Annotated in this window: 109 protein-coding genes, 1 other RNA gene, 1 pseudogene and 1 riboswitch (1 of these 112 running past the window's edge); of the genes and pseudogenes, 67 read left to right on the top strand and 44 right to left on the bottom strand. The window is 47.3% G+C overall.

Annotated elements, in window-relative coordinates:
* From MAQ5080_RS04170 to MAQ5080_RS04155, 4 genes are all read left to right on the top strand, one after another.
* Positions 1-479, top strand: the 3' portion of a protein-coding gene (locus tag MAQ5080_RS04170) for a class III extradiol dioxygenase family protein (RefSeq protein ID WP_067207185.1). The gene continues 376 nt to the left of window position 1, outside the view; the window shows 479 of its 855 coding nt (coding positions 377-855); the start codon falls outside the window, past its left edge; the stop codon is at positions 477-479.
* Positions 480-658: 179 nt separating this feature from the next.
* The gene (locus MAQ5080_RS04165) at positions 659-1,513 is read left to right on the top strand and encodes a shikimate dehydrogenase family protein (RefSeq protein ID WP_067207189.1); all 855 of its coding nucleotides are present in this window, start codon (positions 659-661) and stop codon (positions 1,511-1,513) included.
* 204 nt (positions 1,514-1,717) lie between these two features.
* Positions 1,718-3,583 carry a bifunctional sugar phosphate isomerase/epimerase/4-hydroxyphenylpyruvate dioxygenase family protein gene (locus tag MAQ5080_RS04160; RefSeq protein ID WP_067207192.1) on the top strand — a complete coding sequence of 622 codons (1,866 nt, stop codon included), beginning with the start codon at positions 1,718-1,720 and terminating at the stop codon, positions 3,581-3,583.
* Positions 3,584-3,832: 249 nt separating this feature from the next.
* Complete coding sequence (locus MAQ5080_RS04155; RefSeq protein ID WP_067207195.1) at positions 3,833-4,336, top strand: porin family protein; 504 nt, start codon at positions 3,833-3,835, stop codon at positions 4,334-4,336.
* A 96-nt stretch (positions 4,337-4,432) separates the two neighbouring features.
* On the opposite strand, the gene MAQ5080_RS04150 is transcribed toward MAQ5080_RS04155, so the two are convergent.
* The 3 genes from MAQ5080_RS04150 to MAQ5080_RS04140 all read right to left on the bottom strand — a co-directional run bounded on the left by MAQ5080_RS04150 (position 4,433) and on the right by MAQ5080_RS04140 (position 7,807).
* The gene (locus tag MAQ5080_RS04150) at positions 4,433-5,416 is read right to left on the bottom strand and encodes an aldo/keto reductase (RefSeq protein ID WP_067207198.1); all 984 of its coding nucleotides are present in this window, start codon (positions 5,414-5,416) and stop codon (positions 4,433-4,435) included.
* A gap of 78 nt (positions 5,417-5,494) precedes the next feature.
* Positions 5,495-6,442 carry a Gfo/Idh/MocA family oxidoreductase gene (locus MAQ5080_RS04145; RefSeq protein ID WP_067207200.1) on the bottom strand — a complete coding sequence of 316 codons (948 nt, stop codon included), beginning with the start codon at positions 6,440-6,442 and terminating at the stop codon, positions 5,495-5,497.
* A gap of 150 nt (positions 6,443-6,592) precedes the next feature.
* A complete protein-coding gene (locus MAQ5080_RS04140) occupies positions 6,593-7,807 on the bottom strand; it encodes a LysR family transcriptional regulator (RefSeq protein ID WP_067207204.1) in 1,215 nt (404 codons plus the stop codon).
* A 284-nt stretch (positions 7,808-8,091) separates the two neighbouring features.
* On the opposite strand from MAQ5080_RS04140, the gene MAQ5080_RS04135 reads away from it, so the two are divergent.
* Both MAQ5080_RS04135 and MAQ5080_RS04130 read left to right on the top strand, forming a co-directional pair.
* Entirely contained in the window at positions 8,092-10,890 is a 2,799-nt protein-coding gene (locus tag MAQ5080_RS04135; protein WP_197464570.1) for a ligand-binding sensor domain-containing diguanylate cyclase, read from the top strand.
* Between the two features lie 100 nt (positions 10,891-10,990).
* Positions 10,991-11,302: a high-potential iron-sulfur protein gene (locus MAQ5080_RS04130; RefSeq protein WP_067207215.1), complete on the top strand. Its 312-nt coding sequence runs from the start codon at positions 10,991-10,993 to the stop codon at positions 11,300-11,302.
* Between the two features lie 80 nt (positions 11,303-11,382).
* Here MAQ5080_RS04130 and MAQ5080_RS04125 read toward each other — a convergent pair whose 3' ends face one another.
* The 6 genes from MAQ5080_RS04125 to MAQ5080_RS04100 form a co-directional block, all read right to left on the bottom strand.
* Positions 11,383-12,189 (bottom strand): M48 family metallopeptidase, encoded by an 807-nt coding sequence (locus MAQ5080_RS04125; RefSeq protein ID WP_067207218.1) that lies wholly within the window; start codon positions 12,187-12,189, stop codon positions 11,383-11,385.
* Positions 12,190-12,207: 18 nt separating this feature from the next.
* Positions 12,208-12,567 carry a DUF2750 domain-containing protein gene (locus MAQ5080_RS04120; RefSeq protein WP_067207221.1) on the bottom strand — a complete coding sequence of 120 codons (360 nt, stop codon included), beginning with the start codon at positions 12,565-12,567 and terminating at the stop codon, positions 12,208-12,210.
* Positions 12,568-12,686: 119 nt separating this feature from the next.
* Positions 12,687-13,757 (bottom strand): BMP family ABC transporter substrate-binding protein, encoded by a 1,071-nt coding sequence (locus tag MAQ5080_RS04115; RefSeq protein WP_067207224.1) that lies wholly within the window; start codon positions 13,755-13,757, stop codon positions 12,687-12,689.
* A 56-nt stretch (positions 13,758-13,813) separates the two neighbouring features.
* The gene (locus MAQ5080_RS04110) at positions 13,814-14,746 is read right to left on the bottom strand and encodes an ABC transporter permease (RefSeq protein WP_067207229.1); all 933 of its coding nucleotides are present in this window, start codon (positions 14,744-14,746) and stop codon (positions 13,814-13,816) included.
* Between the two features lie 9 nt (positions 14,747-14,755).
* Positions 14,756-15,823: an ABC transporter permease gene (locus MAQ5080_RS04105; RefSeq protein ID WP_067207232.1), complete on the bottom strand. Its 1,068-nt coding sequence runs from the start codon at positions 15,821-15,823 to the stop codon at positions 14,756-14,758.
* Positions 15,820-17,280 carry an ABC transporter ATP-binding protein gene (locus tag MAQ5080_RS04100; protein WP_231915729.1) on the bottom strand — a complete coding sequence of 487 codons (1,461 nt, stop codon included), beginning with the start codon at positions 17,278-17,280 and terminating at the stop codon, positions 15,820-15,822. The genes MAQ5080_RS04105 and MAQ5080_RS04100 overlap by 4 nt, the downstream gene beginning before the upstream one ends.
* A 645-nt stretch (positions 17,281-17,925) precedes the next feature.
* Between MAQ5080_RS04100 and MAQ5080_RS04095 the strand changes: the two genes are divergently transcribed.
* Genes MAQ5080_RS04095 through rlmM form a run of 3 tightly spaced genes read left to right on the top strand, consistent with a single transcriptional unit; the run spans position 17,926 to position 20,696 of the window.
* Complete coding sequence (locus tag MAQ5080_RS04095; RefSeq protein ID WP_156496529.1) at positions 17,926-18,936, top strand: GGDEF domain-containing protein; 1,011 nt, start codon at positions 17,926-17,928, stop codon at positions 18,934-18,936.
* Between the two features lie 9 nt (positions 18,937-18,945).
* The gene (locus MAQ5080_RS04090) at positions 18,946-19,647 is read left to right on the top strand and encodes a TIGR01621 family pseudouridine synthase (RefSeq protein WP_067207238.1); all 702 of its coding nucleotides are present in this window, start codon (positions 18,946-18,948) and stop codon (positions 19,645-19,647) included.
* Positions 19,644-20,696 carry a 23S rRNA (cytidine(2498)-2'-O)-methyltransferase RlmM gene (gene rlmM, locus MAQ5080_RS04085; protein ID WP_067207240.1) on the top strand — a complete coding sequence of 351 codons (1,053 nt, stop codon included), beginning with the start codon at positions 19,644-19,646 and terminating at the stop codon, positions 20,694-20,696. The genes MAQ5080_RS04090 and rlmM overlap by 4 nt, the downstream gene beginning before the upstream one ends.
* Before the next feature lie 46 nt (positions 20,697-20,742).
* Here the strand turns inward: rlmM and MAQ5080_RS04080 are convergent, their stop codons facing one another.
* The 5 genes from MAQ5080_RS04080 to gatC all read right to left on the bottom strand — a co-directional run bounded on the left by MAQ5080_RS04080 (position 20,743) and on the right by gatC (position 26,178).
* A complete protein-coding gene (locus MAQ5080_RS04080; protein WP_067207243.1) occupies positions 20,743-22,431 on the bottom strand; it encodes a L,D-transpeptidase family protein in 1,689 nt (562 codons plus the stop codon).
* On the bottom strand, positions 22,428-22,706 hold the full coding sequence (locus MAQ5080_RS17170) for a YkgJ family cysteine cluster protein (protein ID WP_082861039.1): 279 nt from the start codon (positions 22,704-22,706) through the stop codon (positions 22,428-22,430). Before MAQ5080_RS17170 ends, MAQ5080_RS04080 begins: the two co-directional genes overlap by 4 nt.
* A 263-nt stretch (positions 22,707-22,969) precedes the next feature.
* Positions 22,970-24,415, bottom strand: coding sequence for an Asp-tRNA(Asn)/Glu-tRNA(Gln) amidotransferase subunit GatB (gene gatB, locus MAQ5080_RS04070; RefSeq protein WP_067207246.1), 1,446 nt, complete (start codon positions 24,413-24,415; stop codon positions 22,970-22,972).
* A gap of 2 nt (positions 24,416-24,417) precedes the next feature.
* Positions 24,418-25,878, bottom strand: coding sequence for an Asp-tRNA(Asn)/Glu-tRNA(Gln) amidotransferase subunit GatA (gatA, locus tag MAQ5080_RS04065; protein WP_067207249.1), 1,461 nt, complete (start codon positions 25,876-25,878; stop codon positions 24,418-24,420).
* Positions 25,879-25,890: 12 nt separating this feature from the next.
* Positions 25,891-26,178 carry an Asp-tRNA(Asn)/Glu-tRNA(Gln) amidotransferase subunit GatC gene (gene gatC, locus MAQ5080_RS04060; protein ID WP_067207252.1) on the bottom strand — a complete coding sequence of 96 codons (288 nt, stop codon included), beginning with the start codon at positions 26,176-26,178 and terminating at the stop codon, positions 25,891-25,893.
* 239 nt (positions 26,179-26,417) lie between these two features.
* On the opposite strand from gatC, the gene MAQ5080_RS04055 reads away from it, so the two are divergent.
* The 7 genes from MAQ5080_RS04055 to MAQ5080_RS04025 all read left to right on the top strand — a co-directional run bounded on the left by MAQ5080_RS04055 (position 26,418) and on the right by MAQ5080_RS04025 (position 35,554).
* Positions 26,418-27,461: a rod shape-determining protein gene (locus MAQ5080_RS04055; RefSeq protein ID WP_067207255.1), complete on the top strand. Its 1,044-nt coding sequence runs from the start codon at positions 26,418-26,420 to the stop codon at positions 27,459-27,461.
* 65 nt (positions 27,462-27,526) lie between these two features.
* The gene (gene mreC, locus MAQ5080_RS04050; protein WP_269447862.1) at positions 27,527-28,315 is read left to right on the top strand and encodes a rod shape-determining protein MreC; all 789 of its coding nucleotides are present in this window, start codon (positions 27,527-27,529) and stop codon (positions 28,313-28,315) included.
* Complete coding sequence (gene mreD, locus MAQ5080_RS04045) at positions 28,312-28,785, top strand: rod shape-determining protein MreD (protein WP_067207258.1); 474 nt, start codon at positions 28,312-28,314, stop codon at positions 28,783-28,785. The genes mreC and mreD overlap by 4 nt, the downstream gene beginning before the upstream one ends.
* 9 nt (positions 28,786-28,794) lie before the next feature.
* Positions 28,795-29,391, top strand: coding sequence for a Maf family protein (locus MAQ5080_RS04040; RefSeq protein ID WP_067207261.1), 597 nt, complete (start codon positions 28,795-28,797; stop codon positions 29,389-29,391).
* Positions 29,384-30,838, top strand: a complete 1,455-nt coding sequence (gene rng, locus MAQ5080_RS04035; protein ID WP_067207264.1) for a ribonuclease G — start codon at positions 29,384-29,386, stop codon at positions 30,836-30,838. The genes MAQ5080_RS04040 and rng overlap by 8 nt, the downstream gene beginning before the upstream one ends.
* A 14-nt stretch (positions 30,839-30,852) precedes the next feature.
* Positions 30,853-34,707 (top strand): YhdP family protein, encoded by a 3,855-nt coding sequence (locus MAQ5080_RS04030; protein ID WP_067207266.1) that lies wholly within the window; start codon positions 30,853-30,855, stop codon positions 34,705-34,707.
* 7 nt (positions 34,708-34,714) lie between these two features.
* Complete coding sequence (locus MAQ5080_RS04025) at positions 34,715-35,554, top strand: carbon-nitrogen hydrolase family protein (RefSeq protein WP_067207269.1); 840 nt, start codon at positions 34,715-34,717, stop codon at positions 35,552-35,554.
* A gap of 2 nt (positions 35,555-35,556) precedes the next feature.
* On the opposite strand, the gene yjgA is transcribed toward MAQ5080_RS04025, so the two are convergent.
* The 9 genes from yjgA to MAQ5080_RS03980 form a co-directional block, all read right to left on the bottom strand.
* Entirely contained in the window at positions 35,557-36,087 is a 531-nt protein-coding gene (gene yjgA / locus MAQ5080_RS04020) for a ribosome biogenesis factor YjgA (protein ID WP_067207272.1), read from the bottom strand.
* A gap of 13 nt (positions 36,088-36,100) precedes the next feature.
* Positions 36,101-37,453: a magnesium transporter gene (gene mgtE / locus MAQ5080_RS04015; RefSeq protein ID WP_067207274.1), complete on the bottom strand. Its 1,353-nt coding sequence runs from the start codon at positions 37,451-37,453 to the stop codon at positions 36,101-36,103.
* Between the two features lie 4 nt (positions 37,454-37,457).
* On the bottom strand, positions 37,458-37,727 hold the full coding sequence (locus tag MAQ5080_RS04010) for an HPr family phosphocarrier protein (protein ID WP_067207277.1): 270 nt from the start codon (positions 37,725-37,727) through the stop codon (positions 37,458-37,460).
* Between the two features lie 10 nt (positions 37,728-37,737).
* Positions 37,738-38,187, bottom strand: coding sequence for a PTS IIA-like nitrogen regulatory protein PtsN (gene ptsN / locus MAQ5080_RS04005; RefSeq protein WP_067207280.1), 450 nt, complete (start codon positions 38,185-38,187; stop codon positions 37,738-37,740).
* 11 nt (positions 38,188-38,198) lie between these two features.
* Positions 38,199-39,686: an RNA polymerase factor sigma-54 gene (locus MAQ5080_RS04000; protein WP_067207283.1), complete on the bottom strand. Its 1,488-nt coding sequence runs from the start codon at positions 39,684-39,686 to the stop codon at positions 38,199-38,201.
* A 76-nt stretch (positions 39,687-39,762) separates the two neighbouring features.
* Positions 39,763-40,488 carry an LPS export ABC transporter ATP-binding protein gene (lptB, locus tag MAQ5080_RS03995; protein WP_067207286.1) on the bottom strand — a complete coding sequence of 242 codons (726 nt, stop codon included), beginning with the start codon at positions 40,486-40,488 and terminating at the stop codon, positions 39,763-39,765.
* 5 nt (positions 40,489-40,493) lie between these two features.
* Entirely contained in the window at positions 40,494-41,009 is a 516-nt protein-coding gene (gene lptA, locus MAQ5080_RS03990; protein ID WP_082861041.1) for a lipopolysaccharide transport periplasmic protein LptA, read from the bottom strand.
* The gene (gene lptC, locus MAQ5080_RS03985; RefSeq protein WP_067207289.1) at positions 40,990-41,571 is read right to left on the bottom strand and encodes an LPS export ABC transporter periplasmic protein LptC; all 582 of its coding nucleotides are present in this window, start codon (positions 41,569-41,571) and stop codon (positions 40,990-40,992) included. Before lptC ends, lptA begins: the two co-directional genes overlap by 20 nt.
* Positions 41,572-41,574: 3 nt before the next feature.
* Positions 41,575-42,531, bottom strand: a complete 957-nt coding sequence (locus MAQ5080_RS03980; RefSeq protein WP_067207292.1) for a calcium/sodium antiporter — start codon at positions 42,529-42,531, stop codon at positions 41,575-41,577.
* Positions 42,532-42,696: 165 nt separating this feature from the next.
* Between MAQ5080_RS03980 and MAQ5080_RS03975 the strand changes: the two genes are divergently transcribed.
* The 10 genes from MAQ5080_RS03975 to MAQ5080_RS03930 all read left to right on the top strand — a co-directional run bounded on the left by MAQ5080_RS03975 (position 42,697) and on the right by MAQ5080_RS03930 (position 49,772).
* Entirely contained in the window at positions 42,697-43,494 is a 798-nt protein-coding gene (locus MAQ5080_RS03975; RefSeq protein WP_067207295.1) for an ATP-binding cassette domain-containing protein, read from the top strand.
* Positions 43,494-44,276 carry a lipid asymmetry maintenance ABC transporter permease subunit MlaE gene (gene mlaE / locus MAQ5080_RS03970; protein WP_067207298.1) on the top strand — a complete coding sequence of 261 codons (783 nt, stop codon included), beginning with the start codon at positions 43,494-43,496 and terminating at the stop codon, positions 44,274-44,276. Before MAQ5080_RS03975 ends, mlaE begins: the two co-directional genes overlap by 1 nt.
* Position 44,277: 1 nt before the next feature.
* The gene (mlaD, locus tag MAQ5080_RS03965) at positions 44,278-44,739 is read left to right on the top strand and encodes an outer membrane lipid asymmetry maintenance protein MlaD (RefSeq protein ID WP_067207302.1); all 462 of its coding nucleotides are present in this window, start codon (positions 44,278-44,280) and stop codon (positions 44,737-44,739) included.
* Positions 44,739-45,362, top strand: coding sequence for an MlaC/ttg2D family ABC transporter substrate-binding protein (locus MAQ5080_RS03960; protein WP_067207305.1), 624 nt, complete (start codon positions 44,739-44,741; stop codon positions 45,360-45,362). The genes mlaD and MAQ5080_RS03960 overlap by 1 nt, the downstream gene beginning before the upstream one ends.
* Before the next feature lies 1 nt (position 45,363).
* Positions 45,364-45,636 (top strand): STAS domain-containing protein, encoded by a 273-nt coding sequence (locus tag MAQ5080_RS03955; protein WP_067207307.1) that lies wholly within the window; start codon positions 45,364-45,366, stop codon positions 45,634-45,636.
* 110 nt (positions 45,637-45,746) lie between these two features.
* Complete coding sequence (locus MAQ5080_RS03950; protein ID WP_067207310.1) at positions 45,747-45,983, top strand: BolA family protein; 237 nt, start codon at positions 45,747-45,749, stop codon at positions 45,981-45,983.
* Between the two features lie 18 nt (positions 45,984-46,001).
* Positions 46,002-47,264, top strand: coding sequence for a UDP-N-acetylglucosamine 1-carboxyvinyltransferase (murA, locus tag MAQ5080_RS03945; RefSeq protein WP_067207312.1), 1,263 nt, complete (start codon positions 46,002-46,004; stop codon positions 47,262-47,264).
* Between the two features lies 1 nt (position 47,265).
* Complete coding sequence (gene hisG, locus MAQ5080_RS03940) at positions 47,266-47,904, top strand: ATP phosphoribosyltransferase (protein WP_067207315.1); 639 nt, start codon at positions 47,266-47,268, stop codon at positions 47,902-47,904.
* A gap of 6 nt (positions 47,905-47,910) precedes the next feature.
* Complete coding sequence (hisD, locus tag MAQ5080_RS03935; protein WP_067207318.1) at positions 47,911-49,221, top strand: histidinol dehydrogenase; 1,311 nt, start codon at positions 47,911-47,913, stop codon at positions 49,219-49,221.
* A gap of 14 nt (positions 49,222-49,235) precedes the next feature.
* The gene (locus MAQ5080_RS03930; RefSeq protein WP_067207320.1) at positions 49,236-49,772 is read left to right on the top strand and encodes an SRPBCC family protein; all 537 of its coding nucleotides are present in this window, start codon (positions 49,236-49,238) and stop codon (positions 49,770-49,772) included.
* Here MAQ5080_RS03930 and MAQ5080_RS03925 read toward each other — a convergent pair whose 3' ends face one another.
* Positions 49,773-50,837, bottom strand: a complete 1,065-nt coding sequence (locus MAQ5080_RS03925) for a S1C family serine protease (protein WP_067207323.1) — start codon at positions 50,835-50,837, stop codon at positions 49,773-49,775.
* Between MAQ5080_RS03925 and MAQ5080_RS03920 the strand changes: the two genes are divergently transcribed.
* Entirely contained in the window at positions 50,836-51,597 is a 762-nt protein-coding gene (locus tag MAQ5080_RS03920; RefSeq protein ID WP_067207327.1) for a Nif3-like dinuclear metal center hexameric protein, read from the top strand. The two genes, MAQ5080_RS03925 and MAQ5080_RS03920, sit on opposite strands and share 2 nt — an antisense overlap.
* Before the next feature lie 74 nt (positions 51,598-51,671).
* Here MAQ5080_RS03920 and MAQ5080_RS03915 read toward each other — a convergent pair whose 3' ends face one another.
* Entirely contained in the window at positions 51,672-52,115 is a 444-nt protein-coding gene (locus MAQ5080_RS03915) for a Z-ring associated ZapG family protein (protein WP_067207330.1), read from the bottom strand.
* Between the two features lie 130 nt (positions 52,116-52,245).
* On the opposite strand from MAQ5080_RS03915, the gene zapE reads away from it, so the two are divergent.
* From zapE to MAQ5080_RS03875, 8 genes are all read left to right on the top strand, one after another.
* Positions 52,246-53,355, top strand: coding sequence for a cell division protein ZapE (gene zapE / locus MAQ5080_RS03910; RefSeq protein ID WP_067207333.1), 1,110 nt, complete (start codon positions 52,246-52,248; stop codon positions 53,353-53,355).
* A 159-nt stretch (positions 53,356-53,514) separates the two neighbouring features.
* Positions 53,515-53,943: a 50S ribosomal protein L13 gene (gene rplM / locus MAQ5080_RS03905; protein ID WP_067207336.1), complete on the top strand. Its 429-nt coding sequence runs from the start codon at positions 53,515-53,517 to the stop codon at positions 53,941-53,943.
* A 15-nt stretch (positions 53,944-53,958) separates the two neighbouring features.
* The gene (rpsI, locus tag MAQ5080_RS03900) at positions 53,959-54,351 is read left to right on the top strand and encodes a 30S ribosomal protein S9 (protein WP_067207338.1); all 393 of its coding nucleotides are present in this window, start codon (positions 53,959-53,961) and stop codon (positions 54,349-54,351) included.
* Between the two features lie 200 nt (positions 54,352-54,551).
* Entirely contained in the window at positions 54,552-55,148 is a 597-nt protein-coding gene (gene petA, locus MAQ5080_RS03895; protein WP_067207341.1) for a ubiquinol-cytochrome c reductase iron-sulfur subunit, read from the top strand.
* Complete coding sequence (locus MAQ5080_RS03890; RefSeq protein WP_414852731.1) at positions 55,148-56,383, top strand: cytochrome b; 1,236 nt, start codon at positions 55,148-55,150, stop codon at positions 56,381-56,383. Before petA ends, MAQ5080_RS03890 begins: the two co-directional genes overlap by 1 nt.
* Positions 56,384-56,385: 2 nt before the next feature.
* Positions 56,386-57,168 carry a cytochrome c1 gene (locus MAQ5080_RS03885; RefSeq protein ID WP_067207345.1) on the top strand — a complete coding sequence of 261 codons (783 nt, stop codon included), beginning with the start codon at positions 56,386-56,388 and terminating at the stop codon, positions 57,166-57,168.
* Between the two features lie 112 nt (positions 57,169-57,280).
* Positions 57,281-57,913 carry a glutathione S-transferase N-terminal domain-containing protein gene (locus MAQ5080_RS03880; protein ID WP_067207348.1) on the top strand — a complete coding sequence of 211 codons (633 nt, stop codon included), beginning with the start codon at positions 57,281-57,283 and terminating at the stop codon, positions 57,911-57,913.
* A gap of 62 nt (positions 57,914-57,975) precedes the next feature.
* Positions 57,976-58,362, top strand: a complete 387-nt coding sequence (locus MAQ5080_RS03875; protein WP_067207352.1) for a ClpXP protease specificity-enhancing factor — start codon at positions 57,976-57,978, stop codon at positions 58,360-58,362.
* 7 nt (positions 58,363-58,369) lie between these two features.
* On the opposite strand, the gene MAQ5080_RS03870 is transcribed toward MAQ5080_RS03875, so the two are convergent.
* From MAQ5080_RS03870 to MAQ5080_RS03860, 3 genes are read right to left on the bottom strand one after another with little or no spacing between them, the layout of a single operon-like run.
* Positions 58,370-58,963, bottom strand: coding sequence for an SIS domain-containing protein (locus MAQ5080_RS03870; RefSeq protein WP_067207355.1), 594 nt, complete (start codon positions 58,961-58,963; stop codon positions 58,370-58,372).
* Between the two features lie 9 nt (positions 58,964-58,972).
* Positions 58,973-59,350, bottom strand: coding sequence for a YraN family protein (locus tag MAQ5080_RS03865; protein ID WP_067207358.1), 378 nt, complete (start codon positions 59,348-59,350; stop codon positions 58,973-58,975).
* Positions 59,310-61,043, bottom strand: coding sequence for a penicillin-binding protein activator (locus tag MAQ5080_RS03860; RefSeq protein WP_197464571.1), 1,734 nt, complete (start codon positions 61,041-61,043; stop codon positions 59,310-59,312). The genes MAQ5080_RS03865 and MAQ5080_RS03860 overlap by 41 nt, the downstream gene beginning before the upstream one ends.
* A gap of 131 nt (positions 61,044-61,174) precedes the next feature.
* Here MAQ5080_RS03860 and rsmI point away from each other — a divergent pair, with 131 nt between their 5' ends.
* The 11 genes from rsmI to MAQ5080_RS03805 all read left to right on the top strand — a co-directional run bounded on the left by rsmI (position 61,175) and on the right by MAQ5080_RS03805 (position 75,084).
* Positions 61,175-62,029 (top strand): 16S rRNA (cytidine(1402)-2'-O)-methyltransferase, encoded by an 855-nt coding sequence (gene rsmI, locus MAQ5080_RS03855; RefSeq protein WP_067207364.1) that lies wholly within the window; start codon positions 61,175-61,177, stop codon positions 62,027-62,029.
* Positions 62,030-62,091: 62 nt separating this feature from the next.
* Positions 62,092-62,196: riboswitch (TPP riboswitch) on the top strand.
* 137 nt (positions 62,197-62,333) lie between these two features.
* Positions 62,334-64,310: a phosphomethylpyrimidine synthase ThiC gene (gene thiC / locus MAQ5080_RS03850; protein WP_067207367.1), complete on the top strand. Its 1,977-nt coding sequence runs from the start codon at positions 62,334-62,336 to the stop codon at positions 64,308-64,310.
* Positions 64,311-65,453: a thiamine phosphate synthase gene (thiE, locus tag MAQ5080_RS03845; protein WP_067207371.1), complete on the top strand. Its 1,143-nt coding sequence runs from the start codon at positions 64,311-64,313 to the stop codon at positions 65,451-65,453.
* The gene (thiS, locus tag MAQ5080_RS03840; protein ID WP_067207374.1) at positions 65,434-65,631 is read left to right on the top strand and encodes a sulfur carrier protein ThiS; all 198 of its coding nucleotides are present in this window, start codon (positions 65,434-65,436) and stop codon (positions 65,629-65,631) included. Before thiE ends, thiS begins: the two co-directional genes overlap by 20 nt.
* 1 nt (position 65,632) lies before the next feature.
* Positions 65,633-66,406, top strand: coding sequence for a thiazole synthase (locus tag MAQ5080_RS03835; RefSeq protein ID WP_067207376.1), 774 nt, complete (start codon positions 65,633-65,635; stop codon positions 66,404-66,406).
* Positions 66,403-67,563, top strand: a complete 1,161-nt coding sequence (gene thiH / locus MAQ5080_RS03830) for a 2-iminoacetate synthase ThiH (protein WP_067207379.1) — start codon at positions 66,403-66,405, stop codon at positions 67,561-67,563. The genes MAQ5080_RS03835 and thiH overlap by 4 nt, the downstream gene beginning before the upstream one ends.
* A gap of 950 nt (positions 67,564-68,513) precedes the next feature.
* Positions 68,514-68,828: a helix-turn-helix domain-containing protein gene (locus MAQ5080_RS03825; protein WP_067207383.1), complete on the top strand. Its 315-nt coding sequence runs from the start codon at positions 68,514-68,516 to the stop codon at positions 68,826-68,828.
* A gap of 804 nt (positions 68,829-69,632) precedes the next feature.
* On the top strand, positions 69,633-72,098 hold the full coding sequence (locus MAQ5080_RS03820) for a P-loop NTPase (RefSeq protein ID WP_067207385.1): 2,466 nt from the start codon (positions 69,633-69,635) through the stop codon (positions 72,096-72,098).
* An 88-nt stretch (positions 72,099-72,186) separates the two neighbouring features.
* The gene (locus MAQ5080_RS03815; protein ID WP_067207389.1) at positions 72,187-72,759 is read left to right on the top strand and encodes a hypothetical protein; all 573 of its coding nucleotides are present in this window, start codon (positions 72,187-72,189) and stop codon (positions 72,757-72,759) included.
* A gap of 503 nt (positions 72,760-73,262) precedes the next feature.
* Positions 73,263-74,180, top strand: coding sequence for a serine hydrolase domain-containing protein (locus tag MAQ5080_RS03810; RefSeq protein ID WP_231870799.1), 918 nt, complete (start codon positions 73,263-73,265; stop codon positions 74,178-74,180).
* A gap of 91 nt (positions 74,181-74,271) precedes the next feature.
* Positions 74,272-75,084, top strand: coding sequence for a formate/nitrite transporter family protein (locus tag MAQ5080_RS03805; RefSeq protein WP_067207395.1), 813 nt, complete (start codon positions 74,272-74,274; stop codon positions 75,082-75,084).
* Positions 75,085-75,150: 66 nt separating this feature from the next.
* On the opposite strand, the gene MAQ5080_RS03800 is transcribed toward MAQ5080_RS03805, so the two are convergent.
* Complete coding sequence (locus MAQ5080_RS03800; RefSeq protein WP_067207399.1) at positions 75,151-76,026, bottom strand: MYG1 family protein; 876 nt, start codon at positions 76,024-76,026, stop codon at positions 75,151-75,153.
* A 227-nt stretch (positions 76,027-76,253) separates the two neighbouring features.
* Between MAQ5080_RS03800 and MAQ5080_RS17480 the strand changes: the two genes are divergently transcribed.
* Positions 76,254-76,397, top strand: coding sequence for a hypothetical protein (locus MAQ5080_RS17480; RefSeq protein WP_197464572.1), 144 nt, complete (start codon positions 76,254-76,256; stop codon positions 76,395-76,397).
* Between the two features lie 198 nt (positions 76,398-76,595).
* On the opposite strand, the gene MAQ5080_RS03795 is transcribed toward MAQ5080_RS17480, so the two are convergent.
* Positions 76,596-77,507, bottom strand: coding sequence for a LysR substrate-binding domain-containing protein (locus MAQ5080_RS03795; RefSeq protein ID WP_067207402.1), 912 nt, complete (start codon positions 77,505-77,507; stop codon positions 76,596-76,598).
* A gap of 141 nt (positions 77,508-77,648) precedes the next feature.
* On the opposite strand from MAQ5080_RS03795, the gene MAQ5080_RS03790 reads away from it, so the two are divergent.
* The 4 genes from MAQ5080_RS03790 (at position 77,649) to MAQ5080_RS03775 (ending at position 80,510) form a co-directional block, all read left to right on the top strand.
* Complete coding sequence (locus MAQ5080_RS03790) at positions 77,649-78,563, top strand: pirin family protein (RefSeq protein WP_197464573.1); 915 nt, start codon at positions 77,649-77,651, stop codon at positions 78,561-78,563.
* Positions 78,564-78,706: 143 nt separating this feature from the next.
* Positions 78,707-79,186, top strand: a complete 480-nt coding sequence (locus MAQ5080_RS03785) for a phosphate-starvation-inducible PsiE family protein (protein WP_067207405.1) — start codon at positions 78,707-78,709, stop codon at positions 79,184-79,186.
* A 22-nt stretch (positions 79,187-79,208) separates the two neighbouring features.
* Complete coding sequence (locus MAQ5080_RS03780; RefSeq protein WP_067207408.1) at positions 79,209-79,574, top strand: hypothetical protein; 366 nt, start codon at positions 79,209-79,211, stop codon at positions 79,572-79,574.
* A gap of 120 nt (positions 79,575-79,694) precedes the next feature.
* On the top strand, positions 79,695-80,510 hold the full coding sequence (locus MAQ5080_RS03775; protein WP_067207410.1) for a CHAD domain-containing protein: 816 nt from the start codon (positions 79,695-79,697) through the stop codon (positions 80,508-80,510).
* Positions 80,511-80,596: 86 nt separating this feature from the next.
* On the opposite strand, the gene MAQ5080_RS03770 is transcribed toward MAQ5080_RS03775, so the two are convergent.
* A complete protein-coding gene (locus MAQ5080_RS03770) occupies positions 80,597-80,998 on the bottom strand; it encodes a hypothetical protein (protein WP_067207413.1) in 402 nt (133 codons plus the stop codon).
* Positions 80,999-81,212: 214 nt separating this feature from the next.
* On the opposite strand from MAQ5080_RS03770, the gene MAQ5080_RS03765 reads away from it, so the two are divergent.
* The 8 genes from MAQ5080_RS03765 (at position 81,213) to MAQ5080_RS03730 (ending at position 89,183) form a co-directional block, all read left to right on the top strand.
* Positions 81,213-82,109: a DMT family transporter gene (locus MAQ5080_RS03765; RefSeq protein ID WP_067207417.1), complete on the top strand. Its 897-nt coding sequence runs from the start codon at positions 81,213-81,215 to the stop codon at positions 82,107-82,109.
* Between the two features lie 11 nt (positions 82,110-82,120).
* Entirely contained in the window at positions 82,121-82,399 is a 279-nt protein-coding gene (locus MAQ5080_RS03760; RefSeq protein ID WP_067207421.1) for a putative quinol monooxygenase, read from the top strand.
* 231 nt (positions 82,400-82,630) lie between these two features.
* Complete coding sequence (locus MAQ5080_RS03755) at positions 82,631-83,011, top strand: Gfo/Idh/MocA family oxidoreductase (protein ID WP_067207425.1); 381 nt, start codon at positions 82,631-82,633, stop codon at positions 83,009-83,011.
* A gap of 122 nt (positions 83,012-83,133) precedes the next feature.
* On the top strand, positions 83,134-83,550 hold the full coding sequence (locus MAQ5080_RS03750) for a universal stress protein (protein WP_067207429.1): 417 nt from the start codon (positions 83,134-83,136) through the stop codon (positions 83,548-83,550).
* 481 nt (positions 83,551-84,031) lie between these two features.
* Positions 84,032-84,322, top strand: coding sequence for an STAS domain-containing protein (locus MAQ5080_RS03745; protein WP_067207432.1), 291 nt, complete (start codon positions 84,032-84,034; stop codon positions 84,320-84,322).
* A 436-nt stretch (positions 84,323-84,758) separates the two neighbouring features.
* Positions 84,759-85,052, top strand: a complete 294-nt coding sequence (locus MAQ5080_RS03740) for an STAS domain-containing protein (RefSeq protein WP_067207435.1) — start codon at positions 84,759-84,761, stop codon at positions 85,050-85,052.
* A 127-nt stretch (positions 85,053-85,179) separates the two neighbouring features.
* Positions 85,180-88,080, top strand: coding sequence for a bifunctional diguanylate cyclase/phosphodiesterase (locus MAQ5080_RS03735; protein WP_067207439.1), 2,901 nt, complete (start codon positions 85,180-85,182; stop codon positions 88,078-88,080).
* 239 nt (positions 88,081-88,319) lie between these two features.
* Positions 88,320-89,183, top strand: coding sequence for an isocitrate lyase/PEP mutase family protein (locus tag MAQ5080_RS03730; protein ID WP_067207443.1), 864 nt, complete (start codon positions 88,320-88,322; stop codon positions 89,181-89,183).
* Between the two features lie 130 nt (positions 89,184-89,313).
* Here MAQ5080_RS03730 and trbK read toward each other — a convergent pair whose 3' ends face one another.
* From trbK to MAQ5080_RS03700, 6 genes are all read right to left on the bottom strand, one after another.
* Positions 89,314-89,721 carry an entry exclusion lipoprotein TrbK gene (trbK, locus tag MAQ5080_RS03725; RefSeq protein WP_067207447.1) on the bottom strand — a complete coding sequence of 136 codons (408 nt, stop codon included), beginning with the start codon at positions 89,719-89,721 and terminating at the stop codon, positions 89,314-89,316.
* Positions 89,722-90,083: 362 nt separating this feature from the next.
* Complete coding sequence (locus MAQ5080_RS03720; protein WP_067207451.1) at positions 90,084-90,818, bottom strand: dienelactone hydrolase family protein; 735 nt, start codon at positions 90,816-90,818, stop codon at positions 90,084-90,086.
* Positions 90,819-90,993: 175 nt separating this feature from the next.
* Positions 90,994-91,776 carry an MBL fold metallo-hydrolase gene (locus MAQ5080_RS03715; protein WP_067207454.1) on the bottom strand — a complete coding sequence of 261 codons (783 nt, stop codon included), beginning with the start codon at positions 91,774-91,776 and terminating at the stop codon, positions 90,994-90,996.
* 104 nt (positions 91,777-91,880) lie between these two features.
* Positions 91,881-92,513, bottom strand: a complete 633-nt coding sequence (locus MAQ5080_RS03710; RefSeq protein ID WP_231870800.1) for an ATP-binding cassette domain-containing protein — start codon at positions 92,511-92,513, stop codon at positions 91,881-91,883.
* Positions 92,501-94,198 carry an ABC transporter permease gene (locus MAQ5080_RS03705; RefSeq protein WP_067207462.1) on the bottom strand — a complete coding sequence of 566 codons (1,698 nt, stop codon included), beginning with the start codon at positions 94,196-94,198 and terminating at the stop codon, positions 92,501-92,503. Before MAQ5080_RS03705 ends, MAQ5080_RS03710 begins: the two co-directional genes overlap by 13 nt.
* Before the next feature lie 18 nt (positions 94,199-94,216).
* Positions 94,217-95,437 carry an ABC transporter substrate-binding protein gene (locus MAQ5080_RS03700; RefSeq protein WP_067207465.1) on the bottom strand — a complete coding sequence of 407 codons (1,221 nt, stop codon included), beginning with the start codon at positions 95,435-95,437 and terminating at the stop codon, positions 94,217-94,219.
* A 163-nt stretch (positions 95,438-95,600) separates the two neighbouring features.
* On the opposite strand from MAQ5080_RS03700, the gene MAQ5080_RS03695 reads away from it, so the two are divergent.
* From MAQ5080_RS03695 to MAQ5080_RS03685, 3 genes are read left to right on the top strand one after another with little or no spacing between them, the layout of a single operon-like run.
* Positions 95,601-96,743 carry a succinylglutamate desuccinylase/aspartoacylase family protein gene (locus MAQ5080_RS03695; RefSeq protein WP_067207468.1) on the top strand — a complete coding sequence of 381 codons (1,143 nt, stop codon included), beginning with the start codon at positions 95,601-95,603 and terminating at the stop codon, positions 96,741-96,743.
* A gap of 23 nt (positions 96,744-96,766) precedes the next feature.
* The gene (locus tag MAQ5080_RS03690; RefSeq protein ID WP_231870801.1) at positions 96,767-99,061 is read left to right on the top strand and encodes an ATP-dependent helicase; all 2,295 of its coding nucleotides are present in this window, start codon (positions 96,767-96,769) and stop codon (positions 99,059-99,061) included.
* An 11-nt stretch (positions 99,062-99,072) separates the two neighbouring features.
* On the top strand, positions 99,073-100,029 hold the full coding sequence (locus MAQ5080_RS03685) for an isopenicillin N synthase family dioxygenase (protein ID WP_067207474.1): 957 nt from the start codon (positions 99,073-99,075) through the stop codon (positions 100,027-100,029).
* A 79-nt stretch (positions 100,030-100,108) separates the two neighbouring features.
* Here the strand turns inward: MAQ5080_RS03685 and MAQ5080_RS03680 are convergent, their stop codons facing one another.
* The 4 genes from MAQ5080_RS03680 to MAQ5080_RS03665 all read right to left on the bottom strand — a co-directional run bounded on the left by MAQ5080_RS03680 (position 100,109) and on the right by MAQ5080_RS03665 (position 103,214).
* Positions 100,109-100,870 (bottom strand): SDR family NAD(P)-dependent oxidoreductase, encoded by a 762-nt coding sequence (locus tag MAQ5080_RS03680; protein WP_067207476.1) that lies wholly within the window; start codon positions 100,868-100,870, stop codon positions 100,109-100,111.
* Between the two features lie 144 nt (positions 100,871-101,014).
* Positions 101,015-101,788 carry a class II glutamine amidotransferase gene (locus MAQ5080_RS03675; protein WP_067207479.1) on the bottom strand — a complete coding sequence of 258 codons (774 nt, stop codon included), beginning with the start codon at positions 101,786-101,788 and terminating at the stop codon, positions 101,015-101,017.
* A 161-nt stretch (positions 101,789-101,949) separates the two neighbouring features.
* Positions 101,950-102,354 carry a phosphoribosyl-AMP cyclohydrolase gene (gene hisI / locus MAQ5080_RS03670; RefSeq protein WP_067207482.1) on the bottom strand — a complete coding sequence of 135 codons (405 nt, stop codon included), beginning with the start codon at positions 102,352-102,354 and terminating at the stop codon, positions 101,950-101,952.
* On the bottom strand, positions 102,351-103,214 hold the full coding sequence (locus MAQ5080_RS03665; protein WP_067207486.1) for a 6-carboxytetrahydropterin synthase: 864 nt from the start codon (positions 103,212-103,214) through the stop codon (positions 102,351-102,353). The genes hisI and MAQ5080_RS03665 overlap by 4 nt, the downstream gene beginning before the upstream one ends.
* Before the next feature lie 204 nt (positions 103,215-103,418).
* Between MAQ5080_RS03665 and ffs the strand changes: the two genes are divergently transcribed.
* Positions 103,419-103,515, top strand: an RNA gene (gene ffs / locus MAQ5080_RS03660) — signal recognition particle sRNA small type.
* Between the two features lie 79 nt (positions 103,516-103,594).
* Positions 103,595-103,966 (top strand): annotated as a pseudogene (locus MAQ5080_RS17555) (SDR family oxidoreductase).
* A 65-nt stretch (positions 103,967-104,031) separates the two neighbouring features.
* Here MAQ5080_RS17555 and MAQ5080_RS03655 read toward each other — a convergent pair.
* Positions 104,032-104,214 carry a hypothetical protein gene (locus MAQ5080_RS03655; RefSeq protein ID WP_067207489.1) on the bottom strand — a complete coding sequence of 61 codons (183 nt, stop codon included), beginning with the start codon at positions 104,212-104,214 and terminating at the stop codon, positions 104,032-104,034.
* Between the two features lie 372 nt (positions 104,215-104,586).
* Here MAQ5080_RS03655 and MAQ5080_RS03650 point away from each other — a divergent pair, with 372 nt between their 5' ends.
* A complete protein-coding gene (locus tag MAQ5080_RS03650; protein WP_067207491.1) occupies positions 104,587-105,045 on the top strand; it encodes an ATPase in 459 nt (152 codons plus the stop codon).
* A 68-nt stretch (positions 105,046-105,113) separates the two neighbouring features.
* Here MAQ5080_RS03650 and MAQ5080_RS03645 read toward each other — a convergent pair whose 3' ends face one another.
* Both MAQ5080_RS03645 and MAQ5080_RS03640 read right to left on the bottom strand, forming a co-directional pair.
* Positions 105,114-106,274, bottom strand: a complete 1,161-nt coding sequence (locus MAQ5080_RS03645; RefSeq protein ID WP_067207494.1) for an alpha-hydroxy acid oxidase — start codon at positions 106,272-106,274, stop codon at positions 105,114-105,116.
* 186 nt (positions 106,275-106,460) lie between these two features.
* Positions 106,461-107,834: a diguanylate cyclase domain-containing protein gene (locus MAQ5080_RS03640; RefSeq protein WP_067207497.1), complete on the bottom strand. Its 1,374-nt coding sequence runs from the start codon at positions 107,832-107,834 to the stop codon at positions 106,461-106,463.
* Positions 107,835-108,112: 278 nt separating this feature from the next.
* On the opposite strand from MAQ5080_RS03640, the gene MAQ5080_RS03635 reads away from it, so the two are divergent.
* Together MAQ5080_RS03635 and MAQ5080_RS03630 are read left to right on the top strand one after the other, a co-directional pair.
* The gene (locus MAQ5080_RS03635; RefSeq protein ID WP_067207500.1) at positions 108,113-112,474 is read left to right on the top strand and encodes a PAS domain-containing hybrid sensor histidine kinase/response regulator; all 4,362 of its coding nucleotides are present in this window, start codon (positions 108,113-108,115) and stop codon (positions 112,472-112,474) included.
* Complete coding sequence (locus MAQ5080_RS03630) at positions 112,471-113,403, top strand: GGDEF domain-containing response regulator (protein WP_067207505.1); 933 nt, start codon at positions 112,471-112,473, stop codon at positions 113,401-113,403. Before MAQ5080_RS03635 ends, MAQ5080_RS03630 begins: the two co-directional genes overlap by 4 nt.
* Positions 113,404-113,840: the final 437 nt, after the last annotated feature.

Raw genomic sequence — 113,840 nt, 5'->3', positions numbered from 1 at the left:
GTTTAACCGTACCGTTAACCTTGATGTGGCCGGGGCACAAATACGGTCATGTGAAAGTTATTCCTGTGGCAATTAACTGTGAACGTCACCCAATGCCAAAGCCAAGCCGCAGCTATGCGTTTGGTAAAGCCATCGGTGATGCGGTGCGCAGTTTTGCAGGTGATCAAAAAGTGGTGGTCATGGGGACAGGTGGTTTATCGCATCAATTGGATGGCCAGCGCGCGGGCTTTATCAATAAGCCGTTTGACCTGTACTGCATGGAAAAAATTGTCGATGAGCCAGAGTTACTCACCCGTTATTCTAACTATGAATTGGTTGAAGAAGCGGGTGCTCAAGGTGTTGAATTAAACATGTGGCTGGCCATGCGTGGTGCCCTAGAAGGCGAAGGCAAACTAAAAGAACTGCACCGCAGTTATCACTTGCCAATCTCTAATACTGGCGCGGGTTTACAGTTATTGGCCACCAATAGCGCACGCTAAGCTATCTATAATTTTTCTGATATAAATTCAGTAAAACTTATCATAACTATGGAGGCGTACTTAGTGTACGCTTTCATCACTTCTTATATTATTCACGACTCTCTTTTCATGCTCTTTTACGGCTAAAAATTCGGCGTGACTCAGTATATGTGCTCGACTCAGTATCTAAGGATCTTCTCATGCAAAATATTGGTTTAATCGGTCAAAGCATTTCCGCTTCTCGTGCCCCTTCTCTTCACAATATGTTAGGTGAATTAAAAGGCCTGCCTGTGAAATACGAACTGCAGGAATTGGATAGCCCTGAAGCGGCGGCTTTTAAAGAGCGTTTGGCCTCAATTCGTGAGCAAGGTTTTATTGGTACCAACGTCACTTTCCCATTCAAGCAAATCGCCGTTGACAGTGCTGACGAAGTCAATGACTCAGTAAAAAAAGTCGGCTCGACCAATACCTTGCTACTGAAAGACGGCAAAGTATGTGCGTTCAACACCGATTACACAGGTTTTATCCGTGGCTACCGTACACGTTTGGGTGACTTGCCAGCAGGAAAGGTGTTGATGATTGGTGCCGGTGGTGTCGGTCGTGCGGTGGCCTTTGGCTTGTTTGAAGTGGGCGCGATAGAGCTGTTTATCTCTGACCTAAATGTGGCTGGGGCTGAAGCGCTAGCAGAAGCATTAAACGAAGCGGGTTACAAAACTACGGTTGTGGCTACGGGTGATGTGGCTGCCGTGGCAAAAGAGGTCGATGGTCTCGTGAACTGTACTCCAGTAGGTCACTACAAAACCCCTGGAAATCCATTAGCAGAGTCGGCTTTTGGTGGTCAGAAATGGGCGTTTGATGCGGTTTACACACCGCTGGATACAGAATTTCTAAAAGCGGCGAATGCGGCTGGCCTGAAAATTGTCTCAGGTTTTGATCTATTCTTTTATCAAGGGTTGGATGCGTTTGAAATCTTTACCGGTGTGGAAGTGGGTGATGTGACGCCAGTGTGGGATCAATTCCGTGAAAAATACGATGTGGTCAGTGATCTGATTTAAGCGGTCATTTTGGTGATAGAAAACGCAGCCTCGGCTGCGTTTTTTTGTTTCTATGTATTCCTTTTTAGACTGTATATTCATTTGATATTTCATTCGATTAAACCCCTTTCAAAGTCTAATATTCTTTGCCATAAGGCTTAGTTAGAACGAAAACTTTTCGACTACTCTTATATATTAAAATTGATATATGTTAAGGGGGATTTAATGAAAACTGCATTAGCTACCGTATCTATCTCGGGTACTTTGCGCGAGAAGATGGAAGCAGCCTCAAAGGCGGGTTTTCAGGGGATTGAGATCTTTGAAAATGATTTGACCCAGTACAGCGGGTCGCCATCCGAAGTGGGTAAGATGGCGAAAGATCTAGGTTTGGAGATCATTGCACTGCAACCATTCCGAGACATGGAAGGCAACCCTCGTGACATTCAAAAGAAACGCATTGAGATGCTTAAGCGTAAAATGCAGGTGGCCCATGAATTGGGTACTAACCGTTTGTTAATGTGCTCTAACGTACAGGCTTACGCATCCTCTGATCGTGATCTATGTGCTGCTGACTTGCGTCATTTAGCAGACATTGCTGCTGGCGAAGGCTTGGTTTTAGGCTATGAAGCTCTAGCTTGGGGTAAACACATTGCCGACTACGAAGATGCCTGGGACCTAGTAAAGCGTACTGACCACCCAAATCTTGGCATTAACCTAGATACTTTCCATATGTTCTCTCGCGGCAACACCTTGGATTGTCTGCGTGATGAAATTAGCGTGGATAAAATTGCGTTGGTACAGGTGGCCGATGCGCCAGTGATGCCACGTACCGATTACCTAACCTACAGCCGTCACTCACGCTGCTTCCCAGGTCAAGGTGATATGCCGGTGGTGGAGTTTGTGCAGATCCTGAAAGACAAAGGCTTTGACGATTACCTATCGCACGAGATCTTTAACGATGAATTCCGCTCTTCTGATCCAGTCGCCAAAGCCATCGATGGTATGCGCTCATTGATTTGGTTGGACGATCAAACCACGCCGAAACACGATATTGCCGTGGACAATATTGAAGAGTCCGCATCCATCAAAGAAGTGGAGTTCATAGAGTTCGCGGTCGAAGGTGATACGGGCGATGAGCTTGTGAAGACCTTGTCACAACTTGGTTTTGCTGAGACGCACAAACACCGCTCTAAGAATGTTAGCTTGATGCGTCAAGGCGAAATCAACTTAATTTTGAACAAAGAGCCTAAGAGCCAAGCCCACGAGTACTTTCAAAAGCATGGTGTCTCTGTCTGTGCCCTCGGCTTTGCCACTGATAGCGTGAAGCACACACTGGCGGTAGCGGAGCACTACAAAGCGGAGCGCTTTGAGAATCAAGCGGGCCCTGGTGAGTTGAATATCCCTGCCATTCGTGGCATCGGTGATAGCCTGGTGTACTTTGTTAACCGTGATGCCGGTTACCGTTTCTTCGATGTCGACTTCAAGCCGATTGACGGTGTACAAGGCGAGCAGGGCGTTGGTTTAAAACGTATTGACCATATTGGTCAGACGGTTGCCAACGTTGACTTCCTATCGACTGGTTTCTTCTACAAGTCGCTATTTGGTTTTGATATTCAGCCAAGCCAAGACTTGCCGGACATCCATGGTCTTGTAGTAAGTCGTACCGCGACGAACAAAGACAAGAGCATCCGTATTCCGATCAATATGACCAATGCGCGTTCCGCATCGGCAGAGCGTTTCTTGACTCAAACACGCGGTTCAGGTGTGCAGCAAATTGCGTTTGCGTGTGATGATATCTTCACTGCTGCGAAGAATATGGGCCAAGAAAAAGTGTTGGCGATTCCAAATAACTACTACCGTGATATCGAAGCGCGTTTTGATTTGTCCGAAGAGTTGATCGCGAAACTAAAAGCGCACAACATTCTGTTTGATCGTAATGATCAAGGTGAATTCTTCCATTTCTACACTGAGCAAATGCACGGTGTCTTCTTTGAAGTGGTACAGCGTGTTGCTGACTACGACAACTATGGCGAAGCCAATGCCTTTGTCCGTCTCGCAGCGCAAGCTGAAGCGGAGCAAGACAAGGCTTAAGTCTTGGTCGCTGAGCTTGAATGTTAAAAGGGGCTGCCTTCATGAGGCGGCCCTTTTTTTATGTCTAGAAGGCGCTGAGCGAACACCTTATATTCGATAATGAGCCTATCAATTCTCTAATGTTGGATTTCTGTTCTATTATTAATTTGTTGTTTTCAGGGAAGTTTGAGAAAGCGCTTAATATACTTATTAATTTGATAGTTAAGTGTCACTTCAAATTCCCATAAATTTCTTTTGTGGGTGCTTATTATGAAAAAAACACTTTTAGCGACTTCGATTTTAATGTCATCAGCCTCTTTTGCGGGGATGTATTTGGGGGCCTCCGCGGGGGTAGCGGAGGCAGATCAAAGCTTTTTAGACAACAGTCATTCTTTCTCGGTGACGGCGGGTTATGAATTAAACGACAATTTCGCCCTAGAGCTTGCCTATGTTGATTTAGGGGATATGGATGACAATATTGGTGCGGGTTTGACGGTAAATATCGATGGTCTACTGTTTTCCGCTGTCGGTAAGGTACCGGTTACTCAGTCTATCGATTTGTTTGCGAAAGTGGGGCTATTTGCCTGGGATGCGAGAGCCGACCGTGATGCATTTGGTACAGTGCTAAAAGACGATGGAGCCGATGCAGCATTTGGTGTGGGGGCGTCGGTTGATGTGACACCTAACTTTGGGCTTTATGCGCAATTCCAGCAGTTTGATATTGACGATGATGAAGTGCAAAACTATTCGCTTGGCGCCCAATATATGTTTTAACTTGCTAATAGTTTAGTAAAAAGGAGGACTTTTGGTCCTCCTTTTACATGTGGCTGACAGGGTGGTGTAAAGCCTAAGACTGACTGGAAGCGTTGATTAAAACTCTTCTGTATCGATCTCTTTTTGCTGGACGGCGTTGTAACGTGTGCCGCTAACATTGCTCTGGTTGATCATATCGTTTAGGTCGTTTAATTGACCAGCTGACAGTTTTACATCGCTCGCAGCTAGGTTATCGCGCATATGATTGACGAAACGTGTGCCTGGGATCGCTACCACGTGATCACCTTGATGTAGGACCCATGCTAGCGCTAACTGAGCGGGTGTACAGCCGATCTCTTTGGCCATCTCAAGGAAGTTGTTTAGCAATGCTAGGTTAGTTGGGTAGTGCTCATCATTGAAGCGTGGCATGTTAAGGCGAATGTCGCCTTGTTCTAGCTCGTCAGCACTGTTGACTGCGCCTGTGAGGTAGCCACGTGCTAGTGGACTGAAGGCAACAAAAGTCACGCCAAGTTCTTTGGTGGCTTCAAGCGCAGCGATCTCAGGGTTACGAGTCCATAGTGAGTACTCAGACTGTAGTGCTGCGATAGGGGCTTCTGCATGGGCCTTACGCAGTGTCTCGGCTGACACTTCAGATAGACCGATCGAGCCAATTTTGCCTTCTTTAACCAAGTCATTCAGTGCGCCGACACTTTCTTCGATGGCGACGTTAGGATCTTTACGGTGTAGGTAGTACAGGTCGATGTGTTCAACACCAAGGCGCTTCAGGCTGTTTTCACATTGCTGGCGAATATTGTCAGGGCGGCCGTTGATTTCTTTTTTGCCATCGACAATCGCCATGCCACATTTGCTGGCTAAGAAGAATTCATTGCGTAGGTGTTTAAGAGACTTGCCTACGAGCAGTTCGTTTTTGCCACCGCCGTATAGGGTTGCGGTATCGAAATGGCGGTAGCCCATATCAAAGGCTTCGTGAAGGGCTTTCACTGCTTCTTCTTCCGCAACCGGTGAGCCGTATGCGTGAGATAGGTTCATGCAGCCTAGGCCAATGCTAGGTGTCAGTAAATTGGGGTGTTTGTTAGACATTTTCCTTGCCTCATTTATGGTCTGTATAAATGAAAAAAGCAGGGCATTAGGCCCTGCTTTTGGATCACTTGCGAGTGCTTAGTCTTCTAGGCACTGTTCAAGTTTGTGCAGTGTTTCCATGGCGTCGATGGCTTGCGTCACACAAGAATTTGGCGCGCGGCCTTCCTCGATTGCAGCGATGAATTCACGGTCTTGCAGTTCGATACCATTGTTCGATACGGCGACGCCAGAAAGGTCGATCTTATTCTCGTTGCCATCAAACAGGTCATCGTAACGAGCAATGTAAGTGCCGTTGTCACAGATGTAACGGAAGAAAGTGCCGAATGGACCATCGTTGTTGAACGAAAGAGACAGAGTACAGATAGCACCGTTTGGTACTTTCATGCCGATGCTCATGTCCATCGCGATGCCCAATTCTTCATGGATTGGGCCTTGAAGGGCTTGTACCTTCGTTGCTACTTCACCTGTTTGGTATTGGAACAGGTCTACTGTGTGACAAGCATGGTGCCATAGTAGGTGGTCAGTCCAAGAACGTGCCTGACCTAGGGCGTTTTTGTTTGAGCGACGGAAGAAGTAGGTTTGCACGTCCATTTGTTGAACCTTCAGTTCACCGGCTTCGATCTTATTGTGGATCCACTGGTGAGAAGGGTTGAAGCGACGTGTGTGACCTGCCATCGCAACAAGACCCGTACGCTTTTGTACTTCAACGACTTTGCGTGCGTCTTCGATGTTGTCCGCCATTGGGATTTCTGACATCACATGCTTACCCGCTTCCAAACATTGAATCGTTTGGGCGGCGTGCATTTGTGTTGGTGTTGCCAAAATCACGGCATCAACGTCATCGCGAGCAAGCGCTTCAGCTAGGTCAGTAGTGTAGTGTGGTACGCCGCGTTCTTCTGCGAACGCTTTGATGGCATCAGGTTTGGTGCCCACTACAGAAACCACTTCAGAGCCTTCGATGGCTGCAATGGCGTCCATGTGTTTCATGCCGAATGCGCCAGATGCACCTGCAATACAAATTCTCATTAGATATCTCCTAACCGTTGTCTTGTTATTCTAAATGAGTGTTTAGACTCGTAACTGTATTCGTTCAATCTAACATCGACTGTATCAATGATGTAATTCGTTAACCAATAATGCTATTTAAAAAAAGCATAGCAAGTCTTTTTTATAGGCTTATCTGAACTGGTCGCATATTTCTCTTAAAACACTTAAGAAGTGAGACTGAGTAATGGTTGGCAGCCAGTTTTTACGGACGCAAAGGCCAATGGGACGACGGGTATGCTCCAATGGATAGGATAAGATTTTGAGTAAGCCTATGTCGACTTCACGTTCCATCTGGTGCTTTGAAATCAGGGTTAAGCGATCACTTCCTAACAGTAACTCACGGATCAGGATCTGTGAACTGGATTCCACAATGCGACTCGGTTGCTCACAATCCGCCTGCTCAAAGATCTCCTTAAAGGCGTGACGTGTTGGTGTGCCTTCAGCGGGAACGACCCAGGCGAACTTGGCCAGGTCCTGTGCCGATACGGTTTCAAGAGACAGTAGTGGGTGTCCAGCACGACAAATAATCGACAGTGGCGGATTCCACAACTCTTCTTGAATCACATCGTCTGCTGGGGCAGGGTAACGTAGTGCACCCAAAACAATATCAATATCGCCATGACGTAAGTGATGTAATAAGTCAGGGTAAGGCCCTTCGATGACCTTTACGTTAACGTCTGGGTGTTGGTCGCCAAAACGCAGGATCGACTTTGGTAAAATCGTCGTACGTGCCAAAGGCATGCTGCCTAGGGAAATGGTCGAGACATCTTTGAACTGCAGGGCGTGAATTTCATAGATCCCCTGGCGTAATTCGTTAAAGGCAAGCTTAGCAGCTTTGGTAAGCGTCTTAGCTGCGTCGGTGGCGTTAATGCCGGTGTTGGTTTTGTCAAATAGAGCAATGCCAAGTAGTTTCTCTAAGTCTCGAGCTGCACGGTGCACTGAGGATTGGGATACCCCTAAGTTACGACTGGCGATACTGAAGTTTTGCACATCGCAGACGGCGACTAAGGCTTTTAGTTGAGTGGTACTGATTTGCGCTAACACATTAGCGGACAAAGTGTCTTTTAGAGACGGTTCTCTTAGCAATTCTGCTGTGGAGTCTCTTAGATAATTCAAGGAGCGAGTGACACGCTTTTGCCATAAAATGCCGGACTCTGTTGGATACATGCCATCCGAATGCCGCTCGAAAAGATGTGTTTCAAGCTGCTTCTCTAATTTTGCAATGGCTTGTGTGATCGCTGGCTGGGATAAGTAGATTCGCTCAGACGCTCGGGTAATGCTTTTTAGTTCGCACACCGCAAGAAAAACACGCAAGTGCCGCAAATTAGGAATTTGAATATCCAAAACAGGCTCCAATCATTGATTTTGAGAGACTATATCAAAATTGAATATAGTTTAAAAAGACTGCTTTTGTTAATTAAGATTGTCTTGACCCTTTGTCGGGTCATGACCAAGCATTAAAAGCCTACATTTTTCCTTATATTTACGCTATGTTGGCTGAAGTAGATGTAATGAGATTTAGCATGCAAACGAGTCAGATCAGACGCACTTTCAAATGGATCCTCTGTATATATAGCGTTTTTGTCAGCGCTTGGTTGTATGGCGCGTCAGGCTTTAATGACTACTTCATGGAAGTATGGACGTCCCATCAGGGGCTGCCACATAACAGTGTCAATGCGATCACGCAAACGGACGACGGTTATCTGTGGTTTGCGACTTGGGAAGGGGTGGCCCGTTACAATGGTCTTAGTTTTGAATTATTTAGCCGCGATGTAAAAACGGGGATTGCGGATGCTGGCATTCGCACCCTTGTGGCGGATCAGCAAAATCGTCTCTGGATTGGTGGTGCGCGCGGCGGTCTGACCCTGCACCAAGATTTTAGTTGGTATCCGCAGGCCTTAGCAAAGAGTCTTATCAATCATGTATTGGTCGATCATGAATCGAACCTTTGGCTTGCTGTAGAGGGGGAAGGCGTCTTCTTTCGCCCTTACCTTGGTAACAACGAATATGGCAACGGGCGTCAGGTGCTCGATGTCGGTGCCTATCGCCTTGTACAAGCCACCAATGGTGTCATCTACGCAGCAACCAGTGCCGGGGTCTATCGTGTCAGCCAGACCAATGCCGAGCAGTTGAGCATTCCAAGTGTACCGGATAAGACGCGAATTTATTATGTGGCCAGTGATCATCAAGATGAGTTGCTAATTGCCTCTGCTAAAGGGGCGTGGCGCTTTGATGGCAATACTTTTAGCCCAGTGGCTGAAGAGCTCAGTGGATCCGTGGTCACCTTAATCGAAGAAGATGATGAGGGCACCTTGTGGTTGGGGACCTTAGATAAAGGTTTGGCACGAGTGGGTTATCGACAAGTGGACTATATCGACACCCAGTCGGGGCTACCTAATAACCGTGTGATCTCATGGTTTCAAGATGTGGAGGGCAGCATTTGGGTCGGCACCAATGGCGGTATATTACGCTTGCGTACCGCGCCGTTTCAATCGGTCGATGAGCAAGCTGGACTGTTAGGGAACTTTGTTCGTACCGTGTTACAAGTGCCTGGTGAGCGTTTCCTAGTGGGTTCCAGTGAAGGTTTGAGCTTGCTTGAAGATGGTCAAGCTTTTCCAGCCTCAGACGATCTTGTGGCGCGCCAATCCGTACTCAGTCTTGCCGCGCTTGATTCTGGGGACGCCTTAGTCGGCACCCAGCGTTCCGGTGTGTATGAGTGGCGCATGGGGAAGATGCGACAACTCTATAGTCAAGGCAATGGCTTGCCAGCCAATGAAGTTCGAGCATTATTGGAAGACTCTAAAGGTAGGCGCTGGATTGGCACCGTAAATGGTTTAGTGCTGGTAGAGTCGGATGGCTCTATGACGCAAATTAATCAGCACAATTCTGACTTGCCAGACGATTACATCATGGCGTTAATGGAAGATCATCGTGGCAGAATTTGGATCGGTACTGCCCAAGGTGTGGCGTTTTATGATCGTCGTAACCAAATTAAGCAGATTGACATCTCTACTTACGAGGGGGCCCAGTATGTATTTGGTTTTTACATTGAGCCTGGCTTTATTTGGATGGCGACCGATCGTGGCTTGCTACGCTATGATGCCATGCAAAACACCCTGAGCGGTATCGGAAAGCCGGCCGGACTGCCCATCGATAAATTTTTTCAGGTCATCTACGACCACATGGGCAGTTTTTGGTTAAGCAGCAATCGGGGCATCTGGAAAGTTGGCTATGTTGAAGCCCATCGCGTCGCCTCCGGCGAGCGTCATACCGTTAACTTTGAGCATTTTGGTGAAGAGGATGGCATGGGTAGCAGTCAGGCAAATGGCGGCTCAAATCCTGCGGCGGTCAGCTCACGCGGAGGTAACTTGGTGTTTGCCACTGCCAATGGGATCGCTCTGATTCGACCTACGGCACTGAAGCAACTCTATCAATATCGTCTTCCTGTCGTGGTTGAAGAAGTCGATGCGGATGGCGTTAAAGTCAATCCGAAAATTGATAAGCAACTAGGCGCTGGTGTTAACCGGGTACGCATTAAATTTGCCGGGCTGAGTTATATCATGCCGCAGCGCTTGCAATATCAAACCAAACTGGTCGGCTTTGAAGAAGAGTGGAACTACCATGGTAACCAAACTGTGGCGGAGTACACTAACCTGCCACCGGGGCACTATGAGTTCTTGGTCAGCGCGCGTTACCCTTATGGTGAGTGGAATGCCACAAAACACTCGTTGAAGTTCGAAATAGAACCATTGCTTTGGCAGCGTAAAGATGCACAGTTGCTGGCAAGCTTAGGATTACTGTTTTCTATTGGTAGCTTGATGTATTGGCGCGTCCATTCTTTGAAGAGCCGTCAGCGTGAATTGGCGCAGCAAGTGCGTATCAAAACCCAGGCGTTAAGGGAGCAATCTGAGCAATACGAGCGTCTCGCCAAAGAGGACCCTTTGACGGGATTGTATAATCGTCGTGCGTTCGATGAGCGGGTGCGTCGTGATTTTATGATGGCCTCCCAGTCTTTACGCCAGCTCAATATGGCGATCGTAGACATTGACCACTTTAAACAAGTTAATGATCGTTTTTCTCACTTAGTCGGAGATGAGGTTATTAAGCTGGTTGCTCATTACCTCCAATATACGGTGCAGCCACCGAATATTGTGGCGCGCTGGGGCGGTGAAGAATTTACCTTGCTGATCCATGGTGATGAGGAAGAAGCCGAGAAGTTTTGTCAGAAACTGCTGGTTGGAGTGTCTCAGCTGGAGTGTGAAGCCTTACACATGCAATTTAACTTGACCGTCAGTATTGGCTTATCGAATGCATTGGGCTGTAGCGATTATCAAACCCTGTTAAAACGTGCCGATCAAGCCTTATATGAGGCCAAAGAAGCGGGGCGGAATCGGGTGGTTAAATATCAGGAGTTTCGCATCTATTGATGCGCAATTCATGATTTAAGTCATGTTCTGAGAATGATTCCACCCGTAGTCTTAAAAGTAATCAACAGACTAACGAAGGTTAGGAAAGCAGGAGAGAAGTATGATTGATAATGGTCGTCGTAAATTTGTAAAAAAAGGATTGTTTGGTCTAGCGGCTTTACCTTTTGGTATGGGGGTGCTAACAACGAAGGCGTTTGCAGCTCTGCCAATGTTGGATCCAGAGGCGCCTAATGCCAAGGCTTTAGCGTACACACCAGACGCCTCAACTGCTGCGTCCCATCCGGCCTTTAAAGCAGGCAGTGATTGCGCTAACTGTAACTTCTTTAATGCTGAGACGGGAGCTTGTCCATTGTTTGCAGGTACAGCCGTAGAAGCGCAAGGTTGGTGTCAGGCATGGGTTAAGCGCCCTTAACCTAGAGCACACTAAAACGAACTAAAAAAGCTCTTAAGCTGTGGAAGGCTTAAGAGCTTTTTTATAAACATTGCTGTGACTCAATAGCATTTGGCCGCTTGGTTGGCGGCTTTTAGCGAACTGTAAATTTGCTTAGGTGCTGCCATTGCCGCATTGAGATCTTGCATGCGTGTTTGGTGAGATGGGTGAGTGGAGAGAAACTCAGGAGTGCTACTGGCGCCTTTTTTCGACATGTTCTGCCACAGTTTGATGCTCTCTTCTGGATCAAAGCCAGCTTTGGCCATTAGATCAAGTCCAATGACATCGGCTTCAGATTCATGAGTGCGGCTAAAGGGTAGAATAATCCCGATTTGGGCGCCAATCCCAAGTCCTTGAAAGATAGCCGCTTTGGTTGCGGAATCTTCACCAGAAAGCTGGTATCCCAGTGCCAGTGCTTGGCTGGTAGCGAGCTGTGTCGAGACACGCTCATTGCTGTGTCGCGCCAACACATGGCCAACTTCATGTCCCACTACGGCCGCTAATTGATCTTGGTTCTGTGCAACCTCAAGCAGGCCAGTGTACACGCCAATTTTGTAGCCAGGTAGAGCAAAGGCGTTGACCTGTTCATCATTAAACAGAACCACTTCCCATGCTTGCTGGCGGTGCTCTTGCGGTAAAACGGCAATGATGCGGTCGGCAACACATTGGACATTTTTAGTCGCTTGCGTGCTACCAGAAGCCGGTGTACTGGATTTCATTTCGGCAAAGGAAGCGACACCCATTTCATTGAGTTGACTGTCAGGCAATAACACCAACTGCTTGCGGCCGGTTGGTGAGGTGCTGCATGCTGTCAGCAGAGCTGTGCTGACAAGGCCGATAGCAATGTTGCGAAATAATTTAGAGGTCATGAGGTTATCCTCTTAGGCTTATCCTTGAATGTCTTGCAGCAGTTCAGAGGCTTGTACCACGATGCCTTCGCCTGCCATGTTCGGTGCAACCCCTACACTGACGCCGTCATTGGCCATGCCTGGCAACCAGATATCCGTGAATGACTCGTTACTGACATCTAATGCACTAAAGCCTTCGTGCTCTGTTTTCGCCCATTCGTTGGCCATTTCTTCACTAGGCCAAACGGGTAAAACCCTTTCACTACCGATGCTAACGTTTAGACAACCTTCTGCGTCCGCTAACGCGTAACAAGTCCCGCCATTTTTGATGTGGGCCACAAATAAATCATAGCGGCTTTGACTGGTTTCTCTAAAAAAAGTGGTGTTATCAAAAGTCATAATTTTTTTCTTCAATAAAATTTATTCGATAGTAACACATGAAACTATATCCGATAGCTCAAAAAAATGGGCAGCCCTAGGAGGCTGCCCATTGCGCAAATAAAAAGGAGAAGTGTGAACTAACGTGGAATCGCGTCAGTGATGCCTTCAACGTACCAATTTACTTGTGCTAGCTCCGTATCCGTTAGACTATGACCTGCTGGTACCACCACATTGCCTTTATTGTCCATAATCGGGCCTGTAAAGGGCTTGAATTCACCGGATTTGATTTGCTCGTAGGTCTCATCAATTTTCGCACGAACGTCATCGGGCAAGTTGTCATTGATGGAAGCAAGGCTGAGCATGTCTTCACTAAAACCGCCCCAGAAGTCTTTCGGCTCGTAAGTACCGTCCATGACTTCCTGAGTAACTTTGATGTAGTAAGGAGCCCAATCATCGCGTACTGAGAACACGTGAGCGTTTGGCGCAAAGCTGCTTTGATCCGAGGCTTGGCCAATGGCACGCATGCCACGTTTCTCTGCTGCGATCAGAGGCGCAGGGCTGTCAGTATGCTGTAGTAACACATCTACGCCTTGGTCCATTAGGGCGTTCGCCGCGTCAGTCTCTTTACCTGGGTCATACCAAGAGTTCACCCATACGATTTTGATTTTAACTTCAGGGTTAACGCTCTTAGCTGCCATATAGGTCGCGTTGATATCGCGGATAACTTCAGGGATTGGGAAGGAGCCAATGTAGCCAATGGTATTGGTTTCGGTCAGCATGCCGGCTGCCACACCAGAGACGTAGCGACCTTCATAGGTACGCAGCACGTAGGTTCCCATGTTTTTAGAACGCTTATAGCCAGTCGCGTGCTCGAAGGTCACCTTAGGGAAACGTTTCGCCACTTTAAGAGTAGGGTTCATAAAGCCAAACGACGTGGAAAAAATTAGGTCGTTTCCGGACTTTGCGAGTTGCGTAATCACTCGCTCAGCATCAGCGCCTTCTGGAACGTTCTCGACGAAAGTCGTTTCAACTTTGCCATCAAAGAACTGTTCCAGTTCTTGGCGGCCGCGATCGTGCTCGTAGCTCCAGCCTAGGTCGCCAACAGGGCCCACATAAACAAATCCAACTTTGAATGGGTCATCTGCCGCTTGCGCTGCGCCGACACCTGCTAGTAGGCCAAGACCTACAAGTAAGCTTTTTAGTTTCATTCTCTGCTCCTTTTGTGCCCGAAGGCGTTTTCTATTAAAGACAACAAAATGGGGAATTAGGCCATCTGACGTGGATCAAATGGCTTGCCTAGCGAACGTGGCGCTAGCAATTTTTCTTTGTACTTATCCGCACCGATAATCACCATGACGACAATGGTGGCCACGTACGGCAACATCGCCAGTAAATTAGGGGAAATAGACCAGCCCATACCTTGTAAGACAAGGTGCATAATGCTTGCCAAGCCAAACAGATAAGCGCCCAAGACAATATTGCCAATGCGCCACGAGGCAAAAACCACCAGTGCCAGGGCGATCCAGCCTCGGCCGGCGGTCATGTTTTCAACCCACATCGGCGTGTAGACCAATGACATATAGGCACCGCCAAGGCCAGCCATGGCGCCGCCAAACATTACGGCCAAATAGCGTACTTTTAGTACCTTAATGCCAATGGCGTTGGCCGCATGCGGATTCTCACCTACGGCTTTTATGGTCAAGCCTACACGCGTTTTATTGGCAACAAAACCGATTAAGATCGCTAGGACTATGGCCAAATACACCAAAGGATCATGGCTAAATAAGACTTTGCCAAGCACTGGGATCTCAGACAGTAGCGGAATATTAAGCGGTTGGAAGCCGGTAATGGTGTGACCAACGACACTGGCACCAATGAACGCGCTCAGGCCAGTACCAAAGATGGTCAAGGCCAAGCCGGTGGCCACTTGATTGGCCCCTAAGTGCAGCACCAAAAAACCAAAAATGAGGCTCATTAACATGCCAATTAGCATGGCGCCGATAATGCCCATGCCAGCGTTTCCCGTCGCGTAAGCGGCCATAAAGCCCACCACGGCACCCATTAGCATCATGCCTTCTTGGCCAAGGTTGAGTACCCCAGTTTTCTCACAAATCGCCTCGCCGAGTGCGATAAACAGTAAAGGTGTGCCCGTTTTTATGGCTGCGAACAGCACCTGAGTAATTAGATCAATGTCCATGTGTTGCTCCTAAGCCATATTTTCGCGGGATGGGACGATGCGGTAACGGATAAAGAAGTCACACGCCAACAGGAAAAATAGTAAAACCCCTTGGAACATGCCGACCACTGCAATCGGAATCCCCATTTCAATTTGTGCTAGATCGCCGCCCATGTAGAGAATGGCCAAGAAAGTCGCAGCGATGATGGCACCAGCAGGGTGCAAACGGCCAAGGTAGGCGACAATGATGGCAGAGTAGCCGTATCCTGGAGAAATATTAGGCGTCAATTGACCAATTGGACCAGCCACTTCGGCAACCCCTGCAAGCCCTGCTAACGCACCGGCAAACAGCATCACAAACCAGCTGATAGCTTTGGCGTTGAAGCCCGCGTAAGTGGCTGCGGGTTCGTCAGCGCCATACACGCGAATCTTAAAACCTAAGTGGGATTTACTCAGTAGGAACCAAGCCACTAGCGCCAATAATACGGCCAGAACCACCCCTAGGTGGACGCGGCCACTGTCAAACAGTACAGGTAGTAGCGTCGCATCTGAAAACAACGCGGATTCAGGGAAACCAAAGCCTGCTGGATCACGCAGTGGACCATGCACCGCCCAGATCAAAAGATACAAGGCGATGTAATTCAGCATGATGGTGGTTAAGATTAAGTTAGAATTGAACTTGGTCTTCAAATAGGTCGGAATGGCCGCCCACGCCATGCCCGACAAAATGCCAGCAAACAGGGTTAACGGCATGGCTAGGGCAGAGTCAGAGTCGACAAATTGCAGCGCCATAGCGCTGCCACCTAGGGCGCCAGCCAATAATTGGCCTTCGGCGCCAATGTTCCACATGTTGGCACGGTAACACAGGGAGAGGCCAACCGCACAAAGCAGTAAAGGCCCCATTTTGACCAGCATTTCACTGATGTTGTAGGCATCTGATAGGGGCAGTACCAAGAGTACATGCAGAGCTTGGATAGGGTCTTTGCCCAAAGCAGAAAATAGGACAGAACCAAAAATAAGCGTCAGCACAATGGCCAAGAATGGCGACGCAAAGGTCATAAGTGTACTCGGTTCGGTACGAGCTTGAACGCGGATCATGTCAGCGCCTCCGAAGAGTTTGAGTCGTTAATAAAAGTACCAGCCATCCATTGTCCGATTTGGTCAATAGAGGTGTCTTCGGTACGCACCACAGGCGATAAGTGACCATCACAAACAGCCGCCATACGATCGGCCAGCAAAAACAGTTCGTCGATGTCTTCAGAGATAAGCAGGATAGCGGCGCCTTGGTCACGCAGCTGCAATAAGGCCTGGTGAATCGCTAGGGCGGCTCCCACATCAACGCCCCAAGTCGGGTGGGCACAAATCAAGACTTTAGGGTTTTGACCAATTTCTCGTCCCATAATGAACTTTTGTAAGTTGCCGCCACTCAGGCTTTTCGCTTCAGAAAATTCACCATGGCATTTGACGCTGTATTGGTTAATCAGGCTCTTGGCGTACTCTTTTACCGCCGCCCAATTCACTAGGCCTGATTTAACAAAGCCACGGCTGTGTGTCAGTAGTGTATTTTCAGATAAGCTCATTTCTGGCACCGCACCACGCCCTAAGCGTTCTTCCGGTACGTAAGCAAGACCTGATTTGCGACGCGCGCCCGCTGAGAGCACGCCTAAATCGGCGCCGTCCAAGGTCAGCACATTTTTCAGGGAGCGGCTATCTTCACCACTGATGATCGACATGAGCTCTTCTTGACCATTGCCCGCGACCCCTGCAATGCCGAGAATCTCTCCCTTTAACAGTTCGAAATTGACAGCTTTAAGCGAGGTGCCAAAGGGATTCTTCGACGCTAGGGTTAAATTCTTGGCGGCAAAAATCATCTCTTGGCCATGGGCCTTTTCATAGCCCGCGTCTTGCTCCGCCAGATCGCCAACCATCATTTTGGCAATGGTCGCAGGTGTTTCATTGGCGGGTTCGCAGTCGCCAACAAATTTACCGCCACGTAAAATGGTGGCGTTGTGACAAATCTCAGTCACTTCATGCAGTTTGTGGGAGATGAACAAAATACTGCAGCCTTCGCTAGATAGCTGACGTAGGACCGTGAATAGCCCAGCCACTTCCTGCGGTGTGAGGACAGAGGTTGGCTCATCAAGGATCAATAATTTTACCGATTGCACCAAGCAGCGCATGATTTCGACGCGCTGACGTTCGCCGATCGAGAGAGAGTGCACATAGCGCTCAGGGTCGACGTTTAAACCGTAGGCCTTGGATAAATCGCGAATACGCTGTGCCAGATTACCGATCTCGGACAACTGCTCTTTGCTCAAACAGAGTTCGATATTTTGCGCAACAGTCAGGGTTTCGAAGAGAGAAAAGTGTTGAAACACCATGCCGATGCCCAAATCACGGGCGATCGAAGGAGATTTGATGTCAACTTCGTGGCCATCCCAAATGATTTGGCCTGAATCTGGAGATACTACACCATATATGGTTTTCACCAAGGTGCTTTTGCCGGCACCGTTTTCACCAAGTAGCGCATGGATTTCCCCTGGCATTAGGGTCATGCATATTTGGTCGTTGGCAAGACATCCGGGGTACTGTTTAGTGATATTCAGTAATTCTAAACGCGGGCTAGAATTCTGCTTTTTCAATGTTTCCGACACCGTTAATACTCTATCTATAATTGGGTGGTCTGCTGCTGTAACAGCAGCTTGGACGGCTTTCTGTCTCGTTCTACTCTGTCGTCCTTGGCTTATGGGACTGACAATCGCGTTCTTCTATGCCGCTGCGGCGGGAAAAACTTGTCAGTCTGATAGGTCGTTATCAATAAGTGTGCCAATACTATTAAAAATAGTCGAGGGGCACTAATAAGGCGCGAAGAATACGAAATTTTCACTTGTTTGTCTGCATGGTCAGCTTTTTAAGAAGGTAATATTTGCTCTGATTCGCAAATAATCCTGTTTTTTCGGTCAAAATTGAACTGATATGGTGTTAAGTTTAACCAAATGGTCCAGAATTAGGCATAGGCGCATGACCCTTCCATAGTGTAAAATATCTGCCAATATCACGGCTTGAATTAAACCATTCCTTCTGGCCAGTCGCTTTCATGTCGTATAGGACAAACGTTGTCTTTATTTAGCGAATATTTGCAAAAACTAGCTTTGATTGGGTCACGAAACAGCGCAGATGTTGACCATAATCGAAAGCAAGTGGTTAACATCACTTACTTACTGTCCATGTTGGTCGGTACGGTATCTGCGATGATATTTACCGCCCAAGGCTGGTTGGTTGAGTCTTTGCTGCATTGGGCAGGGGCTGGTGTTTCATGTATTGGTTTCCTACTCTCAATCAAAGGCCACTCACGCAGCGCAAGAGTACTGTTTCCGTTTGCCTGTGCATTGTATGTCTCCCTGTGTACTTTTCTATTTTATGGCTCCGATAGTCACTTTCCATGGTTGTTGATTATTCTGGCTGCCTATTCTGTGGCGGGCTTTCGAGTCGAGAGCGGTAAAGAACAGCTGTCCGTTTGTTGGTTTGCCTTGCTTGTCTTTGCTTTCAATAAACTCTTTGCACCGCTCACTACTGGCTATGCGTCTAAAGATGTGCAGCTGTTTGTTTCCTTGGCCACCTTTATTGCCGCCATGATCATGATTGTGTTGATCACCGGAGTGGTCGTAAATAAGCTGCGCAAACTAAATGAACATTTACGCTATCACGCAGAAGTCGATGACCTCACCAAGGTGAGTAACAGGCGAAAAGTGCTGGCGGAAGCGGTAAATGTGTTTGCCGACGCAGTGATCAGTAATCAACGCTGCTGTTTTGCCATTTTAGATTTGGATCACTTTAAACAAATCAATGACTGCTTTGGCCATGAAGTGGGAGACCGTGTACTGCAACGCTGCGCGCAAACGATGCAAAATGCTGCGCGACGTGGTGATTGGGTGGGGCGTTATGGTGGCGAAGAGTTTGTGATGGTTCTGCCGAATACGCGCTTACAGGAAGCCTTTGAAATTATGGAGAGTTTACGGGTCCAAATAGGGGATTTGCGTATCTATCTTGATGATCAAGATGCCCCTATTGCCGTGACCACCAGTGTTGGCGTTGCCGAGATAAAAGACAATACTTTGCGTTACGAGCAGATTTTAGCCCGTGCGGATGCCGCACTTTACTTGGCTAAAAAGAACGGTCGCAACCGTGTTGAAATGGATCTATCAGAATAAGAGTAACCCATGAGCAATATTGAAATTCTCTACCAGCACGCTGACTTCTGGGTAGTGGTCAAGCCAGCAGGAGAAAGCTTTCATTCTGAAGACGGCGTAGGCTTCGCTCAACGCCTACAAAATACCTTTCCTGAGCAAACGTTTTATCCAGTGCATCGATTGGATAAAATGACATCGGGCATTATGCTGTTCGCCACCCATAAACAAGCGGCGGCGCAATTTGGTGCGATGTTTGCCGAACATCAATTTGAAAAGCGTTACCTCGCGGTGTCAGCCAGTAAGCCGAAAAAGAAGCAAGGTACCATTGCCGGAGCCATGCAGCCTAGTCGACGTGGCCAATGGAAGCTCACCTCTCAAGGGGATAATTTTGCTGTTACACAACTTTTCAGTGTGGCATTTGAGAGGAAACGTTACTTTTTTTTACGGCCCTTGACGGGTAAAACCCATCAAATACGCGTGGCCTTAAAAAGCTTAGGCGCGCCGATCTTGGGAGATACACGTTATTCCGGAGGTGAGGCGGATCGTGGCTATTTGCACGCCTATTCGTTAGCCTTTACTTGGCAAGCTCAGGCGTATGCGTTTCAGGCTTGGCCCGAACAAGGAGAGGCGTTCTCCGCAGCGGCCAAGGCTATCTGCCAAACACATTTTTTCGAGCCATCTTTGTCATGGCCTAAATTCACTATTCCAAAGAAAAACACCTCGCCATTATGAAAAATATTTTAATTTATTGTCGCCCAGGGTTCGAGAAAGATGCATTGGCTGAAATCTCAGACAAAGCAGCGGAGCATGGGCTTTACGGCTATGGTGTACCCTCTGAAAATTCTGGTTATGTGCTGTATCACACCGGAGATGATCACGGTGCGGAGTCACTGATTCAGTCCCTTTCCTTTAATCATCTGATTTTTGCTCGTCAAATCATTGCCGTGAATGATGTCATTGATTTCGAGAAAGGTGGGCGTGTACAAGCATTGCTTGAGGCGGCTCGAGAACTGCCATTAGCGGAAGACATTTGGTTTGAGACCGCTGATACCAATGAAGCAAAAGCACTGTCTGGCTTGATTAAAAAGATTGAAAAGCCATTGTTAACAGGCTGGAAAAAAGCGGGCCTGTTGCGCAAGAAAGCGGTGGGGGTGCGTCACCATGTGTTTTTCATGGAAGGTGACCAAGCCTACCTAGGGGTGAGTTACGCTGAATGCCGTTCTGAGTTCCCATTGGGCATTCGTCGTTTGCGTTTTCCTGCTAAAGGGCCTAGCCGATCAACGTTGAAGCTGGAAGAAGCGTTGTTGCAATTTGTGCCAGAGAGTCGACGTGAGAAAGATTTGCATGATGGTATGCATGCGGTGGATTTAGGCGCTTGCCCAGGGGGATGGACGTATCAATTCGTTGTGCGTGGTATTCATACCTATGCGGTGGATAATGGGCCAATGCAAAAAGAGTTGATGGCAACGGGCTTGGTTTCCCATATGACCGAAGATGGTTTCAAATTTCAGCCGCCAGTTAAAGTGGATTGGATGGTATGCGATATGGTGGAGCGTCCGATTTTGGTGGCGGAGCTGATGGCAAAATGGTTGTGTGAAGGTTGGACTCAACGCACCATATTCAACTTAAAACTGCCAATGAAAAAACGTTACCAAGAAGTGGTGCAATGTCTTGAACTCATTGCTGGTCAATTGGCTCAAAATGGCTTGCGCTATGAGATGCAGTATAAGCATCTGTATCATGATCGAGAAGAAATTACGGTGTGTGTTATGGTGAAATAAAGGAGGGGCATTAAGCCCCTTCTTTATTTTTGGGTGACTAGTCTGATTAAATGCTTTCTTTGGGAGTAAAGGGGGCGTACCCCATGGCTTCTTTCATTAGATCATCGCGTTCGTAAATGTCGTGACGAAATTCCGGCATGCCGTTGGTATTTGGAACGACGGTAAAATACACCAGATACACTGCCATCGAATGATGCAATGGCACCTCAGTGGTTTGTTGTGATGCACGTGCCTTGGCAAGCCGCTGCTCTGTTCTGCGATTGCCTGCAGCCAATAGATTGGCAAATTCTTCGGCCCGTTCTAGGCGAATGCACCCTGAGCTAAAGGCTCGTTCTGTTTCATTAAACAAGTGTCTGGCTGGTGTGTCATGAAGGTAAATATCAAATTTATTGGGCAGCATAAATTTGTAGTCCCCTAGGGCGTTGTCATCGTCAGCTGCTTGTTCAAAGCGGTAACGCAGTTCGTCCGGCTGAATAGCTTGCCAATCAACCGCCAGTGGGTCGAGCTGAGGGGCACCAATGCTCCAGCTGCTGAACACATGGTAGCCATTTTCTGTTAAGTAGTTGGCGTTATCCTGAAGCTTAGGCAGCAAGTTTTCCCGTGCAATACGCATAGGGACACGCCAAGTGGGGTTGACCACCATGTAAGTCAATTTGCCATAAAAGACATTGGTTTTACGATCAGGTTTGCCGATCACCACCTTCATGCTTTCGCTTTGCTCGTTGAGATGGATGTGGGCCCTGTAATCCGTCAAATCGACCCAGATACGATTGTCTTCTAGTTGTGAAGGCAGCCAGCGCCAGCGTTCGAGGTTGTAGGCAATCTGTTTGGCACGCTGCGCTAAGCTGATATTGAGGGCTTGTATGGTTTGTACGCCCGCGGTGCCATCGGCTTCAAGGTGGTGGCGTTTTTGAAAGCGCATTAAGGCTGCTTGAACATCGCGATCAAAGTAATTTTCTTTGACCTTCTGTGATGAAAAGCGAATGTCTCCTAATTGCACTAAGCGGGCTCGTAATTGCGCAACCCGTGGGGACTCGTCACCTAGGCGCAGTGGTGGGCCGGTGTTGACTCGAATATCGCCTTCTTTGCGTGCCGTTTCTTGGTAGGTGGTAAGCCAATTCTGCAGCACCTGATAATCAGGGTGGCGTGGCACTAAAGTGGGCAGATAAGTAGTAATGTCCGATGGCGAGCCCAAAAACAACAGGTTTTTCCAGTCGTCATTGGGGGCGTCTAATTGCCAATTAGGGTCAATCAGTTGTGGTTCGTAGCGGCCGTTGGAAAGATCGTGCGCAAAGCTGGATAACGCCATGGTGGTGAGTACATCTAGTTCAGCAAGTTGCTGAGAGCTTGGTGAGGCGATACTAAGGTATTCTTTGATCGTTTCTAGATGGTAGTGAACCGGATTGAGGCCATGGCTTGATGCATCTTCTAGCATATCGACAAGCTTGTAAATCGCTCGGTCTAGCTGTTTTTCTTTAATCCAAAAAGGCTCAAAATTTCGAAATTGGTAGGCGTCCAAAACAGTTTGATTTGGCAGTGCTTGTCCAGCAATGGGAGTGAAGGCGTCGAGCATCCAAGAGACTTGTTCACGCACGCTGTTTTCAATCTGAGTGTCGCTTGGGGGAGTGTTAATGAAAGTCTCCCCTTGGCTCATTTTGCTACCGTTCGAAGAACAGCCTGCCACAAGGGTGCAGGCGAGCAAGGCGATGCTAATTTTGAGTTTGGATGATGTCATGTGCTGTCCCTAATGATGCGAATTGGAGAGGTAGAGGATTCCAACTCATCAAGTGTCGCTATGGCGTGGTCTCGATGACTGCCGCATATGTATTCAACGGCTTTAAACCCAGCGCAAACAGCAGGCCGATCAGGCTGACCAAAGATTTTGCAGCGAAATTCAGCGTCAAGTTGCACGCACGGTACACCTGCTGGCTTACCATTCGGCATGCCGGGAATGGGGCTGGAGATCGATGGAGCAATGCAGCATGCGCCACAGTTGGGTTGACAGTTCATGGGGCCCTTTTTACAACAAATCAAAAATTCTACAACTAATTGAGCGAGGTCAGCCGTCGGCGTTACACCGACTCATAAAAGCTCGCTCCCTTAAGGGTAGCAGAATGTATAACATATTGGAGTGTGAAGATACGGCCATGGTTAGAAATTCAATGGCTGGATGAGTCGGCGTGATGGCTTTTATATGACGAATGCTTGTGTTGATAGAGTGCATAAAAAAAGCCCGCATCAGGCGGGCTTTTAGGGGCTAATTAGGTAGCTGTTTAGCCTTTAAGAAGCTTATTCAGGATAGGGGTAACGACACCTGGGTTGGCTTTACCTTGAGAGGCCTTCATGACTTGACCCATAAAGAAGCCGATCATCTTCTTCTGCTTGTCTTCATCAGACGCACGGAATTGCTCAACTTGAGCAGCGTTGGCTTCAATCACACCTTGGATCATAGCTTCAATCGCGCCAGTGTCGGTTACCTGTTTTAGGCCTTTTGCTTCAATGATTTCATCGGCTGAGCCTTGGCCTTCCCACATCGCTTGCAGCACGCTTTTCGCAGTGTTGCCGTTGATCGTGTTATCGCCGATACGTACCAATAGACCACCTAGCTGTTCAGCGCTGACATTAGATTCAGTGATCTCTTTGCCTTCGGTGTTTAGGTACTTGCTCAGTTCACCCATGACCCAGTTGGCCGCAAGTTTTGCGTTGCCAGCAGCTTTTGCTACTTCTTCAAAGTAGTCCGCCATCGCACGGGTCGCAGATAGTACGCCAGCATCGTATTCGCTTAGCTTGTACTCAGACATAAAGCGCTCAGCTTTCTGCATTGGTAGTTCTGGCAGATTGGCTGCGATGTCATCAACGTATTCTTGCGTTAACTCGATTGGCAGTAGGTCTGGACAAGGGAAGTAACGGTAGTCGTTGGCGTCTTCTTTAGAACGCATGCTACGCGTTTCATCTTTGTCTGGATCGTATAGGCGTGTTTCTTGAACGATCTTGCCACCATCTTCTAGGATGTCAGCTTGACGTTCAATTTCCGTATAGATCGCACGCTCAATGAAGCGGAACGAGTTGACGTTCTTGATTTCGGTACGTGTGCCGAATTCCTCTTGGCCTTTTGGACGTAGAGAAATGTTGATGTCACAGCGCATCGAACCTTCGGCCATGTTGCCGTCACAGATGCCTAGGTAAGTAACGATTGAGTGAATCATCTTAACGTAAGCGACCGCTTCTTTCGCTGAGCGCATGTCTGGCTCAGAAACGATCTCAAGAAGAGGGGTGCTGGAACGGTTAAGGTCGATTCCTGTCATGCCATGGAAGTCTTCGTGCAAAGACTTGCCGGCATCTTCTTCAAGGTGCGCGCGCGTAATGCCCACACGTTTTACTGTGCCATCATCTAAGGTGATGTCTAGGAAGCCCTTGCCTACAATTGGGTGATCCATTTGGCTGGTTTGGTAGCCTTTTGGAAGATCCGGGTAGAAGTAGTTCTTACGTGCAAACACGGATGTCATGCCGATCTCTGCGTTTACCGCAGAGCCAAACATGACCGCCATACGTAGCGCTTCTTTGTTGAACACAGGCAGTGCGCCAGGCATGCCTAAGTCAACTAGAGTGGTGTTAGTGTTTGGCTCAGCACCAAAGCTTGTCGCTGCACCAGAGAATAGTTTTGACTGAGTCGATAGTTGGGCGTGGATCTCCAAGCCGATGACAACTTCCCAATTCATGATTATGCTCCTTCTGCCAAGCTAGGGTTTTTGGTGTGCCAATCGGTTGCTTGCTGGAACTTGTGTGCAACGTTCAGTAGCTTGGCTTCTGCGAAGTAGTTGCCCATGATTTGTAGGCCAACTGGCATGCCGTCCGCGAAACCTGCTGGGATCGACATGGCTGGAATGCCGGCAAGGTTAATCGATAGGGTGTAGATATCTTCTAGGTACATGGCGATTGGGTCGTCTGTTTTCGCACCAATGCCGAACGCAGTGGTAGGTGCCACTGGGCCCATGATCACATCGACTTCTGCCAAAGCGTTAACAAAGTCTTCTTTGATTAGGCGACGGATACGTTGTGCTTTTAGGTAGTAAGCATCGTAGTAACCTTCAGACAGGGCGTAAGTGCCGACCATGATACGTTTTTGTACTTCTTTACCGAAGCCTTCGCCACGCGAGCGCTTGTACATATCCATTAGGTCTTTTGGCTCTTCGCAACGGTAGCCGTAACGAACGCCGTCGAAACGAGACAGGTTAGAAGACGCTTCCGATGGGGCGATCACGTAGTAAGAAGGAATACTTAGGTTTAGGTTAGGAAGAGAGATCTCTTTAACCTTAGCCCCTAATTTTTCGAATTCTTTGACGGCGTCTTGAATAACCGTGGCAACGTCGTTGTTTAGACCATCACCGAAGTACTCTTTTGGTAAGCCAATCGTCAACCCGTCTAGCGGCGCGTCAAGATTTGCAGTGTAGTCTTCAATTGCCACTTCAGAGCAAGTGGAGTCGTTGCCATCAAAGCCTGCGATAGATTGTAGGATGTGCGCACAATCTTCCGCTGAGCGTGCCATCGGGCCTGCTTGGTCAAGGCTGGATGCGTACGCAATCATACCGAAACGCGATACGCGGCCGTAAGTTGGCTTAAGACCTGAGATACCACAGAAAGAGGCTGGCTGACGGATCGAACCGCCGGTGTCAGTACCGGTCGCGGCAACACAAAGACCTGCTGCTACGGCCGCGGCTGAGCCGCCTGAAGAGCCACCTGGTACCTTTTCAAGGTTCCATGGGTTCTTCACCGCACCGTAATAGCTGTTTTCGTTTGATGAACCCATCGCGAATTCATCCATATTGGTTTTACCCAAGGTGACCACGCCAGACGCCAGCATGCGGCCTGTTACGGTAGACTCGTATGGCGGTACGAAGTTGTGCAGCATTTTGGAAGCACAAGTGGTCAGAACGCCATCGGTACAGAATAGGTCTTTGTGAGCAATGGGGATGCCTGCTAGAGCGCTTGTTGAGCCAGCTGCGATCAGTTTGTCTGCGGCTTCGGCTTGCGCTAGCGCGACTTCATCCGTCACTGTGATGAAGCTGTTTAGTTGGCCGTCTAGCTGTTTAATACGAGCTAGGTAGTCTTGCGTCAATTCAACGCTGGAAATTTCTTTTGCTCGCAGTTTTTGCGCGAGCGATGCAATGCTTTGATCAACCATGTCAGTAAGCTCTTAATCGATAACTTTAGGAACCAAGAAAAGGCCCGCTTCGGTTTGAGGTGCGTTAGCAAGGAAGGCTTCGCGGCGATTCTCTTCTGTCACCACGTCTTCACGTAGGCGCTGTTTCGCTTCCAATGGGTGCGATAGTGGCTCAACACCGTCCGTATCAACAGATTGCATTTGTTCAACCAGATCAAGAACACTCGTTAGTGAGTGTTGGTATTGCTCGGCATCGTTGTCATCCAACGCTAAACGAGCAAGGTGCGCGATTTTGAGCACGTCTTGCTTTTCTAGAGACATGTTTCACCTAATTTTATCGGTTTTCAAAAAATGCGGACATTGTAGCGCCATTGGGAAATGGTAGAAAGCGCAGCTTGAAAAAATATCGAATATTCCTATCGAGAGTGAAAAAACGCCAATAAACAAAGATATATGAGTAAAGAAATCGCATAATTGTGAGGTTTCGGCTTGCCCAAAGGACAGCTGGTTGTTACATTTTCTGACTATTCGTAATGGATCTATTCAGGGTGTAGAAATTCATGTTTAAAAAAATTAGGGGAATGTTCTCAAGCGACCTATCCATAGATTTGGGGACAGCTAATACCCTTATTTACGTGCGCGATCGTGGAATCGTTTTGGATGAACCGTCTGTTGTCGCAATCCGCCACAATGGAAATCAGAAAACTGTAGCGTCTGTTGGTGCAGATGCGAAGCGCATGTTAGGACGTACGCCTGGAAACATTACTGCGATTCGTCCGATGAAGGACGGGGTCATCGCTGACTTCCATGTTACTGAAAAAATGCTTCAGTACTTTATTTCCAAAGTTCATGAAAACAGCATGCTGAAACCAAGTCCGCGGGTGCTGGTGTGTGTGCCGTGTAAATCCACTCAGGTGGAGCGCCGTGCAATTAAAGAGTCTGCTCTTGGCGCTGGGGCGCGTGAAGTCTTCATTATTGAAGAGCCAATGGCAGCAGGGATTGGTGCAGGTTTGCCAGTAGCAGAAGCATCGGGCTCAATGGTGATCGATATCGGTGGTGGTACCACAGAAATCGCCATTATTTCTTTGAATGGCATTGTAACGTCAGAATCTATCCGTGTCGGTGGTGATCGCTTTGATGAAGCCATCACGACTTATGTGCGTCGTCAATACGGTAGCTTGATTGGTGACGCGACTGCAGAGCGCATCAAAACGGAAATCGGTATGGCTTACCATACTGGTGAGGAACTTCAAATCGATGTTCGTGGTCGTAACCTAGCAGAAGGTGTGCCTCGTTCATTTACATTGAAGAGCAGTGAAATTTTAGAAGCTTTACAGGAACCGCTCACTCAAATCGTACAAGCGGTGAAAGCCGTTCTAGAGCAATCGCCACCAGAGCTTGCAGCAGATATTGCAGAGTCTGGCTTGGTATTGACTGGTGGTGGCGCGCTGTTGCGTGAAATCGACCGTCTGATTAGCGAAGAGACTGGTTTGCCTGTGATTGTTGCCGACGACCCACTAACGTGTGTGGCACGTGGTGGCGGTATGGCACTTGAAATGATGGATAAGCACGCATCAGAGTTATTCTCACCAGAGAGTGATTAAGTGTAGGAGCTTTCCCCATTAGCAATTCCGTATTCTTATCAAGCAAAGTCTCCAGCGCACGCGTTGTGATGCTGGTGCTGCTGTCCGTTGCGATGATCGTAGGGGAGTTGCAGTATAAGCTCTTTAGCCCTGTTCGACCCTACCTGAGTTGGCTGGTGACGCCGATTCAGGTGGTTGTTGGCGCGCCTCAAAAAATGATTAGCTGGGCGGAAATGCACCTAGATAGTCGTGAAGATCTTGTTTCCCAAAACCAAAGTTTGAATCAAGAGCTGTTGATGCTCCGCGGCCAGTTACAGCGTTTTGATGCTCTGAAGGCCGAGAACGTACGCTTGCGAGAACTGTTGGACGCTTCCCAGCGAGTCGATGAAAAGGTGGTGATGGGGGAGGTTATTGGTTTTGACCAAAATGCCTACAGCCACAAAATTTTAATCGATAAGGGCTTCTCTAATGGTGCCTATGTGGGGCAGCCTGTGCTTGATGCGACCGGTGTTCTTGGTCAAGTGGTAGAAACGTCAGCCTACACCAGTCGTGTGCTATTGATTGCTGACGCTAGCCACTTTGTACCAGTGCAGTTGGCACGAACCGGTTTTCGCAGTGTGTTGCGCGGGACGGGGGATATGAAGCGTATGGAATTGATGAGTGTGCCACATACCGCTGACATCAAGAAAGGCGATATTTTGACCACCAGTGGTTTGGCCAATCGCTTCCCAGTGGGCTATCCCGTTGGCATAGTGCGTACTGTGACTCATGTTTCCGGTAAACCTTATGCGGATGTCGAAGTGGTGCCGCTGGCCCAGCTGGGTCGTAGTCGTCATGTCATGTTGATTGAGCGTGCGCTAGAGGATAGTCAATGAAGTCTTCGATCGTTTTTATCTTAACCTTTATCGTCGCTTTGATGCTCGAAGGCCTGGTCTTTCCAACCTCTTTGATCTGGTACAAGCCAGAGTGGACCTTATTGGTCATCTTGTATTGGGTGTTAGCGCTGCCCCTCAAAGTTGGGGTAGGGATTGCTTGGGTGTTAGGCCTTTTGGTGGATTTGTTGCAAGGGGGCGTGATCGGTCAGCACTCTTTAACCTATGTCATTGTAACCGCCACCTGCGCCACCTTGTATAAGCGCCTACGAATGTATCGCCGTTGGCAGCAAAGTATTTTTATTTTTCTGTTAATTTCCATGAATCAACTGGTCGGGTTCTGGATTGACCATTACACCGGCGATGCTGAACCCACCCTGATGATCTTTATGCCGGCTGTTATTTCCGCGCTGTTGTGGCCTTGGCTATTTGTGCTCTTACGCAGCATTCGTCGTCTATATTCGATACAGTAAAGGAACGTCATGATTATTCTTGCCTCCGCATCACCTCGTCGAAAAGAGCTCTTGTCCACCTTGGTGAATGAGTTTTCCGTTATGCCGGCGGACATTGATGAGACGCCTTACGGTTTAGAAAAGCCTGAGGAGTATGTGGTGCGCATGGCGCGCGAGAAGGCGGAAGCCATAGCCAATCGCTCTGACCTGTCCCACCGAGATATTATCATTGCCTCGGATACTAGCGTGGTATTGGGTGATGAGATTCTTGGCAAGCCGGAAAATTTTGAGCATGCGCAGCAGATGTTGCGTGCGCTGTCTGGGCAAAAGCATCAAGTGATGACCTCTTTATGTGTCTGCAATGGCGGTTTGAATCGCGTGGCGACCTGTAACGTTGTGTCCGAGGTGTTATTTAGAGAGATTTCGAATCTTGAAATCGAACAATATTGGCGCACAGGTGAGCCTGCGGATAAAGCAGGCGCCTATGCGATTCAGGGGTTAGGTGGGATGTTTGTAAAACACATCTCAGGCTCGTTTTCGGCGGTTGTAGGGCTTCCTGTTTTTGAAGTCACACAGTTATTAAGCGAATTCGGCATCAGCCCTTTAAAGGAGAAAGTTCGTGAGTGAAGATGTATTGATTAATGTCACTCCCATGGAGATCCGCGTTGCGCTGGTTGAAAATGGGGTGCTGCAAGAAGTTTATATTGAACGTTCTACCCGCAAAGGGATTGTTGGCAACATTTACCAAGGCAAGGTGGTGCGTGTTTTACCAGGCATGCAAGCCGCCTTTGTCGATATTGGCCTTGAGCGCGCTGCTTTTATCCATGTGTCAGAAGTGTCTGACAGAGATGCGGTCAATCCCAGTGATCAAATCGGCGATTATTTGCGTGAAGGGCAATCTTTGGTAGTACAAGTGACCAAAGACCCCATTAGCACCAAAGGTGCACGTCTGACCACACACTTGTCTATCCCATCGCGTTATTTAGTGTATATGCCTGACCAAGCCCATGTGGGGGTGAGTCAGCGCATCGATAATGAAGAAGAGCGCGAGCGACTCAAATCTTTGGTGTCTAAAGCCCTAGAAGATCGTGATGAAACCAGTGGTTACATCCTGCGAACGGCTGCGGAACGTGCAGGTGAAGAGGAAATTCTTTCCGATATCAATTTCCTAACGCGTTTGTGGCAGTCCGTTAAAAAACGTATTACCAGTACCAAAGCGCCAGCGATCATCTATGAAGATTTACCGCTGCATTTACGTACCATGCGTGACCTAGTGAGCCTTTCAACGGAAAAAATTCGCATTGACTCCCGTGAAAACTACGCCAAATTACGTGGTTTTGCCGAAGACTTTATTCCAGATTTGATGGATCGTATCGAGTACTATCCTGGTGAGCGTCCAATTTTTGATCTTTACAGTGTCGAAGATGAGATACAGCGTGCCTTAGATCGTAAAGTGCAGCTGAAATCGGGTGGTTACTTATTGATTGAGCAAACTGAGTCAATGACGACAATTGACGTCAATACGGGGGCCTTTGTCGGCAGTCGTAACTTGGAAGAGACCATTTATAAGACCAATTTAGAGGCAGCCACCGCCATTGGTCGTCAACTGCGTCTACGCAACCTGGGTGGTATCATCATCATTGATTTTATCGATATGGAAGATGAAGAGCACAAGCGTCAAGTGTTGCGTATGCTGGAGAAAGTCTTAGAAACGGATCATGCCAAAACCAAAATTACCGGTGTTTCAGAGCTGGGCTTGGTGGAAATGACTCGTAAAAGGACTCGTGAAAGTCTTGGCCAAGTGTTGTGCGAACCATGTCGCTCCTGTCGTGGTAGTGGGGTGATCAAAACGCCTGAAACGGTATGTTACGAGGTTCTGCGCGAGATCATGCGTGCTGATCGGGCTTACAATTCGCAGACCTATACAGTTCTGGCCAGTAACTCCGTCGTTGAGCGTTTTTTAGATGAAGACAGTACCGCCGTGGCTGAATTGGAGGCCTTTATCGGCAAAACCATTCGATTCCAAGTGGATCCCGTCTACACTCAAGATCAGTATGATGTAGTGCTGCGCTAACAAAGGAACGCTCTATGCGAGTATATAAGGCAACGGCAATCTTCGCCTTTTGGACATTGGTGACGGCCAGTGTGCTTCTGGCAAGCGTTGTCTTGCTCGCAAAATTCTCTTTGCCATTGCTCAATGTCTATCAGCCGCAGATTGAGCGCAACTTGACCCAGCTGACTGGGATGCGTGTGCAGGTTGGGCAGCTATTGGGTGAGCTTAATGGCATTGATGTTGAGCTGAGTGTGTCCGACATCAAAGTCAGTACGGCAGAGCAAGAAGGCGCGATACAAGTTGAGGATTTAAACCTCGAGCTTGATATCGCTAAGACTCTGTTGACCTTTTCCCCGCAGTTTAAAAATGTCTCGGTCGCCAATGTCACAGTGCTTTTGCAAGAGGATGGCGCTGGTAAGGTCTCTCTACGTGGACTTGCAGAGTCCACTAAAGCCTCTGGTGGTGCTAATGTCGCCATGTCCCGTGTGCTCAATTACGCGGCTGAGCAACAGCAGATGTCGTTCACCGACTTACGGGTCGATCTTCGCAGCCCTCGCTTCGCGGATCTGAATATCCATGTGCCAGCCACTTATCTGGTCAAGCAATCTTCGCGCACCCTGTTGCGCTCCGATGTGTTTATCAATGACATTGCTCAGCCGATTCAGGTGCGAGCTCAGATTAGCACCGACTTAACGAACTTCCTGCAACAACAAGTGCAGGCCTACATAGATGTCCCTGAGATCAACTTGCCACTGGATTGGCTTCAGACTGAGGCCGTTGCCAAGTTGCAAGATGTCAGTTTGGCGGGGGAGTATTGGTTAACCTACCAACCTAATAACGGCGTTTCTCTGCAAGCGGACAACAGTCGCTTTAAATTAAGTTTTACGGAACAAGCGCCATTATTTGTCAGTGCTGATTGGCGTTTGCGTTTGTCCAGTGATGGTATGAATGCCACGGTAACGAACATGGCCTTTAACGACGATGGTCGTCTCTATGAAGGGGTGGACATCAAGGCTGAATGGGAGCGCCAGGGGAATCGTACCTTTGTTGTGTTCAATAAAATGGACGCCGCAATTGCCAATCGATTGGCGTTGAATTTTGTCCCAGAGGATTGGCGTCTAGCGAAAATATTGTCCGGCCTACGTCCCCGTGGTGAAGCGCAAAATGCTTCGTTACGGATTTGGCGTGGCAGTGAAAAACTGCGCTATCAGTATTTAAGCAACTTAATTAATGCCGAAGTGGAGGGTCATAATGGCATTCCAGCGGTCAACAATGTCTATGGCTTATTTTCCCTTACTGACTCCCAAGGCAGTATTGAGTTTAAAAGTCAGCAGGCGCAGCTAGCGTTTCCGACAGTTTATGATGATGTCTGGGAGGTTGCTCAAGCCAGTGGTGAAGTCGCTTGGCAACTGCATGATAATGCCTTTGTGGTATCGGGTAGGGAGTTAAGCATCGAGCGTAATGGTGCCACTATTCGCGGAGGCTTCCACCTTGAGCAGCCTCGAGATGAGACTGGGGTTGGCGAGGATTGGCTGACGGTTGATATCAATGCTCAAAATGTACCCAAGCAGGATCGTCTCACCTTTGTTCCCCCTAATGTACTTTCAGAAGAGCTAACCCAATGGCTGGATAAAGCGTTGGGCGATGGTGAGGCCAGGAATGTCGACCTACTGCTCCGAACTGGGCTTAAAAAAGGTGTCTCAGAGCCGCACCTTAGGTTGGCGATTGATGCTAACTTGGATCGAGTCAGCTTTGCTGATAACTGGCCGTCTGCGACGCAAGTCAATGGCAGAGTTTTAGTAGATAATCGTCAAATCAGTGTCGACGTCAAAAGTGCCTTATTTGCAGGCCTGCCAGTAGAGAATATTCAGGTCATTGTGCCCATTCGCGGCGAGCGCTCTGGTTGGTTGACGGTGCAGGGAGACGTTGAGCATGATGCTGGTAAGGTGTTGTCCACACTGGCTCAAACGCCACTGAAAAGCTCGGTACTGGCCCCCTTTGTTGATTGGCAGATCGGCGGGGAGGTCACCGGTGAGTTTGCGGTTGTGGTGCCTATTCAAGGTCAAGCGCGTGAGCCAGATGTCACGCTGGCTTTGGCCTTTACCAATAATCCTCTTAATATTGCACAAATCGCGCTGCCACTTCGAGTGGGTCAAGGTGTGCTGCATTACAACAGTGAGCAAGGACTGCATGACACCCGCTTTAGTGTCACGACTCTAGGTGGGGCCTCAGACTTGGTCTTGACCTCTGAGCGTCTTGCCTCGGGGCGATTGGCAATTGATGGGGTCATCAAGGGTACCGTGGACACAGTGCAGCTGGCTAAGTGGCGTCAAGCACCGGCGCCAGTGATCTCACGTGTGCAAGGTGTGACCGCTTATTCTGCCTCTCTAGGTGTGGGGCGCTCACAAGCAGATCAGGTGGATTTCAACCTTGCTAGCGATCTAAAAGGTGTGTCGTTAGCGCTACCTGCGCCATTTGCTAAGCGTTCAGACCAGTTGCGTCCCACTGATGTGCGTATTCAAGTGTTGGCGGGAGAGGTGATGCTGGAAACGGCTGTCCAGAATCTCGTACATTCGCGTTTGCTGATTCAAGAAGGGGGGCTGAAAGGTGGCAGTGTGTCACTGTTTAAGCCACTACCGAAAGACGTTGCCATCACCAAGGGCGTGTCTTTTTACGGTCAATTTGATGAGTTTAACTGGCAAACTTGGCAGCCGATTGTAGAGGATTTTTCGCCTAAAATGCCCCTGAGTGAGCCGGTCGCGGCGCCAGCGCCAATAGCGATGGTGCTGCCAGAGTGGATACGCGCAGCCGACATCATCGTTGATCATGTGCCCATTAATGACAACAACCAGCTTAATAACGTTAAATTGACCTACAGTCGAGGTCAGGCAGGCCATCCATTATCTGTCACGTCGGATGAATTAAATGCCGTGTTGCGACAAACGGATGCAGGTCCCGAGTTGCATGTGCACTATCTGAATTGGCGCTCAGCGGATAAATTGATTGCCATGGAAGGTGTTGAGCCAGTTGCTGCTGAGGCGAGCCAAGACAGCGCTTTACAACCGGGTGTGATTCCGTCCATGCTCCTGCGCGTGGATCAGATTTTGATTGATAATCGTCCCTATGGTGATTGGCAGGGTAAGGTAGTCAATCTTGGCAATAGCATACGTATTGATGATATTTCGACCCGTCTGCCCAAGGGGCAATTCAAAGGGCAAATCTTTTGGCAAGGTGGTGCCCAGGAAAATGTTGAGTTGACCATTAAGGCTGAAGGTGAAAATGCCCGTGAACTGACCAAGAAATTCTCACCGACCCCCTTCTTGTCGTCGAACCGTTATCAGATGGACATTGCGTTAAGCTGGAAAGACTCTTTGCTCAAGTTTGATCGACCTTCGTTAAACGGTCGCATACAGTTTAATGTGCAGAATGGTAACTTTAATCAAGTGGATCAGCTGCCGCCATTTTTGCGCTTACTTGGCATCTTTAACGTTGATGCACTCGCAAAACGCCTCACGTTTGATTTTACAGATTTGTACGAGCCCGGTATGCCATTCGATAGCTTTAGCAGCTCGCTGTTCATCACTGATGGCATCTTGAATACTGCTGAGCCCGTGCGAGTTAAGTCGCCCACAGCAGAAATCACTTTGCAGGGCAGTGCCAATCTTGTTGATGAAACGCTGAAAGAGCGCCTTACTGCAACCGTGCCCATTACCAGTAGCTTGCCTGTAGCGGGGCTGCTTTTAGCCTCACCGCAGATCGCTGGTCTACTCTACATTACCGACAAATTGATAGGCGATCAGTTGTCTAAAGTGACCAGCATTCAATACGAAATCGAGGGACCTTTTAGTAATCCTAAGGTGACCCCTGTTCCATACTCTCCAATAAGGTAGTTAAATTATGTCGAAGCTTTCTGTGGTGTCTATACAGTTGACCAGTGGAGCGGATTGGCAGAGCAATTTAGACACTGTATTGGTACTAATGAACGCCGCGTTAGAGCATTCACCGCGCTTGATTCTATTGCCGGAAAATGTGTTTTTGTTTGATGCCAAGCAAATGCGCTCGCTTGCGGAGGGTGAGCCAACGCAGCGAATTTTAACTGCCATGTCTGAGTTTGCTCGACAGCATCAAACCTTTATTTTAATTGGTTCACACCCTATGGCACAGCGCCCTGATGGTAGTCTGGTGGCGGATGGACGAGTGCGTCAGTCGAGTCTATTGATCTCAGACCAAGGTGAGCTGGTGGCGCGTTATGACAAAATCCATTTGTTTGATGTGCAAGTGGCAGATAAGGCAGCGCAATACCAAGAATCGCGTTTCATTGAGCCAGGTGAGTTGTCACCAGTAGTGTATATGATTGATGGCGTGTGTTTGGGGCTCAGCATCTGCTACGACTTACGCTTTCCTGAATTCTATCGTCAGCTGATGGCTTTGGGAGCAGATGTTGTGGTGGTGCCTTCGGCGTTTACCCATCGAACGGGCCAGGCCCATTGGCATGCGCTACTGCAAGCAAGATCGATTGAAAACCAATGCTATATGATCGGAGTGAACCAGGCGGGTTGGCATAACGAGACGCGTCAGACCTACGGTAATAGTGTGGCTTATTCGCCATGGGGAGAACAGTTGGCTTGTTTAGATGATCAGCAAGCGGGTGTGCTGCATTGTGACGTAGATACGGACTATCGTCAGCAAATAAAAACGGCGATGCCCTGTGCCGAACATCGCCGTATTTTTCATTAGATTTACAGCAGCCCTAGCTGTGCATCCTGTACTTCACGCAAGTACTTAAACAGCTTTTTACGGCTGGTCGTGGATTTGCCGGTTTCGGCTTCTTTGATCGCGGTGCGTACCAAAGAGCGCAGCTGTTGAATATCCACTGCAGGGTTCTTTTCAATGTATTCGTCGAGAACCGTTTTGCTGTTTTCACCGATCAGTGCGTCGCGCGTTGCCTCAAGTTGGTGGAAGCGTTTGTTGTTCGCTGCAGAAGTGCTATCAAACAACTCTAAACGTGCAGCAATCGCTTCTCCGTCTTCAGTACGCATCACTTTACCGATGTATTGTAGGTGGCGACGTTTTGCGCCCCATTGCTTGATACGATCGGCTTCTTCTAATGCGGCACGTAAGGTGTCCGACATGGGGACTTTTTTGCGTTGACCTGGGCTCAATTGTGTCAGCTTTTCACCTAAGTCTTGCAGAGCTTCCATTTCTCTTTTTACTTGGGTCTTACTTTTGTAATCGTCTTCGCTGTCGTCGTAATGTTCAAAATCTGTCATGGTTAATTCGTTTCTATAGTAAAAAGAGTGTTGCCAACCCTAGGAAAGAGAGGAAACCTACCACATCGGTTACAGTTGTTAAAATCACACTGCCTGCTAATGCTGGGTCGATGCCTAATTTCTTCAGGGCGATCGGTAGTAGGGTGCCTGTTAGAGCGGCAAAGAGTAAATTTATGACGATGGCTCCAGCGATGACATAGGCGATTTGCATATCGCCAAACCACACCACCGTGAGCAATGCGATCACGGTCGCCCAGAGCACACCGTTTATGAGGCCGACAACGACCTCTCGATTGAGCAGCCAGCGGGCGTTCGAGGCACCGATCTGATTCAGTGCGATACCACGAATCACTAGGGTGAGTACCTGTGATCCGGCGATCCCCCCCATACTGGCTACAATGGGCATAAGGATAGCGAGTGCGACGACTTTGTCCAATGTGTTTTGGAATAAACCGATCACATAAGACGCTATAAATGCTGTGATTAAGTTGATGCCCAACCAAACCGCACGGCGCCGCGTGGTTTGCATAACGGGGGCAAAGGTATCCTCGTCATCGTCTAGACCAGCCATTTGCAGCATCGAGTGCTCGGCTTCGTCACGAATGACATCGACCACGTCATCGATGGTAATACGCCCGAGCAGCTTCTTGCTGTCAGGATCGATAACCGGTGCTGAGACCAAGTCCATCTTTTCGAAAAGTTGTGCTACTTCGGCTGCCGTTTGCTCAGCATGGATAGCATCGCAGTCTGTTTCCATGATGTCGCGAACGGTGGTGTCGGTATCGGCTACCAGCAGTTTGCGCAGTGGCAAAATCCCCAGGAAACGGTCTGAACGACTCACCACTAGCAAGCTATCGGTCATTTCCGGTAGCTCCGTGTGGCGGCGTAAAAAGCGAAACACGATATCAATGGTGATGTTAGGGCGGATAGTGATGGTGTCTGTGTTCATCAGACCACCAGCAGAATCCTCTGGGTAGCTCATCAAGGACTCCATACGCGCACGGTTCTGTGCGGTCATGGAGGCTAGGACTTCCTTTACTAGCGTTTCAGGAAGTTGCTGTAGAATGTCGGCAAGGTCATCGTTATCGAAGCTTTCAGATACGGCCAACAGGCGTTCAGTGTCCATGCTTTTCATGAATTGGACACTGATCTCTTCTGACACGTATTGTAGAACGTCACCCTGGTTGTCGTGGTCAATCAGTTCCCACAACAGCTTACGCTCTTTTGGCGGAGAGGATTCTAAAAGACGAGCAACGTCCTGTGCTGGCAGAGCACCATTAAGCAAATAACGAATTTGCATCGTTGCCCCAGACTCAAGGGAGTCGGCAACAGTTTGTAAGTGTTCTAACGTCGTCTGATCGCTCATCAGGCTATTCGCCTTCCCCAAAACGGTCATTAATTAAGGCAACGATGGCTTCCATTGCCGCGGCTTCGTCTTCGCCATTCACCTTGATGTTGATGATAGTACCTTTGGCGGCAGCCAGCATCATCATGGCCATGATGCTTTTCCCATCAACGTTACGTCCTTCTTTCTCAATGGTGATATCGGACGCAAACTGGCTAGTCGTTTCAACAAGTTTCCCTGCTGCACGCGCATGAAGGCCCAGTTTATTGATGATTTCAATGGATTTCTCCAGCATAGGCTTGTCCTTAAATCAAAGAGTCGAACACAGCGTATAACTCGCTGTTGCTTTGTGCTTGTCGTAAAACATCCAGCTTGTCTTCAGATTGTGCAAGCTCAGCAATTTGCGCTAGGGTCGCCAAATGCTCATCACACTGGTGTGGCGGTACCAGCAAGGCAAAAATCAAATCCACTGGGCGACGGTCGATTGAGTCAAAATCAATCGGTGTGTCCAGCGACATGAGCACGATCTTCGCGCAGTTTGCCTGCTCTAAGCGACAGTGAGGGATGGCGATTCCATTGCCAATGCCCGTACTGCCCAGTTTTTCACGTCCCAATAGGGCATCGTATACATCGTCTGCGTTGCAATGCAGACGATCGCCAACAGACTCAGCTAATTGTTCTAACAGTCGTTTTTTGCTGGAGATTTGCTGTTTGGCAAATACCAGTTCAGGTTTGACTAAATTTTTAACTGACATTTCGATAGCCTTTAGATAAGTCGTTTCCGCTCGTTAGAGGGCGGGATGTTCATTGCTTCACGGTATTTAGCGACTGTTCGTCGCGCAACCTGGATTCCTTGTTCGGCCAGAATGGTGGCCAATTTGTTATCGCTGAGCGGCTTCTGAGGTGGCTCATCGGCCACCAGCTTCTTAATCATCGCGCGAATAGCTGTAGAGGAGCATTCGCCGCCTGATGCGGTATTCACATGGCTTGAGAAGAAGTACTTCAGTTCATAGATGCCACGAGGAGTATGCATGTATTTTTGTGTGGTGACACGTGAAATTGTCGACTCATGCATGCCCACTTCTTCTGCGACATCGTGCAGCACCATGGGTTTCATCGCTTCTTCACCGATTTCAAAGAAATCAACCTGCTTGGCGACAATACAGCTGGCCACTTTCAATAGGGTTTCATTGCGGCTTTGTAGGCTCTTTAAGAACCATTTGGCTTCTTGCAGTGAGTTCTTGATGTAAGAAATGTCTTCACTGGAAGCGCTGCTATTCACCATAGCTGAATAGGTTTCATTGATTTTGATCGGCGGGAGGGCGTCGTTGTTGAGCTCTACCTGCCATACACCGTTGTGTTTTTTGACGCTGACATCGGGGATGACATAATCCGTTTCGCTGGTGTCGATAACGGAGCCTGGACGTGGATTAAGCTGTTGAATCAGAGTGATGACGTCTTTCAGGGCGTCTTCTTTTAGTTTGGTTTTGCGGCTTAGTTGAGCGTAGTCACGGTTGCCTAACAGACCAAGGTGCTGATCAACAATATTGTAGGTGGCACGAAATAGGGGGTGTTCTTTGTACGCTTCTAATTGTACTAGCAAGCACTCACGCAGATCCTGCGAGCAAACGCCGACCGGATCAAAGCGCTGTAAACGATGCTGTACTGCAGCCACTTCATCCAATTCGAGCTCTTCTAGCTCTTCGGCTAACGCGCTGAAAATTTCTTCTAAACTAAGCGACAAATAGCCATCAGTTTGTACGCTGTCGATGATGGCGTAGGCGATCTCGATGTCGCGATCAGACATGTGCGTCAAGTTTAGTTGCCAGATCAAATGATCTTGCATGTCCTCTGACAGGGCATTGCGGCTATCAAAGTCTTGATCACCATCAAACGACGGTGTGTCAGCTGCGGCGGCAGAGTTTTGGTAGGTATCATCCCAATGGCTGTCGATTGAAAGTTCATTGGGAATGTTATCAGTCCATTCAGATTCGACTTGTGGTTGCTCTGCGGCGGCATCGCTCGCTTCACTACTAGACGACTCGTTAGCGTTATTGGCTTCGCTGGTACGGTTTTCGCTCTCCGCTACGTAGTTCTCTTCCTCGTCAAACTCTAACAGAGGGTTTGACTCAAGAAATTCATGGATTTCTTGCTGTAGGTCGAGCGTGGACAATTGCAGCAATTTGATGGCCTGCTGCAATTGCGGAGTCATGGTTAACTGTTGACCGATTTTAAGTTGCAAAGACTGCTTCATAACGCAACTCTTATATTTTCGTTTATTTGGAATGACTTATGCATAGTACTCCCTTTTTATGCGAAAAATAAGGGGCTTAAAGTCTGAAGTTGTCGCCTAGGTAGATTTTTTTAACCTGCTCATTGTTGATAACGGACTCAGCATCTCCTGAGGCGATAATATGACCATTACCGACAATGTAGGCTTTATCACAAATGTCCAAGGTTTCACGTACGTTGTGGTCGGTTATCAAAACACCGATACCACTTTTTTGCAGGTGTTTGATGATGCCCTTGATGTCGCCAACGGAAATAGGGTCGACCCCAGCGAAGGGCTCGTCAAGTAGCACAAACTTAGGGTTCATGGCTAACGCACGGGCAATTTCAACACGTCGTCTTTCGCCACCGGACAATGCCATGCCAAGGTTTTTGCGGATATGGGTGACGTGGAATTCCTCAAGTAGGCTTTCCATTTTCTCAAGGCGCTGCTCTTTGCTCAGGTCTTGGCGTGTTTCTAATATCGCAAGGATATTATCTTCCACCGACATCTTGCGGAAGATGGATGCTTCTTGCGGTAGATAACCAATGCCCTTTTGCGCACGGCTGTGCATGGCATCTTTGGTCACGTCTTCGCCGTCAATAAAGATGCCACCAAAATCGTTGGCGATCATGCCGACGATCATATAGAAACAGGTGGTTTTACCGGCACCGTTAGGGCCGAGTAGGCCAACGGCTTCTCCAGAGCTAACGGCGAGGGAGACGTCTTTTACGACTTGTCGTTTTTTGTAGCTTTTGGCTAGATTTTTTGCTTCAAGAATGGCCATGAAAATTAATCTATTTGGTCAGTAAGGCTAGGTTGAAGGGTCATGTTGACACGACCGCTGCCACGGTTCTCGGCTTTAAATGTGCCTTCTTCAAGAAGGTAGTGGATGTAGTCTGCAGAGATTTCATCCTCACCGCGCTGGAGATAGCCGTTGTTATGTATTTCCAACTGTCCGGTGGTGACATCATAGTCTAAGGAGTCACCGTTGGCGTGCATGGTGTTGCCGGCTTGATCCATTTGCTGAGAGAACTTAGAAGGGCTGCCTTGTGCGTTCAGAGCTTTAAATTCACCCGTTTCTGGGTTGGTTTGGATCGTCAGCTGCTGTGCTTCAATGACGATAGAGCCTTGTTTTACCATGACATTGCCGCTGTAGCTCGCGGTGCCTTGTTTTTGGTCAAAGAAAGCTTTATCGGCTTCGATACTGATCGGTTGTTGATGGTCATTTGGTAAGGCAAATGACGGGCCACAGATGAGTGCGATGGCTAAAGCAGCGAATGTAAGTTTAGGGTTTTGAAACGTCATAATGTCCTGTCACGCCTCCATCTAGGGTTGCGGTATTGTCGACTAAATTAAATTGGATGCTGTCTGACTCAGTAATGCCTTGTTGGGTTGTCAGTTTACTTTGCTGTTGCCCGCGTATGGTTTGATCTTCGTCGCTATAGGTGATGGTTGACGCTTCAACGCGAGCTGTCTCTTGTTGATCCAAATAGCGAATCACGCGCGCCTCTTCACTGAGCGTGAAACTGTCAGAAACATCGTCAATCAGGCCGTTCTTAGCGCTGGCGATGGAGCTAATGTTGCCAGCGCTGCGGGTAATGACTGGGTTGGTCAGTCGAGTATGCTGCGCATTGTAGTGGTTGGCGGCGTCTGCATGGATGGTTTCCTGCAGTTGGCCAGCTTCGTTAAAGGATTTTAGTTGCACCCCTTCTAAGAAAAAGTCAGGGGCCTCAGATAACTTCTGCTCTTCTAAAATATACAGAGTAGGGCGACTGCCCAGCAGAAATACAACGGCTGCCACTAAGGCAACCGCCACGCCCCCTGCTAGGCCTTTATGCTGAGCAATCTTTTTGATGCTGTCGAGCATGACTTATCCATTCATAGCAAGTAAATATAAGTAGCCGGCATAGCCACCTAGTAATGGTAACGCAAACCAGCGAGGAATGCTGAAACTGCGATGCTTTGAGTAAATGATAACAGCTAATGCAAACAGAAGGGTAAAGCCAAGCATCCACCAGTAGTCACGACTTAGTACGGTGTCTTCTACTAATCCAGGGGCTAATAATGCTGGCAATGGTAGGACAGTGGCTAGGTTGAAAATGTTAGAGCCCAGTACGTTACCGATGGCAATGTCATGGTGCCCCTTACGAACACTGGTAATAGATGCCGCCAGTTCCGGTAAGCTGGTGCCAATCGCAACAATGGTAAGACCGATGACTAGGTCGGACACGCCCAATGCGGAGGCAATGCCAATGGCGCCCCATACCAACAGCTTTGAACTGCCGATTAAGACCGCTAACCCCAGCGCAGCGATGATCAATGAGCGTGTCACACTGCCACCATCGTCTTCTGGTAGCTCTTCGGTCAGTTCGTCTTCTAAATTGCCAGAGTTCTTAAGTAGCAGCGTCAGAATGACCACAAAGGCTACCAGCAGAATAACACCGTCCATCACCGATAGGTTTTGGTCTAGCATCAGTACACCAGCCAATACTGTGATCGCCAGTACCAAAGGGATTTCTTTTTTAACTAAGCCGCCGTTAATTGGTACGGCAGCCAGCAATAAGGTGGCACCAAATACCATGCCAATGTTAGCAATGTTCGAACCGATAACATTACCGATAGCAATGCCAGGGGCATTATCAAGTGCCGCAATCGCTGACACCACCATTTCAGGAGCGGATGTGCCCAAGGCAACTAGCGTGATGCCAATAACAATGGGACTAACATTAAGTTTTTCGGCCACTAAAGCGGCGTGTTCGATAAACTTATCGGAACTTAATACGAGTAAAATTAAGCCAGCGATTAACGCTGCGGAGAACAAGAGCATCTGCTATCTACCTGGTGAAATTGAGAGAGTTGTGTAAAACGCCCCATTTAATGTGGTTTATTCAAGGAATTCAAGACTTGCATGCAGGCAAAGCCAAAGAGTTGGCGTATCTTTTACTTTTACGCGGTGCTAGTATCCGTTCGTTTTTTTAGCAGGAAGTCGTCTATGGAAGTCTATGTTGACGTTAAGAATTTGTCCTTTTACCGTGGTAATCGCGCGATTTACGACAATGTCACCTTGCAAATTCCTAAGGGTAAAATAACTGCTGTGATGGGGCCAAGTGGTGTCGGTAAAACCACCTTGTTGCGCCTTATCGGTGGCCAAGTTGAACCAGACTCAGGTACGTTGACTGTTGATGGTGTCGACATCGCCGCCGCCTCTCGAAAAGAGCTGTTTGAAGCTCGCCGCAAAATGGGCATGCTGTTTCAAAGTGGTGCCTTGTTCAGTGATATGAGTGTGTTTGAAAACGTGGCTTTGCCACTGCAAGAATACACCGCTTTTGACAAAGAAATGATTCGCGACATCGTGCTTATGAAGTTGCAGAGTGTGGGGTTGCGGGGGGCAGCAGAGTTGATGCCATCCGAATTGTCAGGCGGTATGGCGCGTCGTGCTGCCCTCGCTCGAGCCATTGCCTTAGATCCCGACTTAGTTATGTTTGATGAGCCCTTTGCAGGACAAGATCCTATTTCAAAAGGTGTGCTGGTGGAACTGATTCAGCGCTTGAATCGCGCCGCGAACATAACCAGTGTCTTGGTGTCTCATGATGTGGAAGAGTCGTTAAGTATCGCTGATCATGTGTGTTTGTTGTCGGGCGGGACAGTGATCCTTTCTGGTACCCCTGATGAAGTGCGCAGTTCAACCGATGAACGTGTTGTGCAGTTTCTACAAGGGCATGCAGACGGCCCTGTGGCGTTTCATTATCCAGCACAGGAATATCGCGAACAATTGTTGGAGCGTAAATAATGGCAGTGTTTAAATACCTGTTTGCCAGCATCTATGGCTTTGTCGATTCTATTGGGCAATCTGGCATTTTTCTATTTCAATCCCTGTTTCGTTTGCCAGTACGCTATAAAGAGGCGTTACGCCTGTATATTCGCCAAGTGTACTCGGTCGGAGTCTTGTCACTGATTATTATTGTCGTGTCAGGGGCGTTTATCGGTATGGTGTTGGCGCTACAAGGCTACACCATTCTAACGCGCTACGGTTCTGAAGCCGCTGTCGGACAGCTGTTAGCGCTTACTTTGCTACGTGAGCTTGGACCGGTCGTGACCGGTTTGCTGTTTGCTGGTCGAGCTGGCTCTGCGCTGACCGCCGAAATCGGTTTGATGAAAGCCACTGAACAGCTGTCGAGTTATGAAATGATGGGCATCGACCCATTGCGTCGTGTGATTGCGCCACGTCTTTTGGCGGGTATTACCTGTATGCCTATTTTGGCGTTGATTTTCTCAGCGGTCGGTGTCTGGGCAGGCATGATGGTGTCTGTGCATTGGCTGGGGGTTTATGAAGGCTCATTTTGGAGCAGTATGCAGCAATCCGTGTACTTCGACACGGATGTGATGAATGGCATTATCAAATCGTTTGTGTTTGCTGTCGCGGTGGTATGGATTGCGGTGTATCAAGGCTATGTGTGTCAGCCAACGTCTGAAGGCATTGGTCGAGCGACAACTCGTACCGTGGTGCTGGGCTCGTTGGCCATTTTAGGGTTGGATTTTCTGCTGACTGCAGCAATGTTTGGAGATTTTTAAAATGAAGGATAAAAAAGCTGGCATATTGGTTGGCCTGTTTATGCTTTTAGGTGTATTGGCCTTTGTCTATTTAGCGCTTCAAGTAAGTGGCTTGGCATTTAGTAATCAGGCCGAGGGCTATGAAGTAGAGGCTTACTTTGATGACATTGGTGGTTTGACTGACCGTTCTAAGGTGACCGTCGCTGGCGTGACCGTGGGTCATGTTCAAGCCATTGAATACGACACTGAGTACTACATGGCGAAAGTGACTATGTCGATTTACCCAGACGTGAATAACATCCCAACAGATAGCTCGGTGGCCATTTTAACCAGTGGTTTGATTGGTGAGAAATACCTAGGTATCTCGATCGGTGCCGAAGAAGAGGTGTTGCAAGACGGTGATCAAATTTATGATACACAGTCGGCACTGGTGCTGGAGAATCTGATCGGACAGTTTTTGATGAATGCAGGAGGGGGTGAGTAATGCGCCAGTTAATGTTAGGTCTAGTGACCACTCTGATGATGTTTGCAGGTTCCGTATTCGCGGCGGTTGACCCCGAGGGTGCGCGCGACCAAGTGCTGCGCGTGGTAGGCGATTTTAAAACCAAGATAGTCGATCAGCGTGACGTGCTAAGTAATGACTCTGATAAGTTACGTGATGCCATGCGTGAGATTATTGCGCCAGTAGTGGACTTTGATGACCTTGCTAAAAAGGTGATGGGTAAGTACTACCGTCAAGCCACGCCAGAACAAGTGTCCGCTTTTGTGGGGGTGACTGAGGGTACGCTGCTAAGAACTTATAGCGCTGCGGTGATTGATTTTGATCCAAGTCGTTTAACCGTATTGCCACTGGCGCGTCAAAAGCCAGGCCGTGAAGTGCGTGTGGACGCTAAGTTTCAGCTAAGCGATGGTAGCCCAGTGGATATTGCCTTTTATATGGAGCCTGCTAGCAGCGATCAATGGATGCTGAGCAATGTGGTCATTAACAATATTAATTTTGGCCTGACCTTCCGTAAGCAGTTTGGTGTCATGATGCAGCAAAACGGCAATGACATTGACCAAGCGATTGCTGCATGGCAGAAGTCTCTAGCGTCGACGGAGGAATGATATGGAATTGCACGCCTCAGAACAGGGGTGGCGTCTAACCGGTCATTATGATGCGGACAGCTTATTAAAGATTAAGCAAAGGTTGGAGGGGGCGAGCGATCACGCAAATGGCTCCCTCGACCTGTCGCAATTGCAGGCGATTAATGCGCCCGTTATCGCACTATTGATTGAAATTCGACGCCGTAGCGATACCTTAACGTTAAAAGGGTGTCGAGAAGAGTTCCGAGAAATGTTAAAACTGTACGGTGTCGAGTGCATTTTTCAGTTTGCATAGGAATCGTAAACAGGAGGAAACTCCTGTTTTTGCGTTATAAAGCTGACAAAAAGCTTGTTGGGTAAGGTACAATACCCGCCATAGAACATTGAATAAATATTGGAGTTTTTGTGAACGCCTCCGAAGTGAAAGCTTTATTAGAATCAAAAATTGAAGGCAGCCAAGTGACCGCTCAAGGTGAAGGCTGTAATTTCCAAGTGATCGTAGTGGCAGAGGCTTTTGAAGGTCTAAATACCTTGAAAAGACAACAGCTTGTTAACTCTCATTTGCAAGAAGCTATTTCATCGGGCGCCATCCATGCGATTACGATGAAAACTTACACGCCAGCACAGTTTGAAAGTCTTTAAATTCTAAGTGAGATGTAAATGGATAAATTGCTGATTACTGGCGGTAATACTCTAAATGGAGTTGTACGTGCGTCAGGAGCAAAAAATGCTGCGTTGCCGATTCTTGCTGCGACACTGCTGACGAAAGATCTAATCACCATTAAAAACCTTCCACACCTACATGACATCACGACTATGTTAGAGCTGCTTGGCTCTATGGGTTGTGGCGTGGTAGTGGACGAGCGCATGAATGTTGAGCTTGATGTGTCTTCACTGGACAATTGTGAAGCGCCTTACGAACTAGTGAAAACCATGCGTGCTTCGATTCTTGTGCTAGGCCCTTTGGTAGCGCACTTTGGTCGTGCTGTGGTGTCTCTGCCAGGTGGCTGTGCCATCGGTAGCCGCCCTGTAGACTTGCACTTGCGTGGCCTTGAAGCCATGGGCGCAGACATCGTTGTCGATAACGGTAACATCATTGCCAAAGTAGATGGTCGTCTAAAAGGCGCGCGTATTTTCTTTGATAAAGTGACCGTGACCGGTACGGAGAACTTGTTGATGGCCGCTGCATTGGCCGATGGTACGACCGTATTGGAAAACGCTGCTCGCGAGCCTGAGGTGGTTGACCTGGCAGAATGTCTGATTGCTATGGGGGCGAAGATCACCGGTCAAGGTACTGATACCATTACTATTGAAGGTGTAGAGCGTCTTGGCGGCACAACTTACTCGGTAATGCCTGACCGTATTGAAACGGGTACCTTCTTGGTGGCCGGTGCCATCACTGGCGGTAAAGTGCGCGTCATTGATACCGATGTAGACAGTCTTGAAGCGGTGCTGGCGAAGCTTGAAGAAGCGGGCGCTAAGGTCACTTGTGGTGACGACTGGATCGAACTAGATATGGAAGGTCGTCGCGCTAAAGCAGTTAATATTTCGACGGCACCATACCCAGCTTTCCCAACCGACATGCAGGCGCAATTTGTTGCCCTAAATGCCGTGGCAGAAGGAGTGGGTAGTGTGATTGAAAACATCTTTGAAAACCGTTTTATGCACGTCAACGAAATGGTGCGCATGGGCGCAGACATTGAAGTGAATGGTAATACTGCCATTGTGCGTGGCAAAGATAAGTTAAAAGGTGCGCCAGTGATGGCGACTGATTTGCGTGCATCGGCATCGCTGGTTCTGTCTGCTCTTGTGGCAGAGGGTGAGACCAAAATTGACCGAATCTACCACATCGACCGTGGTTACGAGTGTATCGAGGAGAAGCTTGGTGCATTGGGTGCGAAGATATCAAGGGTTCTAAATTAAAATGAGCGAAACCTTAACGATTGCGCTGTCGAAAGGGCGTATTTTAGGCGAAACGCTGCCTCTTTTAGAGAAAGCGAACATTTATCCTTTAGAAGACATCAGTAAAAGCCGTAAGCTGATTTTTGATACGAACCATGAGCATATTAAGCTAGTGATTCTGCGTGCGACAGATGTACCCACTTATGTAGAGCACGGCGTAGCAGACTTTGGTGTGGCGGGTAAAGATGTCCTAATGGAAGCCAATACCAAGAACCTGTACGAATTGCTGGATCTTAAGATTTCTAAATGTCGTCTGATGACGGCCGGTGTGCAAGGTCAAGAACTGCCGAATCGCCGTCTTAAAGTGGCGTCTAAGTTTACTAAAACTGCGAAGGCGTACTTTGCCGAGCAAGGCATTCAGGCGGATGTTATCAAACTGTATGGTGCCATGGAGCTGGCTCCGATTATGGGCTTAGCTGACCTTATTGTAGACATTGTTGATACTGGCAATACGCTACGAGCAAACGGTCTTGAAGCGCGTGATCTGATTGCGGACATTAGTACGCGACTAGTGGTCAATAAAGCGGCTTACAAAACTAAGTATGAGCACATTCAGCCAATCCTAGATATGTTGAATGGTGCAGTATCTGCTGAGGCTTAGAAGATTATGAAATTAGATATCAGACAGTTTTCATCAAAAGATGATGGCTTTCGTCAGGACTTAGATCAGCTGCTTTCTTGGGAAAGTGTGTCTGATGCTAACGTTCAAAAGAGTGTAGAAAACATCGTCAATCGCGTTCGTCAAGAAGGTGATGCGGCGTTGGTTGAGCTGACAAACTGTTTTGATCGCCGTTCTGTGCAATCCGCAGCAGAGTTGGTAATTGAGGCAGATGAGCTGGCCAAAGCAGCTGAACGTGTCGACAGCACTATTGTCGATGCACTGAAGCAAGCGGCAGAGCGTGTTAAGTCTTACCATGAGCGTCAGATCCAACCATCTTGGCAATATGAAGAAGACAACGGTACCGTGCTGGGTCAGCAGATCACACCATTGGATCGCGTCGGCGTATACGTGCCGGGCGGTAAAGCGGCTTACCCTTCTTCTGTTTTGATGAACGTCATGCCAGCAAAGGTAGCCGGTGTTGGCGAAATCGTGATGGTAGTGCCTACACCTGACAACGTGGTCAACGATATCGTATTGGCGGCTGCACATGTGGCGGGCGTGGATCGCGTGATCACAGTGGGTGGCGCACAGGCGGTAGCGGCTTTGGCTTACGGTACTGAAACCGTGCCTAAAGTTGATAAGATCGTCGGCCCTGGCAACATTTACGTCGCGACAGCGAAGCGTATGGTGTTTGGTGCCTGTGGCATTGATATGATTGCCGGCCCTTCTGAGATTCTTGTGGTGAGCGATGGCTTGTCTAATCCAGATTGGATCGCCATGGACTTGTTCTCACAAGCCGAGCACGATGAAGATGCGCAGTCTATTTTGATCAGTACCGATGCAGACTTTATTGCCAAAGTGAAAGAGTCGATGGAGCGTCAGATCGAAGACATGTCTCGTCAAGAGATCATTAAAACGTCTTTGGAAGGTCGTGGTGCATTGATCCATGTGGATTCGATGGAAGAAGCCATCGAAGTGGCAAATATTGTTGCTGCAGAGCACTTGGAGCTTTCAATCGAAAATCCAGAAGAGTGGGTGGGTAAAATCCGTCACGCGGGTGCGATCTTTATGGGTCGTTACACACCTGAGGCGCTGGGCGATTACTGTGCTGGTCCAAACCACGTATTGCCAACGTCTGGTACGGCGCGTTTCTCTTCGCCATTGGGCGTGTATGATTTCCAGAAGCGTAGCTCGATTATTTACTGCTCACACCAAGGGGCAAGCGAGCTGGCTAAGATTGCTTCGCCATTGGCGCGCGGTGAATCATTGGAAGCGCACGCAGTCTCTGCGGAATTCCGCATGATTGATAATGCTTAAATAGGAGGTTATCAGTGCAGCCAACACAAGCACTGGTATCTCTGCGTTATGTAACCCGCATTGCGGCCGTCATTATTTTAATGGCGGTTGCTGTGGGTTTTTTTCTGCCTTCAGATTATCGTATCGAGCGTCGTGCGCTGGCGCCAAGTGCTCAGTACGACTTGGTTCAAGAGCGACTGTATAACCCTGAAGCGTGGAAGGATTGGGTGTACATTGAGTCAGGAAGCCTAGTGCTACAGGAAGGTGGGGAAACCCTTCAGCCTGGCAACCGTTACCTGATTCAATACGATGGTGAAGTGACGAAACAAGGATCCATTGTGATTAATTCTGTTTCAATGAACGAGATCACTTTCACGGTCCAGCCTAATCAAAAAACGCAGCCGATACCGAATACATTACAGATAGAAGTTGCAGCCAATGGCCAGACGAATCTGCAGTGGGTCATTGAAGGGGAGTTAGATGCTGGCTTTTTAAGTCCTTATCTAGCGTTCCTAGCCAACCGAATTGCTGGCGGTAACATCGAAAGCAGCTTATCCAACTTAGTGCGATAGTTATTGCTCAACTGCCTGCATCGCAGGCAGTTTCTCCACCAAAGCTTGAATGATGTAGCTTTGTGTGCCACGAATACCCATAATACTGATACGCTCCCCAGGCTTTAAGCTGGATACCAGCTGTTGCGCGTCTTGTGCGCTTAGATTAGTGCGTTTTTCAATCGATGTTAAAATATCTCCGGCGCGGATGCCTGCCTTGGCGGCTGGGCCTTGCGGTACGACGCTGGTGACGATCAGTCCGTTTTCTACGGGTAAGTTGAGCGCCGTCGCAACCTGAGGGTTGTTTTCTTGTACTTGTAGTCCCAAATAACCACGAATGACGCTGCCGTGTTTGATAATAGATTTCATGATGCTGATGGCATCATTGATCGGTGTGGCAAAGCCAATGCCTTGTGAGCCGCCTGAGCTAGAATAAATGGCGGAGCTAATGCCAATTAGGCGGCCCGTTAAGTCTACCAGTGCACCACCTGAGTTGCCTGGGTTGATGGCGGCGTCGGTCTGAAGGAAGTTTTCGTAGGTGTTCAGGCCAATGCTATCGCGACCTTTCGCGCTGATGATGCCTGCCGTGACCGTCTGGCCAATGCCAAATGGGTTGCCGATGGCGAGGATTTGGTCGCCCACCATAAGGTGATCACTGTTACCAAGAAGAATGGGGGATAGGTTGTCTAAATCAATTTTCAGTACCGCCAAGTCTGTTGCGGGATCGCTGCCAATCATTCTGGCACGAGTTTGTCGCTTGTCGTTAAGTGAGACAATCACCGTACTGGCACCCTGAATGACGTGGTGGTTTGTCAGGACATAGCCATCTTCCGATATAATGACCCCTGAGCCAAGGTTAGTGATCGTCTGGCTGCTATTGTGATTAAAGGGAGAAGTTTGGTTGGTGAAGGTGTAGATGTTTACCACTGAATTAGCGGTTTTTGCGGCGGCACTGGCAAAGCTTTGTCCGCTTTCGCGCTGATAGTGCTGCCAAAATAAGAGGGCGGTTCCGAGCCATAATCCCAGTAGTATCCAGACAAGACTATTACGACTTTTTAAACTATTTAGTGTGTATGGAGTAATCATGAATAAAACAGAACTCGAGAGAAAATTGACGGCGTTGTACCAGCCGCGCTTATTTAAAGATTATGCGCCTAATGGTTTACAAGTGGAAGGCAAACAAGAGATTAACAAAGTCGTTACGGGTGTAACGGCCTCCATGGCGCTGATTGAGGCTGCAATCGAAAAACAAGCGGATGCCATCATTGTTCACCATGGCTATTTTTGGAAAGGTGAGGTCCCTGAAATTGTGGGGATGAAATATCGCCGTCTATCGTCGTTGATTAAAAATGACATCAATTTGTTTGGTTATCATCTGCCAATGGATGCCCATTTGCTGGCGGGTAATAATGCCAACTTGGCTCGTGCTTTAGGGGTTGAGTCGTTACGACCGTTGGAGTCTGAAAAGCCATTAGAAGAAAGTATTGGTGTGGTCGGTAAACTACAAGAGCCACTGGCACCAGCGGCGTTTAAGGCGATCATTGAGCAGGTTGTAGGCCGAGTAGTGCTATTTGAGGCGGTATCGGGTGCGCCCATTAGTGAAGTGGCGTTGTGTACCGGTGGTGCTCAAGGCTACATTGGTAAAGCGTTGGCAGCGAATGCTGATGTCTTTATTACCGGCGAAGTGTCAGAGCAGACTATTCATACGGCCCGTGAAGAAGGGATTCATTTCTGTGCGGCAGGCCATCATGCGACCGAGTGTTTTGGTCCGCGCGCGCTGGCTGAACACATTCGTGATAATTGGGGAATTGACTGCGAATTTATTGATATCCCGAACCCTGCGTAATAACAAGGTTGCGTACAGGCAATAAAAAAGCCTGCTCAATGAGCAGGCTTTTTTAGTTTGTTTGACGGACTGTTTTAGTAAGCTGCGCGGCTTGGCTCTTCCGCTGCTTTGCGGTGTAGGCCATAGTTTTCGCTTAGCGTGCCTTCATCATTACCAGATTTGGCGGCGTAGTCGCGTGGTGGGGCGGTAGTTTCCTCTGAGTCTGTGCCGTTTGCACTGTTAACTTCAGGTTTTTCTAGCTCAACAGTGGCTAGCGTGGCAGCACCATCAAGTACGGCTTTGCGTGCGTCAGCCAGTTTCTTTTCTGCTGCGGCTAGGTGAGCATACAGTTGTAGGAAATGGTCGTCAGCTAGCACTTGGCGGCGCTCCATTTCGTGTTGCATTGCCTCAATGGCGGCACCTGATGAGTGTTTGTCATTAGAGCTTTTCTTACTCATTGCGCGGAAAATAAGTGCGCCAACGAACCCAGCGATGATGCCAGTAACAAAAACGATGATATCGAATACTTCTAGTTCCATGGTTTACTCCCCAAAACATCTTTTCAAATTATAACGGAAATACACCATGGGAAATATAGGGAATAGTGAGGTTTCTGTATCTATTTGGTAATATGTCGCAATCTTACATGCAATGGTGTATCCGCAAACAATGACCCCGTTATCGAAATATCAGGAAGACCTAAAACGTCCAGACTTTAACTACGATCCCGCTCAAGAAGAAGCTGTTCAGGCTTTGCAGGATTTGTATGAGCGCATTGTCGCAAATAGCTCAAAACCGACAAAAGCACAAAAATCACTGTTTGGTTTTCTGAAGAAAAAGAAACCAGACATTAATGTTGAACAAGGGCTGTATTTCTGGGGCGGTGTAGGTCGAGGTAAAACTTACCTGATGGATACCTTCTTTGAATGTTTGCCTGTTGAGCGCAAGTTGCGACTGCACTTTCACCGTTTTATGCAAATGGTGCATCAAGAACTGCGCAAGTTAAGCGACACCAAAAACCCGTTAGAAATCGTTGGTAAGCAAATCTCTGAAAAAGCACAGGTGCTGTGTTTTGATGAGTTTTTTGTCACGGACATTACCGATGCGATGATCCTAGCGGGACTGTTAGAGCAGTTGTTCTTAAATGGTACGGTATTGGTCGCCACCTCCAACATTGAACCAGATGGCTTGTATAAAAACGGTTTGCAGCGTGCGCGCTTCTTGCCTGCCATTGATTTGGTGAATCAACACACCAAAGTTATGAACGTAGATGGTGGCATCGACTACCGCTTACGTACCTTGAAGCAAGCGAAATTATACCATTTCCCACTTACGCCTGAAGCATCTGATGCCTTAAACGAGCGTTTTTGCAGCCTAGCGGTTAACCAAGACAGCATCGAAGAAGGTGGTGAAGTAGAAATCGAAGGTCGCTCTATTCCTCTGCTACGCAGTTGTGAAGACGTGGCTTGGTTTACGGTTAAGGCGCTCTGTGATGGTCCACGAAGCCAAGTGGACTATATTGAGATCGCTAAATTGTACTCCACCATTATTATTTCGGATTTACCGCAGTTTGATTCGCCTCGCGATGATATGGCGCGCCGCTTCATTAACTTGATTGATGAATTCTATGATCGCCATGTCAAAGTGATTATTTCGGCGGAAGTGGCGATTCCTGAAATCTATATCGGTACGCGTTTGGCGTTCGAATACGATCGTACCGTGAGTCGATTGCTGGAAATGCAATCAGAAGAATACTTAGCCCTAGAGCATCGTCCGTAATTAACTGCTGAAAGGGCTTTAGTTTTTAAAGTGCTTTGGTTATAATTCGCGAGCTCTTAATTTGAGTATGAGTACGTTATGCCGTCATAACCTGACCGCGTAACCAATAATAATAGGTATTGACATGCGCACAGCATGTAAATGATAAAGGGTTTTTTAATGAAAACTTTTACTGCAAAACCTGCTGAAGTACGCCGCGACTGGTTCGTGGTTGATGCTGAAGGCAAAACTCTTGGTCGTTTGGCTACAGAAATTGCTCGCCGTCTACGCGGTAAGCATAAAGCAGAATACACTCCTCACGTTGACACTGGTGATTACATTGTTGTTATCAACGCTGAGAAAGTACGTGTAACTGGTAAAAAAGCTTCTGACAAGAACTACTACCGTCACACTGGTTACCCAGGTGGCCTACGTTCTATGAGCTTTGAGAAGTTGATTGATCACGCTCCAGAGCGCGTTCTTGAGATCGCTGTTAAAGGCATGCTTCCAAAAGGCCCTCTAGGCCGTGCTATGCACAAGAAAATGAAAGTATATGCTGGCGCTGAGCATCCGCACACAGCACAACAGCCACAAGAACTAAACATCTAATACGGGAAGATCATTATGTCAGCTACTCAATACTACGGAACTGGTCGTCGTAAAACGTCTACCGCTCGTGTATTCCTAAAGGCAGGTTCTGGTAACCTAGTTGTTAACAACCGTTCTTTAGAGCAATACTTCGGTCGCGAAACTTCTTGCATGGTTGTTCGTCAGCCACTAGAACTAGTTGAAGCAACTGAAAAATTTGACGTTTACGTTACAGTAAGCGGTGGTGGTATCTCTGGTCAAGCAGGTGCTATCCGTCACGGTATCACTCGTGCGCTAATGCAATACGACGAGACACTACGTCGCACTCTACGTTCTGCTGGTTACGTTACTCGTGACTCTCGTCAGGTTGAACGTAAGAAAGTTGGTCTACGTAAAGCACGTCGTCGTCCACAGTTCTCTAAGCGTTAATTTTTACTACGCTTCGAATTCTTCAAAACGCCTGCATTCGCAGGCGTTTTTTTATGTCTCAAATCAGTGTTTTGTGATTGTGCAAAAATGTTGCCTTGTCACCAAATTCCCTTTCCCATAACATCAGTTAAAGTATTCAAATCCTTATTTTTTTTATGGATTTGGGCTTGTTGACAGTAAATTGGTGGGAGAGAACCATAATGAGTCAAAGCGGCGTAAATAAGGGCCGTCGTCGATTTCTATTAGGTGCAACTAGCGCGATTGGCGCAGTGGGTGCCGTAGGGATCGCAACGCCTTTTGTTGCCTCATGGAATCCAAGTGCCAAAGCGAAAGCGGCTGGCGCACCGGTGAAGGCCGATATTAGTAAACTAGAAGTGGGTCAGCAAATGATTGTTGAGTGGCGTGGTCAGCCTGTCTGGGTTGTTCGTCGTTCGACACAAAGTGTTGCTGATTTGTCCAAATTGAATGATCAACTGGCAGACCCAACGTCTACGGTTGAACAGCAGCCAGACTATGCGCAAAACGAGCACCGCTCAATCAATCCTGAGATTGCCGTTTTACTTGGAATTTGTACGCATCTTGGCTGTTCTCCTACCTACCGCCCAGAAATCGCGCCTGAAGATTTGGGGGAGAAATGGCTAGGTGGTTTCAATTGTCCTTGTCACGGTTCACGTTTTGACTTGGCTGGCCGCGTCTACAAGGGTGTACCAGCCCCGACGAACCTAGTGGTGCCACCGCATCGTTTTATTGATGATTCGGTTATCGAAGTCGGTGTTGACGCTGGAGGTAACGCATAATGGCTGCAATGAAAGATTTGATGGCTTGGGTAGATGCGCGTCTACCGGTTACACAAGCTTTCGAAAAACACATGAGTAAATACTACGCACCAAAGAATCTAAACGTTCTTTACTTGTTTGGTGTGTTGTCTTTATTGGTATTGGTTAACCAATTGCTGACGGGCGTATGGTTGACGATGAGCTACAACCCATCGGCTGAAGGTGCGTTTGCATCGGTAGAGTACATCATGCGTGATGTAGAATACGGTTGGCTGATTCGTTACATGCACTCCACCGGCGCGTCGGCGTTCTTCGTGGTCGTGTACTTGCACATGTTCCGTGGTCTGCTATACGGCTCATACCAAAAGCCACGTGAATTGGTGTGGTTGTTTGGTATGGCGATTTACCTAGCACTGATGGCTGAAGCCTTCATGGGTTACCTACTGCCATGGGGTCAAATGTCATACTGGGGTGCACAGGTAATCATCTCACTTTTCAGTGCGATTCCAATGATTGGTCCAGACCTAGCGCAATGGGTGCGTGGTGACTACTTGATCTCTGGTATCACCCTAAACCGCTTCTTCTCTTTGCACGTGATTGCGCTGCCATTGGTGTTGGTTGCCTTGGTTGTGTTGCACTTGTTGGCACTTCACCATGTGGGTTCGAACAACCCGAAAGGTGTTGATATCAAGAAGCACAAAGATGAAAACGGTATTCCATTAGACGGCATCCCTTTCCACCCTTACTACACAGTGCATGACATTGTTGGTGTGGCAGTGTTCCTATTCGTCTTCTGTGGTGTGGTGTTCTTCTTCCCTGAAATGGGTGGTTACTTCCTAGAGAAGCCAAACTTTGAGGCGGCTAACCCGCTGAAAACACCGGAGCATATTGCGCCAGTTTGGTATTTCACACCATTCTACGCCATCCTTCGTGCGGTGACGTACCCGCTGTTTGGTTTGGATGCTAAGTTCTGGGGTGTGGTTGCCATGGGCGGTGCCATTGCCATCCTATTTGTTCTGCCTTGGTTAGATCGTAGCCCAGTGAAAGCTATGCGCTACAAAGGTTGGATGAGTAAAGTGGCGTTGGTTCTTTTCTGCATTAGTTTCGTGGTATTGGGTGTGTTGGGTGTATTGCCATCAACAGAAGGCCGTACAACCGTCGCTCAGCTTGCATCAGTGGTGTACTTCGCATACTTCATTTTGATGCCGTTCTATACCAAGTGGGAAAGTACTAAACCAGTTCCGGAGAGGGTGTAATAATGAAAAAGATTTTCGCAACAGTGGCGCTGGTGTTCGCGTCGGCGATGACTTTCGCGGCTGGTGGTGCAGGGGTGCACTTAGAGCATATGGCACCGGATCTACACGACAAAGCGTCTTTGCAGCGTGGTTTGCAGTTGTACACTAACTACTGTGCTGGCTGTCATGAAATGGGCTATGCGCGCTATGAGCGTGCTGCCAATGATCTGGGTATTCCAGCGGACTTGTTTGAAGAAAACTTGCTACCTTCTGGTAAAAAGATCGGTGACTTGATGTCCAATGCCATGGACGCAGGTGATGGCAAGAACTGGTTTGGTGCGACACCACCGGATCTAACGCTGGAGGCGCGTCTACGTGGTCACGATTGGGTATACACTTACCTAAAGTCTTTTTACGAAGATGAGACACGTCCTTGGGGTGTTAACAATACAGTGTTCCCAAGTGTTGGTATGCCAAACGTGCTTGAACATCTACAGGGTGTGCGTCACATGACTTGTGCACAAGCGCCTGCATTGGATGAGCATGGCAAGCCAAAATTTGATACACTTACCGGCGATGTTTTAACGGAAGAGCAATGTAATGTTGTAGTGCAGAAGACAGAAGGCCAATTGTCTGAAGAAGAATTTGACCAAGTCGCTTACGATATTACAAATTTCTTGGTGTATGTAGCAGAACCAAGCCGTTTACAGGCTGAATCATTGGGCATAAAAGTGTTATTATTTATTGTTCTGTTCGGTATCTTCGCATACCTGTTGAACAAAGAATACTGGCGTGAACTTCACTAATGATCTGCTGAGTTTTGCCGAAATGTCCCTCCAGTGGAGGGACATTTACAAATTAGTTTGTTAAGTTAACCCCTTCATGGGGTTTTCGTTGTTTATTGAATAGGGGTTATACATGGGTGTTATTGCAAAGCGCTCTTCAATGACGTTCTTCTCTGATGGAGAAGATCATTACAGTCATCGCGTACGTATCGTTTTGGCTGAGAAAGCGGTAACCGTAGATATTATTGATGTTGATCCTTTCAACAAGCCAGAGGAATTGGCGGATATCAACCCTTACAACGAGTTGCCGGCTCTTGTGGACCGCGAACTTGTTTTGTACGAACCAAACGTGATGATGGAATATTTGGATGAGCGTTTCCCGCATCCACCATTGCTACCTGTGTACCCTGTTGCACGCGCTGACAGCCGTCTTTACATGTACCGTATCCAGCGTGACTGGGCGGTGCTAGTGGATACGATTCTGACTAGCAAAGATCGCGATGCAGTTGAGACAGCACAGAAAGAATTGCGTGAGAGCCTAATCAGCGTTTCACCAATCTTTGAAGAAAAGCCATACTTCATGAGTGAAGAGTTCACCATCGTAGATTGCTGCCTAGCACCAATCTTGTGGCGTCTGCCGGTACTGGGTGTGGGAATTGAGAAATCTCAAGCGCCTGGTCTGTACAAATACATGGACCTTGTATTTGAGCGTGAGTCTTTCAAAGAAAGCCTTTCTGAAGCAGAGCAAGAAATGCGCCTTGACTAAGGTGCGCTAACGTATATGAAAAGGGGCGCTTAGCCCCTTTTATTTTTTCTGGAGTGCAGTGAATGATTCCAAAACGTTCTTATTTGCTGAATGCCACTTACGAGTGGATTGCAGATAACAGTCTAACGCCATATTTATTGGTAGATGCTGACTTTCCGGGTGCCGTAGTGCCTCGTGAATTCGTCAATGAAGGCCAGATCGTGCTGAACATCAGCATGAGTGCTGTGCGTCATCTGCACATCGATAAAGAAGCGGTGTCGTTTGAGGCGCGCTTTAGTGGCAAGCCGATGCAGGTGTATGTGCCGATGGCAGCAGCGATTGCGCTGTATGCGAAAGAGAACAGTGATGGCTTGGTGTTTCCACCAGAGGAGTTTGATGAGACTCCGGAGCCAGAACCAACGCCACCGGAGCCACCAAAGAAAGGCTTTACCCTAAAAGTCGTTAAATAAACGAAATTTAGTCGTCATACCCAAACAACTGTCGTTCCAGTAGGTCTACCAAGGCATGCACGACAGTTGTTTGCACTTCTTGCACCCGCGCCGTACCGGTCAAATTAATCTTAATCTCTGTATCATCTCGAGAGGTCAGCGAGGATACGTTTTTCGCGTCTGGTGTGGTCAGCGCGACGATGTTCATCTTGCGCTCATGAGCTGCCTGAATGGCCTGAATGATCGGTGAAGTGTTGCCCTTGTTGGCAACCACAAACAGCACATCCCCAGGGTTGCCAATGGCCGTGATTTGTTTTGAAAACACGTCGTGGTAACTGTCATTGTGGGTGATCGCCAGTAGGGCGTTACCGTTGCTGGTGAGGGATACCGCAGGTAACCCTGGGCGCTCTCGGTCCATACGATCCAGCAGTAAGGTGCTAAAGTACTGGGAAATATAGGCGCCAGTACCATTGCCTACGGCCACCACTTTGCCACCATTAGCGATGCTGTTAAACAGTACCTTTGCCGCGTGTTCAATAAAGGGTGGGAGGGTTTCCAGTGCGTACTGTTGTGATTCAAAGCTCTGGGCAAACTGAGTGTAAATGGCTTCTTGATAATCCATAGGTGACTACTATATCTGCACTGCTTGCAGCCAGTGTAAGTTATCGACGCTCAATTGGCCGTCTATGGCGATCACATCGATCTGATACTGACTGTTTTGCAAATTGTTTTTGGTTAACCAATACTCTGCTGTTTTAAGGCAGCGGAGATACTTGTGTTTCGTGACACTCTCAGAGGCTGTGCCTCGAGAAGTGTTGGCTCGATAACGCACTTCGACAAAGACAATGGTGTTGCCGTGGCGCATAATCAAATCCACTTCGCCCACACGCGAATGAAAATTGCGGGCGATACATTGATAGCCTTGCTCAACTAAATAGCGCTCCGCCAGTTGCTCTGCGGCGGCACCGTCATTCAGCTTCTTTCTGGGCGAAATAACTTTCCTTAGCATCAATAAGCTCTCCTTGCTTATAGGTCACAATGTTTGGCCGACGATTGAATATACCATCATCGTCCAGTGTGATGATTCCTGTTTGGGCGGATACCTTCGCGGATTTGACATTGGTAAAGAGTGCTAAACGTTTGGCCAACAAATAGCTGTCATTGCCAAGTGCGCTAAGACGCTGCAGCACAAACGGTGCGTTGCCACCTTGGCTGGTCTCGGACAACACCGCTGGCAGCTCAGTAAAGATAATGCGTTCGATGTCTTCGCTTTTGGTATTTGAGCTAGGCGTCTTATCGTGGATCGTCTGCGATGCCAGCATTGGGATGTCTTCGGCAAAGTAAAAGTTCAGCAGTGGGCGAATTTGTTTAGCGTCGCCTAGTTTGCCTACGTAATAGACGTAATCCAGATCTTGGCGTGCGCGCGGAGTGGACTCTACATCCTGTCGCGTCCACTGGCGCACACTGCGAATACGCGCTTCACTTTCGTCCACTTGCAGTAACTGTTTGACCGCCTGAGCACGACCAATCGGGGTGTTCTCGTAAGACAAGGAAGTGAGCACTGGCAGGTTAGTTTGTTTCGCAACCTCTTTGAATTGATCGCTTTGGCGCAGTGCCCAAGTGGATTCCATCGATAGAATGGCTGCGTTTTCAGCCCCTTCTTTCTTAGCAAACGCCATCAGCTCGCGGATATCATCACTCACGTTGAGTGAGAAATGGTACAAGTTTGGAATAATACGATTGCTTTCCAACTGGTTCAGAGCGATGGTCGGGATGTCTTGCACTAGGTCGCCAAGCTGCGCCACATTTTGCTTACGCAGTGGGCCAATAATGGTTTCAGCGCCTGAGTTTAGGGCGGCGAAATAGGCCTGCGAAAACTGGTCATATTGGTCGGTATCGATAATATGCAGATTGGGCTGCGCTGAGCTATTGGCGTAATACTGTTGCAAAATGCCGTCCAAGATGGACTCGGAAGCGACTTTCAGCTCACTGCTCATCGGCAGCAGCACGGCCACAGAGTTTGGCATACGCTGTTCCAGCGTGGCCATAATCTGGAAATCCAGCGGAGGATAAATCGCCGCTGGGTGACTGCCATGGATTTGCTGCCACTCTTGGAAAGCTTGCACTTGCTGCTCAACGGTGAGGGCTTGCTGACGTAAAATTTTAGACACGTCTAGCCAACCATCCAATAACGGTAATTGGTTACCTTCAAGGTAGCTCATTTCGTTATCGGTTAAGTTCTGAATGGCCTGCCATAGATGGCTACGGTTTTGCTCTTGTTGCTCCGCCGGCAGCATCAGACTTAACTGCATGTAATCTTTAACAGCATTGGGCCAATTATCCAAAGAGGCCATCACTTTAGCGCGTTGTTGCAACATTTTGATGTTGTTGCCAGGGCGCTGGGCGGACGCTAATTGTGTTGCTTGGCTAAGCATCTGCAGTGCCAGCATCGGCATTTCTTGTCCCAAGGCGATATCACTCATCAGCAAGTAGCCATCAAATTGGCTTGGGCTGCGTACTGGTAAGACATAAGTTTCCAGTAAAGTACGCGCCTTAAGGAACTGTTCATCCATCACCAATGCTTGTGCTGCTGCCCAGTAATATGGCGCTGCTTGCTCTGGCGTAGATTGTGCCTGAGCTTGTGCTAGGGCGTAGTTGTAATCAGATAAATCTGCACCTTGTTCCATTTGAGCATTCGACATGCCCGGACCAGGCATGGAAGTTTCAATAGCACCACAACCAATTAGCGACAATGTAACCAAGGAAAGTGGTATGATACGGGATCTAAACAAACTCATATGCACGCAATACTTAAGCCTATAAAAGAGGAATCATGGTAACACAGTCTGATAATGATGTGAGAGGAACCTTCTACATTGTAGCGACCCCAATTGGCAATCTGGATGATTTTACGGATCGTGCAAAACGAGTTTTACAAGAAGTTGACTTTATCGCCGCAGAAGACACCCGTCATAGCAAACGTTTAATGAATCATTTTGGTATCGACACCAAGCTGTTTGCTCTACATGACCACAATGAGCGCGACAAAGCTTCCTACATTGCTTCCTTGTTAAATGACGGCAAAAACGTTGCCTTGATCTCCGACGCGGGCACACCTTTGATCTCTGATCCGGGTTATCATGTGGTCAATTTCTTGCGCCAAGAAGGCCATAAAGTCGTGCCTGTACCGGGTCCATCTGCGCTCATTACCGCACTCTGTGCCTCGGGTTTACCGACCGACCGTTTTAGCTTTGTCGGCTTTTTGCCAGCAAAGAGTAAATCTCGTCGTGATGAAATGTCGAGCTGGGTACCAAGCCTTGGCACAGTCGTTTTCTACGAATCCACCCACCGTATTTTGGACTGTTTGGCGGACCTAGAAGCAGTGTGGGGTGAGTCGGTTCAGGTGGCGTTGGCCCGTGAAATTACGAAAACATTTGAAACCTTCTTGAATGGTTCGGTAGCTGAAATTCAGCGCATTTTAACCGAAGATAGCAACCAGACTCGTGGTGAATTCGTGATGATGGTGTCTTTGCCTGCAGCGGAAGAAGACAATAGCGAAGCGCTTAAAATTCTAAAAATCTTACTGAAAGAACTGCCAGTAAAACAAGCTGCCGCGCTAGCAGCTGAGATTACTGGGGAGAAGAAAAACGCCTTGTACAAACAAGCGTTGGCGATGAACGAAGAGTAACGGCTTCAAACCTTCATCACGTTTTGGGAGTTTACAGCGACGCCTAAACGCGTATACTGATGCGCAACTTGTCGGAGTGCCTTAATTGGCTGAGATCGCATTTTAATGCGGGATCCGCAGAACCTGATCAGGCTAATACCTGCGAAGGGAACAAGAAAGCATCATTTCTTTTCTGCTGAAATAGCGTTGTTTACCCAAGCCTAAAGTGAAACGGCATGGGCCTAAAAACAACCGCGCGTACGTGGAAGTACGTGTCCTCCTGACAAGCATTTTTTCCAAATACAAACATAATGGGAATCTGCTTATGTCGACTACAATGCCAAAGCCAAACAAAAAAACACGTGAAAAAGCCCGTCTAGAAGCCAAAGCCTTTATTGAGTCTTTGCAGGCGACGCCATTTCCGTCGTCTGAGCGTATATACGTGCAAGGCTCTGATGAATCTATTCAAGTGCCAATGCGCCAGATCAACCTAACCGATACGCCGATCGGCTCGGATCCTGATAACCTTACCTTTGAGCCAAACGAGCCAATTTACGTTTACGACACAGCGGGTCCCTACGCCGATCCAGCGGAAAACATCGACGTACATGTGGGTCTAAAAGCACTTCGTCAGCAATGGATTGAAGCGCGTAACGATACCGAAGTGCTAGAAGGCGTCAGCTCAAACTTCGCTCAAGAGCGTCTAGCAAATAACGAACTAGACGAGCTGCGCTTTAAGCACCTGCCAACGGTACGCAAGGCCAAAGCCGGCCAATGCGTGACGCAAATGCATTACGCGCGCCAAGGCATCATCACGCCAGAGATGGAATACATCGCCATCCGTGAGAATCAAAACCTACAGGCAATCAAATCTGAGCTGTTGCTGAAACAACACCCAGGTCACAGCTTCGGTGCCAATATTCAAACGGAAATTACGCCAGAATTCGTGCGTAAAGAAGTGGCTGAAGGCCGCGCCATCATCCCTAATAACATCAACCACCCAGAAACCGAGCCAATGATCATTGGCCGTAATTTCTTAGTGAAGGTGAACGCCAACATCGGTAACTCGGCGCTAACGTCTTCCATCGAAGAAGAAGTAGAGAAGCTGGTATGGTCAACCCGCTGGGGTGCGGATACCGTGATGGACTTGTCGACTGGCAAAAACATCCACGAAACTCGCGAATGGATCCTACGTAACTCGCCAGTGCCAATCGGTACGGTGCCGATTTACCAAGCTCTAGAAAAAGTAGATGGCGTCGCCGAAGACCTAAACTGGGAAGTGTTCCGCGATACCCTAATCGAACAAGCCGAGCAGGGCGTGGACTACTTCACCATCCACTGTGGTGTCTTGCTACGCTACGTGCCAATGACAGCGAAACGTCTAACCGGCATCGTGTCTCGTGGTGGTTCCATCATGGCGAAATGGTGTCTAGCGCACCACGAAGAAAACTTCCTTTACACACGTTTCAAAGAAATCTGTGAAATCTGTGCGGCTTATGATGTGGCCCTTTCCCTAGGTGACGGCCTACGTCCGGGTTCGATCATGGATGCCAACGACGAAGCACAATTGTCGGAACTACGCACTCTAGGTGAACTTACGAAAATTGCTTGGGACTACGATGTTCAGGTGATGATCGAAGGCCCAGGACACGTGCCAATGCAGCTGATCAAAGAGAACATGGATCTGCAACTTGAGCAATGTCATGAAGCGCCGTTCTACACCTTAGGCCCCCTAACACAAGATATTGCACCAGGTTACGATCACATTACTTCAGGTATCGGTGCCGCACAAATCGGTTGGTACGGCTGTGCCATGCTGTGTTACGTGACGCCAAAAGAGCATTTGGGTCTACCTAACAAAGAAGACGTGAAACAAGGTCTGATCACTTACAAGATCGCCGCTCACGCCGCAGACTTGGCCAAAGGTCACCCAGGGGCCCAAGTACGTGATAATGCCTTGTCAAAAGCTCGTTTTGAATTCCGTTGGGAAGATCAATTCAACCTGTCTCTTGACCCGCAAACAGCACGCTCTTACCACGATGAGACGCTACCGCAAGCATCGGGCAAAGTGGCACATTTCTGTTCTATGTGTGGTCCAAAATTCTGTTCGATGAAGATCACCCAAGAAGTGCGTGACTACGCCGCTGGCCTTGAGAAGATCGAAGCGGTAGATGTGACGGCCGAAGAAGGCATGCAACAAATGTCTGAGCAGTTTAAAGAGCTAGGCAGTGATGTCTATTTAACGACTGACAAGCTAAAAGCAGATAAGCATTCCGAAGACGAGCTAGAGACGGAACAGTAAATGACCACAACAGATGTTAAACAGATAGCGTTTCGTGATGCTGGGTTTAAATCATCTGTTTTGGACAACACTCGACACCTAGGGTGTCGAGTGCTTCACTCCACAACGGATGATGTCCGAATTGAATCCCATCAAAACGGATTAGCACTGATCACCGGTACGGAAACGTGGCAATTTGTGCGTGAATTGGATACGGCTAATATCGTTTTCCAAGCCTTATGCCAAGACAATCTGGTTACGGTTCAGCTACCCGATCAGCGTATTGCTTACTTTCAGGCTGAGAAACTGACCAAGGTAAACCAAAATGATCTCGCGGTGGCGCTGGCCTGCTTTATTGAGCAAGGCTACGAACACTTGGATGCGATGACCCTAGCTTTGGCTTGGCTCACGCAACAAGCCCGTGCCGCAGGGGCAGGCTGGCCCGAAGATCGAGCTTGGTTCCCACGCACCAGCTTTGCTGACGACCATGTGATTGCTGATGGCGCTGAGTTTAGTTCGATTCGCAAAGAGCTATTCACCCTTTACCCAGTGGTTGATACAGTGGAATGGCTAGCTCTGGTGTTAGAGCAGGGTGTGACCACCACGCAATTACGTATCAAAGATCCGAACGACCCAGACCTAAAGCAAAAAATCCAGCAAGCCATCGCCTTAGGTGAGCAGCATGGCGCGCAAGTCTTTATCAATGACTACTGGCAACTGGCGATCGAACTGGGCGCTTACGGTGTGCATTTGGGGCAAGAAGACATTGAAGTGGCGGATCTTTCGGCCATTCAACAGGCGGGCTTACGCTTGGGTATCAGCACTCACGGCTACTTTGAAATCATGCGTGCCTTTAACCTCAAGCCAAGCTACATCGCCCTAGGGCATATCTTCCCAACCGTGACCAAAGACATGCCATCACAACCACAGGGCTTAACCCGTTTAGGTCAATATGTGGAACTGATCAATGGCGCCTACCCAACGGTTGCCATCGGTGGCATCAACGCGGAACGCTTACCAAAAGTCAAAGCGACCGGCGTGGATTCCATTGCTCTAGTGACCGCGATTACGCGTGCTGACGATCCAAAAGCCGCCACGCAGTCTTTGTTGAACGCTGTGATCAGCAACGCACAAGGAGAGGCTCATGCAGCTGTATGTGAATGATGAGCCTGTTCAGTCAGAGCATAGTACCTTAACGGAGCTACTAAACAGCATTGTCAGTGCTGAGCAGCGCGTGGCCGTGGCAGTTAATCAACAAGTGGTGCCACGCAGCCAATGGTCGGAGTGCCTGCTAAAGGACAACGACCGTATCGATATCTTTGAATCCATCGCAGGGGGTTAATATGTCATTAACGATTGCAGGTCATACCTTTTCATCACGCTTATTTACCGGCACGGGAAAATACGCCAACCAAGAGCAGATGATCGCCTCGATTTTGGCCAGTGGCAGTGAAATGACCACCTTGTCCTTGCGCCGTATGGATTTAAAAGCCGGCTCCGACAATATCCTAAAGCCACTGCAGCAGCTGGGCGTTAAGCTATTGCCGAATACCTCTGGTGCCCGAGACGCCAAAGAAGCCATTTACGCCGCACAATTGGCCCGAGAAGCCTTGGAAACCAACTGGGTTAAAGTGGAAATCCACCCAGATCAACGCTACCTGATGCCTGATCCGATCGAGACCCTAAAAGCGGTCGAAGAGCTAGTGCGTCAAGGCTTTGTCGTGATGCCTTATATCCACGCCGATCCTGTGTTGTGCAAACGCTTAGAAGAAGTGGGCGCGCAATGTGTTATGCCCCTTGGTGCACCGATTGGCTCCAACCAAGGCTTGGCCTCTAAGCCGTTCCTCGACATCATTATTGAGCAAAGCACTGTGCCTGTGATCGTCGATGCCGGTATTGGCGCACCGTCCCATGCGGCGGCCGCGCTCGAAGCCGGCGCGGATGCGGTATTGGTCAACACAGCCATGGCGGTCGCCAGCCAACCGGAAATGATGGGTAAAGCCTTTAAACTGGCAGTGGAAGCAGGGCGCATGGCCTATGAGTCTGGTACTGGCAAAGTGCAGCAGACCGCAGAAGCGTCCAGCCCATTTACCGAGTTCCTCAAGGAGCTATCATGAGTGGCGCCATACGAGTCTTACATCAAAGCCCAGCGGTAGCAGGCCAATTTAGCGCGGAGCTAGAAGCGCTAAATTGGGACGCGACCACCGCTCAGCACCAAAACGCTACCGAAGCGGATGTGCGTCGAGCGCTGGCCAAACCTAAGCGCGATATCAATGACTTTGCCGCCTTGATCTCCCCAGCCGCCAAGCCATTTATCAATGAGATGGTGGCAGAGAGCGAGCGCCTGACACTGCAGCGTTTTGGCAAGACGGTGAGCTTGTTTGCGCCGCTGTATTTGTCCAATACATGCGCCAACGAATGCACCTACTGTGGCTTTTCCATGAGCAACGCCATCAAGCGTTTAACCTTGGACGAAGCCCAGATCGAGCGTGAAATCGCCGCCATCAAGCAAAAGGGCTTTGACCATATCTTGCTGGTGACCGGCGAAACCCAAAAAGTCTCTATGCCATACTTCGAGCGCATGCTGCCACTGTTTAAGCCTGCTTTTAGCCAGCTGTCCATGGAAGTGCAACCGCTAGAAATGGAAGAGTACGCTCAGCTAAAAGAACTCGGCCTAGATGGCGTCTTGGTGTACCAAGAAACCTACCGCCGCAGTACTTACCTTGAGCATCATCTGCGTGGCAATAAATCCGACTTTAACTATCGCTTGGACGCTCCGGATCGTATCGGCCAAGCCAAGGTCCATAAAATCGGCTTAGGGGTCTTGCTTGGTTTGGATGACTGGCGCACCGACTCCATTATGATGGCGCACCATCTAAGACACCTGCAAAAACGCCACTGGCGCTCACGCTTTAGCGTTGCCTTTCCGCGCATTCGTCCCTGTGCTGGCGGCATCGTACCCAAGTCCGTGATTTCTGATCTGGAACTGGTACAACTGATCGCCGCATGGCGCTTATTTGATGCTGACCTAGAAATGAGTCTCTCCACCCGCGAATCACCGGAGTTTCGTAACCACGCCGCACGCATGGGCTTCACCACCATGAGTGCCGAATCGAAAACCCAACCGGGCGGCTATGCTGATGACGCGAAAGAAGCCCTCGAGCAATTTGAAGTCAGCGACGAACGTAGCGTCACCGAAGTCGCCAACGACATCCGCGCCCAAGGCCGCGAAGTCGTCTGGAAAGACTGGGACATATCCCTAAACCTCGCCTAATTGAACTGCCTCATAACAGAGGCAATTCAATTTCCCGATTACCAAGGGCAGGGGACTCTGAAGAAATATCGGATTCCCTCCCCTTGTTTCTTTAAGGGGAGGGTGAGGGAGGGGTTAACAAACTCGCCATGTACGAGCGGGCTGCACCCCGCGACCAACCCCGCATTTCGTAGGAGGGGTATCTTACCCCGACCAACCTCTCAGCATCTGCAAGCAACCAGCTTCGGGGCTCTGATACCACTTTGCGGCACCATTCCATGTAATTCAATTCGCTTGCACACATCTTCGGTCGTGCCTCCCTCGACCGTCAGCGCGAATCAAACACATGGAATGCTGCTAATGAGACTGTGTCTTGTAGGAGCGGGTTGTACCCCGCGACCAAGCACGCATCCATGATATAAATCGCCCAAGCCCAAATTTCGTAGGAGGGGTATCTTACCCCGACCTGTTTTAAGCTCTGCAAGCAACCAGCTTCGGCGTTTGAAACCACTTTGCTTCACCATTCCATGTAATTCAATTCGCTTGCGCACATCTTCGGTCGTTCCTCCCTCGACCGTCAGCGCGAATCAAACACATGGAGCGTTGCTAATAAGACAGTGTCTTGTAGGAGCGGGTTGTACCCCGCGACCAAGCACGCATCCATGATATAAATCGCCCAAGCCCAAATTTCGTAGGAGGGGTATCTTACCCCGACCTGTTTTAAGCTCTGCAAGCAACCAGCTTCGGCGTTTGAAACCACTTTGCTTCACCATTCCATGTAATTCAATTCGCTTGCGCACATCTTCGGTCGTTCCTCCCTCGACCGTCAGCGCGAATCAAACACATGGAACGTCGCTAATGAGACTCTGTTTGTACGAGCCGATTCAATCGGCGATCAAAGCGATAGCTTTGTCACTTATACGCTATTGGCGTATAGTTTAGCGGCACATCTTTTATGGAGGCTTGGCGCGATGAGCAATCGTAATTTTTTTGAAGAGCTAAACTCAGCGTTAGGGGAAGCGAAAGCACACTCCGAAGGTAAACTGACACTTAAAACTCATCAAGTTAATGATGTGTCGGAACTAAAAATCACACCTAGCGAAATCGTCAGTATCCGTGAGCAATTCAACATGTCACGTGGAGTCTTCGCTCGCTTACTCCATACCTCTGCTCGCACTTTGGAGAAATGGGAACAAGGGCGTAGTGTTCCAAATGGTCAAGCCATTACCTTACTGAAGCTGGTCAAGCGCCACCCAGAAACGCTCAACCAAATTGCTGAGCTATAAATCGTCCAGTCCACATTTCGTAGGAGCGGGTTGCACCCCGCGATCAAGCCTGCTGCCCCCATGAGCTAAATCGCCCAACCCCGCATTTCGTAGGAGGGGTATCTTACCCCGACCTGTTTTTAGATCTACAAGCAACCAGCATCGGTGATCTCAAAACACTTCGAGGCACCATTCCATGTAATTCAATTCGCTTGCGCAAATCTCAGGTCGTACCTCCCTCGACCGTCAGCGCGAATCAAACACATGTAATGCTGCTAATAAGCTCTAATTTTCATCTGCCCTCATCTGATTTGGGTGTTTTAGCTTATGAAAGCGAATGAATTAATGAGTCCAATATAAGTAAGATTTTTCCGTTTTCATACTGTAGCTACGTATACGCATCTCGCTTCGAAGGTGATTCATAAAGGGTCTGAAAGACATCGCACGCTCCTTGTGGATATATTTAATTATACTGTATGAATATACAGTTTATTTTTGTGTTCGCAAATGGGAGGCGTACTTTTATGGTCTGAATGCTATTCAGTTTCTCGCTTTGTCATAGAAGCGTCAGCGAAAGTGTATTAAGATCAATAATTAAACAATACGACAGCCAGAATAATGTGCTGTGGACAAATGATATATCGCGCATGCTCGATTTCGTGTTTTGAGCTGTTATTGGATAAATTTGAAAAGTGTCATGAAAACAGGTTGTTAGAGGGATTATTTGGGCTCTCTGGCACAGCGTAAACGAGCATGCGCACTATTAAAAATGTTATGTAAATTTGGCTTACCATGTAACATTCTCAACTTAACAAAGGATAAATAATGGATTTAGAGTTAGGAACACAAGGTTTGAAAAGGGTAGATGTTTCTTTAGAAATTTTCCTATCACGAATTAGCACTGGTAAAGCTATTTTATTCACAGGTGCAGGATTTTCTCTAAATACAGAAAATTTGAATGGAAAAGAGCCTCCTTTAGCTAAAGGATTAGCAAGGGAAATAGCAAAACTTGGCGAAATGGAGTCTAGTGATAACTTAATGTATGTATCGGATTACTATCTTTCATACAAATCTAAACCGAATTTATTAAATTTATTAAAAAACAACTTTGTGTTGAACGAAGTTAGCGACGATCATATTTCGATATGTTCTATTCCATGGAAAAGAAGCTATACGACAAATTATGATAATTCAATTGAGCTTTCAAATCGAAAAAATGGAAGAAATATAGAGTCATTATGCACAGAAGATAATCCTAATGACTATATCCATATTGGAAATATTTGTTTGCATATAAATGGGAAAATAGAAAATTCAACTGTCGAGCATTTGGAAAGTAATATAAAGCTGAGTAACTCTTCTTATATTTCAGCTGATTCCTTTATAAGTTCAAATTGGTTTTATCATTTTAAAAGAGATCTGGAAAGTTGTACGGCTTTAGTTTTTGTTGGTTATTCATTGTACGACTTGGATGTTCAAAAATTCTTATTTGACAATCCATCGATTAAAGAACGAACTTACTTCATAACACGTAAAGATGCTACTCACGAAGAAACTTATTTTCTAGGGAAGTTTGGACATGTACTTGCAATAGGGGTTGATGGTTTCGGTAACTTAATAAAAGAAAATAAAAGTGCAATTTTAGATCAGCAACACGAAAACTATACCGAGTCATTAGTTAAGTATGAAAACACCTTTGATGATATTAATATTAGGGACGCAGAGGTCGAAAGATTTATTCTCCATGGTGATATCAAGCAGTCACATATAGATAAGGCCATTTCGATTACGCAAAGCATACCTTATTTTATTAATAGAGACTATGTGCAGGAAGTTTGTGATCTTTTAAATGAAGGAAATAATGTTGTTTTAGTTTCAGAATTAGGTAACGGTAAGTCGATTATTCTAAAAAGTGTCGTTGCTAATTTAACCAGGAATGGTATTGATACGTTTATTTTAGAAGATGATGGGGGTGACTACTTAAGTGATTTGGATGTTCTAAGCAAGATAAGCAAAAGGATAGTAGTGGCCGTTGATGATTATGATAAGTATATTGAGCTAATTAAGCATTTCGATAATACGAAACCAGCGAACATTAATTTAATTCTCACCTCCAGAACATCAGAGCATGAAAGGCATCGACACGAGTTTTCGTCTTTTGAAAGCAAGTTTTTAGAAATTTCTATCGATACACTTACAAAAGATGAAGTTGAATTTTTTATTAGCATAATCGACAACATAGGAATTTGGGGCGACATAGCAAACTGGAGTAATGAAAGAAAGATCAATCATTTAATCCGTAAGCACCACTCTCAACTATCATTAATCTTGTTAGATTTATTTAATTCACCATATATTGTAGATAAGGTTAAACAGCTAACCCATGCTTTGTTTAGTAACTTGAAATATAGAGATACCGCATTCGGAATTGCATTGATTGAAACTGTAGGTCTTAAGGCAAAATCGAGTTTGATCTCAGAGATATCGCTGAACAATGAAATTTATGACGGTAAACTAACTAGCAATCCTTCTTTTAGAGAACTATTTAAAATTGAAAATAATGTAGCATGCTCAAAATCAAGTTTGTTTGCTTTATCTCTCATTAAAAACTATTTTTCAGCCAATTATATTGTTGATCAGTTGCTTTTAATTGCCAATCACCTAAATTCTGAAGGTGGTCGATCCTATGAAGAAAATAGAGTGTTTAAAGAACTTCTAAAGTTCTCTTTCATTGAAAGGCTGCTTCCAGAGCAAAATAGGAAAAATAATTTATCGAAATACTATGAAAATCTAAAAATTTCCGCACCATGGTTAAAGACTAGCCCACATTTTTGGGTGCAGTTTGGGATGTCGCGACTACCTTATAAAGATTTTAAAAAAGCTCAGGATTATTTTAATCAAGCATATTCTTTTGCTAAGAACAAAAATGATTACCACACTGAAAATATAGATACTCAGCAAGCGAGGCTTTATATTCTTCAATGCCTTGATTCTAATGACCCTGTTGAATCAGTAAAATACTTTCAAGCAGCAGATGATTTGTTGAACTCACTGAATGATGATGTTTATAAATTCAGGCAAGTAATCAATTATAAAGATGTTTATATTAATAAGTTTGTTAATTTTTCCAATAAACAAAAAGTTGCTTTCGAACATTCATGTAAAAACTTCCACTCAGCTGTAGAGCGGGCATCACAGGCTGGAAAAATAAGTATTAATGATGAAAAGATAATTTCAAAAGTAATAGATAGTTTGGACTTTATTATTAAAGATATTCAAGTCAATCGTTAATTCACATAACAAATCAAAGCACTCGGACGCAGCAAAGCTGCGCCGGTGTTTGAGGCGTTATAGCGCAAATAGTTAATCTGGAGAGTCCATGAATTTTCAACCAAACATCTCCAATGTAAGCAAAATTGAGTTTAGGCCTTACATGATAGAATGTGCTTTTGATTATTACAGCATGTCTGTTATGTCTAACCATCAAAGGATGGGGTTACAGACAGTAATGTGTGCTCTATCAATTGAAATAATTCTTAAGAGTTTTCTCGTTTCAGTTGCAGGTAACCATGGGCAACTAAACGAGACCTATCAATTTGATAAAAAGTTACTGGTCGCGGATGGAACGCTACCTAAAAAATCAGATGTACATGATTTAACCGTTCTGTATGAGGCATTACCAAAAGATTTACAAACTTATCTATTTGAGACTTTTGAATTTAAGATCTTGCATGAAAATAGAAAATTATTTACTCAAAGTCGTTATATTTATGAGCCAAGTGCCAATACTATTAATAATGACGATATTATTAAATTAACAGCTCGCTTGGTGTGTAAAATTGTTTATCTATACAAGCATCAAGGATGTGTCGACCCATTTATACTGGAATTCGAAATAGATAAAATCTATTTCTCTCATGTACAACCGTATGCGTTCATTGAAGCACTATAACAAGCAATTTAAATCGGAACTCCAACAGTTGGCTTAATTGGGCGTTAAACGGCAAAATAAACTACGAAAGAATGGGTGTAATCGAAGTCCTTCCAGCCTGCGAAACTGACCTTATCGATATTCATTCTTGAGCAAGGAAGGCTTATGAATAATATGTTTCTCGTATGGATAGAGAACCTGCACGATGCAGAGCTCTTAACAAGCCACCTACCTTAAAGAGTGCTTAGCAACTCACTAGCCAGTTCTGCCCATAACTGGCTTTTTTATGCTCAATCAACCCCCAATAAACTTCCCCTCCAACCCCCTCAACCCATAGCCCTTACGGCACTTTTTCTCTAACGACTTGTCATTCATTAGAGTGGTGCTCACTCCATTCAACGGATGATTTATCTTTTATGCTTTCACTTCTATCAAAACTTCCTATTTTTCGCACACTTGTTCTCTGCTCCTTTTCTGCGAGTATCGCTAATGTCGCACAGGCAAGCACCATTGATTTGAGTGCCATGGACAAAACCGCTCAAGGTTTTTCAAATATCAAAACCGTTCAAGTGGCGTATCAAGGCGAGCTTGTTTGGTCTAAGGCGTATAACAATGCAGACATGGATGCGGTGACAAACATTAAGTCTGCTTCAAAATCCTTGATGTCGGCGATCGTTGGCATGGCCATTGAGCGTGGTGTGTTGGATGGAGTGGATCAATCGGTTACGACGTTATTACCTGACCAACTGCCGCAAACCCCTGATCCTCGTTTAAAAGAGATTACCCTTAGTCATTTGCTCTCTATGCAAGCTGGGTTGGAACGCACATCCGGGCGTAATTATGGAGCTTGGGTCGCCAGTGATAATTGGGTGAAAGGTGTGTTGTCTCGACCTTTTGTAGAAGAGGTGGGTGGCGAGATGCAATATTCCACCGGAAATACTCATGTGCTATCGGCCATCATGATGCGTGAGAGTGGACGTCATACCTATCAGCTCGCCAATGACTGGTTACAAGGTTCTGGCGTGCGAGTCCAAAGTTGGGAAACTGACCCTCAAGGGATTCCAATGGGTGGCAATCAAGTGGGCATGACGCCTGCGTCGTTATTGGCGTTTGGTGAGTTGTACCGTCGCGGCGGTGTCACCAAAGATGGCAAGCGGATTCTTTCCGAACAATGGATAGAACAAAGTTGGACACCAAGAACTCAGTCTCGTTACCATCGCGGCCTTTATGGCTACGGCTGGTTTATTCAGCCTTTTGCGGGTGTGCAGGGCTATTACGGTTGGGGCTATGGCGGTCAGATGATTTATGTATTGCCGGAGTTAGAGCTCACCGTCGCCATTACCTCGCAGGAATATTTGCCTTCTGGCCGAACTGGGTATCGTGACTCACTGCATCGTATGTTGAGCCAAGATATTATCCCCGCGATTCAGTCGGCTCAATAAAAGGCTTCACCAGCTTATTTCAATCACCAACAATGATCTGCCCTGATTTTGTGCAATACTCAGAGAAGTTGCATTACTAGGATCCTATCTGATGAATGAATCACCCAATCACAGTGGGGCATTTCCGCCGCTGGAAATTGCTCATAAAGTTGAGCTGCTCGGTGAGAAAAAAGCCAAGACCGACACCCTCACACTATTTGTTCTCGCGGTATTGGCTGGTGCCTTCATATCCATGGGGGCGCTGTTTTATACCGTGGTGATCACCGATAGTGACCTTGGCTTTGGCGTGACGCGTTTGCTGGGTGGGCTGAGTTTTAGCCTTGGGCTGGTGCTTGTCGTGGTCGCGGGCGCTGAGCTCTTCACTGGCAACAACCTGATTGCGATGGCTTGGGCCAGTGGCCGGATAGGCATTCGCGCTGTGATGCGCAACTGGATCTTGGTATATCTGGGTAATGTGGTGGGATGTCTAGGTACGGTTCTGCTGGTATTGGGCAGTGATATTGCCAGCTTAGGTGGCGGTGCGGTAGGAGAAACCGCCATTGCTATCGCTCACGCCAAGATGAATCTTACCTCAGTCGAAGCTTTTTCTCGCGCTATCCTCTGTAACGTGTTTGTTTGCCTTGCGGTGTGGTTGGCGATTGGAGCACAGAGCGTCAGCGGAAAAATCTTGGCCATTGTGTTTCCTGTTTCGGCGTTTGTGGCCATTGGTCTGGAACACTCGATAGCCAACTGGTTCTTTTTGCCGTTTGGGTTTGCTCTAGATGGGCACAGCGAAGTGTCGATCAGAGACTTCTTCATCAACATGCTGTTGGTGAGTGCTGGTAATATCGTTGGCGGAACCTTGCTGGTGGCTGGCGTCTACTGGCTCGCTTATCTTAGGGGCGAACACCAACATAAAGACTGATTTTTATATTCAGCAATGGGGTCAGATGAAAAAGACTTTAATTTTCATCTGACCCCAAAAGGCTCTCTAATTTTCCAACGCCATCTGTGCCATTTTCATGGTGTTCTCAAACGATTCACAACCCGCAATAAACAAGCCGTTATGACAGAACATAGCATCCTCTAAGCCAGTCACTTGTTGCAGCTGTTTACCTGATAACCCTGCCCAGGCAGCAGGCAGTTTCTTGCGATCTTCAAAGGAACCAAGTTCAACCGGCACGGTTTGGATACGCCATTCGCCGGTTTGCGATGGGTAGATCATATACAAGGCTTCTTGTGACAGATTCAGTACCGTGGTTTTCCAAGGCGTGAATTGCTCGAGCACGATCACTCGCGGATCTGCGGCGTTTTCGATGGCTTTGGCAACGATGGATTTAGCGTTAACACCGCCTTTTGCCGCGGCGATAAAGCGTGCCAGTACTCGTGAAGCAAAGGCAACGGCTTCTATAAAACAGGCATCGAAATCGCCGTGCTCTTCCCAGGTTGGGTTAAACATGGAGATGGTTTGACTCAGGCTGACGCCAGTCAACGGGCCGTCTACGTGGCCACAGTCGATGGCATCGATCACGGAGACGAGGTTCTTATCCACGGCATCGGCGATTTCTTGATTGCCATTACAAAGCTCTAGGCCGTACTTTTGCCACATCAAGCCAAACGATGAAAACGGAATGCCATTGTCACGGGCGCCGGCGCCGCCGCGTTGGTGATGGTCAAAACGGCCGTTGTCGGCATCGTATACGCCGCCCACATCTAATACGATATCGGCTTTATCTAACAGGGCTAAGTCGCGTGTGCGTACTACTTCAGCAGATGGGTAAATGGTCTTGAGTGCTGCCACAGCAAATACGTCGTCTGCGTGAAAGTTGCCGTTATGCGTTGCAATCACTGGAGTTTGTTCGGTCATTCGTCCATCTCTTATATCGGTGTTATTTCTTTTGGTCGTACACAGGTACTAAAGGGCAAGATTTTACGGGGTTTTGAAGGCAGGTGACACCGTTCATTTCTTTTGCGGGTGTTGCTGCAAAAAAAATCAGTTTGAGTCGTTTATTTATGCAGTATTGGTGCGTATGTCTTGTTAAGATGCAGCTGCGCCGAATAGGGCATATACATTTCTATTTATGAGAGTTATACATGACAAAATTTGATACACGCGTTGAAGAGTTGATCGCGAAACACCCACACTTAAGCAAAGATGAAGCGATTAAAATCGTCACTGAGAAGAATGAGCGCAAGAAGCAAAAGCGCAACGCACGTTCAAACAAAGCGAGCAACTAAAAAGGGTCAATAACGGAACATACGTTTAAATCATTTACTAGAGTTTGTCCACCATGGTGAGTTAACCCACTTAATTATATGGTGCATCATGGCTCCTCTGAGCAGCACTAGTAACCTGCATACAGCTTTCCTTTGCGGATCAGGTTTAAGCCATGGTCCTAGGTTTACTGCCTCAGTGGTGCCCTTTGAACAAAGCTTTTAAAGGGCGCCGCCAATTTCGTTATGAAGGTGTTTGATTAAGTAGTCACTCAAAGTGCGTACAGCAGGTGATGGGCTTTTTCGCGAAGGCATCAGTAGGCTTAATTCTGCCTTATCGGATACCCAATCAGGCAGTACTCTGACTAAGCTTCCATTTAAGAGTTCTTCACGACAGATATAGGCCGGTAGGCTCACGATGCCCAAACCATTGATCGCGGCATGTTTTAAAGTACTCATGTCGTCGCTGCAAAGCTGCGGGGTAAATGGCACCGTGGTGACATGGCCTTGTTGATGACGCAGAGTCCAATGCCCTGTGCTTGGCTGCCAACCCACCTTTAAACTTTGCTGTTTGTATAAGTCATGGGGCGATTGCGGAATGCCCGTTTGCGATAAATAGCTCGGGCTAGCGAATAAGTGCCACGCAACCGTGGCAAGGTGTCGTTGAATACTGCTCGAGTCGGGCAGGACATCGGCATGGCCGCGGATGGCCAAATCGATACCTGATGATACCAAATCCACTGTTTGGTTGGTGACTTGCTGAACCAGCTCTACTTGGGGGTGCTCGATTAAGAATTGTGTGATCAGTTGTTTGATCGCGAACTGCGCTACGCCCACTGAGCAGCTGATGGTGACACGACCTTCCAAGGTATTTTTGCGGCTTTGAATCGCTGCTTCGGCGGCTTCCGCTTCTTGCAGCAAGGCGCGCGCATGTCGATAAAATATCTGCCCTGATTCGGTTACATGAAATTGTCGAGAGGTGCGCTGAATGAGCTGGCTGTCCAGCCGCTCTTCAAGGTTTGCCACATGTCGGCTGAGCCGAGATTTAGGCATATTTAAGGCTTTGGCGGCGGCGCTGAAACCTTGCTTTTCGACAACGTGGACAAAGTAGAAGTAGTCGTTTAGATCGATCATAGGCGTCACAACCTTAGTGTTAATGGCTTCATTGTTGCAATTATAGAACGAAAGTTTCAGATTTTGTATCTAACAGTGCCTATTGTCCTACTGCTAGTATCTATAGCGTCATTTCACAAAATAGGTTTGGGAGAGAGAACGATGAACACACCCATGACAGCAACACAAAGTACTGAGTACACCCCAGCCGAGCAACTTGTTGTATCACCGGTCGTAGATGGAAATCTATTTGAAATTGGTCGTGGTTTCTCGGCTTTATCCTTTAGAGAGAGCGCCTTTGCTGAGGCGATGGACCCTTTGGTCATGGTCGATCATTATAAAATGACTGCAGCGACTTTTGGTCCTCATCCCCACGCAGGCTTGTCTGCCGTATCGGTACTGTTTGAAGACACACAAGGGCGCTTTCGAAATCGCGATACATTGGGCAACGATTTTGATTTGCTGCCGGGCGATCTGTACTGGCTAAAGGCTGGTTCGGGCATCATTCACGATGAGTCTCCTCGTCCAGGGTCAAGCATTCATGGTCTTCAAGTCTTTGTTAATCTACCGCTTAGCAGTAAAACAAGCGCGCCAGAGTCGTTACATGTGACGGCGCAAAGTGTTCCTGTTTATGAGGGACAGGGTAGTCGTGTACGAATTCTATTGGGCAGCAGTCAAGGGCTAACAGGGCAGTCATCTCCTGCCTTACCCATGACCATTCTCGATGGTAAGCTGGCGCTGGACGGTCAGTTTTCACATCTCCTAAAGGCAGGTGAGAATGCTTGGGTCTATGCCGTAGCAGGCGACCTGCAATTATCCATTTCAGAGCAAACGATCACCTTACATAAGGGGCAATCGATCGCCATGTCAGCGCTAGGAAATGGCCAGGTACAAGCGCTTCAAATCGTCAATAGTGGAGGTGAGCAGGCGCACTTTGCATTGTTTTCAGCACAGCCTGTGGCGGAAGCTTTTGTTCAAAAAGGCCCGTTTGTGATGGCATCTGAGGCGGAAATCGAGCGCATTGAAGCGGAATATGCGGCGGGTAAATTAGGTCATCTAAACACACTGGATGAATAGGCATAATAGGCAGTAGGTCTTTGCCACTTCTTTCATAGGCTTAAAAATGGCCAATTCGATTGGCCTAATTGCCATTTTTAGACTCTACTTAAAGTTAGCAACGTTATTTGTATATCGTGCAAAGATGTGTTGGGGGATAGTAGATGAAGAACGATGAAAGCCAAAATGAAATTGTTCATGAAGAGCTTCCGGCTGAGCATGAAGACTCTCTAATTAGCTTCTTACATAAAGTTATTCGCCTAGCTATTAAAGCACTCGCCATTTTAATGGTAGCGATTATTCTCTTTGGGGTTGCTGATGTGGTTTTTGTTGTTTATCAAAGACTGATGGAGCCTCCGGTTTGGCTGTTAGAGGTTGGTGACATTTTTCAAATATTTGCTGCTTTTATGGTAGTGCTTATTGCAGTGGAAATATTCATCAATATTCGTCTGTATTTAGGCACAAATATACTGCCGATACAGCTTGTGATTGCCACGGCATTGATGGCGATTGCTCGTAAAGTCATTATTTTAGATTTTGATACCATCACCCCTGAATACGTTTTTGGGATTGCCGCTGTGGTACTGGCCTTGGGGGTGTCGTACTGGTTAGTACAGAAAAAAGTGAAACAGCCTTGGTCCTAGTAATAAACAGCAGGAGGCCTCAATGGGGGATATTGTTGATATCAGGCAGTACTTGAGCACCCTGTCTGATAATGCTGAACTCGAGCAAGCGTTGATGAAATCACTTGATGCTCTGCCACTGACTCTGTCAGAGGAGGAGAAGCATGAGGTGTATCTGTACGCGAATGAGCTATGGACCGATATAAGAAATATGGAAACCGCATCTAAATACACCTTTACGTTGGAGGTTGCCTGCACGGATGAGCAGCGTGAAAGGATCAATACGCAGATCAATGACTGCATGCATTTCTTAATCGACCCGCGAACTAAGATGATTAATAATCTGGTGGCTGAGTTAATTATCTGCAAGATCAGAGAAATTCAAAGTAGGAAGCTGTTTACTGATTAGTCTTGATATTGGTGTAGCCACTTATAGACAGTCTTTAATTTGATCAGTACCCCGTTACAAACACAAAATCCATGTCACTGTCCTATACTCAGAAACCAGCGGCCAACAAGTAGGTTAATCATGGGCAAAAAACAATTAAAACAACACTGCGCGCAGCTTTTATCGACTATTGAAGAAAAACTCACTGATCTGTTAAAACAACAGAGCGATGACGAAACCATCCACGAGCTGCGTGTCTCGGTGAGGCGCATTACCCCCGTTTTAGAATTGTTAATTGCCCTCGAACAAGACAGTCAACACAAGAAGCGCTGGCGCAAGCATAAGCGCGTCTTCCGCACGCTATTCAAAACATTATCCGCACCACGGGACCTAGAAGTGCAAGTTAAACTGGCACAATCCCTTGCTGACCAGACTATCCAAGATTCGTCTTCACTAGCGCTCTATATTGAGCGCCTACAACAAGAAAAGCAGCGTTTGGATGGGCAACTTTTAGCGTCCGTTGCAGGGTTATTTGTGTCCGAGTCTATCGCATTTGCACGACAGAATGCGCACTTTGATGAGGTTAAGAAGAAGACTCTGCAGGCGCAGTTACAAGCGGATGAAAAGGCCTATAAACAGGCTCTGAAAGCGTCTGTGAAACAATTGAAAAAAGAGGCCGAGCACTTCCATTCAACCCGAATTCAGTTAAAGAAATTTCGCTATTTTTTAGAGTTGAACCAGGTCGCAACGCAGGTCGATGATGAGCGTCTCAAGACGCTAAAAACCATTCAAGATCACTTAGGGGATACCAATGACCTGCATATTGCCTTGAAGCTTATGGCGCAAAATCATACCGACGCGGCAGTTATCGAGCAGGTAGAGGGGCTTTATCAGGATCACTTGCAGAAGTCTGTCGCGGCCATCTTTAATAATTTGAAGCCACTTAGGTTGAAGTGATCGATCGGAAAGGTGGACGAAAGCTGTGCAAGCTTTCGTCCATTCAAGTGCTGTATTGGTTCTCAACTTGCTAGAGAACCTGCGGATTAGGCTTGTATTTGTAAATACTCGACAGGTACATGAAGAAATAAAACGGACTCCACCTGGGTAAAGGTCTTTTGCTTCTCTGCTTCGACACAATCTTCAGGCTTGCCATACAAGTGTTTGTCACGAATCGCCGAGGCAACGGCGAGTACTTTTTTGATTCGACGATTGTTGGCGTATTGGCGAAAGATACGTTGGTATCTTGGTTCACCGTAATCATTTTTCGCATGATGTTTTAAATGACGAATAAGGGCGCGATTGTACTCTAGAGCCCCTTGATGTGGATCGTCACAGATCGCTCCTTCCAGTGATAAGTATTTATCCGTCTCTGGTAAAGAATAAGAACCATCTTCCAACAGGATGTAGTCTGATGGGGTGACGAGTGGGTGTAGCGCTGCAGCCATGCTGTCATTTTCTCCATTATTATATTATTGCTTGCACTTATTAAGCTTCTAAGGTTGATAGCAACCTGCTAAGCGCAGCCGCGAGGCATTATCTATGATTTTGATCTGTTCTTAAAGTTCCTTTTTCCCTTATATGACTTGTTGATGGATTTCGATAGACTTGCAAACGTTTGATTTTCTTCTTTTAAATCATTGAAGCGGATGCCTATTCCCCATGAACGATCGCACCCACGTGTCTATTAAGGCTGAACGAAGCTCCGTTTTGACTGGGGTGATGTTGGGTATTGCCGCTATGTTGGCCTTTGCGACCCAAGATGCCTTCACCAAAATCATTGTCCAAGAAATGTCCGTTGCGCAGGTGGTGATGGTGCGTTATTGGGTGTTCGCGGTGTTTGCGGTGGTATGGGTATCTCGAACAGGTGCACTAAGACGAGCCCTGCCGACCGCCTCTTATAAGTTGCAAATACTTAGGTCACTGTTATCCCTTGCTGAGATTGCCTTGTTCAATTTAGCGTTACGCTATCTAGGATTGGCAGAAGCTCATGCCCTGATGGCCGTTTTTCCATTGGTCGTTATTGCCTTGGCAGCACCCGTGTTAGGGGAAAAGGTGAGCCTGAAATGCTGGCTGGCGGTGATGGCTGGCTTTATCGGTACCTTAGTGATTCTGCGACCAGGCTTAAGTGTGTTTGATCCTACTTCGGTCATTCCATTGTTCGCGGCACTGTGTTTTGCCGGTTACCATGTGGTGACGCGTAAGGTAAGTGGCTTAGGTGATGGCTTTAATACCAATGTGTTGTATATGGCACTGGTAGGCTGTGTCGTCACCACTGTCTTTGGTGTCTCGGCTTGGCGGGAGCCGACCCTAGAGGAATGGGGCTGGTTAACGATCATTTCCGTACTAAGTGTCGCGGCGCAGCTTCTATTAGTCAAAGCGTTGGAATATGCGCCGGCTTCTTTATTGCAACCGTTTAACTACAGTTTGCTGGTGTTTGCCACCCTTATTGGCTTATTTGCTTTTGGCGAATTTCCAGATCCTTGGACCATCATTGGCGCATCGGTCATTATTATCAGTGGACTTTATTCGATTCACGGACAAGGTAAGCGACATTAAAAGGGAACTGGATGTCCAAAATTATTCTTCAAGGCTACATTCTTGTGCCCGCAGCAGAGTTAGAGACAGTTCAGTCTGAGTTAAGAACGCATATTCAGTTAACGCTGGCTGAGCAGGGATGTCTGGCGTTTTCTGTGACGCAGTCTGCAGTTAACCCCTTACGATTTGATGTTTATGAGGAATTTGTTGATCAGTCTGCATTCGATGCACATCAACAAAGGGTTGGGAATTCGAATTGGGGCGCTGTGACAGTCAATGTTGAGCGCCACTATCAAATTTCGCAGACTTAGGTTCGGAACTAGGGGAATCATAAATGCAAGCCTACTTCCTATAGGTTTTACGATTCTTCTGACTTATCGCAATGGCGCTTGAGATTGGCGCGCAAATGCTCTGTATCCGGTGTTCTCTCTTAATATATAAGCGTATGTTATCTAATCAGCATCACGAAGTGGGTGCTGTAGTTGTTAGAAGGCAAAATCATTTTGCTTGAAGTCGATGTTTGAAAGAGGCAAGGAATAGAAATGAATTCAAATCAATTCAAAATAGCTGTCATCGGTGGAGGAAACGCAGGACTGGAGTTGTTGGACAGATTGTTCAAAGCAGAATTTGTCGACATTATTGGCGTTGCAGATCCTAACCCACAAGCCCCAGGTATTCTGTTAGCGAAAGAGCACGATATTCTGGTGACGATGGATATGTATGATTTGTTAGTTGACAGTTCTCAGATCGACATCTTGATTGATGTAACAGGGATTAAAGAAGTGCGTGATGCTTTGCGAACACATATGCAAGAAAGTGGCAATCAGCATACTGTGATCATGCACGAACGGATATCCGCGCTGCTGATTTCGCTTTTCAATGGCATGATGGTGTCTACCAAAGCCAGCGATGAGTTTTATTAGATATTGGTTAGAATGTTAACTCTGGTATGTATTTGTGGAACTTTCAATCCTCTACCATACTGAGAGTACACTCATATACCAATTGGTACAGAGCTGTCGGTTCTGGCCGAGGAGGGTTTGAAATGTACACTAAAATAATGGTGCCAGTGGACTTAGGGCACATTGATCGTCTTGAAAAGGCATTAAAAACCGCAGCGGACTTGGCGAAAACCTATGACTTACCTGTTTGTTATGTTGGAGTAAGCAGCTCAGCTCCGAGCAGCGTAGCGCATAATCCAGAAGAATTTTCTGAAATGGTGGACGCGTTTGCTAAGGAGCAGGCAGCTAAGTACGATTTAGCGAATGTGACGGCTGTGTCTTACAGCATTCCTGATCCTGCTGTTGATTTGGATGAAACACTGATCAAAGCAGAGAAAGAGAATGGTGTGGATCTTGTGGTGATGGCATCACATGTACCAGGTTTAGCTGATCATATTTTCGCATCGAATGCAGGTTATGTTGCCAAGTACTCTAAAGTATCGGTCCTCGTTGTACGCTAGGCGTTAGGTCAATGTTGCTTGGTTGTCTGTTCATAGCTGTGGATTGAGTGGTTGGGGTGGCTGGTTGTTCTTTAAACGAAAACAGTTAAGTGCCCCAAGCTTAATTCTACCAAGTCAACAATCGATAAAATTATTTTATAGGTCTTTGATTTTTAAAGCATTTTTCTATTAATTCGTAATTTTGTAATATTTCTCAGATACTATGTCAGCCAATCCATAGAACGTAGGTTAGGACATGGTACATCTCACCGTATCATTGCTTAGATTAGGCGCAATGGGCTTAATTTTGCAGGCTTCTTTATCTTTTGCTGTGGAGGAGCCTTCATCTGAAGATGATTGATAACACCAAGCCTAAGTTCACACATGTTTCATATCATCAAAATGTTACCAGTTCGTAAAATTTGCTTGATTCTTACATCTAGTCTGCGATATTGGTTAAATTATATTCACAAGAATTGATATAAACCTAGATAGGGGGAGTATGAACGTTCACCGTATTGCCTTACCCGAGAAATTTTCATTTGAAGACTATGAATGGTTTCGCAGCCAATACACTGAAGCCTTAGTCGCCAGCAAACCCGTAGAATTGGTGTGTAGCCAAGTAACGTTTTTAGACTCTGCTGCGTTGGGAATGATTGCTTCGCTGCAAAGGAATTTAAAAAATGTGACCAACTACGACCTTGTTGTCAGTGCACCTTCTAGCTATTGCGACGAGTTGTTCCAGTTAGCCAACATGTACGGAAAATACATACATTTACAGCTCCCTGCCTAGGCTGCAAATATATGTAACACGCATGCTAAATCTGTGTTGGGTCCTGCAAATCGAACACATGAATTAGCCATTTAACGCACAAAAATCCCCGCTATTATTCGTCACTTCTAATGATTTATAGAGCCAGTGTTTGCTCTCTTTTTCTATGACCTCCACGTTATCGGCTCTTTAGCGGTCCATGTCACTCCTGTGTAGCCAAACCTTCCACTTAACTATAAAGCTGAGCGATTTAAGTAAGCATCAGCGCAACAACGATTAATTGATAAAATGTTAAATATTAGAAAATTCTTATGATCCAAATTGTTTAAACACAGCGTATTAAAAAAAGATTCACAACCGCGATGAACATCGTTGCGGGTTCGTTGCAGAAATGTGTAGATATGTTGTAAATTGAATGCGCGTTTAAATAAGTGCAAGTTTCAGAGGAATGTTTTTTATGTCTGAAAAATACCGTATTGTACTGCCAGAAAAGTTCTCGTTTGAGCATTATGAATGGTTTCGCAACGAATACATGGAAGCGTTAATGTCGAGCAAACCGGTTGAGTTGGTTTGTAATCAGGTCGCTTTTTTAGACTCTGCTGCACTTGGCATGATTGCGTCATTACAAAAGAACCTAAAGGGAGCCACGGATTTCGATTTATTTGTGAGTTCACCATCCAATTACTGTGACGAATTTTTTCAATTAGCTAATATGTATGGTAAGTACATACATTTGCAGCCCTCTATCTAGGCTGAAGTTTAACCTGCGATATTTCAAGCAGAGCCGTTAAAGTTTTAATCAAGGAGAGATTTACTTTTTATAATCAGAATACCTGATTTACCGGTCTGCTTTGTGGCTCTTAGGAGTATCATTGATCATGCCGTGTCAAAGTCGAGCGTTACCTCCCACCATTGCCACGATGACGGAAGCGTTTTTATCGTCTTCCTTAGGTGCTCCATTATTCATTTTAAACCCTCTCAAAGATCTTGAGGTGGTCTTCACTAATCCACCGAGTCAACGTTATTTTGATTTGCCTGAACATCCCGCTCCTGATTGGTTTATAAACAAGTGGCCAGAAGGTCAAAGTGCAGCGTGGCGAGATGCGTTGATCCAGCGTATTGAAGCAGAGCAGAAATGTTACGAGCTGATTCCTAAATCACTGCAAAAACTGAAAAGTGCACCCCAAGAGCTGTGCTTTATGTGGTTTGAAGCCCAAGGTTTTCCTTTGATTGCTGTGGTGATGTTGAACGCCAACTCACGAACATTAAGCAACTTTGAGCCAAAAGCGATTCAAAGTGCGTTGTCTTTAGGGGACTTTTACCACTCGATTTTAGACAGCTTGCACGACTCCATCGGCTTACTTGAGTTTGATGAGAGAGGCATATTAAAGGTGGTATGGTTGAATGCACGGGCCATGCGCTATGTGGCCCCTCATCAAGATGTTGAGGGACAGCCAGTAGTTGCTTTCCTTTATGACTCGATCAAACAAAGTTGGTTAGACTTTGAATCCTCACTAATGAGCAGTGATGAAAGTATTAGCTGCAGTTTTATGCTTGGCGATCGGCCAGGGGATAACGTCTGTGAGATTCATTTTCACCCCGTTGCTCTAAATGGAGCCTCCCAGAAAAAACAATTTATAGCAACGTGGCATAACGTCACCAAGCACTATGAGCAGGAGACTGTTGAAGCTCAGCAGAAGCAGGATTTTTATAATTTAATCGAAAATGCCCCTGACGTGATTGTTCGCTATGACGTTGAAGGCAGACGTACGTATGTTAATCACGCTTTTGAGCAAGCGACGGGAGTATCCCGTGAAGCCGCTATTGGTAAACGCCCCCTTGAATTGGCTGGTATTGGTGACAGTGCGGCCCATGTGCAACGCAATATCCTAAAGGCAGCGAGTACCGGTGTGCCAGTCATTGAGCGACTTGTGGTAGATGTTGTCGGCGCTGAAGATGTGATTCACGAAGTGCGTTGTATCCCAGAGTTTGACAAGTTTGGAGGTATTATTGGGGTGCTTTTAATTGCACGGGATTTTACCGATGAAGAGCGTGCGATTCAGCAAACAAAAAATAGCGAGCGCCAGTTTCGCACGCTAGTTGAAAACTCCCCTGACTTTATCTGTCGCTACGATTTGCATGGCAAAATGCAGTACACCAACCCTGCCTTGAGTGCACTGTTTGCTTGCCCAGTAGAAGACATGCTGGGTAAAACACCGACTGAATTGAACACCTATTTGTATCAGCATTTTGGTGACCAAGTCCCCAGCTCGGTCACCCTTTTAGAGGAGGCTCTAGCTGATGTGATTCGAACTCAGGCAAGTGCTGAATGTGAACTGTCGATTCCGACTGCAAGAGGGCTGGTCCACAGCAATATTTCACTGACACCGGAGTTTAACTTAGAAGGAGAGTTTTGTTCGGTGCTGGTGATAGGCCGAGATTTAACGGAGCTTAGAGAATACCAAGATAAAGCCAACTATTTGGCAAAATACGATCCGCTAACGGGGCTACCCAATCGCAGTAACTTACTCAACAAGGTCACCTCACAATTAATACAGTCACCAACCAATCCTCATAAGTTTGGCTTTTTGGCGCTGGGGGTCGATCACTTTAAAAGCATTAACGATAGCTTGGGGTATGAATACGGAGATCGGGTGCTGACCGCCTTAGCGACAAGGCTGCAAAGCCTGGTTTCGAACGCTTCCTATTTAGCTCGGATTGGTGCCGATGAATTTGGCGTCTTCGTATCTCCCGTGTCAGACCGCCATAGTTTTAGTCTTGAAGCCGGCAGGATCAGCGAAGCCTTGTCTAATCCTTTGCTTATCGGAGGGCGAGAAGTACAGGTATCGGTCAGTATTGGGGCTTGTTTGTACCCGGATGACGCGCAAGATCTTGATGACCTTGTCCGTTATGCTGACTCAGCGTTATTTGCTGCAAAATCCTCTCAACGGGGCAGTATACGCTTTTATTCCCATGACCTAACGGCACGAGCTAGGGAGCGTATGGAGTTTAGGAATTCGCTGCGTGCTGCAATGACCAATAAGGAGTTTTGCGTATATCTACAGCCTAAAATTCGTCTTAGCGATGGCAAAATGATGGGAGCAGAAGCCTTGGTACGCTGGCAACACCCGACACGGGGTCTTATTACACCGGATCATTTTATTCCGGTGGCGGAAGAGTTAGGGCTGATTTCTGCAATTGATATGCAGGTACTGAGCATACTTTGTCGTTACTTAGAGGTATGGCAGCCGCATCTCGTGCCGGAGCAGCGTTTTGCGGTCAATCTTTCCGCACTGCAGTTTAATCATGAAGACTTGGTTCAGACCATTTCCGATACTTTGCAACAAAACCGTTGCGGTACCGAGCATTTAGAATTGGAAATCACCGAAGGCGTCCTGCTGGTGCATTGTGAACACTTAGCCAATAAGATCCTACAGTTGAAACAAATGGGTTTTACCTTGGCGCTGGACGACTTTGGCACCGGTTATTCCTCGCTGAATTATCTATCACGCTATCCCATTGATGTGCTGAAAATCGACCGGTCCTTTATCACCGATATGAATACCTCGAGATCGAGCCAAGTGTTGGTGAAAACCATTGTCTCGATGGCGCGTAATCTGAATATGAAAGTTGTTGCCGAAGGGGTAGAAGACGAGCAGCAATCTGCGTTGTTGCAAAGTTATGATGTGGAGTTAGCGCAAGGTTACTTATTCTCTAAACCGATTCCGATAGAGCAATTTGCGCAGTGCTACAATCTGCCTGAAATCATTAACGACTAGTCGCTATTGGTGCTACTTGTAGCGACAAATATCACTGTTTTGCTAATTTTGAACAATTAGTTAGCATTATCATTTTGGTAAATTTCCAACATAACGGTGGAATCATGCTTTTGAAAGTTTGATTTCAGCCAAAGTGGTGACGAAATGTTGTTAATTTAGTTAGAATCCTTCCGTTTTTATCTGCTTGCCTATTTCCGACTAATCACGCCGAAAATTAGGCCGTTTTTAGGAGTCTACCTATGGCCACCCCATCTCAACACGATTTACGTAAAGATTTTCGTGCTTTGCTTGAAAGTGATAACTGTTACTACACAGCTTCAACCTTTGACCCCATGTCTGCGCGTATTGCAGAAGATTTGGGTTTTGAAGTCGGTATTTTAGGTGGCTCTGTGGCATCGCTGCAGGTCTTGGCTGCTCCTGATTTTGCCCTGATTACCCTAAGCGAGTTTGTCGAGCAGGCGACGCGTATTGGCCGAGTGGCACGCTTGCCTATCATTGCGGATGCCGACCATGGCTATGGTAATGCTTTGAATGTGATGCGAACTATTACCGAGCTTGAACGGGCGGGAGTCGCTGCGTTAACCATCGAAGATACCTTGTTACCAGCCAAATACGGTCATAAGTCGACAGATTTGATTCCATTGGATGAAGCCGTGGGCAAAATTGAAGCGGCGCTGGAAGCGCGCATTGATCCGACCATGTCTATTATTGCCCGTACCAATGCCGGCCAACTGACAACAGAGCAAACCATCGAGCGTGCCAAAGCGTACCAAGCCGCCGGTGCAGATGGGATCTGTATGGTAGGGGTGAAAGACTTTGCACACCTTGAAACCATCAGTGCGAACGTTAGTGTGCCATTAATGCTAGTGGCGTACGGTAACCCAGAATTAAATAATCGCGAGCGCCTAGCAAAAAATGGTGTGCGAATTGTTGTTAATGGTCATGCGGCGTATTTTGCAGCGATCAAAGCAACCTATGATTGTTTACGCGAACAACGTGGCATTGCCGAAGGTAAATTAAATGCCTCCGAATTATCTGAGCGTTATTCTACCCTTGATGAAAGCCGTGTATGGGCAAGTAAATTTATGGATGTAGAAGAGTAAGATAAATAATGGGTAAGGTATTTATCAGTATATTGTAAATAAAAGCCGGCTTAATCTTTTTAATAGAATAAGCCGGCTTTTTATAATTAGTAATGCACGTCCCTGTGCTAGGCTTCCTAAAACCAGTCAATTAGTTGTTCGTTGCGCTGTCGATTTCATCAGCGGCTTCGTTTGCACCATCCTGCACAGCATCTACGCCATCTTGCCAAGCATCGCCTGCGGCATCAGCACCGTCTTCCAGCGCTTCCACAGAAGAGTCATAGGCTGACTCAGCCGCTTCTTGGCTATTTTCAAGCATCTCTTGAGCATTGTTTTGGCTTTGTTCTAACAGGTTAGAAGCCGTTTCCTTACCTTGCTCAATACGGAAGTCGAAGCACTTATCTGAGAATTCTTCACGAACTTGGCCATCCTCAATTTGTTGGATGTTGGCTTGAGTACAGTTCTCTTCGTTCACATCCGGCATCTTTTCGCTGCAAGCAGTCGTAAACGCGGCAACGGCTACTAGGCCTGCGATGTATTGTGGCTTGATCATTTTCATAGTGCTTCCCTCGATTAACATTCTAAGTGTATTGAATAAAAGCTAATACTTTTCACTCCATTAAAAATATTAGATTGCCGTCTAACTCATAATTAAAAACGTGCGTTTCTTGTTGCTTTTAATTAATAGAGTTTAATGCTCTGCGCATTTCTCTTTGCGCCTTGTTGATGGTGCTAATATTAATTCTGGCGTAATTATTATCAATTCAAGTATTTGTAAATTTCGTCACTTGGTAACTTTTTGCATCATTGTTAAAAAAGTAAAGCGTAACTGTAAAGATGCAGTGCTGGCGCATGTTTGTGTGGGGTTAGGCGAAAAAAAAGCCCTTTAAATAGGACTTTTTGAAAGGTTGTCTTTACACTTTATAAAGTGCGGCGAAACTGATCAACGGCCAGTTTGTAGCAATACAAAGCCAACTCAGCATCGTAACGGTCACCTTCATCGCGCATAAAGGCGTGCTGGGCGTTCAACTCATGCCAGGAGAAATTGCGTTCGGTATCGATCAGTTTCTGATAAATCTTCTGACGACCTTCGGTTGAGACGTGAGGATCTTGCTTGCCCCACACCATGGTAATTTCACCTTGAATATCACCTGTACGAGAGAAGCTGTCATTGCCGGCTGCACAAGGCAGGGTATTCGAGTGGATATCCGTTGCATAGAGGCAGAAAGTCGACAAAATGCGTGGGTTCAACGCAGCACGAAACGCCAGATGACCGCCGATACAGACGCCCATCACACCAAACTTGCCACTGCAGTAGGACTGCGGCTCGAAAAACTCGATCATGGCCACGGTATCACTGTCATGGCTCTCTAGCGACTTGGTAAATTTATCGTTATTGCCTTTGTCTTTGCCGGCATCGTCGTAAGCCAGCACAGTGCCGATCGGGTTTAGCTCATGAAATACTTCTGGCACCACCACTGAAAAACCATGGCCAGCTAGGATTCGGGCGGAACGTTCGATGGGGGCGGTGATTTGGAAAATTTCAGAATAAAAAATCACACAGGGGAATTGGCCCTCTGCCTGAGGACGGTAAACGTTGCAACGCATGGTGCCAGTAGCGGTCGAAATATCGACGATTTCAGTTTGGGTAATCATGAAGATCTCTTTTAACAACAATGGGGATCAAGGGGCCATGATAGAGGATACCTACCCAGATGAGTAGGCTTCTGAGCTTGATCTGGTGTATCCGTGTGACTTTCAAAGCAAGCCAATGGCGAAATGTAGAGTCAAGCGACGCCTTGTTGCGGACTGTATTCATTTAACCTTGATGCTAGGTGAGCTTATGTTGCTGCACTTGTGCAATGACAGGCGTGGTGGCATTGAGATCAATATGCAGGCCGTCGTAGGATAGAAACACATTGTCTTGCTGTGCTATCGCATCAGTTAGGGCAGGCAGTTCCTCGTCATAACAGTGGTACAGCCCCAACGAGGATAGATCTAACTGCTCAGCCAGTGCTAGGCAGCTTTGCACATCGCCATGGGAGGCGTCATCAGCTAATGATGTAGCCACGGCGCATTCTTGGAAAGCCAAATCTGCGTTCTGCATAAGGTTAATCGTGGCTGGTGTCGGGCGACCGTCGCCGCTGTAAAACAAAACTCGTTGGTCGACTTCAATACGCAGGCTTAAATTACTCTGTCCATGTTGAGTGGCCGCACTGGACAGGTGCCAGTTACGCCAAGTCCAATGATCATGGATATCTTGCCAATCGATGTCAAAGCCTATCTCGGCCTTAGGAAACGTTGCTAGGGCCGTGAGTTGTTGCAGCATTGGGCGATGTTCCGCTTGGCAGTAAATTGTCAGCGGTGCTTGTCGACCGAAGCTTTTCCATCGATTTAACAACGCTGGTAAGCCAGCACAATGGTCAGGGTGAATGTGGGTGAAATACATCACCTCGATGTCATTGATGCTCAGATCCCGCTGCCACAAAGCTCGTGGAACGGTGGGGCCGCAATCGATCAACCAGCGCTGCTGCTGACTATCTGTTACCAAAAGGGAAGAGGTGTTGCGCGATACGGAAAACGCACTACCACTGCCTAATACATCGATTTCCATAAGACTCCGTTCGTTTAGTGCAGGTGCTAGGTTGTATGGTGTGTTAAAGCATCATTGCAAAGGGCTTACTGATCTTAAAAGAAAAACACGCCTTGATGCATGGCTTATATTGCCTGCAACTGAATAATTTTTGATGCGAGCTCTTGCGCATCCTCTTCATCATGGGTGACTAAAATAGCCGGGATATGAGCTTGCTCAATCGCGTCTTTGACTAACTGTCGCATGTCTTGGCGTAATGTTTTATCCAGCTTGCTAAAGGGTTCGTCCAGTAACAGTGCGGCAGGTTTGGCAACTAGAGTACGCATCAGAGCGAGTCGCGCTTGCTGCCCGCCTGATAGTTGCTCGGGTAATCGCGCTTCCAGGCCTTGTAAACCTATGTCCTGCAAATGCTGCTGAGCAGTATGGTAGCGCTGTTGGTTGCTGCCCCCTTTGGGCATGGCAAACAGCAAGTTTTCGGCGACCGTCATATGGGGAAACAACAATGGATGTTGCTGCAGTAAGCCGAGGTGTCTTTGCTCAGGGGGCAAGTGTGCAAGTGAGTTGCCGTTGAGTACGGCTTTCCCTCGACCTTCTAGCTCTGGGGTTAAGGTGCCGGAAAGGTATGCCAACAAACTGGACTTGCCGACACCGCTCGGGCCCATTAACGCTAAAATCTGTCCAGCAGCAACCGAGGCTGTAATGGGGGCAATCAATGGTTGTTGTTGACGTACTATTTGTAGGTCGACTAATTCGAGCACAATGATCTCCTGAATGCTAAACGCCATCTGGTCCAATAGCGTGGGATTAGGGTGGCCAGCATAAAACAAATTAACGGTAATATGGCTTGTGCAAACGCTAACACGCTGACTAATTTTCGATCACCAGAGGAGGCTCGAGCCACGGCCTCGGTGGTCAAGGTATTGATACGGCCTTCCCCAGCCAAAAGTGTAGGCAAATATTGCGCCATGCTAACCGCGAAGCCAATGGCCAAAGCCGCCGCTAGAGGCGCTTTGAGTAGCGCAAGTTTGATCGTCAGATAGTTGCGTATTGGGGTAAAGCGTAATCGGTTAGCTTGCTCTAAATACCCTTGTTCAAACGCTAAATAGGGCGCCTTTAGGGTCAAGTAGATATAGGGCAGGGTGTATAGCACATGCACAGCCAGTACACTGAGCCAAGTGCCACTCCAATCAAAATACAAAAGCCCCACTTGGATACCAAACAGTAAGGTCACTTGTGGCAGTAACACCGCGCTAAACAGCAGTGCCACACTGATACGGGATCGTCCCTTCGCTCGCTCAAACTCGATCAGTACCAATGCCATCAATAGCCCGATAAAGGCGCTTGCAATAGCCAAACTAAAAGATTCAGCGGTTAAACTGATGAGACGGTCACCTGCACGGTTCAGATTGTCCAGGGTCCAACGATTGGGCCACGCATCTGGAAAGCGCCAACGCTTAGTAAACGCCCAAATGGGCAGCAGTAATAGACTTAATAAAGTCATCAACAAGGTTAGTCCTGCTGCGCTTGCCCCGAACCAAGTCCAGTAGCGTAACCAGGATTGTCGCGTGCCAAGGGTACTGAAATGATGACGTAGTTGGTTTAATAGGCGATAAAAGAGCAGCCAACATAGAATCGAAACGGCCACCATGGAGGCTAATACTAATGCGGCGGCACTGGCTTGACCGCGTAATACTAAGTTGGGGTCGTTAAACCAACGCAATAAGGTGACCGCTAAGGTCGATGGTGTATTCGGGCCAATGATGCTGGCCACATCGACCACTGTCATATTAAATGCTAGCACCATAAAAATCGGCAAGCGCAGTAAAGGGAATAGCTGCGGCAAGAGGGTAAAGTGCCAAGCCGTTAGCCGTTCATAGCCTAATAGGCGAGCCGCTTGCAGTGTCTGTTGCGGCTGTAATTGGCTTAATGCCGCGCCCATGGCAAACATCAGGTAGGGCATTTCCTTGATGACGAGGGCGATGATTAAAGCGACACCTTCGGGGTCTTGCACCGTGATCCAATTAGGTGGTCGCTCAAAACCACTGAGCCAAGGGCTGATTAGGCGCACAAGCCAGCCAGATGGGGCGAGCAGAAACAGAGCGCCTATGGTGATGCTGGCATGAGGGATGGATAAAATAGGGGTAATGGCACTTTGCAGGCGGGTAAACCAAGGCTTTTCAAAACACACCATGATCAGGCTGCTGGCAAACCAGTAAGATAATAGCGTCGCCAGCACACCTGTGCTCAGGCTAAGGCGTAGTCCTGACCAAAACTCAGGCTGTTGCAACAGTTGCTGCCAATGACCAAGGTGAAACGACACTTGGCCAAGGGCAGGGTCGTAGCCAAAGCTGGGTAATACCACCCCCAAAAGGCCCGTCAGCAATGGCAGGCCAATCACGCCGAGAATGAGGTAATAGAGGGTGCGGTTAAAGCTTGAATACATGCTTAAGATGCATTCCGCCTAGTTAGCGTAGCGTTTACGCCACTCTATTTCTAAGGCTTCCATCCATGAACTATGTGGCTCGGGTAAAGTAGTCCCGAGCTGATCAAGGCTTAGGGTTGCGATGCCTTGTGGTAACGCATCAAATGCAGCTTGTTGCTGGGGGGCTAGCTTGTTGTAATCCAATACGGTTAAGTCCCCCCACACGGTTGGGTCCTGTTTATAGGCTTGTGCTTCTGGTGAGAGCAAGTAATTGGCCACGATTTGAGCCCCAGCTGTGGCGCTGCTGTTGTACGGGATCGCCACAAAGTGGGTGTTACCAATGGTACCTTCAGTAAAGACGTAAGAGCGTACCGTGTCTGGCAAATTGCCTTGGGCGATATGTACTGAAGCGGCAGAGACGTCAAAGCTCAGAGCCACATCAATTTCGCGATCATCCAGAAGCCGCATCATCTCTTCACTGCTAGACGGGAAGGCTGTCCCACGACGCCAAGCGACTGGATGTAGTTGATTTAGAAAGCGCCACAGTGGCGCGGTCACCGCATCAAAATCCACCTGCTTGACGGGTTTAAGCAGCACCTCAGGGTTGATCGCCAATTCATGCAGTGCTTGCTTAAGAAATGTCGAGCCTAAAAATTGTGGCGGTTCAGGGTAGCTGATGCGCCCCGGATGGGCTTTGGCGTAGCTGAGTAATTCGCTCATCGAGCGTGGCGGGTTGTCTAAGGTATCCGTATCGTACATGAAAATGACTTGCGCCATGCCCCATGGAGACTCCATACCGTCCACAGCCGTGCCAAAATCTTGCGTTAAGCTTTGGCGCGCTTCCGGGTTTATGTAGGCTTGGTAATTAGGCAGATCATTGGCGAAAGGGCCGAATAAGAGATTGTTGTCTTTCATGGCGCGGAAATTCTCACCGTTAATCCAGATCAAATCCACTGAGCCATTCACATCTTTACCGGCGGTCTTTTCCGCTAATACACGACTGACGGTATTCGCTGTGTCTTGGATGCGCACATGTTTCAGGTGTACTTGGTAGTCTTGCTCAACGCGTTCGGCGACCCATTCAATGTAGGCATTGATGTTATCTGCCCCCCCCCAGGCATTCCAATACACGGTCTGACCTTTGGCCTCTTCGAGTATCTTTTGCCATGAATCGTTTGATGATTCAGAAAATGCCAATGGGCTCATGGCGAGACTGCTGGCCAGTAGGCACGAGCTAGAAAAGCGTAACAATGACTTCATCCAAGACTCCTTAGTGATCATGATCATGCATTAGACGTAAGGTAAGGTGTTTTCTTACAAGGATTTATTTTTTATTCGTCTATGCTTTAGCGTACCATGATGGCCAGCAAAAAATTTATCTGATTTTACATTTTCAGGTCTGTGATAAAGGATAGATGAGATCATGAGTTACCAGCTGTATTCTCACACTCTGCCGAGCGCAACCCCAGGTACCCAACGTATCCTAAAAGCCCATCACTTTGGTGAAGCGGGAGCTCGGCCCAAGATTTATCTGCAAGCTGGGTTGCACGCCGATGAGTGGCCGGGTTTTTTGGTACTGAATACCTTGATCAAAAAACTGATTAAGGCCGATGAAGACGGTCTGATTAAAGGAGAAATCATCATAGTGCCGGTCTCGAACCCGATCGGTTTGGGGCAAAACTTTCATGGCTATATCCCCGGGCGTTTTGCCTTTTCCGATGGTGGTGGCAACTTTAACCGCAATTGGCCGCAGTTGGGTGAAAAAGTCGAACGCCTGGTCAATCAGCAAATCACTGGGGATGTAGAAACCAACGTACAGTTGGTGCGTGATGCCATTCGCGAAGAGTTGATCGCCTTACCGGAATTGACCGAATTACAAGGCATGCGTAAAACCCTGTTGGCCCTTTCGATGGACGCCGATGAAGTCATCGATCTGCATTGCTCCGGTGAGGCCTGCATGCATGCTTACGTGGCGCAAGAATTTGAAGAATACTTTACCCCGTTGCTTGGGCTCATGGGGGCTAAGGTGGCCTTATCCGAGTTGGAAACGGGCGCCTTGTCCTTTGATGAAACCAATGTCAGCGTCTGGCGCCATTTGAAAACCCATTATGCACACCTTATGCCTTGGGGCTGCCGCTCTCTGACCTTAGAATTACGTGGCGAAAACGATATTTCCTATGAGCTGGCAGAGCAAGACGCCAGCGCGCTTATGAAGTACCTGACCTACCGTAAGGTGGTGAAGGGTAAAGCACCAAAAATTGATGCCAGCCAGGTGACGTTTTTCCCATTAGACGCGATGGACTTGGTCAAAGCCCCCATTGCCGGCATTGCCTGTTTCCATAAAGACTTAGGGGAAGCGGTGGAAGCGGGGGAAGTCATAGGTGAAATTGTCGATGTGATGGCAGATGATGTGACACAAAGTTCCTATCCCCTCATCGCTCGCGCCAATGGGGTGTTTTTCGCGCGTTTCCAGCGCCGTCTCGTGGCGTGCGGTGAGTCGATCGCGAAAATTGCTGGCCGTGAGCACCTTGCGTTCCGAGAAATCGGTCATTTGTTTGAAGATTAAAACGTCACAGATAGTAGGTGAACGTGTCTGAGTATTCTTATACCGCAGAACAGTCTGCGGTCATTCAGCATGATTTAAATGATCATGCCAAAGTCATTGCCGTCGCTGGGGCGGGCAAAAGTACCACCTTGATCGGTCGTATCCAGCATTTATTAGAGCAGGGCGTTGCCGCAGAAAAAATTGGCGTGTTTATGTTCAATAAAAGCGCCCAAGAAGAATTTAGCGCTCGCTTAAGCAAGGCCATGAGTCAAGTGGGTACGGCCCGCATTCCCAATGTGATGACTTTCCATGCCTTTGGCATGCGCTTAGCGAGGCGATTAGAACAGCGTCATTTGCTGCCGACGGCCAAATTGGTCACTGATGAGTTTTCCATGATCAAGCTCATTCGCGAAGCGCGGCATCGATTGATGCGTCAGAACTTAGAAGTGGAGCTGCATGACGAACGTGATTGGTTGGAAGACTTTTTGTTGTTTATCGATCAAGTCAAAGCCGCAAGTATCTCGGCTGCCGATGTCTTTGAGGCAGGTAATTGGTCGAAAGAATGTCGTCACTTCGTTGCCCTATACGAGCAGCTAGAAAGCCTGCGTAAACAGTCCAACTTACGCTTTTTTGCCGATCTGTTAGCGGATCCTTTTGCCCTGATTCAGCAATCCAATAGCGAACAGCTGAATGTCATTCAAACATTGGCGCCAGATTACCAGTACCTGCTGATAGACGAATTCCAAGACACTAACCCGTGCCAGTACGAATTGCTCAAGGCTTTGTATCAGCAAAGCGCACGCTGGATGATCGTTGGTGATGTGCAGCAATGTATTTATGAATGGCGTGGCGCGGCGCCGGAGATCATGGCTGAACAATTCGATCAGGATTTCGTGGCCGTCAGTACCTACCCCTTGGCGTGCAGTTTTCGCTTTGGTCACAGCATTGGCATGATGGCCACCTGTGTGGTGTCACAAAATCAAACTGAGCAGTTGGTCATTGGTCAAGGGGGGCAAACTGAAGTGGATTTCGCTCGCTCCAATTTGCCCGGTAGGGCCTTGCTGAGTGAGTTAAAAACTTGGCATGAGCAAGGCGGTAGTCTAGAAAATTGTGCCGTCTTGGTGCGTTTGTACAGCGATATGGTTCCGGTTCAGTTAGCGCTGATGCATAAGGGCGTACCGTACCAATTACACGGTGATTCGCCGCTGTTAGAGAACCGCCAAATTCGCATGTTGATGGCCTATTTGTCGGTGATGGCGGGTGGCTTAAACGATACCAGTTTGTTTTACGATAAAACCGATGTTGAGTATCTGGTAACAGTGCCGAATGTGACCAATGCCAGTGCCGATCGCACACGTTTATTGACCCAAGCACGGCAAAGTCCGCATATGATCCCAGAATTATTAGAGCGTATGGCGGAGCAAACAGAAGGTTGGAAGGCTAAGAAAATCGCGGATCGGGCTGACTGGCTACGCAGCTTGACGATGTACAAAAATGACCCTGCACAAGGTTTATTACAGACCTTAGATAAGCTGGGTATCTATCGTTACTTTGAGCATACCAGCAGCAGGGACATTCAAACCCAAGAAAAAATTGCCACCTGCGAAGCTTTTTTGAGTTATGTACGCGGCATGGCTAGCGATGCCGGCGCTATTATTGCACAATTGGTCAAATTAAATGAGCAGGACCAGCAGCATACCCATGGTGTGCACTTAATGACGATTCACAAATCTAAAGGTTTAGAGTTTGATTTGGTGATGATGTCAGGTCTGCAAGAAGGGCGTTTCCCTTACTATGATGACGATTTAAGCAGCATTGATCGACAAGCAGCGGCGGAAATGCAAGCCGAGCGTCGTTTGTTCTATGTGGCCATGACTCGCGCCCGTAAACGCTTAGTCTTCTTAGAAAGCCCTGCTGGTGAAGACGTGCGCCGCCTCAGTAAAGGGGGCCTGCTGGCTGGCGCGGCTCGTTCGGGTAGCATGAGTCGCTTTGTTTACGAAGCTCAGCCGGTACCGATCCAAAAAATGGGGCACCACTGGGACGATAAGGCGCCATTGGAATTGACGGCTGACTTAGATGAACCGCTGCAAAAGTATTTGGCTGAGTTAGGGGATGACGCACCAAACGTGACTTTTAAACAAACTGATACAGCCGTCAAAGGTGAGCTTAAGGCGGGTGATAAAGTGCGTCACGAACAGTATGGGCAAGGGATTGTCGTACGCCAAGAAACCACTGGGAAACGTATGATTTTTGTCGACTTCGCCGAAGAAGGCTTGAAGCGCTTTAACCCTAAGCACACACGGTTAGTTCGGCTAGCCAATCGCAATAATGAAGCATAACCGGAGCAACAATGGGCATTCCATTAATTGATTATTCGAAACTTACCAGTCCAAATAATGCGGTACGTGAGAAAGAAATACAATTTCTAGATACTGCGTGCCGTGAAATCGGTTTCTTCTACCTTATTAATACCGACATCGACAAAGCGTTAGTTAAGCGCATTATGAAAGCGGCTAAGCGCTTTTTTGATACGCCACTAGAAGACAAACTTAAAATCGATATAAAAAACAGCATGAACCATCGTGGTTATGGTGGTGTCGGTGAAGAGCAACTGGATGAGGTCAATAAGGCGGATTGGAAAGAAACGTTCGATATGGCGCTGGATTTGCCAGCTGACCATCCGTTGGCTGCCAAGTACCCGAAAATGTACGGCCCTAATCAGAACCCAAGTGATCCGGTAGTGTTGGAAACCTTACACGATTACTATGTGACAGCATTCAGTGTGGCACAAAATCTATTGATCGCCATGGCCGAAGCGCTGCAATTGGAGAAGGACTTTTTCACCAAGTGCTTTAAAAATCACGTCACAGTTCTGCGCATGATTCACTACCCGCCACGTCCCAACGATGACCATGATAACGGTGCCGGTGCTCATACGGATTATGGTTGTGTGACGTTACTGCTGCAGGATGATATCGGTGGTTTGGAAGTCAAGCATCGTAATGGTGAATGGCTGCAAGCGACGCCTATGGAAGGCTCCATTGTGGTCAACATTGGCGACTTGATGCAGCGTTGGACCAATGATGAGTACGTCTCGACGGCCCATCGAGTTCGAGCATCACAAACCGGGGTGCACCGTTATTCGTTCCCATTCTTTGTTGAGCCGGATTACGAAACCACGGTGGCCTGTGTGCCGACTTGCCAAAGTGCTGAAAAACCAGCGAAATACGAGTCGATTTACAGTGGTGACTGGATTCAGTCGCGCTTTGATGCGACCTATGCCTATCGTGAAAAAGAGAGCGCTTAGTTTTCACGTTAGCGGTAAATGAAAAAAGCGCCGTTTCGTAAGAAAGGGCGCATTTTTATGGGTTGGCTAGCGTCGTGCGTTATTGCGCTAAATAGCCACCGTCCACAGGATAGTAGGCGCCGTTACAAAAAGATGCGGCATCGCTAGCCAAAAAGGCGACTAGGTTGGCGACTTCTTCTGGCTTGCCGAAACGTTTCATGGCGTGTTTCGACGCCAACAAGTCGAGTGTTTCCTGATCAAGTAAACCTCCTTCAACCATATTGGTATGAATAAAGGCTGGACCAACGGAGTTGATGCGAATACCCTGCTCTGCGAATTCTAGCGCGGCGCTTTTCGTCAGACCAACCACCGCGTGCTTGGCGGCGACGTATTCCGAGCCCATTGCAAAACCGACTTGGCCTAAAATCGATGCCATATTGATGATGCTGCCAGATTGAGACTGCTTCATGTATTTTAACGCGGCACGTTGACAGTAGAAGACACCATCCAAATTGACCCCCGTGACCTTATGCCATTCTGCATCGCTCAGCTCAGATACGTCTTTCATATTGGCACCAATGCCAGCGTTATTCACCAGAATGTCCAAGCGCCCAAATTCCTCTACGGTCACGCGCATTGCGGCGTCAACGGAAGAAGACTCAGTAACGTCGACTTCAACAGTAAGAATCTGGTCTTCGAATTCAGATAGGTAGTCTTGGGCTTTTTGCAGGTCATCTTCGTTTAAATCCCATATCGCCACTGCCGAGCCTGAACGGGCTAATACTTCGGCACAGGCCAAGCCAATCCCTGCAGCGCCACCAGTGACTACGGCAACTTTGCCAACTAGATCGAAATCTACCATTTCTGTTCTCCTAATAGCTAATGCAATACTTTGCAAGATAGTGCATGTTTATGGCATTCGCGTGATTTCTTTTGCGATGTCATAGGTTTTCCGCGCTCTCATTGACAAGTGTCGTGTGTTATTCAGATTTCTTATGACACCGACTTAACCGTCCAGCGTAAGTTCATCGGTGTGATAGTGGTCGATCCCTACTTTTACCATGTGCCCAGACTCCACCAATTGCCAGCCATGTCCGGATAAATCCAAAGGCTCGGAACCGACGACAACGTGCTCACCAAATTGCTTGTAATAAAGTGAGGGGGCGTGCTCATCACTGGAGAATCGGACTGCCCACATATCGCGACCATTCGAAAGCATGCTGGTAAATCGCAGTGGCTCTTGAATGCCTTTATCACGCATCAAGTTAAGGATCTGTTGCAAAGTGGTGTTTACCGCCGCAACAGGGTCCCGGTCTAAACCATTTGCCACCATTAATAGAAAGATGGCTTCAGAGTCGGTGCTGCCACGACGGTGATTGTAAAGATGCTCTGGAATCCAGCGATCTATTTGCCAGCGTACTTGCTCGTATTGGCCGATTTGACCGTTGTGCATAAATAGCCAGTTTTTATAGCCAAATGGGTGACAATTAGAGCGGGCGGTGGAGGTACCCGTTGAGGCGCGAACGTGCGCAAAGAACAAGCCACTTTTAATGTGTCGAGCCAAGCTTTTTAAATTGCAGTCGCTCCAAGCAGGCAGAATCTCATGATACTGTCCCGGTTCTTCCCGTTCATCGTACCAACCTAGGCCAAAGCCATCGGCGTTGACGGTTACTTCGGATTTGCGAGCGCTAAGGCTTTGATGGATTAAGGAATGATCGGGCTCAAATAACCATTGTTCTAAATAGACCGGACTTCCTTGGTAGGCCATCCAACGACACATATCAACTCCAAATAAGGCTAAAGCAGAGGCAGCAGGAGGGTACGCTCCTGGGGGGTAAGGTGTCTATTACACCTTAAAGCAGCACTGCTTGCTAGTTAGATGTGAGGGAAGGGAATAAGAAGCCCACTTTTTACAGGAATGAAGTGGGCTTAGGTATGGGCTTATTGTGGGTCAGAGTCGATGCAAACTTTGCCGTCTCTGACTTCAAAGAAGAAGCAATCACGACGGTTCGTGTGACAAGCAGGTCCTTGTTGATCCACTTGTAGCAGGATGGCGTCGCCGTCGCAGTCAAATGCCATTGAAACTAGGCGTTGACGGTGACCTGAACTTTCGCCTTTACGCCAGTAGGTTTGACGAGAACGGGACCAGTAGCATACTTGGCCAGTTTCTAGGGATTCACGAATCGATTTCTCGTTCATGTAAGCCAGCATCAATACTTCTTTGGTGTCGTGTTGCTGGGCAATGGCTGCAATCAGGCCATCTGCATCGGTTTTCAGGTTGGCTAGCACTTCATCAAGCGCTAACTCGCTTCCTTTTGGCAACATTTCAAATGGCTTTAAACTCATTTTTCAATCCTTACTTCTGAGATGGCACCTTTACCAATGCCTTCAAAGGCGTGCACTTCGATGCTGTCGCCGATATTTTCTTTTGCGAGTTGCTCTGCAATGTGGGCAGACAAAGACTCAACGGTGGTGTCGCAGGCCAGCATGTACACTTGTGGGCTGCGGATAATCAACTCAAACAAGCCTTGATTGGCGGCGTAGCTGAAGTGATGGTAGCGCTCACCTTGTTCTTCGATGATACCAATCAGATCTTCTTGGGTGCCCAAGTAAATGTCATGCCAGCGTTCGGCCCAATCTTGTTCGAGAGTGCGATCACGTTCACCATTACGATAAATTTCAATGACAGAGCGGTGACCATGGGCAATGCGTTGACAGTTGCCGCTGTGTTTTTTCAGGCCATGGCTGTATTGGTAGTGGGCTTCATCGGTCGCCTCCGGTTTGAAGCGAACGGAGACCGCTTCCAACTCGGCAGGCAGAAGGTTTAAGATCTGTTGCTCGACCCATTTAGCCGCTTGCTCTGGTGTAATTTCCGCCATCGGCAACTGTGCGATCGCTTGGCTCGGCGCCACGCACTCAAAACGCTGACCATTGTCGTGCGCAAAGACAAAGCGCAGGCGTTCATCGTCTAATGTCACCAGCTGCGTATTAGGGTGTTGTGCCGGAACCGCAAGGGTGTGGTCCAAATGCGCGTCCAGCCATTGCTTAATCATCTTTTTCACAATGCTGAAATCACACACCATGCTTTCATCGTTTAGCTTCCCTGTTAGCACGATATCGGCTTGCCAACTTTCTCCTAATAGCCCGCGCGCAGGGCAGAAGTATGAAAGGTCGACGTGGGTTAAGTTCTTAACAAACAGCTTCAACGATATATCCTCAAAAAATGGCTGGCGGCTATGTTACTAGAAGCAAACAAGGATACCAACGTCCGCAAACAAAAGGTGTCAAATAAAACACAAATCTATAAAACAGATCTAAGTGACTGAAAAATATAAGACATCTGTTGCACTTTTGAATTGGGTGCGTATAATGGCTCGCCAAGGTCATCGGGACCTCCTCTATGGTGTCTCCGCTGGTCCCCTCGCAACGATAAACCGTGAATCTGGTCAGGTCCGGAAGGAAGCAGCCACAGCGGTGGACTCGTGTGCCGAGGTGAGGCTGGTGGAGATGCCACCTTAATTTCCCTTTTCTGTTTTACTTTTCTCTCACACTTTATTTAAACCACTTCTGTCTATTTTTGCTTTGAATGCTATTAGGCTCATTTGCAAATTTTTGGCGTCTTAGGTGGCTCCCCTTTTGCTATCTTGCTTTACTTCTGCTTGACCGACACATGGCTAATTCGGCTTCCAAAGCGGTCATATTGGGGGTTACCAAGACTTGGGCCCGAGAACTGGGCGGCAAGGGAATTCGTGTGAATACGGTGGTGCCAGGCGCAGTGGCGACAGAGATTTTACAAACGGTTCCTGAGTCTATTTAGCAACAGATAGAATCGTCCTGCTGGCAAAAACGTATTGGCAAACCCGAAGAGCTGGCCAATGTGTATGCTTTTTTTGCGTCAGATGAGGCCAGTTATGTGAATGGCGCAACGCTAGAAGTCAGCGGCGGGGTCTCTCTTTAATAAGTAGGGGGAGTTTTTTGTCTCCCCCAAATAATTAAAAGCGTCTGCATTACCTGTCTAATTACTTAATGCAGTATGCCAATTAAGGCACTAATCGCGCCCGATGAGCCAGCAATCACTGCAGAGACGGTAGCTGTTGTTTGCATTTCCGGTGTCTTAAATCCAAACACCAACATGGCGACCACTGCAACTAATGAAACAGCGGCTAGCATGTTCTGCAACTTGTCTTGTTTTGCTTGTTCTTCCATGTCTCAACTCCTGCGCTTTACTTAAGAAACTGGGTTCAGTCTAAACCTATGGGGTCATGGAAGGTCTGATTTACAGCAAACAGTGGTCGAAAAAATAGGCCTATAAATACCTTGCGGTATTGATTGTCATAATGGCTCAATACAAGTCAGATCACCTTAGATGTGCCTATCTTCACGTCATGTTCACCCAGTATCCTTGCCACGACGCTCCCTGCTAGACTTGTTGAAATAGCAATTCAGAACCATACTCATGCTTATAAAGTAGGCAGGTGTCCAGTGACAATTTCCGGTGAGTATCAAGGCAGATAGATTAGCCGCTTTATTAACGCCTGAGGCAATCCAATTCTCTTCACCATAAGCGAGGTGAGTAGCATGGCAATTGAGACATTAAGAGATGTATTAAGTTGGACAGAGACCTTTCATAGTCAGCTTAGCAAGTGCTTATCCGACTGTGCCCTTATCAGTAACGATGAGCGAGCTAGGATGGTACTAAACTATTTGTCAGAGCATGAGCAACAACTCACTAAGGTGATTCAAGGCTTTGAACTTAAGGGTGAAGAAAAAGTACTCAATACTTGGTGCTATGAATATGTTCAAAAATACCCGATCACTCAGTCTAAGCATTGTGATGAGCCATTTGCTAGCCTGAATGCACAGCAGATTATGGACTTGATTATCGATCAGCATCAGCAAGTCGTTGAATTGTATCGCTACTTAGCTTCCAGAGCGGAAACCACGTCTACGATGGAAATGTTAAGTGCATTAAGCTCCATGGAAGAGCATGAAATCAAACGCATGGTGCAATCATCCAACCGTTTTTCAGATATGTAGGGCTGCGATTGAAAAGCATCAGCCTGCTCTGAGGCAGGCTAATTGCGAGTTATGGAGACGGTTGTTTTTCAAACGTTGGCAAAGCTATCTTTTCTAAATACGATGTCTTCACGACCTATATGGCTAATATCACGGTGGCCGATAAATGCCATAGTGAGCTCGGCTTCTTCATGGAAAATTTGTAGCATTTTCGAAACACCTTGTTTGCCCATGGCGCCTAGCCCATACACCATGGGACGACCGACCATGACACCTTTGGCGCCAAGTGCTTTGGCTCGAATGATGTCTTGGCCACTGCGGATGCCACTGTCGAGCCACACTTCCAACTGATCGCCTACTGCCGCGACAATTTCAGGTAAGGTGCTGATGGTGGAGCGTGTGCCGTCTAATTGGCGACCGCCGTGGTTGGACACGACGATGGCGTCAGCCCCCAGTTTCACGCACTCCTTAGCATCTTCAACTTCCATGATACCTTTGATGATCAGAGGTCCTTGCCACAGGTCGCGGAAGTAACGAATGTCTTCCCAGCTTAGCTTGATATCAAACGAGCCGGCCGTCCATTTCATAAGGTCATTCATATCATCGACGCCCGTTGCACAGCCTTGAATATTACCGAATTGACGATTCTCAGTTTTTAACATATCTAGCGCCCAGCGCGGACGTCGTGCGATGTCGATAATGTTGGGCAGGGTAAGGCGAGGTGGCGCTGTCATACCATTTCGATGGTCAGCATGGCGTCGACCAATCATTTGTAGATCTAACGTTACCACTAACGCTGAACAGCCTGCGGCTTTCGCACGATCAATCAGTTTTTTGGTAAATTCGCGGTCTTTTTGCACATAGAGCTGAAACCAAAATGGCTTTTGCGTTTTTGCAGCCACCGCTTCAATTGAACAAATACTCATAGTCGATAAGGTAAAAGGTACACCAAATTCTTCGGCGGCTTGTGCGGCGAGAATTTCGCCGTCAGCGTGCTGCATGCCAAGTAGGCCGACAGGCGCTAATGCCAGTGGCATTTTGACATCGTGGCCGACTAGCTGGCTTTTCAAAGAACGCGGCTCAAGATCACGGGCGACACGTTGCCGAAATAGAATCTGCCTGAAATCAGATTGGTTCAAAGCTAAGGTTTGTTGTGCCCATGAGCCTGATTCACAGTATCCCTGAAACATTTTTGGGACCCGCTTATGGTATAAACGCTGTAAATCACTTAGTTCGCAAATAAGGCTCATTTTGTACTCCATGCAATGAAACGAATTAGGCTAAGGAAGTTAACATAAGTTGCTGATCAGGCTAATAGTTTTGGCGAGAGTTAAGACTAAAGTACGGCTTGGCACCTAGGTTTGTGGGATGAAAATCCACCTAGTATTAAAACTGCTACGGTGGATTTAGACGCAGAGTGTCATGAGCTTTGCTCGCTAAATCACGAAATCAGAATCGCTTTTTGCGCTACGTGTTTTATGCTCTTGCTTTTGTTGGTACATATCCATGTCAGCCTCAGCGAGTAGTTCGTCTTCCGATTGGCCTCGATATAGAGCGCTACCGATACTAAGAGAAATGTAGAGACTTTCCTTTTTCCAGTGGAAGATGTTCTCATCAATGGCGTGATGGATACGTTGGATAGCCTTTTTTGATGCCTGTTGGTTATCTGCCTTATCTAGGATAATGACAAACTCATCCCCACCTATTCTCGCCACGGTGTCACAGCTATCCAGTGACAGTTTCAAATGTTTGGCTAGATAGCGTAGTAAGTCGTCTCCAGTGTCGTGACCCAATTGATCATTTATCGTTTTAAAGCCATTTACGTCAATATTGAGAATAACAAAGGGGCCATCACTTTTTGACTTCTTGATCCGCTTTGCCAGCTTGTTAAAAAAGAAACGGCGATTGGGAAGGTGGGTTAGGTCGTCGAGCAGGGAGATTTTATGGGCGACGCGATAGGCTCTAAATAAAATATAAATGGACAAAAATAGTACGATGGCACCAATCAGTGCAAACAGCTTGGTGATGTTCTCCGCTTGTCTAACCTCGGGCAGATCCCAGTAATGCAGTTTGCTGGCCAGCTGCCATTGAGTGTTAGGTAAGTGAATGGGTAACAGTACATCCGCTTCTTCAAAAGCTTTCAGGTCACCATAGATGAGTTGCTGCTCACCGTCTAAATTCGTTCGCGTGAGGGCAATGTCTGCGTATTGGATCTCATTTAAATTGCTACTAAAAATGATTTGATCAAAGTTTAACACCACACTGACCGTCCCCCAATAACGTTGATTGATGGGGCGATCAAGGAAAATAGGATAACGGGCAATGATGGCCTGACCACCTTGCACCAATTCCAATGGCCCATCTAGATAGACGGATTGTAATTCTTGAGCTTTGGCAACGGCCGCGTATTGGTGAGGAACTTTTCTGAAATTTAGGCCAATGGCTGCTTCGTTGCCTTCTAATGGGTAGATATAGCGAATCACATCCTCCGGTGCGACACCGATATTTCGAGTGTGAGTCGACTTCTGAATAAACTGTCGTGCCAGTGTTTCCCACTCACGTTCAACAATGGTTGGATCGTACTCAAGAATGAGTGATAGGGCATCCGCGATATAAATATCTTCATAGATTGTGGCTTCGATTTTAGATCGGGAGATGGCGATATCGCTTTGTAGCGCGTTTCTATGATCCTTGATGGCTTCTCGGGCAGCAATATTGCCTAAATATTCGATAACAAAGAGAGCGGCTCCCCAGTAAAGAAGCGCAAACAGAAGAAAAGCTTTAACTCTATGGTCTTTTAAATTATGCATTGTTGAGGAGTTAAATAATCTTATTAAATCATATCTAATATAACCCTCTAGCAAAATTGTCGGCACTTTATAATTGTGAAGAAATGTACCCTACCATCAGTCTTATTGGCATGATTTACAACTTATGCGCATCGTGAAGTAATATTTAGATTCGCGGTTTTTCGTCATTAAGCACTGTCTGTGGATTCAAAAAGTTACCATTTGTACACAGCACGGAACATACTGAACGCTATCAACAGGTTAGAATATTTCTCAAGTTAATTCGTTTGAGCTCAAATATGAAGAAAGTAAGTGTTTATAAAATGCTGATTTCATTATCCTTTGTCTTTGGGGTGCTAAGTTTTGGCTACGCCATCTACAAGGCGAACTATCAGCAACTATCGAACCAGCTGACTACATCTTTGCAGCATGAGGCGAATGCTCATGTCGATTTCATTGCGGCCAAAATTGATGATCTTAAAGGCGATATTGCTATATTGAGTATGGCTCCGCCTATTCAGGGGATTCAACGCGCTGTGAAAAATGACGGCATTGACCCACTTGATGGCAGTACGGCAGCCATGTGGCAGAGCAGATTGCGCTCAATTTTTCGATCTTACTTACAAGCCAAAACCAGCATCACCCAAATTCGCTATATCGATGTGCGAGAAAATTGGCACGACCTAGTGAATGTCCAGAGAGAGGCGGCCAGAATAAATCTTCCAAACACTAGGTCTGGGCTTTCACAAAAAGAACGGGCGTTTTTTACTCAAGTCATAGAGGCGCCTACCAATGAAGTATTGGTTTCTGGCGTATTAAAGGGCATCGAAAGCGCTCTTAATAAAAGATTGCTTATCGCTGTGACATCCCATGATGACCAAGGTACTTTGTTTGGTATCATTGTCATCGATGTTGATGTTTTCGTATTGCTAAATGGTCTAAATAATTCGATCAGCAATGATGTTGGGCTCCATGTGCTGGACAATCAAAGTGGTCTTTTATTTTCTATTGCAGATAAAGTAACGGATCACTCGGGGTTACTGAATGCCATTTTAAAACTGCTGACCCAGCCAAGCTTTCTGCATGGCCGCACAACATTTACACTCTCTGATGAGCACTTTTTAAGCATTGTGCTTGCTAAGGAGGATCATGAGGCACGGCTGCACTCTTTAAACGATGCTTTGACGGCAATGTCTGCATTGTTTGTGTTAGCGGTTATTTTTTGGGTCATTTATTCTCTGCAGCGTAAAAATGCTAGACAGCAAGCAGCGTTGACGATTAATGCCTCTGAAAACGCCGCGATTATCAAAAGCTCGCAGGATGCCATCATAGTGTTAGCAACGGATGGGGTGATCAAAAGCTGGAACAAGAGTGCCGAGCAGATGTTTGGCTACAGTGCTTCAGAGGCTCTGGGTAAGAGCTCGTTCGATTTGCTCGGCAGTCAAGAAGGTGAAGATGAAGAAGAAACTATCCGTTATAAGCTTCTGTTAGGGAAAAATGTTAAGCCTGTTGAAACTACCCGAAAACATAAACAAGGGCATGATATCACCGTCTCCCTATCTGCTTCTGCTATCCGTAATGAGCGTGATGAAATCGTAGGTATCTCTGAAATCATTCGTGACATGACCGAGTATAAAGCCATTACTAAAGAGATAAATGATTTGAACTTATCTCTACAAAAGCAGATTGAGGATAGGACCCGTGAACTGAGGGAGTCTTATTCGTTACAAGAAGCGATCTTGAACACGGGTGAGAATATGGTCATTGCCACGGATTTAGACGGAGTAATCACCCATTTCAATCCGGCAGCGGAACATCTGTTAGGTTATTCAAAAGAAGAGGTGGTTGGTAAATGTACCCCAGCGATCTTCCATGATGAGACTGAAATCGTGGTTCGAGCAAAAGAGCTGAGCAAAGAGCTGGGAGCGATTGTCGAGCCTGGTTTTGATGTATTTGTGATCAAAACTCGAATGGGACTGAAAAACGAACATGAGTGGACTTACATCACTAGGCAGGGAGCACGGGTGCCGGTGTATTTGTGTGCCTCGGCTTTTTACGATGAGCGAGGAAATATTACTGGCTATTTAGGCATGGTCACTAACATTTCCGAGTTAATGGAACAGCGGCAGCAGTTAGTCGCTTTTAAAGATCAACTCACTAAAGCATCCGAAATTGCAAACCTAGGTATCTGGAGCTGGGACCTTAGTGATAATTCCATTTATTGGAATCCTAAAATGTATGAAATCTATGAGATGGGTGAGTCCCAACCAGTAGAATTTGATGCTTGGGTGAATATGGTGGTGGATTCGGACCGAGAACGTGCGCTGAATCATTTCCAAGAGATGATAGACGGGCATAACGAGGCAGACATCATCTTTGATGTAATGACAGCAACCGGCCAACGTAAGACGATACATGCAACGGCCTCCTTGGAAAAAAACAGTCATCAGGACTGCATTACCGTGATTGGTATCAACCAAGATGTCAGCCAGCAAGTGCGTTATGAGAATGCTCTGAAAGAAGCCAAAAATGCCTCGGATTTAGCCAACCGCACCAAGTCAGAGTTTGTGGCCAATATGAGTCATGAAATTCGTACGCCTCTGAATGCGATGATGGGGATGTTAAAGTTGATGCGTCGTACTGAATTAAATACGCGACAGCAGGATTACATCGAGCGCTCTGAAAATGCAGCAAAATCCTTGATGGGCATTTTGAATGACATCTTGGACTTTTCGAAAATGGAAGCAGGACGACTGGAGCTGGATCCGCAGTCGTTTAATTTAGCCGACTTTGTTGAAGTTATTATCAGCATTTTACAAGGCAGCGCAGGCAATAAGGAGGTCGAGCTAATCGTTGATCTTGATCCTCAATTGCCAGAAAACATTGTATTGGACTCATTACGATTACAGCAGATTGTGTTAAATCTCGTCGGTAATGCCTTGAAATTCACGTCTCAGGGAGAGGTCATTTTTAGACTAAAAGCGCTGAACTCTGAATTGTTATTAGGCATTGAAGATACGGGGATTGGTATCGAACAAGACAAACAAAAACGTTTATTTCAGGCCTTTTCACAAGCGCAAGCTTCTACTGTACGAGAATATGGTGGCACAGGGTTAGGCTTGATTATTAGCAAACGTTTGGTCGAGTTGATGGGGGGGAGCATTTCCTTTAGCAGTGAGTTTGGCACAGGGACTCAATTTAACGTGGCTATTCCCTACAGCTTACCTGCTGATCGTTTAGATTCGCTAAGCACCGTAGCGAAGCGTTTAAATGTCTGCCTTGTGCATGAGAACAATAATGCTCGAACAGCTCTAGAGCATGCGGTTGTTGGGGCTGGTTGGAGTTGTCAGTCGTTAGAGGGCGTCGATGCTTTGATGACACTATTACAGCAGGGGGCGAGTGCAGACGATCCGTTCGATTTAATCTTGTTCGAGCAAACGCTGCTAGATGCTCATGAGGGAGCTCTAAACCAGGTGTCCGAGCAGTTGAACAAGCAGGGTTTTACTGGTCAAATCGCTGTATTATCGAATGAAAACGATAAACAGCAAGCGCTCCAACAGGGTGTGCTTAGTATCCTAAAACCGGTAACGGCAAAACGCTTAATGCACCTTGCCGGTGAAGCAGATTTGTTACCCGACACGATCAGTGTTGCAGAGGAAAAGTCCGTGCTACCGTTACAGGGAATAAGGTTACTTCTGGCTGAAGATAATGCCACCAATCAATTGATTGCTAAAGAGTTACTGCAATCGGAAGGGGCGCAGGTTGTGATCGCAAATAATGGCCAAGAGGCCGTTGAATTATTCCATGAGCAAGCCTTTGACCTGGTGTTGATGGATATTCAAATGCCAGTTATGGATGGCTACGATGCGGCAAAAGCGATCCGCCGAGTTACGGATGACACACCAATTATCGCCATGACGGCTAATGCCTTAACGTCGGATCGCGAATTGGCCCAAGAGGCGGGTATGAATGCCCATGTCAGTAAGCCATTTCAAATTGAACATCTTGTCGATACGATCTTAGAGAACTTGTCTAAGCAAGAGCAGAACACAGGTGTTGCTCCCTCCCAGACAGGGCCAAGTGCGGCCGAATTACAGACCTTAGATCCTGATAGTGCTTTGTTACGTATGGGGTCTAATCATGAGCTGTACTTGGCCACTCTGCGTGCTTTTCTAGTAGAGTCTGAGACGTTAATTGAAGGTCTTCCCACAGTGCACGATCAGGCTGATTTAGAGATCCTAGTGCGAAGCGCACATTCAATAAAAGGGTCTGCGGCGACCATTGGTGCAGAGGTGTTAAGTGATGTGGCATACCGCTTAGAAGTCGCCTTGCGATCTTCTGACCGTTCGGCTTATCAGCTGATCAGGTGTGAGTTAGATCGCGCTTATCAAGGGGCAATGGTTGCTATTAAGGCGTTTTTAAACCAAAGTAATGTCAAGCTTGATTCATATGTTGATAGCCCAAGTAGTAACGCAAATGAGCCATCACTGGAGGGGCTTATTGAGCTACTTGAAAGTTCCAACATGCAGGCAATAAAGGTGTACGAGGATATGATCGCACAAGCGGATCCAGCAACCGTTTCAGCATTGCAAGGAATTCGAAATGCGATACAAGAACTCGATTTTAAAGCGGCGGCTGACGGGCTGAAGAATGTTGCATGAGGATCGAAATGATGGCGCTATTTGACTTCCAGCTGGCAAATGTATTGATTGTGGACGATCAGGTATCCAACATTCAACTGATCTATCAGGTACTGAAGGATGATTATAATGTCTACATGGCTCGCTCTGGCACTGAGGCAATCGACCTAATTAAATCAAAGCGCCCCGATATTATTTTGCTGGATGTCTATATGCCGGAACTGACTGGATTAGAGCTGTGTCAAATCCTTAAGGCAGATCCCTATTACAGTGATATCCCGATTATTTTTATTACCTCTTTTACCGACCCAGCGCAGGAGGTGGCGTGTTGGGAAGCTGGGGGCGTGGACTTTGTACAAAAACCCATCAATCAGCTGACTCTGTCGAGGCGTGTTAAAGCGCACTTGACGCTAAAGTTTCAAGCGGATGTTCTTAAGCACATAGCCAATTTAGATGGCTTAACAGGGATCTATAATCGTCGTTATTTAGATGAGCAAGGTGCTGCACTTTTTTGTCATAGTCAAAAGCAAGGGGAGGCTTTTAGTGTGGTGATGTTTGATATTGATTATTTTAAAGGGTTCAATGATCAATACGGGCACCTTATGGGTGACGATTGCTTGAAAGCGGTCGCACACTGTATCAAAGGCTTGGTGAGTGATGAAAAAGAGATTCTGGTGCGCTACGGTGGAGAGGAGTTTATTTTATTAATTTCAGGTAAGTCCAAGCAACAAGTGGGGCGTTTGGTCGATACTATCTGCCAAGCTGTGTCAGCTCTTAAAATCCCCCATGAATCTTCCGGCTGCAGCGATTTCGTGTCGTTGAGTGCGGGTGGACTTGTTTGTGAGCATCCCGAGCGGGTCGAATTAAAGTCTTTGATTGAGCGCAGTGATGTCTTACTTTATCAAGCTAAGTCTGAAGGTCGTAATCGAGCGGTTATAGAGAGCGTTTAAAGAGGGTGTGTGCCGGTGTCTTTATATAAGACCTTTTTTTGACTAGGGTAAATATTTTGTACCTTTCAATTCAGTATAGATCTACCTTCTAGTCGTCATCCTTTAAGCTTCTTATTCAAAAGTAGTTATGCAAATCACTCAGTTAATTTCATCATAACTATGCCAATGGGATAACAGTCAGCTTTTATCTGTTAAATTTAATCGAGCGACTGGGAATCTGTGTCAGCGCATGGGAGTTCTAAAACAGTAAATGAATTTATGTTTTAGAAGAACAGCGAGGGAATGATCTATTTTAAAGCCGCCCTAGAGCCAGGGCTCGAGCATACTTTGTTCTCTTTTTAACCAAACAATAATTGAGCACGATAATCATCGCTCCAAGTAGCTCTTTTTAGCTTCTGCCGTTGGCTCGGGGAGTCATCATTACATTGCCTAAGTAT

The organism is Marinomonas aquimarina, assembly GCF_900089755.1.
GTDB classification, from domain to species: domain Bacteria; phylum Pseudomonadota; class Gammaproteobacteria; order Pseudomonadales; family Marinomonadaceae; genus Marinomonas; species Marinomonas aquimarina.
Note: the sequence above shows the minus strand (reverse complement) of the source record. Positions and strands in the feature narration are given on the sequence as shown.

What these genes read in the sequence shown, in the direction of transcription:
- MAQ5080_RS04165 (WP_067207189.1), top strand. Translation starts at nt 659, where the DNA reads ATGCAAAATATTGGTTTAATCGGTCAAAGCATTTCCGCTTCTCGTGCC.
- MAQ5080_RS04160 (WP_067207192.1), top strand. Translation starts at nt 1,718, where the DNA reads ATGAAAACTGCATTAGCTACCGTATCTATCTCGGGTACTTTGCGCGAG.
- MAQ5080_RS04155 (WP_067207195.1), top strand. Translation starts at nt 3,833, where the DNA reads ATGAAAAAAACACTTTTAGCGACTTCGATTTTAATGTCATCAGCCTCT.
- MAQ5080_RS04150 (WP_067207198.1), bottom strand. Translation starts at nt 5,416, where the DNA reads ATGTCTAACAAACACCCCAATTTACTGACACCTAGCATTGGCCTAGGC.
- MAQ5080_RS04145 (WP_067207200.1), bottom strand. Translation starts at nt 6,442, where the DNA reads ATGAGAATTTGTATTGCAGGTGCATCTGGCGCATTCGGCATGAAACAC.
- MAQ5080_RS04135 (WP_197464570.1), top strand. Translation starts at nt 8,092, where the DNA reads ATGGAAGTATGGACGTCCCATCAGGGGCTGCCACATAACAGTGTCAAT.
- MAQ5080_RS04130 (WP_067207215.1), top strand. Translation starts at nt 10,991, where the DNA reads ATGATTGATAATGGTCGTCGTAAATTTGTAAAAAAAGGATTGTTTGGT.
- MAQ5080_RS04125 (WP_067207218.1), bottom strand. Translation starts at nt 12,189, where the DNA reads ATGACCTCTAAATTATTTCGCAACATTGCTATCGGCCTTGTCAGCACA.
- MAQ5080_RS04120 (WP_067207221.1), bottom strand. Translation starts at nt 12,567, where the DNA reads ATGACTTTTGATAACACCACTTTTTTTAGAGAAACCAGTCAAAGCCGC.
- MAQ5080_RS04115 (WP_067207224.1), bottom strand. Translation starts at nt 13,757, where the DNA reads ATGAAACTAAAAAGCTTACTTGTAGGTCTTGGCCTACTAGCAGGTGTC.
- MAQ5080_RS04110 (WP_067207229.1), bottom strand. Translation starts at nt 14,746, where the DNA reads ATGGACATTGATCTAATTACTCAGGTGCTGTTCGCAGCCATAAAAACG.
- MAQ5080_RS04105 (WP_067207232.1), bottom strand. Translation starts at nt 15,823, where the DNA reads ATGATCCGCGTTCAAGCTCGTACCGAACCGAGTACACTTATGACCTTT.
- MAQ5080_RS04100 (WP_231915729.1), bottom strand. Translation starts at nt 17,280, where the DNA reads ATGACCCTAATGCCAGGGGAAATCCATGCGCTACTTGGTGAAAACGGT.
- MAQ5080_RS04090 (WP_067207238.1), top strand. Translation starts at nt 18,946, where the DNA reads ATGAGCAATATTGAAATTCTCTACCAGCACGCTGACTTCTGGGTAGTG.
- rlmM (WP_067207240.1), top strand. Translation starts at nt 19,644, where the DNA reads ATGAAAAATATTTTAATTTATTGTCGCCCAGGGTTCGAGAAAGATGCA.
- MAQ5080_RS04080 (WP_067207243.1), bottom strand. Translation starts at nt 22,431, where the DNA reads ATGACATCATCCAAACTCAAAATTAGCATCGCCTTGCTCGCCTGCACC.
- MAQ5080_RS17170 (WP_082861039.1), bottom strand. Translation starts at nt 22,706, where the DNA reads ATGAACTGTCAACCCAACTGTGGCGCATGCTGCATTGCTCCATCGATC.
- gatB (WP_067207246.1), bottom strand. Translation starts at nt 24,415, where the DNA reads ATGAATTGGGAAGTTGTCATCGGCTTGGAGATCCACGCCCAACTATCG.
- gatA (WP_067207249.1), bottom strand. Translation starts at nt 25,878, where the DNA reads ATGGTTGATCAAAGCATTGCATCGCTCGCGCAAAAACTGCGAGCAAAA.
- gatC (WP_067207252.1), bottom strand. Translation starts at nt 26,178, where the DNA reads ATGTCTCTAGAAAAGCAAGACGTGCTCAAAATCGCGCACCTTGCTCGT.
- MAQ5080_RS04055 (WP_067207255.1), top strand. Translation starts at nt 26,418, where the DNA reads ATGTTTAAAAAAATTAGGGGAATGTTCTCAAGCGACCTATCCATAGAT.
- mreD (WP_067207258.1), top strand. Translation starts at nt 28,312, where the DNA reads ATGAAGTCTTCGATCGTTTTTATCTTAACCTTTATCGTCGCTTTGATG.
- MAQ5080_RS04040 (WP_067207261.1), top strand. Translation starts at nt 28,795, where the DNA reads ATGATTATTCTTGCCTCCGCATCACCTCGTCGAAAAGAGCTCTTGTCC.
- MAQ5080_RS04030 (WP_067207266.1), top strand. Translation starts at nt 30,853, where the DNA reads ATGCGAGTATATAAGGCAACGGCAATCTTCGCCTTTTGGACATTGGTG.
- MAQ5080_RS04025 (WP_067207269.1), top strand. Translation starts at nt 34,715, where the DNA reads ATGTCGAAGCTTTCTGTGGTGTCTATACAGTTGACCAGTGGAGCGGAT.
- yjgA (WP_067207272.1), bottom strand. Translation starts at nt 36,087, where the DNA reads ATGACAGATTTTGAACATTACGACGACAGCGAAGACGATTACAAAAGT.
- mgtE (WP_067207274.1), bottom strand. Translation starts at nt 37,453, where the DNA reads ATGAGCGATCAGACGACGTTAGAACACTTACAAACTGTTGCCGACTCC.
- MAQ5080_RS04010 (WP_067207277.1), bottom strand. Translation starts at nt 37,727, where the DNA reads ATGCTGGAGAAATCCATTGAAATCATCAATAAACTGGGCCTTCATGCG.
- ptsN (WP_067207280.1), bottom strand. Translation starts at nt 38,187, where the DNA reads ATGTCAGTTAAAAATTTAGTCAAACCTGAACTGGTATTTGCCAAACAG.
- MAQ5080_RS04000 (WP_067207283.1), bottom strand. Translation starts at nt 39,686, where the DNA reads ATGAAGCAGTCTTTGCAACTTAAAATCGGTCAACAGTTAACCATGACT.
- lptB (WP_067207286.1), bottom strand. Translation starts at nt 40,488, where the DNA reads ATGGCCATTCTTGAAGCAAAAAATCTAGCCAAAAGCTACAAAAAACGA.
- lptA (WP_082861041.1), bottom strand. Translation starts at nt 41,009, where the DNA reads ATGACGTTTCAAAACCCTAAACTTACATTCGCTGCTTTAGCCATCGCA.
- lptC (WP_067207289.1), bottom strand. Translation starts at nt 41,571, where the DNA reads ATGCTCGACAGCATCAAAAAGATTGCTCAGCATAAAGGCCTAGCAGGG.
- MAQ5080_RS03980 (WP_067207292.1), bottom strand. Translation starts at nt 42,531, where the DNA reads ATGCTCTTGTTCTCCGCAGCGTTAATCGCTGGCTTAATTTTACTCGTA.
- MAQ5080_RS03975 (WP_067207295.1), top strand. Translation starts at nt 42,697, where the DNA reads ATGGAAGTCTATGTTGACGTTAAGAATTTGTCCTTTTACCGTGGTAAT.
- mlaE (WP_067207298.1), top strand. Translation starts at nt 43,494, where the DNA reads ATGGCAGTGTTTAAATACCTGTTTGCCAGCATCTATGGCTTTGTCGAT.
- mlaD (WP_067207302.1), top strand. Translation starts at nt 44,278, where the DNA reads ATGAAGGATAAAAAAGCTGGCATATTGGTTGGCCTGTTTATGCTTTTA.
- MAQ5080_RS03960 (WP_067207305.1), top strand. Translation starts at nt 44,739, where the DNA reads ATGCGCCAGTTAATGTTAGGTCTAGTGACCACTCTGATGATGTTTGCA.
- MAQ5080_RS03955 (WP_067207307.1), top strand. Translation starts at nt 45,364, where the DNA reads ATGGAATTGCACGCCTCAGAACAGGGGTGGCGTCTAACCGGTCATTAT.
- murA (WP_067207312.1), top strand. Translation starts at nt 46,002, where the DNA reads ATGGATAAATTGCTGATTACTGGCGGTAATACTCTAAATGGAGTTGTA.
- hisG (WP_067207315.1), top strand. Translation starts at nt 47,266, where the DNA reads ATGAGCGAAACCTTAACGATTGCGCTGTCGAAAGGGCGTATTTTAGGC.
- hisD (WP_067207318.1), top strand. Translation starts at nt 47,911, where the DNA reads ATGAAATTAGATATCAGACAGTTTTCATCAAAAGATGATGGCTTTCGT.
- MAQ5080_RS03920 (WP_067207327.1), top strand. Translation starts at nt 50,836, where the DNA reads ATGAATAAAACAGAACTCGAGAGAAAATTGACGGCGTTGTACCAGCCG.
- MAQ5080_RS03925 (WP_067207323.1), bottom strand. Translation starts at nt 50,837, where the DNA reads ATGATTACTCCATACACACTAAATAGTTTAAAAAGTCGTAATAGTCTT.
- MAQ5080_RS03915 (WP_067207330.1), bottom strand. Translation starts at nt 52,115, where the DNA reads ATGGAACTAGAAGTATTCGATATCATCGTTTTTGTTACTGGCATCATC.
- zapE (WP_067207333.1), top strand. Translation starts at nt 52,246, where the DNA reads ATGACCCCGTTATCGAAATATCAGGAAGACCTAAAACGTCCAGACTTT.
- rplM (WP_067207336.1), top strand. Translation starts at nt 53,515, where the DNA reads ATGAAAACTTTTACTGCAAAACCTGCTGAAGTACGCCGCGACTGGTTC.
- rpsI (WP_067207338.1), top strand. Translation starts at nt 53,959, where the DNA reads ATGTCAGCTACTCAATACTACGGAACTGGTCGTCGTAAAACGTCTACC.
- petA (WP_067207341.1), top strand. Translation starts at nt 54,552, where the DNA reads ATGAGTCAAAGCGGCGTAAATAAGGGCCGTCGTCGATTTCTATTAGGT.
- MAQ5080_RS03890 (WP_414852731.1), top strand. Translation starts at nt 55,148, where the DNA reads ATGGCTGCAATGAAAGATTTGATGGCTTGGGTAGATGCGCGTCTACCG.
- MAQ5080_RS03885 (WP_067207345.1), top strand. Translation starts at nt 56,386, where the DNA reads ATGAAAAAGATTTTCGCAACAGTGGCGCTGGTGTTCGCGTCGGCGATG.
- MAQ5080_RS03880 (WP_067207348.1), top strand. Translation starts at nt 57,281, where the DNA reads ATGGGTGTTATTGCAAAGCGCTCTTCAATGACGTTCTTCTCTGATGGA.
- MAQ5080_RS03875 (WP_067207352.1), top strand. Translation starts at nt 57,976, where the DNA reads ATGATTCCAAAACGTTCTTATTTGCTGAATGCCACTTACGAGTGGATT.
- MAQ5080_RS03870 (WP_067207355.1), bottom strand. Translation starts at nt 58,963, where the DNA reads ATGGATTATCAAGAAGCCATTTACACTCAGTTTGCCCAGAGCTTTGAA.
- MAQ5080_RS03865 (WP_067207358.1), bottom strand. Translation starts at nt 59,350, where the DNA reads ATGCTAAGGAAAGTTATTTCGCCCAGAAAGAAGCTGAATGACGGTGCC.
- MAQ5080_RS03860 (WP_197464571.1), bottom strand. Translation starts at nt 61,043, where the DNA reads ATGTCGAATGCTCAAATGGAACAAGGTGCAGATTTATCTGATTACAAC.
- rsmI (WP_067207364.1), top strand. Translation starts at nt 61,175, where the DNA reads ATGGTAACACAGTCTGATAATGATGTGAGAGGAACCTTCTACATTGTA.
- thiC (WP_067207367.1), top strand. Translation starts at nt 62,334, where the DNA reads ATGTCGACTACAATGCCAAAGCCAAACAAAAAAACACGTGAAAAAGCC.
- thiE (WP_067207371.1), top strand. Translation starts at nt 64,311, where the DNA reads ATGACCACAACAGATGTTAAACAGATAGCGTTTCGTGATGCTGGGTTT.
- thiS (WP_067207374.1), top strand. Translation starts at nt 65,434, where the DNA reads ATGCAGCTGTATGTGAATGATGAGCCTGTTCAGTCAGAGCATAGTACC.
- MAQ5080_RS03835 (WP_067207376.1), top strand. Translation starts at nt 65,633, where the DNA reads ATGTCATTAACGATTGCAGGTCATACCTTTTCATCACGCTTATTTACC.
- thiH (WP_067207379.1), top strand. Translation starts at nt 66,403, where the DNA reads ATGAGTGGCGCCATACGAGTCTTACATCAAAGCCCAGCGGTAGCAGGC.
- MAQ5080_RS03825 (WP_067207383.1), top strand. Translation starts at nt 68,514, where the DNA reads ATGAGCAATCGTAATTTTTTTGAAGAGCTAAACTCAGCGTTAGGGGAA.
- MAQ5080_RS03820 (WP_067207385.1), top strand. Translation starts at nt 69,633, where the DNA reads ATGGATTTAGAGTTAGGAACACAAGGTTTGAAAAGGGTAGATGTTTCT.
- MAQ5080_RS03815 (WP_067207389.1), top strand. Translation starts at nt 72,187, where the DNA reads ATGAATTTTCAACCAAACATCTCCAATGTAAGCAAAATTGAGTTTAGG.
- MAQ5080_RS03810 (WP_231870799.1), top strand. Translation starts at nt 73,263, where the DNA reads ATGGACAAAACCGCTCAAGGTTTTTCAAATATCAAAACCGTTCAAGTG.
- MAQ5080_RS03805 (WP_067207395.1), top strand. Translation starts at nt 74,272, where the DNA reads ATGAATGAATCACCCAATCACAGTGGGGCATTTCCGCCGCTGGAAATT.
- MAQ5080_RS03800 (WP_067207399.1), bottom strand. Translation starts at nt 76,026, where the DNA reads ATGACCGAACAAACTCCAGTGATTGCAACGCATAACGGCAACTTTCAC.
- MAQ5080_RS17480 (WP_197464572.1), top strand. Translation starts at nt 76,254, where the DNA reads ATGACAAAATTTGATACACGCGTTGAAGAGTTGATCGCGAAACACCCA.
- MAQ5080_RS03795 (WP_067207402.1), bottom strand. Translation starts at nt 77,507, where the DNA reads ATGATCGATCTAAACGACTACTTCTACTTTGTCCACGTTGTCGAAAAG.
- MAQ5080_RS03790 (WP_197464573.1), top strand. Translation starts at nt 77,649, where the DNA reads ATGAACACACCCATGACAGCAACACAAAGTACTGAGTACACCCCAGCC.
- MAQ5080_RS03785 (WP_067207405.1), top strand. Translation starts at nt 78,707, where the DNA reads ATGAAGAACGATGAAAGCCAAAATGAAATTGTTCATGAAGAGCTTCCG.
- MAQ5080_RS03780 (WP_067207408.1), top strand. Translation starts at nt 79,209, where the DNA reads ATGGGGGATATTGTTGATATCAGGCAGTACTTGAGCACCCTGTCTGAT.
- MAQ5080_RS03775 (WP_067207410.1), top strand. Translation starts at nt 79,695, where the DNA reads ATGGGCAAAAAACAATTAAAACAACACTGCGCGCAGCTTTTATCGACT.
- MAQ5080_RS03770 (WP_067207413.1), bottom strand. Translation starts at nt 80,998, where the DNA reads ATGGCTGCAGCGCTACACCCACTCGTCACCCCATCAGACTACATCCTG.
- MAQ5080_RS03765 (WP_067207417.1), top strand. Translation starts at nt 81,213, where the DNA reads ATGAACGATCGCACCCACGTGTCTATTAAGGCTGAACGAAGCTCCGTT.
- MAQ5080_RS03760 (WP_067207421.1), top strand. Translation starts at nt 82,121, where the DNA reads ATGTCCAAAATTATTCTTCAAGGCTACATTCTTGTGCCCGCAGCAGAG.
- MAQ5080_RS03755 (WP_067207425.1), top strand. Translation starts at nt 82,631, where the DNA reads ATGAATTCAAATCAATTCAAAATAGCTGTCATCGGTGGAGGAAACGCA.
- MAQ5080_RS03750 (WP_067207429.1), top strand. Translation starts at nt 83,134, where the DNA reads ATGTACACTAAAATAATGGTGCCAGTGGACTTAGGGCACATTGATCGT.
- MAQ5080_RS03745 (WP_067207432.1), top strand. Translation starts at nt 84,032, where the DNA reads ATGAACGTTCACCGTATTGCCTTACCCGAGAAATTTTCATTTGAAGAC.
- MAQ5080_RS03740 (WP_067207435.1), top strand. Translation starts at nt 84,759, where the DNA reads ATGTCTGAAAAATACCGTATTGTACTGCCAGAAAAGTTCTCGTTTGAG.
- MAQ5080_RS03735 (WP_067207439.1), top strand. Translation starts at nt 85,180, where the DNA reads ATGCCGTGTCAAAGTCGAGCGTTACCTCCCACCATTGCCACGATGACG.
- MAQ5080_RS03730 (WP_067207443.1), top strand. Translation starts at nt 88,320, where the DNA reads ATGGCCACCCCATCTCAACACGATTTACGTAAAGATTTTCGTGCTTTG.
- trbK (WP_067207447.1), bottom strand. Translation starts at nt 89,721, where the DNA reads ATGAAAATGATCAAGCCACAATACATCGCAGGCCTAGTAGCCGTTGCC.
- MAQ5080_RS03720 (WP_067207451.1), bottom strand. Translation starts at nt 90,818, where the DNA reads ATGATTACCCAAACTGAAATCGTCGATATTTCGACCGCTACTGGCACC.
- MAQ5080_RS03715 (WP_067207454.1), bottom strand. Translation starts at nt 91,776, where the DNA reads ATGGAAATCGATGTATTAGGCAGTGGTAGTGCGTTTTCCGTATCGCGC.
- MAQ5080_RS03705 (WP_067207462.1), bottom strand. Translation starts at nt 94,198, where the DNA reads ATGTATTCAAGCTTTAACCGCACCCTCTATTACCTCATTCTCGGCGTG.
- MAQ5080_RS03700 (WP_067207465.1), bottom strand. Translation starts at nt 95,437, where the DNA reads ATGAAGTCATTGTTACGCTTTTCTAGCTCGTGCCTACTGGCCAGCAGT.
- MAQ5080_RS03695 (WP_067207468.1), top strand. Translation starts at nt 95,601, where the DNA reads ATGAGTTACCAGCTGTATTCTCACACTCTGCCGAGCGCAACCCCAGGT.
- MAQ5080_RS03685 (WP_067207474.1), top strand. Translation starts at nt 99,073, where the DNA reads ATGGGCATTCCATTAATTGATTATTCGAAACTTACCAGTCCAAATAAT.
- MAQ5080_RS03680 (WP_067207476.1), bottom strand. Translation starts at nt 100,870, where the DNA reads ATGGTAGATTTCGATCTAGTTGGCAAAGTTGCCGTAGTCACTGGTGGC.
- MAQ5080_RS03675 (WP_067207479.1), bottom strand. Translation starts at nt 101,788, where the DNA reads ATGTGTCGTTGGATGGCCTACCAAGGAAGTCCGGTCTATTTAGAACAA.
- hisI (WP_067207482.1), bottom strand. Translation starts at nt 102,354, where the DNA reads ATGAGTTTAAAGCCATTTGAAATGTTGCCAAAAGGAAGCGAGTTAGCG.
- MAQ5080_RS03655 (WP_067207489.1), bottom strand. Translation starts at nt 104,214, where the DNA reads ATGGAAGAACAAGCAAAACAAGACAAGTTGCAGAACATGCTAGCCGCT.
- MAQ5080_RS03650 (WP_067207491.1), top strand. Translation starts at nt 104,587, where the DNA reads ATGGCAATTGAGACATTAAGAGATGTATTAAGTTGGACAGAGACCTTT.
- MAQ5080_RS03645 (WP_067207494.1), bottom strand. Translation starts at nt 106,274, where the DNA reads ATGAGCCTTATTTGCGAACTAAGTGATTTACAGCGTTTATACCATAAG.
- MAQ5080_RS03640 (WP_067207497.1), bottom strand. Translation starts at nt 107,834, where the DNA reads ATGCATAATTTAAAAGACCATAGAGTTAAAGCTTTTCTTCTGTTTGCG.
- MAQ5080_RS03635 (WP_067207500.1), top strand. Translation starts at nt 108,113, where the DNA reads ATGAAGAAAGTAAGTGTTTATAAAATGCTGATTTCATTATCCTTTGTC.
- MAQ5080_RS03630 (WP_067207505.1), top strand. Translation starts at nt 112,471, where the DNA reads ATGAGGATCGAAATGATGGCGCTATTTGACTTCCAGCTGGCAAATGTA.